At 34.9% G+C, this 95,247-nt stretch carries 101 protein-coding genes and 2 pseudogenes; 69 read left to right on the forward strand and 34 right to left on the reverse strand.

Features of this window, described 5'->3' with window-relative positions; all coding sequences use genetic code 11:
* From ABE34_RS03815 to ABE34_RS03845, 7 genes are all read left to right on the forward strand, one after another.
* A partial coding sequence (locus tag ABE34_RS03815) for a zinc ribbon domain-containing protein (RefSeq protein ID WP_197140583.1) occupies positions 1–243 on the forward strand: 243 nt, incomplete at its 5' end.
* Between the two features lie 268 nt (positions 244–511).
* Positions 512–850 carry a DUF4870 domain-containing protein gene (locus tag ABE34_RS03820; RefSeq protein WP_197140584.1) on the forward strand — a complete coding sequence of 113 codons (339 nt, stop codon included), beginning with the start codon at positions 512–514 and terminating at the stop codon, positions 848–850.
* Positions 851–864: 14 nt separating this feature from the next.
* Positions 865–1,659, forward strand: coding sequence for a MerR family transcriptional regulator (locus ABE34_RS03825; RefSeq protein WP_197140585.1), 795 nt, complete (start codon positions 865–867; stop codon positions 1,657–1,659).
* A 384-nt stretch (positions 1,660–2,043) separates the two neighbouring features.
* Positions 2,044–2,592, forward strand: a complete 549-nt coding sequence (locus tag ABE34_RS03830; RefSeq protein ID WP_197140717.1) for a hypothetical protein — start codon at positions 2,044–2,046, stop codon at positions 2,590–2,592.
* Between the two features lie 412 nt (positions 2,593–3,004).
* Positions 3,005–4,066 (forward strand): suppressor of fused domain protein, encoded by a 1,062-nt coding sequence (locus ABE34_RS03835; RefSeq protein ID WP_197140586.1) that lies wholly within the window; start codon positions 3,005–3,007, stop codon positions 4,064–4,066.
* 167 nt (positions 4,067–4,233) lie between these two features.
* A complete protein-coding gene (locus ABE34_RS03840) occupies positions 4,234–4,704 on the forward strand; it encodes a DUF4259 domain-containing protein (protein ID WP_197140588.1) in 471 nt (156 codons plus the stop codon).
* A gap of 174 nt (positions 4,705–4,878) precedes the next feature.
* Positions 4,879–5,352, forward strand: a complete 474-nt coding sequence (locus tag ABE34_RS03845) for a hypothetical protein (RefSeq protein WP_197140590.1) — start codon at positions 4,879–4,881, stop codon at positions 5,350–5,352.
* 50 nt (positions 5,353–5,402) lie between these two features.
* On the opposite strand, the gene ABE34_RS03850 is transcribed toward ABE34_RS03845, so the two are convergent.
* Both ABE34_RS03850 and ABE34_RS24950 read right to left on the reverse strand, forming a co-directional pair.
* Positions 5,403–6,314 (reverse strand): immunity 26/phosphotriesterase HocA family protein, encoded by a 912-nt coding sequence (locus ABE34_RS03850; RefSeq protein WP_241747186.1) that lies wholly within the window; start codon positions 6,312–6,314, stop codon positions 5,403–5,405.
* A 10-nt stretch (positions 6,315–6,324) separates the two neighbouring features.
* A complete protein-coding gene (locus ABE34_RS24950) occupies positions 6,325–6,501 on the reverse strand; it encodes a hypothetical protein (protein ID WP_241747185.1) in 177 nt (58 codons plus the stop codon).
* A 292-nt stretch (positions 6,502–6,793) separates the two neighbouring features.
* On the opposite strand from ABE34_RS24950, the gene ABE34_RS03855 reads away from it, so the two are divergent.
* From ABE34_RS03855 to ABE34_RS03870, 4 genes are all read left to right on the forward strand, one after another.
* The gene (locus ABE34_RS03855) at positions 6,794–7,228 is read left to right on the forward strand and encodes a GNAT family N-acetyltransferase (RefSeq protein ID WP_197140592.1); all 435 of its coding nucleotides are present in this window, start codon (positions 6,794–6,796) and stop codon (positions 7,226–7,228) included.
* 10 nt (positions 7,229–7,238) lie between these two features.
* Entirely contained in the window at positions 7,239–7,718 is a 480-nt protein-coding gene (locus ABE34_RS03860) for a nucleoside 2-deoxyribosyltransferase (RefSeq protein WP_197140594.1), read from the forward strand.
* A gap of 12 nt (positions 7,719–7,730) precedes the next feature.
* Positions 7,731–8,048 carry a YbjQ family protein gene (locus ABE34_RS03865; protein WP_197140596.1) on the forward strand — a complete coding sequence of 106 codons (318 nt, stop codon included), beginning with the start codon at positions 7,731–7,733 and terminating at the stop codon, positions 8,046–8,048.
* 766 nt (positions 8,049–8,814) lie between these two features.
* Entirely contained in the window at positions 8,815–9,789 is a 975-nt protein-coding gene (locus tag ABE34_RS03870; protein WP_346655521.1) for a helix-turn-helix transcriptional regulator, read from the forward strand.
* An 86-nt stretch (positions 9,790–9,875) separates the two neighbouring features.
* Here the strand turns inward: ABE34_RS03870 and ABE34_RS03875 are convergent, their stop codons facing one another.
* The gene (locus ABE34_RS03875; protein WP_197140598.1) at positions 9,876–10,304 is read right to left on the reverse strand and encodes a hypothetical protein; all 429 of its coding nucleotides are present in this window, start codon (positions 10,302–10,304) and stop codon (positions 9,876–9,878) included.
* Positions 10,305–10,397: 93 nt separating this feature from the next.
* Here ABE34_RS03875 and ABE34_RS03880 point away from each other — a divergent pair, with 93 nt between their 5' ends.
* The 7 genes from ABE34_RS03880 to ABE34_RS03910 all read left to right on the forward strand — a co-directional run bounded on the left by ABE34_RS03880 (position 10,398) and on the right by ABE34_RS03910 (position 19,535).
* Positions 10,398–12,086: an AAA family ATPase gene (locus ABE34_RS03880; RefSeq protein WP_197140600.1), complete on the forward strand. Its 1,689-nt coding sequence runs from the start codon at positions 10,398–10,400 to the stop codon at positions 12,084–12,086.
* A 370-nt stretch (positions 12,087–12,456) separates the two neighbouring features.
* The gene (locus ABE34_RS03885) at positions 12,457–12,990 is read left to right on the forward strand and encodes a TetR/AcrR family transcriptional regulator (protein ID WP_197140601.1); all 534 of its coding nucleotides are present in this window, start codon (positions 12,457–12,459) and stop codon (positions 12,988–12,990) included.
* A 177-nt stretch (positions 12,991–13,167) separates the two neighbouring features.
* The gene (locus ABE34_RS03890) at positions 13,168–13,584 is read left to right on the forward strand and encodes a DUF3995 domain-containing protein (RefSeq protein WP_197140602.1); all 417 of its coding nucleotides are present in this window, start codon (positions 13,168–13,170) and stop codon (positions 13,582–13,584) included.
* Between the two features lie 270 nt (positions 13,585–13,854).
* Positions 13,855–16,113, forward strand: a complete 2,259-nt coding sequence (locus ABE34_RS03895; RefSeq protein ID WP_197140603.1) for a chlorophyllase/cutinase-like alpha/beta fold protein — start codon at positions 13,855–13,857, stop codon at positions 16,111–16,113.
* A gap of 47 nt (positions 16,114–16,160) precedes the next feature.
* A complete protein-coding gene (locus ABE34_RS03900; RefSeq protein ID WP_197140604.1) occupies positions 16,161–16,781 on the forward strand; it encodes a histidine phosphatase family protein in 621 nt (206 codons plus the stop codon).
* 187 nt (positions 16,782–16,968) lie between these two features.
* A complete protein-coding gene (locus ABE34_RS03905) occupies positions 16,969–17,805 on the forward strand; it encodes a D-alanyl-D-alanine carboxypeptidase family protein (protein WP_197140605.1) in 837 nt (278 codons plus the stop codon).
* Between the two features lie 464 nt (positions 17,806–18,269).
* On the forward strand, positions 18,270–19,535 hold the full coding sequence (locus ABE34_RS03910; RefSeq protein ID WP_197140606.1) for a polysaccharide deacetylase family protein: 1,266 nt from the start codon (positions 18,270–18,272) through the stop codon (positions 19,533–19,535).
* 48 nt (positions 19,536–19,583) lie between these two features.
* Here ABE34_RS03910 and gltS read toward each other — a convergent pair whose 3' ends face one another.
* A complete protein-coding gene (gene gltS, locus ABE34_RS03915; protein ID WP_197140608.1) occupies positions 19,584–20,768 on the reverse strand; it encodes a sodium/glutamate symporter in 1,185 nt (394 codons plus the stop codon).
* The gene (gene hutG / locus ABE34_RS03920) at positions 20,768–21,730 is read right to left on the reverse strand and encodes a formimidoylglutamase (protein WP_197140610.1); all 963 of its coding nucleotides are present in this window, start codon (positions 21,728–21,730) and stop codon (positions 20,768–20,770) included. Before hutG ends, gltS begins: the two co-directional genes overlap by 1 nt.
* Before the next feature lie 140 nt (positions 21,731–21,870).
* Between hutG and ABE34_RS03925 the strand changes: the two genes are divergently transcribed.
* The 10 genes and pseudogenes from ABE34_RS03925 to ABE34_RS03965 all read left to right on the forward strand — a co-directional run bounded on the left by ABE34_RS03925 (position 21,871) and on the right by ABE34_RS03965 (position 30,506).
* On the forward strand, positions 21,871–22,758 hold the full coding sequence (locus ABE34_RS03925; RefSeq protein ID WP_197140611.1) for a LysR substrate-binding domain-containing protein: 888 nt from the start codon (positions 21,871–21,873) through the stop codon (positions 22,756–22,758).
* A gap of 817 nt (positions 22,759–23,575) precedes the next feature.
* Entirely contained in the window at positions 23,576–24,811 is a 1,236-nt protein-coding gene (locus ABE34_RS03930; protein ID WP_197140613.1) for an acyl-CoA dehydrogenase family protein, read from the forward strand.
* Positions 24,808–25,584: an SDR family oxidoreductase gene (locus tag ABE34_RS03935; protein WP_197140615.1), complete on the forward strand. Its 777-nt coding sequence runs from the start codon at positions 24,808–24,810 to the stop codon at positions 25,582–25,584. Before ABE34_RS03930 ends, ABE34_RS03935 begins: the two co-directional genes overlap by 4 nt.
* 299 nt (positions 25,585–25,883) lie before the next feature.
* The gene (locus ABE34_RS03940) at positions 25,884–26,927 is read left to right on the forward strand and encodes a phosphotransferase family protein (protein ID WP_197140617.1); all 1,044 of its coding nucleotides are present in this window, start codon (positions 25,884–25,886) and stop codon (positions 26,925–26,927) included.
* A gap of 594 nt (positions 26,928–27,521) precedes the next feature.
* On the forward strand, positions 27,522–27,857 hold the full coding sequence (locus ABE34_RS03945) for an ArsR/SmtB family transcription factor (protein ID WP_197140619.1): 336 nt from the start codon (positions 27,522–27,524) through the stop codon (positions 27,855–27,857).
* 41 nt (positions 27,858–27,898) lie between these two features.
* Positions 27,899–28,897, forward strand: a complete 999-nt coding sequence (locus tag ABE34_RS03950; RefSeq protein WP_197140621.1) for an NADP-dependent oxidoreductase — start codon at positions 27,899–27,901, stop codon at positions 28,895–28,897.
* 98 nt (positions 28,898–28,995) lie between these two features.
* Positions 28,996–29,142 (forward strand): annotated as a pseudogene (locus tag ABE34_RS24955) (alpha/beta hydrolase); the annotation flags it as partial.
* Between the two features lie 586 nt (positions 29,143–29,728).
* Positions 29,729–30,043: a DUF2975 domain-containing protein gene (locus ABE34_RS03955; RefSeq protein WP_241747184.1), complete on the forward strand. Its 315-nt coding sequence runs from the start codon at positions 29,729–29,731 to the stop codon at positions 30,041–30,043.
* A 12-nt stretch (positions 30,044–30,055) separates the two neighbouring features.
* Positions 30,056–30,256, forward strand: coding sequence for a helix-turn-helix domain-containing protein (locus tag ABE34_RS03960; RefSeq protein ID WP_197140623.1), 201 nt, complete (start codon positions 30,056–30,058; stop codon positions 30,254–30,256).
* Between the two features lie 28 nt (positions 30,257–30,284).
* Positions 30,285–30,506, forward strand: a complete 222-nt coding sequence (locus ABE34_RS03965) for a DUF3955 domain-containing protein (RefSeq protein ID WP_197140719.1) — start codon at positions 30,285–30,287, stop codon at positions 30,504–30,506.
* A gap of 54 nt (positions 30,507–30,560) precedes the next feature.
* Here the strand turns inward: ABE34_RS03965 and ABE34_RS03970 are convergent, their stop codons facing one another.
* Positions 30,561–31,046, reverse strand: a complete 486-nt coding sequence (locus ABE34_RS03970) for a tetratricopeptide repeat protein (RefSeq protein ID WP_197140625.1) — start codon at positions 31,044–31,046, stop codon at positions 30,561–30,563.
* A gap of 298 nt (positions 31,047–31,344) precedes the next feature.
* Here ABE34_RS03970 and ABE34_RS03975 point away from each other — a divergent pair, with 298 nt between their 5' ends.
* Positions 31,345–32,190 (forward strand): alpha/beta fold hydrolase, encoded by an 846-nt coding sequence (locus ABE34_RS03975; protein ID WP_197140626.1) that lies wholly within the window; start codon positions 31,345–31,347, stop codon positions 32,188–32,190.
* 106 nt (positions 32,191–32,296) lie between these two features.
* On the opposite strand, the gene ABE34_RS03980 is transcribed toward ABE34_RS03975, so the two are convergent.
* The gene (locus ABE34_RS03980; RefSeq protein WP_197140720.1) at positions 32,297–32,695 is read right to left on the reverse strand and encodes a DUF2809 domain-containing protein; all 399 of its coding nucleotides are present in this window, start codon (positions 32,693–32,695) and stop codon (positions 32,297–32,299) included.
* A 268-nt stretch (positions 32,696–32,963) separates the two neighbouring features.
* On the opposite strand from ABE34_RS03980, the gene ABE34_RS03985 reads away from it, so the two are divergent.
* Positions 32,964–33,434, forward strand: a complete 471-nt coding sequence (locus tag ABE34_RS03985) for a DinB family protein (RefSeq protein WP_197140627.1) — start codon at positions 32,964–32,966, stop codon at positions 33,432–33,434.
* Positions 33,435–33,796: 362 nt separating this feature from the next.
* Here the strand turns inward: ABE34_RS03985 and ABE34_RS03990 are convergent, their stop codons facing one another.
* Positions 33,797–34,372 (reverse strand): GNAT family N-acetyltransferase, encoded by a 576-nt coding sequence (locus ABE34_RS03990; protein ID WP_197140628.1) that lies wholly within the window; start codon positions 34,370–34,372, stop codon positions 33,797–33,799.
* 249 nt (positions 34,373–34,621) lie between these two features.
* On the opposite strand from ABE34_RS03990, the gene ABE34_RS03995 reads away from it, so the two are divergent.
* Entirely contained in the window at positions 34,622–35,380 is a 759-nt protein-coding gene (locus ABE34_RS03995; protein WP_197140629.1) for a class I SAM-dependent methyltransferase, read from the forward strand.
* A gap of 123 nt (positions 35,381–35,503) precedes the next feature.
* On the opposite strand, the gene ABE34_RS04000 is transcribed toward ABE34_RS03995, so the two are convergent.
* A complete protein-coding gene (locus ABE34_RS04000; RefSeq protein WP_197140630.1) occupies positions 35,504–36,259 on the reverse strand; it encodes a DUF1266 domain-containing protein in 756 nt (251 codons plus the stop codon).
* Between the two features lie 404 nt (positions 36,260–36,663).
* Between ABE34_RS04000 and ABE34_RS04005 the strand changes: the two genes are divergently transcribed.
* The 4 genes from ABE34_RS04005 to ABE34_RS04020 all read left to right on the forward strand — a co-directional run bounded on the left by ABE34_RS04005 (position 36,664) and on the right by ABE34_RS04020 (position 39,946).
* Positions 36,664–37,509: an MBL fold metallo-hydrolase gene (locus ABE34_RS04005; RefSeq protein ID WP_197140631.1), complete on the forward strand. Its 846-nt coding sequence runs from the start codon at positions 36,664–36,666 to the stop codon at positions 37,507–37,509.
* A 406-nt stretch (positions 37,510–37,915) separates the two neighbouring features.
* Positions 37,916–38,464 (forward strand): PadR family transcriptional regulator, encoded by a 549-nt coding sequence (locus ABE34_RS04010; RefSeq protein WP_197140632.1) that lies wholly within the window; start codon positions 37,916–37,918, stop codon positions 38,462–38,464.
* 64 nt (positions 38,465–38,528) lie between these two features.
* Positions 38,529–39,224: an ABC transporter ATP-binding protein gene (locus tag ABE34_RS04015; protein WP_197140633.1), complete on the forward strand. Its 696-nt coding sequence runs from the start codon at positions 38,529–38,531 to the stop codon at positions 39,222–39,224.
* Positions 39,225–39,235: 11 nt separating this feature from the next.
* Positions 39,236–39,946 carry an ABC transporter permease gene (locus ABE34_RS04020; RefSeq protein WP_197140635.1) on the forward strand — a complete coding sequence of 237 codons (711 nt, stop codon included), beginning with the start codon at positions 39,236–39,238 and terminating at the stop codon, positions 39,944–39,946.
* A 200-nt stretch (positions 39,947–40,146) separates the two neighbouring features.
* On the opposite strand, the gene ABE34_RS04025 is transcribed toward ABE34_RS04020, so the two are convergent.
* Positions 40,147–41,346, reverse strand: a complete 1,200-nt coding sequence (locus tag ABE34_RS04025; protein WP_197140636.1) for an alpha/beta hydrolase — start codon at positions 41,344–41,346, stop codon at positions 40,147–40,149.
* A gap of 380 nt (positions 41,347–41,726) precedes the next feature.
* On the opposite strand from ABE34_RS04025, the pseudogene ABE34_RS25785 reads away from it, so the two are divergent.
* A pseudogene (locus ABE34_RS25785) lies at positions 41,727–42,238 on the forward strand (VOC family protein).
* Positions 42,231–42,608, forward strand: a complete 378-nt coding sequence (locus tag ABE34_RS04040) for a VOC family protein (protein WP_197140637.1) — start codon at positions 42,231–42,233, stop codon at positions 42,606–42,608. The pseudogene ABE34_RS25785 and the gene ABE34_RS04040 overlap by 8 nt, the downstream one beginning before the upstream one ends.
* A gap of 164 nt (positions 42,609–42,772) precedes the next feature.
* Here the strand turns inward: ABE34_RS04040 and ABE34_RS04045 are convergent, their stop codons facing one another.
* The 3 genes from ABE34_RS04045 to ABE34_RS04055 all read right to left on the reverse strand — a co-directional run bounded on the left by ABE34_RS04045 (position 42,773) and on the right by ABE34_RS04055 (position 44,915).
* Complete coding sequence (locus ABE34_RS04045; RefSeq protein WP_197140638.1) at positions 42,773–43,144, reverse strand: cupin; 372 nt, start codon at positions 43,142–43,144, stop codon at positions 42,773–42,775.
* Positions 43,145–43,165: 21 nt separating this feature from the next.
* Positions 43,166–44,080: a class I SAM-dependent methyltransferase gene (locus tag ABE34_RS04050; protein WP_197140639.1), complete on the reverse strand. Its 915-nt coding sequence runs from the start codon at positions 44,078–44,080 to the stop codon at positions 43,166–43,168.
* A 148-nt stretch (positions 44,081–44,228) separates the two neighbouring features.
* On the reverse strand, positions 44,229–44,915 hold the full coding sequence (locus ABE34_RS04055; RefSeq protein ID WP_197140640.1) for a DUF421 domain-containing protein: 687 nt from the start codon (positions 44,913–44,915) through the stop codon (positions 44,229–44,231).
* 256 nt (positions 44,916–45,171) lie between these two features.
* On the opposite strand from ABE34_RS04055, the gene ABE34_RS04060 reads away from it, so the two are divergent.
* The 4 genes from ABE34_RS04060 to ABE34_RS04075 all read left to right on the forward strand — a co-directional run bounded on the left by ABE34_RS04060 (position 45,172) and on the right by ABE34_RS04075 (position 48,706).
* Entirely contained in the window at positions 45,172–45,984 is an 813-nt protein-coding gene (locus ABE34_RS04060; protein ID WP_197140641.1) for an aminoglycoside adenylyltransferase domain-containing protein, read from the forward strand.
* A 306-nt stretch (positions 45,985–46,290) separates the two neighbouring features.
* Positions 46,291–46,848: a cysteine hydrolase family protein gene (locus tag ABE34_RS04065; protein ID WP_197140643.1), complete on the forward strand. Its 558-nt coding sequence runs from the start codon at positions 46,291–46,293 to the stop codon at positions 46,846–46,848.
* Positions 46,849–46,860: 12 nt separating this feature from the next.
* On the forward strand, positions 46,861–47,550 hold the full coding sequence (locus ABE34_RS04070) for a DUF1697 domain-containing protein (protein WP_346655522.1): 690 nt from the start codon (positions 46,861–46,863) through the stop codon (positions 47,548–47,550).
* Positions 47,551–47,962: 412 nt separating this feature from the next.
* The gene (locus tag ABE34_RS04075) at positions 47,963–48,706 is read left to right on the forward strand and encodes an amidohydrolase family protein (protein ID WP_197140645.1); all 744 of its coding nucleotides are present in this window, start codon (positions 47,963–47,965) and stop codon (positions 48,704–48,706) included.
* A 300-nt stretch (positions 48,707–49,006) separates the two neighbouring features.
* Here ABE34_RS04075 and ABE34_RS04080 read toward each other — a convergent pair whose 3' ends face one another.
* Positions 49,007–49,918 carry a DMT family transporter gene (locus ABE34_RS04080; protein ID WP_197140647.1) on the reverse strand — a complete coding sequence of 304 codons (912 nt, stop codon included), beginning with the start codon at positions 49,916–49,918 and terminating at the stop codon, positions 49,007–49,009.
* A 129-nt stretch (positions 49,919–50,047) separates the two neighbouring features.
* Between ABE34_RS04080 and ABE34_RS04085 the strand changes: the two genes are divergently transcribed.
* From ABE34_RS04085 to ABE34_RS04095, 3 genes are all read left to right on the forward strand, one after another.
* Complete coding sequence (locus tag ABE34_RS04085; protein WP_197140649.1) at positions 50,048–51,457, forward strand: PLP-dependent aminotransferase family protein; 1,410 nt, start codon at positions 50,048–50,050, stop codon at positions 51,455–51,457.
* A gap of 19 nt (positions 51,458–51,476) precedes the next feature.
* Positions 51,477–52,094, forward strand: coding sequence for a DUF3267 domain-containing protein (locus ABE34_RS04090; RefSeq protein WP_197140651.1), 618 nt, complete (start codon positions 51,477–51,479; stop codon positions 52,092–52,094).
* Between the two features lie 80 nt (positions 52,095–52,174).
* Positions 52,175–52,537: a helix-turn-helix transcriptional regulator gene (locus tag ABE34_RS04095; RefSeq protein WP_346655524.1), complete on the forward strand. Its 363-nt coding sequence runs from the start codon at positions 52,175–52,177 to the stop codon at positions 52,535–52,537.
* 363 nt (positions 52,538–52,900) lie between these two features.
* Here the strand turns inward: ABE34_RS04095 and ABE34_RS04100 are convergent, their stop codons facing one another.
* Both ABE34_RS04100 and ABE34_RS04105 read right to left on the reverse strand, forming a co-directional pair.
* A complete protein-coding gene (locus ABE34_RS04100) occupies positions 52,901–53,359 on the reverse strand; it encodes a putative iron-sulfur cluster-binding metallochaperone (protein ID WP_197140655.1) in 459 nt (152 codons plus the stop codon).
* A 339-nt stretch (positions 53,360–53,698) separates the two neighbouring features.
* A complete protein-coding gene (locus tag ABE34_RS04105) occupies positions 53,699–54,451 on the reverse strand; it encodes a hypothetical protein (protein ID WP_197140657.1) in 753 nt (250 codons plus the stop codon).
* A gap of 542 nt (positions 54,452–54,993) precedes the next feature.
* Between ABE34_RS04105 and ABE34_RS04110 the strand changes: the two genes are divergently transcribed.
* Complete coding sequence (locus ABE34_RS04110) at positions 54,994–55,164, forward strand: hypothetical protein (RefSeq protein ID WP_197140659.1); 171 nt, start codon at positions 54,994–54,996, stop codon at positions 55,162–55,164.
* Between the two features lie 30 nt (positions 55,165–55,194).
* Here the strand turns inward: ABE34_RS04110 and ABE34_RS04115 are convergent, their stop codons facing one another.
* Positions 55,195–56,100, reverse strand: a complete 906-nt coding sequence (locus ABE34_RS04115; protein ID WP_197140661.1) for a DMT family transporter — start codon at positions 56,098–56,100, stop codon at positions 55,195–55,197.
* Between the two features lie 210 nt (positions 56,101–56,310).
* Here ABE34_RS04115 and ABE34_RS04120 point away from each other — a divergent pair, with 210 nt between their 5' ends.
* From ABE34_RS04120 to ABE34_RS04140, 5 genes are all read left to right on the forward strand, one after another.
* Positions 56,311–56,796 (forward strand): Lrp/AsnC family transcriptional regulator, encoded by a 486-nt coding sequence (locus ABE34_RS04120; RefSeq protein WP_197140663.1) that lies wholly within the window; start codon positions 56,311–56,313, stop codon positions 56,794–56,796.
* A gap of 78 nt (positions 56,797–56,874) precedes the next feature.
* Positions 56,875–57,444 carry a histidine phosphatase family protein gene (locus tag ABE34_RS04125; protein WP_197140665.1) on the forward strand — a complete coding sequence of 190 codons (570 nt, stop codon included), beginning with the start codon at positions 56,875–56,877 and terminating at the stop codon, positions 57,442–57,444.
* Between the two features lie 145 nt (positions 57,445–57,589).
* The gene (locus ABE34_RS04130) at positions 57,590–58,810 is read left to right on the forward strand and encodes a phosphoenolpyruvate hydrolase family protein (RefSeq protein WP_197140667.1); all 1,221 of its coding nucleotides are present in this window, start codon (positions 57,590–57,592) and stop codon (positions 58,808–58,810) included.
* Between the two features lie 403 nt (positions 58,811–59,213).
* A complete protein-coding gene (locus ABE34_RS04135; protein ID WP_197140669.1) occupies positions 59,214–60,473 on the forward strand; it encodes a Tm-1-like ATP-binding domain-containing protein in 1,260 nt (419 codons plus the stop codon).
* Positions 60,439–61,257, forward strand: a complete 819-nt coding sequence (locus tag ABE34_RS04140) for a phosphoenolpyruvate hydrolase family protein (protein WP_197140671.1) — start codon at positions 60,439–60,441, stop codon at positions 61,255–61,257. Before ABE34_RS04135 ends, ABE34_RS04140 begins: the two co-directional genes overlap by 35 nt.
* A 720-nt stretch (positions 61,258–61,977) precedes the next feature.
* On the opposite strand, the gene ABE34_RS04145 is transcribed toward ABE34_RS04140, so the two are convergent.
* Positions 61,978–62,139, reverse strand: a complete 162-nt coding sequence (locus tag ABE34_RS04145; RefSeq protein WP_197140673.1) for a hypothetical protein — start codon at positions 62,137–62,139, stop codon at positions 61,978–61,980.
* Between the two features lie 246 nt (positions 62,140–62,385).
* Here ABE34_RS04145 and ABE34_RS04150 point away from each other — a divergent pair, with 246 nt between their 5' ends.
* Positions 62,386–62,637: a hypothetical protein gene (locus ABE34_RS04150; RefSeq protein ID WP_197140675.1), complete on the forward strand. Its 252-nt coding sequence runs from the start codon at positions 62,386–62,388 to the stop codon at positions 62,635–62,637.
* 1 nt (position 62,638) lies between these two features.
* On the opposite strand, the gene ABE34_RS04155 is transcribed toward ABE34_RS04150, so the two are convergent.
* Together ABE34_RS04155 and ABE34_RS04160 are read right to left on the reverse strand one after the other, a co-directional pair.
* A complete protein-coding gene (locus ABE34_RS04155; protein WP_197140677.1) occupies positions 62,639–62,815 on the reverse strand; it encodes a hypothetical protein in 177 nt (58 codons plus the stop codon).
* Positions 62,816–62,890: 75 nt separating this feature from the next.
* Entirely contained in the window at positions 62,891–63,283 is a 393-nt protein-coding gene (locus tag ABE34_RS04160; RefSeq protein WP_197140679.1) for a YkvA family protein, read from the reverse strand.
* A 134-nt stretch (positions 63,284–63,417) separates the two neighbouring features.
* On the opposite strand from ABE34_RS04160, the gene ABE34_RS04165 reads away from it, so the two are divergent.
* The gene (locus tag ABE34_RS04165; RefSeq protein WP_197140681.1) at positions 63,418–63,927 is read left to right on the forward strand and encodes a MepB family protein; all 510 of its coding nucleotides are present in this window, start codon (positions 63,418–63,420) and stop codon (positions 63,925–63,927) included.
* Between the two features lie 558 nt (positions 63,928–64,485).
* Here ABE34_RS04165 and ABE34_RS04170 read toward each other — a convergent pair.
* Together ABE34_RS04170 and ABE34_RS04175 are read right to left on the reverse strand one after the other, a co-directional pair.
* Entirely contained in the window at positions 64,486–65,007 is a 522-nt protein-coding gene (locus ABE34_RS04170) for a GNAT family N-acetyltransferase (protein ID WP_197140682.1), read from the reverse strand.
* A 466-nt stretch (positions 65,008–65,473) separates the two neighbouring features.
* The gene (locus ABE34_RS04175) at positions 65,474–65,872 is read right to left on the reverse strand and encodes a hypothetical protein (RefSeq protein WP_197140683.1); all 399 of its coding nucleotides are present in this window, start codon (positions 65,870–65,872) and stop codon (positions 65,474–65,476) included.
* A gap of 385 nt (positions 65,873–66,257) precedes the next feature.
* Between ABE34_RS04175 and ABE34_RS04180 the strand changes: the two genes are divergently transcribed.
* From ABE34_RS04180 to ABE34_RS04205, 6 genes are all read left to right on the forward strand, one after another.
* Complete coding sequence (locus ABE34_RS04180) at positions 66,258–66,683, forward strand: acyl-CoA thioesterase (protein ID WP_197140684.1); 426 nt, start codon at positions 66,258–66,260, stop codon at positions 66,681–66,683.
* A gap of 11 nt (positions 66,684–66,694) precedes the next feature.
* Positions 66,695–67,069: a DUF423 domain-containing protein gene (locus ABE34_RS04185; RefSeq protein ID WP_197140685.1), complete on the forward strand. Its 375-nt coding sequence runs from the start codon at positions 66,695–66,697 to the stop codon at positions 67,067–67,069.
* Positions 67,070–67,354: 285 nt separating this feature from the next.
* On the forward strand, positions 67,355–68,668 hold the full coding sequence (locus ABE34_RS04190; RefSeq protein WP_197140686.1) for an SPFH domain-containing protein: 1,314 nt from the start codon (positions 67,355–67,357) through the stop codon (positions 68,666–68,668).
* A gap of 14 nt (positions 68,669–68,682) precedes the next feature.
* Entirely contained in the window at positions 68,683–69,786 is a 1,104-nt protein-coding gene (locus ABE34_RS04195) for a hypothetical protein (RefSeq protein WP_197140723.1), read from the forward strand.
* A gap of 673 nt (positions 69,787–70,459) precedes the next feature.
* Positions 70,460–71,665: an EAL domain-containing protein gene (locus tag ABE34_RS04200; RefSeq protein WP_197140687.1), complete on the forward strand. Its 1,206-nt coding sequence runs from the start codon at positions 70,460–70,462 to the stop codon at positions 71,663–71,665.
* A 342-nt stretch (positions 71,666–72,007) separates the two neighbouring features.
* Complete coding sequence (locus tag ABE34_RS04205) at positions 72,008–72,616, forward strand: hypothetical protein (protein WP_197140689.1); 609 nt, start codon at positions 72,008–72,010, stop codon at positions 72,614–72,616.
* A gap of 305 nt (positions 72,617–72,921) precedes the next feature.
* Here ABE34_RS04205 and ABE34_RS04210 read toward each other — a convergent pair whose 3' ends face one another.
* The 5 genes from ABE34_RS04210 to ABE34_RS04230 all read right to left on the reverse strand — a co-directional run bounded on the left by ABE34_RS04210 (position 72,922) and on the right by ABE34_RS04230 (position 76,322).
* On the reverse strand, positions 72,922–73,221 hold the full coding sequence (locus ABE34_RS04210; RefSeq protein WP_197140690.1) for a hypothetical protein: 300 nt from the start codon (positions 73,219–73,221) through the stop codon (positions 72,922–72,924).
* 447 nt (positions 73,222–73,668) lie between these two features.
* Positions 73,669–74,001 carry a hypothetical protein gene (locus ABE34_RS04215; RefSeq protein WP_197140692.1) on the reverse strand — a complete coding sequence of 111 codons (333 nt, stop codon included), beginning with the start codon at positions 73,999–74,001 and terminating at the stop codon, positions 73,669–73,671.
* A gap of 125 nt (positions 74,002–74,126) precedes the next feature.
* Positions 74,127–74,516 carry a hypothetical protein gene (locus tag ABE34_RS04220; protein ID WP_197140693.1) on the reverse strand — a complete coding sequence of 130 codons (390 nt, stop codon included), beginning with the start codon at positions 74,514–74,516 and terminating at the stop codon, positions 74,127–74,129.
* Between the two features lie 5 nt (positions 74,517–74,521).
* Positions 74,522–75,610, reverse strand: coding sequence for a hypothetical protein (locus ABE34_RS04225; RefSeq protein WP_197140695.1), 1,089 nt, complete (start codon positions 75,608–75,610; stop codon positions 74,522–74,524).
* Positions 75,611–75,980: 370 nt separating this feature from the next.
* Positions 75,981–76,322: an ATPase gene (locus ABE34_RS04230; RefSeq protein ID WP_197140697.1), complete on the reverse strand. Its 342-nt coding sequence runs from the start codon at positions 76,320–76,322 to the stop codon at positions 75,981–75,983.
* 309 nt (positions 76,323–76,631) lie between these two features.
* Here ABE34_RS04230 and ABE34_RS04235 point away from each other — a divergent pair, with 309 nt between their 5' ends.
* The 4 genes from ABE34_RS04235 to ABE34_RS04250 all read left to right on the forward strand — a co-directional run bounded on the left by ABE34_RS04235 (position 76,632) and on the right by ABE34_RS04250 (position 80,760).
* On the forward strand, positions 76,632–77,324 hold the full coding sequence (locus ABE34_RS04235; protein ID WP_197140698.1) for an SDR family oxidoreductase: 693 nt from the start codon (positions 76,632–76,634) through the stop codon (positions 77,322–77,324).
* A 510-nt stretch (positions 77,325–77,834) separates the two neighbouring features.
* The gene (locus tag ABE34_RS04240) at positions 77,835–78,446 is read left to right on the forward strand and encodes a flavin reductase family protein (protein ID WP_197140700.1); all 612 of its coding nucleotides are present in this window, start codon (positions 77,835–77,837) and stop codon (positions 78,444–78,446) included.
* Between the two features lie 295 nt (positions 78,447–78,741).
* Positions 78,742–80,172, forward strand: coding sequence for a serine hydrolase domain-containing protein (locus ABE34_RS04245; RefSeq protein ID WP_197140724.1), 1,431 nt, complete (start codon positions 78,742–78,744; stop codon positions 80,170–80,172).
* Positions 80,173–80,367: 195 nt separating this feature from the next.
* On the forward strand, positions 80,368–80,760 hold the full coding sequence (locus tag ABE34_RS04250; RefSeq protein WP_197140701.1) for a RidA family protein: 393 nt from the start codon (positions 80,368–80,370) through the stop codon (positions 80,758–80,760).
* A gap of 244 nt (positions 80,761–81,004) precedes the next feature.
* Here the strand turns inward: ABE34_RS04250 and ABE34_RS04255 are convergent, their stop codons facing one another.
* Complete coding sequence (locus ABE34_RS04255) at positions 81,005–82,057, reverse strand: DUF418 domain-containing protein (protein ID WP_197140703.1); 1,053 nt, start codon at positions 82,055–82,057, stop codon at positions 81,005–81,007.
* A 93-nt stretch (positions 82,058–82,150) separates the two neighbouring features.
* Entirely contained in the window at positions 82,151–83,095 is a 945-nt protein-coding gene (locus tag ABE34_RS04260; protein ID WP_197140725.1) for a helix-turn-helix transcriptional regulator, read from the reverse strand.
* A gap of 102 nt (positions 83,096–83,197) precedes the next feature.
* On the opposite strand from ABE34_RS04260, the gene ABE34_RS04265 reads away from it, so the two are divergent.
* Positions 83,198–83,731 carry a dihydrofolate reductase family protein gene (locus tag ABE34_RS04265; protein WP_197140704.1) on the forward strand — a complete coding sequence of 178 codons (534 nt, stop codon included), beginning with the start codon at positions 83,198–83,200 and terminating at the stop codon, positions 83,729–83,731.
* Positions 83,732–83,953: 222 nt separating this feature from the next.
* Here the strand turns inward: ABE34_RS04265 and ABE34_RS04270 are convergent, their stop codons facing one another.
* The gene (locus tag ABE34_RS04270; RefSeq protein WP_197140726.1) at positions 83,954–84,982 is read right to left on the reverse strand and encodes a serine hydrolase domain-containing protein; all 1,029 of its coding nucleotides are present in this window, start codon (positions 84,980–84,982) and stop codon (positions 83,954–83,956) included.
* A gap of 66 nt (positions 84,983–85,048) precedes the next feature.
* Positions 85,049–85,804: a class I SAM-dependent methyltransferase gene (locus ABE34_RS04275; RefSeq protein ID WP_197140706.1), complete on the reverse strand. Its 756-nt coding sequence runs from the start codon at positions 85,802–85,804 to the stop codon at positions 85,049–85,051.
* Positions 85,805–86,565: 761 nt separating this feature from the next.
* Between ABE34_RS04275 and ABE34_RS04280 the strand changes: the two genes are divergently transcribed.
* Positions 86,566–86,778, forward strand: a complete 213-nt coding sequence (locus ABE34_RS04280) for a hypothetical protein (protein ID WP_197140707.1) — start codon at positions 86,566–86,568, stop codon at positions 86,776–86,778.
* A 31-nt stretch (positions 86,779–86,809) separates the two neighbouring features.
* On the forward strand, positions 86,810–87,334 hold the full coding sequence (locus tag ABE34_RS04285; protein WP_197140709.1) for an AAA family ATPase: 525 nt from the start codon (positions 86,810–86,812) through the stop codon (positions 87,332–87,334).
* A 26-nt stretch (positions 87,335–87,360) separates the two neighbouring features.
* Here the strand turns inward: ABE34_RS04285 and ABE34_RS04290 are convergent, their stop codons facing one another.
* Positions 87,361–88,179: a Ku protein gene (locus ABE34_RS04290; protein ID WP_197140710.1), complete on the reverse strand. Its 819-nt coding sequence runs from the start codon at positions 88,177–88,179 to the stop codon at positions 87,361–87,363.
* A gap of 104 nt (positions 88,180–88,283) precedes the next feature.
* On the opposite strand from ABE34_RS04290, the gene ABE34_RS04295 reads away from it, so the two are divergent.
* Entirely contained in the window at positions 88,284–90,107 is a 1,824-nt protein-coding gene (locus tag ABE34_RS04295; RefSeq protein WP_197140712.1) for a DNA ligase D, read from the forward strand.
* Positions 90,108–90,525: 418 nt separating this feature from the next.
* On the opposite strand, the gene ABE34_RS04300 is transcribed toward ABE34_RS04295, so the two are convergent.
* Positions 90,526–91,149, reverse strand: coding sequence for a hypothetical protein (locus ABE34_RS04300; RefSeq protein ID WP_197140713.1), 624 nt, complete (start codon positions 91,147–91,149; stop codon positions 90,526–90,528).
* A 719-nt stretch (positions 91,150–91,868) separates the two neighbouring features.
* The gene (locus ABE34_RS04305) at positions 91,869–92,819 is read right to left on the reverse strand and encodes an MBL fold metallo-hydrolase (protein ID WP_197140714.1); all 951 of its coding nucleotides are present in this window, start codon (positions 92,817–92,819) and stop codon (positions 91,869–91,871) included.
* A 139-nt stretch (positions 92,820–92,958) separates the two neighbouring features.
* Here ABE34_RS04305 and ABE34_RS04310 point away from each other — a divergent pair, with 139 nt between their 5' ends.
* The 3 genes from ABE34_RS04310 to ABE34_RS04320 all read left to right on the forward strand — a co-directional run.
* Positions 92,959–93,174 carry a hypothetical protein gene (locus tag ABE34_RS04310; RefSeq protein WP_197140728.1) on the forward strand — a complete coding sequence of 72 codons (216 nt, stop codon included), beginning with the start codon at positions 92,959–92,961 and terminating at the stop codon, positions 93,172–93,174.
* 136 nt (positions 93,175–93,310) lie between these two features.
* Positions 93,311–93,772 carry a VOC family protein gene (locus ABE34_RS04315; protein WP_197140715.1) on the forward strand — a complete coding sequence of 154 codons (462 nt, stop codon included), beginning with the start codon at positions 93,311–93,313 and terminating at the stop codon, positions 93,770–93,772.
* 153 nt (positions 93,773–93,925) lie between these two features.
* Positions 93,926–95,247 (forward strand): IS3 family transposase gene (locus tag ABE34_RS04320; protein ID WP_197144234.1). Its coding sequence is split into 2 segments (ribosomal slippage), with 1,323 coding nucleotides annotated over them: positions 93,926–94,307 and positions 94,307–95,247; the frame shifts between segments, so codons are not numbered across the junction. This gene is flagged as partial in the annotation.

Genomic DNA, 95,247 nt, shown 5'->3' on the forward strand with positions numbered 1-95,247 from the left:
TCTTGGTCTGCTTTTGTATCTAAATTAGAATACAAAGCAACTTGGTATGGCAAAACAATCGTCAAAGTAAGCAGATGGTTTCCATCTAGTCAAATATGTTCTGATTGTGGACATCATGATGGCAAGAAATCTCTTAAAATAAGAGACTGGACTTGTCCTATTTGTCATGCAAACCACGATAGAGATATTAATGCTAGTAAAAATATTTTAGCTGAAGGCTTACGAACATTAGCCTCGGTTTGAATAATCATAGAACCGTAGGAATCTACGGAGATAGCTTGGTAAATAAGAGAAACCGCTGTTGGTAAAGAAATACACCAACAAGTATGCTCTGTTCCCAAGAATCTCCCACTTCAATCAGACCGAAAGGCCGATAAGTGGGGGTAGTTCAATACATATGAATTATTTATTGAATTTGTCCTTGAATCTCTAGTAGCGTCACCTTTTATGATGAATTTAGTTACTCAATTCAAAAGGTAACAATCAAATAAGCTATTGGAGGAACGGTACAATGAAAAAAGAGCGTTTATTAAATAGAGGATTGGCAAGTTTAATGCACCTGTTTTCCCTATTATTAACCTTTATTTTACCAATATTGGTATACTTAGTATCGAGAAATAAGAATAAATATTTTGCTGACCATGCAAAAGAAGGGATGAACCTTCACTTTACTTTCTTCCCGGTTTTTTTGTTATTAACTTTTATTTCTAAAAAATGGAGCGCGGTTTCAATGATTTCTTTTGCACTTATTATTCTTGAAACAATACTAATTTTAGTTGCTGCAATTTATACTTTAAATGGAAAAAAGTTTTCTTATCCCGTTATACGTTACTTTAAAGTCAATCATTAAGGAGAGAATAATTTGTGGGGAAAGGTATATTTACGATAGGTGAGCTTGTGCAAAAGTCTGGTGTTAGTATTAGAACACTACGCTATTATGACAGTATAGACCTACTGAAACCAAGTGATTATACAGAGGGTGGACATAGACTATATTCGACAGAGGACCTATCTACTTTACAAAACATTAAGTCATTACAGTTCCTAGGCTTGTCGCTAAAGGAAATTAAAGATATGCTGCAAAAAAACAAAATTAAAGGTGAAATTATCTTAAAATCTTTAAACGATCAAAAACAGTTGTTTGAAGCTAAAAAGCTTGAAATCATAAATATATTATCCGATTTAAACCATCTTATTGAAACAGTGAAAGACGAAGAAATTATCAATATCGAGATATTTTGTGCTATGCTACAAAAATTAATATTTGCTGAAAACACCGAAACATGGTTTAAAGAACACTTTCCAAAAGATATAACTGATGAATTATTTAGTATTAATAAATCTGAGGAAATCGATTTAGATAGAAAATGGACTAAAGTTTTATCAGAAATTAAACATTTAACGTTTACAGACGCTATACCTTCTTCAAAAGAAGCTCAAGAAACTGTTAGAACACTTCTACAGCTTATGAATGAAACCTTGAAAGGGAATTTAGATTTAGTTGAAAAAAAGCTGCCATTTACAGAAACATTCAAATTTCCAAATCCTTTTACAGAACAGGAGCAACTATTTTTAAAAGAAGCAATAAATATATATCAAAATAATTGTCAGGAAACGGTGAAGAATTCAAGTATAATCAAGCATGAAAACGCAAATTGAAAAAATGGATAGCATGGAAATTGCACCCCACTTTTGACTAACAAATGGGGTGTTATCTGCTTTACTCTTTCTTCGGTTATCTAATAAACAATTAACTCTCAAACTTTCATCACACCCTTCTACAATTTAACATCATATCCTCTCGTACATACATATACCCAAGTACACAGTGATACACATAAGAATACGATTCAAAACATATAAATAAAGGTGGTTTAAAAAACTCTAAAAGCATTTACGAAAAATTAAGAAAATATTCAGTTTTTACTAAGAAAAAATATAGTATCATATTATTATATACTTATAAAAAAAGGAAATTAATGAAACCGATTGAATATCTAAAACGTATTGGTAGTAGGAAAGAATATTGAAGTAGGTGAGGAAATGGCACACACCATTTACATAGTATTAACAAAAACAGGTACATTATTGTCAAAAGCTATAGGTATGTATACTGGAAAAGAGATGAATCATGCGTCCATTGCTTTTGATGAGGAGCTCTTTGAAATGTATAGCTTTGGACGTCGACAATTAAACAATCCTTTAAGTGGGGGGTTTTTACGAGAAGATGCAGTCAGAGGGCTATTTGAAACAGCTGATTGTGTCATTTATCGTTGTAGAATATCCCATTATCAATACTTAGAGATGATGAAGATCGTACATTATATGTATTGGAATCGCGATCGTTATAAATATAATTTTATTGGGCTCTTTGGCGTTATGATGCAAAGGGAGGTTCGAAGAGAGCGCGCCTATTTTTGTTCGCAATTTGTGGCGATGCTTTTAAAGGTTGGAGGGCTGAATGTTTATCAAAACCCAGCATTAATGACACCCCATTGTATTTCACAATTACCTTATTTAGAAAAAGTATACGCAGGGAAGCTTTCAGACTATTTACAAAGTGTTCGTTCACCAGCAATGTTATACGGTTAAGGACAAACCTCGAATCATTCTAATTATTTTTTACCTTCGCTATTGATAACGTCTCGGCATATTTAGATAACGTCGAGGCTTCACTTAATGGTCGCTCTAGGCCAAGGTCGATACAGAATGTCATTGGATATAATTCTTAAGTCCCGATAATTTACTCGACATCCTTCGTCGATTATGAACATAAAACTATTCTGTTATAAAATTAAAGATCTTCAAGTTGGGTATTATTCTCTTTGGAGTATATTATATACTTTAAAGTAGAAGCCGAAGTGAATATATTAGTAATGAAAGTGAAACGTCAGTTGTCTTCCATCTCTATAGTTGGGAGATGAATAGAGTTTAAGCTACTTTTCAGTGGGTGTCGAAACATCCACTAAAAGGAAGTTGAAAAATACATAAGGGGGCTTTATGGATGAGTGAAGAATTAAATACATCTGGTTGGGATGCGATTGATGAGGAATTATTAAAAATTTATGGGGAGCAAGAGCCGAAGCATTACGGAACCGTTATTCCCTATTTATTAGGGGGCGAAGATCCGCTTGAAGGAATCAGTGCGTATAAGAGCGAGACACCAGTCCCACACTGGCATTTTGTCACTTATGGATTTTCAGAGTTATATGAGAAAGAATCAGAAAATGCTGAATACAGCGGATATGGGTTTGAGTTAACATTTCGTCTTGCTCGAAAGGAAGAGGAGGAGGAGCCACCTGCGTGGGCGTTAAATTTGCTACAAAACATGGGAAGGTATGTGTTTGACAGTGGCAATGTTTTCAGATCAGGTGATTATTTGGATGCTAATGGTCCAATTTGCCAAGGTTCGGACACGCTTTTAACGGCACTTGCCTTTACGATAGATCCCGAGTTACCTGCTATTGAGCCACCAAATGGACAAGTGGAGTTTATTCAAATGGTTGGTATTACAGGTGATGAGCTTGAGGCGATGCAAACGTGGAATACAATGGGCGTGCTAAATGCAGGTCTTAAGTATATCCCGAGCTATGTTACTGATTTGTCTCGTGCAACTCTTTTACAGATTCCATCCATTGCCGAAGCGGTATCAAAAGGAATGGAGGAAGGAGGCTCTAGTACCGGCTTTTTATTCGTAGACCAACTAGCTTGGGAGCAGGGTAAAAAGGGATTGTTCAGCAAACAATCTAATAAGTTAACACTGGGGGCAAAGCAATCGGGAATAATCGGCAAGCTATTACGCGGACGGATTTTAAAAGAGAAAAGTCTGACTTTAGTTAGTCAAGAATTCCGTGTTGTATTTGAGCCGGGGGAAAAATGTGGGTATAACGTGGAGGAAACGGATGTTACCATTACTTTAAATGACAAGGCAGTTATGGAACTCCATCAAAGCTTGATGCCGCAAGAACAAGAGTTTGAAGTATCCTCTATACCGGGGCTTTCCATCCAAATTGCAAAAACATATATTAAAGATCAGCAAGGAAACGTTGTGGAAACAATCGGATGATAAACAAAAGTCTCCCACTAAAACGAACAGTATATCCAAATGATGTGCTTAGGTTCGTAGTGGGAGATTTTTGTCTATGTTTCTAGCTTCTCTCCTAGTTATTAACGACGCAAAGGATAAGAAATTTGTAGGGATTGTTATATTTAAAATATGAAAGGTGTCTTAATATGGGAGCATGGGGATATAAGCCATTAGAAAGCGATGAAGGATTGGATGTAGTAGATTTTTTAGAGGACTATATCCATAGTAATTCAAAATCAAATCATTTAGAGCTATCTGAAGTGATCAATGCGATGAAACGAGAGGGTCTTTTTGGAGAGAGCTTCGATGAAATTGATTTCCTTTTCGATATAAGTGCGATGGCGCTTGCAGAGATTTATGTAATGTATCTTGATACAGGGAAATTATATGATGCAGAAGACGAATTTGAAAAAATACACTCAATAAATGCGGATGAGGAATCATTAAAGTATATATTAAGATATTTAACTGATATTAGAGCTGAAGTTCCAGATGATGATGGTATTAGAGAAATCGTTGAATTATGGCGTGAATCAGAATGCTGGATAGAATGGAAATCTAACTTAGAGTTTCTATTCAATCGAGTTAAAAAAGAAATGATCCATTCTTTAAAGTGATATTAGAATGGGCATTTCATCTTTATGTAAAGAGCTTATTTCTCTTTTGAAATCTGGTAGTTATCAATAGAGAACAAGCTCTTTACTGTTACTACAAGGGAACAGAGCTACGCAATAGCTTATTTAACTCGCCCATTTCTTTTTGATGTATTAATTGTAAAAGGAGAGTTCAATTTGAAATATGAATTTTGGATAATGGCATCTATTTCAGAATTAGTATATTATCCTGATGAATGGAAAGATGAATACATACCTCACCCGAACTTTAAAGCGATTATGGATGCTATTGGTATTCGTGCACCAATAGAGGAAATTTACGAACGTTATTTTAACCAGCCTGTACATACTGGTCATGTACTAGTGTTTTCCAATAAACATGAGCCAGGTACGTGTATTGTTTTTGACACTTATCGAGACGCAATGGACCAGAGCGATATGATTAGATTCGGATGGAGAATTAGCGGAAAAGAAGCTATTGAATCAGTAAAAAAATTATCACGGCACCTTTATGATGAATGTGAAGATGCTACTGTATTTTACAAGGAAGGTCAGTCGGTTCTTTACGAGGTACTGAAAGAAGAACGTTATCCTCGTAAAATTTATTATAAAAAGGTATTTAAGCAGCAAATCAAAAGATACCAAGTTTGAGATAACTGTCTTGTAATCTCAAACCACACTACATCTGTATACCTATTTCTTTATTTACGGGAAGATAAGTAATCTAAATACTCTAACCTAGTAAGCCCACCTGTTTGGCGGTTGAATTCATCATATGTAATATCCTCTGGTAAGCCAAATTCCGCAAATGCCTGCTTGCGATCTTTAGCATATAACGGATGCTCCAGTGAATGTAACATTGCTTGTTCACTGGTAGTATCAAACCATTCGACGTTGATGCCTGCATATACGCCATAATTAGAAAAACGACTTGCTGCTTTAAAAGAAGTTTCTTTTTCTGACTTACTAATTGTTCCTGTTCCCCAGGAAAGGCGGTAGCGTATTTCTTTTCCATAATTAATGGTTATACCGTAACCAAGTGGAAACAGAATATCTGTTTCGGTTAGCGTTTTGTGTCCAACTTTTTCGTAGCCACCTCGCATAAAATGATCGTCCATGACAATCAATGTTTGTTCAGCTAATGGAGCAGATGTAATATGCTCTATACTTGGTGAGCGGTTTATTGTTTTGAATAGATAAGGACGAATAAAAAGCGGCATCGTCATTACATTATTCCATAGGCTATCTTCCGAAAACAAACCATCTTTTTGCATTTTGCGTAAATCCCCGACGACAAGCACATAGCCATCTGTGAATAAATCAATTTCAACTCGGAAAATATCTCCTGGAACAGCTTTATAGCGCAAGCTTTTTTTTCTTGAGAGTTTTTCCAATTTCTCATTATAATCTGTTGGTAAATTGGATGGATAATGTTGTAGCCACTCAATCAATTCCTCTTTAGTTGTTAAATTTCCCATGTTTGTTAGTGGCAATTCGAAAAGGGTTTTTGCATTGCGAGCGACGATGTAACTTGATGGCTCATTCTCTGTCCCCACGCCAGCAGAGAAAACAACTCCATTTGCTTTAACACTGGAAATATGGGTGTAATTCATTTTCTTCTCTTTACCGCGTGCAGTTTAAAGCCTGCTCACTAACCGAGATACGTTTTCGAATGATATCACCATCCATGCAGATGAAATAGCCACTTCGTATTTCAATCGTATCCCAATGCTCTTCTATTAGATGTAGTCCAAAATAAGGACGGAGCGTATTTGTTAGCCAACTGTTGATGTGTGCCATGAGATTACCTCCTATTCATGTGATAAAATTAATTAATGGATTATGTCAAGTATACTGAATGCTTCTAGCTACGAAAATATTTTATATAAAACTATCCATGAAATAGTTAATATTGATTATTTAAATTGATCGCACAGGGGAAGAAGGTAATAACTACCCTTGTATAAAGGTCGCCAAGAGTTTTCTTCAACTTTGTAACTTTTCCTGAAAACTAACGATAATGCAATGTTCAACATTATCGCAAAACCTTTTTCTGCTATAATTAATGACAGTTGAGATAGGGGTGATAAAGATGCAGATTGCTACAATTGAAGGCGTTCCATATGATTGGTTGAAGCGATTACAGGAAATTCATGCACATGTATTTGATGGAGACAATTTACCATTAGAAAAACTTGAAAGTAAAGAGGGGCTCATTTGTTTATTAGCAGTAAAAAATGAGAATATCATAGGTTTTAAACTAGGCTACACACATCCAGATGGTGTTTTTTATAGCTGGCTAGGTGGTGTGCATGAGAAGAAACGTGGTCAAGGGATTGCCAGTCAATTAATGAAGCAGCAACATGAACATCTGCAGGCACGGGGCTTTAAAAAAGTTCGTACATATGGTAGGAATGAGCGAAAGGCGATGCTCATCACAAATCTTAAACACGGATTTGATATTGTCTCAACTTTTGTGGATAAAAAAGATCAACATAAAATAGTGTTTGAAAAAACATTGGAATAGGAGTTTTAACATGAAGGCATACTTAGCAAATGGATTATTTTCTTTAGGAGATCGTTTAGTTAACGAACAGCTCGCTGCGGCAATTAGAGAGGCAGTACCTGGTATCGAATTATATGTACCACAGGAGAATGATGCGATAAACGATAAAACGGCCTATGCGGATAGTTTGGCGATTGCACAAGCAGATTTAGAAATGTTGCAAAATAGCGATGTATTAGTAGCTGTTTTAGATGGTGTTGAGATTGATTCAGGTGTAGCAGCAGAAATAGGTGCATTTGCGATGCTGGATCGTCCAATCGTAGGTGTCTTTACAGATGTTCGTCAACAAGGTCGGGACAATATGATGAAAATAGAGGCACTTGTGCGGGACGGAATTGAAAATCAGTTTGTTTATCGTAATTTATTTGTTATTGGTTTGATTAAGCGCACGGGAGTAATTACAACTTCCATCACAGATGCTGTTCAAGCCGTTCAAAAATATAAAAAATAGAAGGAGACCTATATGCTATTATCAACAACAGATACTGTGGCTGGGAAAGAAATTGTAGAAACGATAGGTTTAGTAAAAGGTAATTCAGTACAATCAAGAAATGTTGGTCGTGATATGATAGCTGGACTTCGCAATATTGTCGGAGGAGAAATGAAGGAGTATGCAGAAATGCTCGTTCGATCCCGAGAAATTGCCACGCAAGCTATGGAGGAAGAAGCAAGACGACTAGGGGCAAATGCCATTGTTGGCGTCCGATTTTCCACATCATCTGTGATGGATGGCACATCAGAGGTATTAGCATATGGAACAGCGGTAAAAGTAAAGGAATAACGGGTGAGGGCTTCAATCAACGAAGGTGGAGACCTTACTAATGTTGAAACAAAGTGTTTAGAGTGATATTTGGGAATATGGCACTTAATGAATGAATTCTCGTTCTAGGCTATTTACTTTTTGCAAAGATATATTGTTGATGCTGCTAAGTTGCACTGCGCTTTCGCACATGAAAAACAGTGCTGAAATTTAGTTTCGTTTTAATTTTAAATTAGAATGAATGACATGTCAGAAGATATATGATAAAAGAAATGGTTGATTGGAGTGGAGGCCTGGCGCCTCCTTGGGGATCAGCGATAAAGAGGAACGAAGGCTAAAGCATCACGTCCTGTGATAACGCCTTCGTGACCAACATCCTGCTGGCCCGAGACCATGCAGCGAGCAACGTGAGTGAAGCGGCTCATCAGACGCCCCCAGGAAGTTTTGCTCTGTGCGAAAGCGTAGCGACAGCAACAACAACAAGGCGCCCAGCCGGAACGGAAATCAACCCCTCGCTCCATACTTTAATTTCATAAACATAATAGTGAAGGGCTTCAATCCACAAGGTTGAAGCTCTTTTTTATTTGCCACTTCGGAATTCATTGGTAAAAATAAAGTTAAATATAACAAAAGTATAGTATGTTTAGTCTGCTTAATGGTTTTTGTTGTTAATTAGTATATATCAATTATACCAACATTGTAGAAAATTTATAGTTAAAAGGACTAATAGTGTCCAACTAATTCTGTATAATAGAGTTGTAACTATGAAGAAAGAGTGGGATATACGGTGGATTCACAACAAAACAAAGGCTATCGTGTCATTTCGATGTTTGACAGACTAATAGATGGTCAAGGAATTAACAAAAAACAAGAAGCTTTTACACATAATGTTGGCGAAAAAACTATACAACGGGATTTGAATGAAATTCGAGCGTATTTGGAAAAAGCTAAATTGGATAGCCATTTAGAATATGTTCGGACCGAAAATGTGTACAGGCTGACAAATACAGGGGAAAGTAATTTATCGAAGGAGCAAGTTTTAGCGATTGTAAAAATTCTGATCGAATCAAGAGCGCTGCTAAAATCAGAAATGAGCGATATTATAGATAAGCTTATTTCAATTGTTGCAGCTGATAAGCAGGAATTTATTCGCAATATTATTTTAAATGAAAAGCATTTGTATGTAGATTTACATCATAAAAAGTCTCTATTGCGTTTAATTTGGGCTCTGTCAGAGGCGATTCAAAAAAAGAAAATCATTAAAATTGATTATTTACGTGAAGGTGAAGCAATTCCGACAGAAAAGATATTAAAACCACTCGCCGTTATTTTCTCAGAATACTACTTTTATTTAATTGCTTATGATAAAAAGGTCGAAAAGGATTTGCCCATTGTCTATAGAGTCGACCGTATACAACATTTACAAGAACTTGAACAAAAATTTCAAATACCCTATACCGAACGTTTTCAAGAAGGAGAGTTCCGTAAGCGTATTCAGTTTATGCATGCCGGCGAGCTGTTACGTATGAAATTTATCTTTAAAGGAACATCGCCGCAAGCGGTTTTAGATCGCTTACCAACAGCAAACATAATAGCTAAAAAAGATGAGCAATATTTATTTGAAGCAGAAGTTTTTGGTCATGGTATTAAAATGTGGCTGCTGAGTCAAGGGGCAAACATTGAAGTGCTAGAGCCAATTGAGCTTAGAGAAGAGATCATTGAAACGATTCAATCGATGCAGGAAAACTATCGCTATATATAATAAACAAAAGCAATCCACAAATAAACGATAAAAATCCGCGTAGAATCTAATCGAAGCGGATTTTTACCGTTTAAGAATGAATATATTTAAAAAAGATCCTCAAAAAAGGTCATATTAAAATGATCTAAAAGCTTGTAATCTTTCATATAGTTTTCCTCATACAAATAAACGAATAAATGCTTTGAGTTATCTAATCGTATGCCTATTTCTAGGTTATCACTATTACGTAATGTTAGCCAATAAGCCTCGTCATAATCTGAAGTGGAAAAATAGACTTTTCGAAGCGACTGATTTTCAAATTGCTGCATTATTTGATTGATTGTAGCTACATCTGTAATAGTGATTGTTTTGTTATCAGAAGAACGGATCAATTCAATCTCATTAATTTGTTCAATATCAAATCGTTCAATTACCTCCTTATCAAATGTTGAATCGCGCGTTAAAAATATGGTTGAAGCATATAAGATGAGAAGGGGTAATAGGATGCCGATTACTAGTTTGTATCGTTTTTTCATGTTAAACTCCTTAAATTCTGAAAATTTGTACATATGTATTCTTTCCCACGCTATAATTGAGCATATACTGAATGGATAAAGGATGGCAACCAAATGACGCATAATCATGAAGAAAAAGAGATATTGTATCCAGATGGTACATTAATGTATCGTGGCGGTGTTAAGAAAAATGACTTTGGTCATGACATTTATGATGGAAAAGGTACGCTATTTGACCAAGAAGGAGAGCTTTTATTCGAGGGAGAATTCGTCAATCATATGAAGCAAGGTAACGGCATCATGTATTTAAAAGGCCAAATAATATACCAAGGCGAATTTATTCAAAATAAAAAACAAGGTAATGGTATTTTATATAAGAGCGGTCACGTATATTACGAGGGGCATTTTCGTAATGATTTAATGGAAGGTTATGGGGTTTTATATTATGAGGAAGATGGTATTGCTCCATTTAAAGAGCTTCGTGAACAGTATCCACATTTAAATAAACCACAATATGAGGGGGATTTTGTTCATGGCATGAAGAAAGGCAAGGGGAAGAAATACTATCCAAGTGGTTTTTTACAATATGAAGGTGATTTCATATGGAATCATATGCAAGGGGCAGGAAAGTTGTATTATGCACCTGAATCGCCAAATGCTGAGGAGCTTGCAAATGGGGTAACATCCCTTCAGTACGACGGCTATTTTTTTGAGGATATGAAGCATGGAAAAGGTAAGAACTATTCCAAACGAGGTGTACTTGTATCGGAGGGGCAATTTAAAGAGGATGCAATGACAGGACAGGGTACTCTTTATTATGCTAATGGACAGGCCTCTTATATTGGGGAACTTGTAAATGGAGAAAAGCACGGCCGAGGAGATTATTTTAATGAAGAAGGCAAGATTATTTATAGTGGTGAATTTATTAACGGTGAACGTTTACGAATTACACCAGAAATAGAACGGGAGATTGAAAAGTTACAGAAGCAGCTTGATGGACTTGTAGGACTTCCAAATGCCAAGAAGGAGTTACATAATCTAATCAATTTCATTAAAATTCAAAGTTTACGTGTCGACCATGGCTTAACAAGCTTCCCAATCACCTATCATCTTGTGTTTTCCGGAAATCCAGGTACAGGAAAAACAACAGTGGCGCGTATTATAGGCCAAATATATAAGCATCTTGGTGTACTCTCTAGCGGGCATTTTGTGGAAACAGATCGTGCCGGCTTAGTAGCAGGCTATGTTGGTCAGACGGCTTTGAAGGTTCAGGAAGTTGTGAATAAAGCAAAGGGCGGCGTGCTTTTTATAGATGAGGCCTATTCACTAATCAATGATAAACAGGACGCATTTGGTAAAGAGGCGATTGATAGCTTATTAAAAATGATGGAGGATTTACGCGATGATTTAGTTGTGATCGTTGCTGGTTATACAGAGCTTATGGAAGAATTTTTACTTGCCAATCCAGGGTTTAAATCCCGCTTCAATCATTTTGTGCAATTTGATAATTTTAGTACAGATGAGCTTTATGATATTTTTGCCATGCTATGTAAAAATAATGATTACTTGTATGGGGACATATTTGCATATCATATGAAGGAGCAATTGCATCAAATTCCAGTCGAATCCATTCCAAACTTTTCGAACGGTCGTTACATACGAAACTTATTTGAAAAGCTCGTGACTATTCAATCAAACCGTCTAATTCAACAGAAAGACATTACAAGAGCAGAATTAATGGAATTTACAGAGCAAGATATTTTGCTTGGTATAGCAGAAAATCTATTTGATAATACATTTTAACTTATTTCAGCGGGTGTTTGGACACCCGCTGAAATAGAAGAACTCATGCCAAGAACGCCACGTCTTGTTGCAATTTATCTGTGCGAAAGCGACAACAACAACACACGACTGAGTGACCCACGTCGTGTGGCCAAAGCCTCCGGAGGATGTCACGGAGAATCGGAATAAAATGAAAAAAGGAGAGAAAGATGAAAAAACTTTTAGCTTTTATATTAATATGCGTTTGTATTTTACCAAGGGTAATGAACATAAATATTACGATCAATAATAACATTAAAGTACATAAGCAGAATGAATAATTGTCAAAAATGAAAGTAATAGTAATCTAACTAAAAAAACATACGAAACCGTATCTTATTGGAGAGATAACATGCAATTAACGAGGGAAGATTGGATAAAAGCAGGGTTACAACAATTAGCCGATGAAGGCATACATAAAGTTCGCATCGAAGCACTTGCTCGATTGCTAAAAATAAGTAAAGGGAGCTTTTATCACTATTTTCGTGACCATCAAGAGCTGTTAGATTCTATGCTCGACTATTGGGAAGTACATGCAACAAAGCTCATTGTTCAAAGTATGGAGCAACCGGATGCCTCATTAGAACAGCTATTGCAAATTAGTTTTAATCGAGATAAAAAGATGGAGATTGGCATTTACACTTGGGCAAAATATGAACCTGTTGTTGCAGAACGCTTAGTGAATATTGAAGAACAAAGAATTTCGTGTGTTGCGAAATTGTATCAAAAAATAGGCTTAGAAGAAACTGAATCAATGAATCGAGCGAGACTTGCCTATTTGACGTATGTGGGATGGATGACAAGATTTGAAGCAAATCCTAATTTTGAAATTGAAAAAATGGTTGAGCTATTAACTTCTTTCAGCGGGTATCCAAACAACCGATGAAATAGAGGAATTCAGTCTAAGAACGCCACGTCCTGTGGCAAAAAACATCATGCTGAGGCAAAATTGATTATTCAATAATAAATGTCCCTAATAGGGTTATAAAACCTGAAGGGACAAAATTTTCACTATAAACATACGCTTGTGTATGTTTTGAATTGAAACATTGGAGGCGAAAAAATGAAATTACTTTTAATAGTAGCTGTAGATCTTCTGTGGTTTATTAGTTTGTTGCATATTAATTGGGCTTTTGGAGGTCGTTGGGGTTCTGCCGCTGCTATCCCTGTAAAAGAGGGTGAGCAAAAACCTGCTTTTACTCCTAAAAAATGGGGAACATTATTCGTAGCTATTCTAATTCTACTGGCTGGTGTCATTATTGTTGTTCAGGGAGGTTATTTGCAGGGGTTCCAAGCAAATGGTTTATCTAAACTCGGAAGTATTGTTTGTACTTTCGTTTTCATTATTAGGGCAATTGGTGATTTTAAGTATGTTGGATTTTTTAAAAAAATAAAACACTCTCAGTTTGCTAGATACGATACTTGGCTTTACAGTCCATTATGTTTATTCTTTGGAATAGTCTATATTATTCAAATATAAAAGCTCAAAAAGTGTCGGTAAAATGAGGTTTTGTTTCGATAAAAGCTCAAATAGTTTCGATAAAGAGCGATTTTGTTTCGATAAATTTTCAAAGTATTAAACGAATGGCGAGACGAATTTTATACTTTTATTGCCAAAGACTTCCACTAAAATGTACTTGAGTTTAATTGTGAAATTATTGAAATAAAGATTAAAGCTGGATGAAAGAGTCATCCTTTAGCCTACAATAGAATATTTATGAAATAAATTGTAGGTAGGGGGATTAAAAAATTGGAAGTAATAAAAAAGAAACTCAAATATTTTGTTAGAAAGCTATATACAAATCAAAAGCATATTGAGCCATTGTCATTAGGTTGGAAAGGTGCAGCTATCGCTTTAAGTACGGTGGCATTTCTAATAATTTTGATTCAAGGAAAGTTTTTATTAGATCAGCGTAGTTTATTAGATTACACTATTGGAATGTTCGTATTTATTTTTTCTGTAGTGTTAATAAGTGGTTTTATCACTCTTCTATTGCATGGAGTGAAAAAAATCCCTAGCCGATATATATGGATACTCTTTAGTTCACTAATATTTCTGTTGTTCTGCTTTTTCGCTTCTTCTTTGAAAGTAACTATCCTATTTAATTTATTAGTAGCAGTTGCTGTTTCTTTGTGGGGTGCATTATTATACAAATGGTTAAAGGGTAGTTATAAAAATGCAAAAAAATATCAAAAAGTTAGCGTCCTCACATGTTTATTTATAGTAACAATTGGGATTGGAGCATGGAGTTATTGGCTGATTCATCCCGGAGAAGCGAACACCCCAGTAGTTGTATTAAAGCAGCTGAAAACATCGAAACGGTATGACAATACTTTGCTTAGTAATCCAGCGAAACTGGGCAGTTATCCAATTAGAAAGCTCACATACGGCAATCCGAATACTTATCGGGAAGTCTTTAACCAAAAAAATTCTTTGGCAACTAAAACAGTAGACGCTTCCGAATTTATAGAAAAGTGGTCTTCTGTTCGCACGAAAACACTTGGTTTTGGACCTGATGCAATGCCGTTAAATGGTCATGTGTGGTATCCAGAAGAGAAAGGAGACTTTCCGTTAGTAATGATTGTTCATGGAAACCATATAATGACTGATTATTCTGATACAGGTTACGAATATTTAGGTAACCTTCTTGCGAGTAAGGGCTATATAGTTGTATCCCTAGATGAAAACTTTCTTAATGTGTCTCCCTACGATGATATGTTTTTGGTCAGTCCGCTAAAGAATGAGAATCCAGCGAGAGGATTAATATTGCTGGAGCATTTAAAGGTGTGGGAAGAATGGAACAATACTAAAAGCAATCCATTTTATCAAAAAGTGGATATGGAAAACATTGCACTGATTGGGCATTCCAGAGGTGGAGAGGCTATCGCGATTGCAGCTGCTTTTAACGAAATGCAACACCCACCTAGTAACGGAAATATTCAATTTGATTATAATTTTTCAATCCGCACGCTTATTTCTATCGCTGGAATAGACGGTCAATATATGCCTGCAGGGAAACCACTTCCGTTAAAAAACGTAAACTACTTGGCACTACAAGGGGCGCATGATATGGACGTAAATAGCTTTGATAGCTCTAATCAACATTATCGGATTTCCTATACAAGTAAAGATGATTATATGAATGCGTCGGTCTATATTTATGGAGCCAATCATGGGCAATTTAATGAAAGGTGGGGACGAGGCGATGTAGCTGGTACGGCTAACCAACTCTTTAACCTAAAACAAATTATGCCACGCGATCAGCAAGAAACCATCACGAAAGTATTGATATCTGCTTTTTTAGATAGTACGTTGAAAGAGAAGAAACGATACAAGGAAATTTTTAAAGATTTAGGTTATGCTAAAGAATGGCTTCCTGACACGCTGTATATTAATAATTACTACGATTCGCAAACTTCTTTTATTGCTACGTTTAATGAAGATATTGATCTAAACACGACCACTGTCCCAGGCGGGAAACTGTTCGGCAAGAATTTGAAGGAATGGAAAGAGGAAAAAGTCAAAATGAAAAATGACGAGGCAGATTATAGTGCCGTTCTTTTAGATTGGGATTCAAAAGACAAATTTTCTCCAGCTTATTATACAGTAACCCTTCCCGAGAATGGATTAGAGATAGGGCAAAACAGTTCTATCGTATTTTCACTTGCAGATAATAGAAAGGAAGAAAAGGAGAATAATCAGGATGAACTAATTGATTTTACAGTCACTATAGAAGACAGCAATGGCAACCGAGCTAGCCTGCCTCTAAGCTATATAGCCAAATTGACACCTGCCATAAAAGGAAAGTTACTGAAAAAACCTTTTTCCAATGTAGGTAATACGACGGAACCAGTGTTTCAACATTATGGATTTTCATTGAACGATTTTAAAGAAGTAAATCCACAGTTTGATCCATTGAAGCTATATAAGATCCATTTCCAATTTAATTTAACTAAACAAGGGACGATACTAATGAATAATATTGGGATTAGAAATGAAAATATATAAAAATATTAGTAATAACAACTAGGGAGAAATTATAGGGGGAATAAATTTTGATACAAACGATTTACTTACTCCGTCATGGGGAAACGGAATTTAATACACAAGGACGATACCAAGGAGAGCTCGATTCTCCATTAACGGAAGTGGGTGTACAACAAGTACAACAAAACGCACAAATGCTAAAAAGTTTAATTGGAAATCCTGATGAATGGAAAATTGTATCAAGTCCATTAGGAAGAGCGATGCAAAGCACTGAAATCATTTGTGAAACAATAGGATATGATGTGAAAAAGGTTGAAAAAGATGAACGATTGACTGAGGTTGCTGTGGGACAATGGGCAGGGCTAACAACGAAAGAAATTGAAAGTTCTTGGCCAAATCTTTTTCAAAATACAGATGTGTATAACTGGTATTTTAATGCGCCTGATGGAGAAGCTTATGACTCGGTAGTGAGCAGACTGAGTGCTTGGTTAAAAGACATTCAACATGTACCAAATGTGATTGCTATTTCACATGGTTTAACAGGTCGTGTTTTGCGAGGAATTTATGCAGATTTAAAAAAGGAAGATGCACTGAAGCTAGAAGTATCTCAGGATGTATTTTTTAAATTAACGGATAACACCATAACAAGAATATGTTCAGATTTTGATGATGTGTATTTTCATTCATAAAGTACGAAAGCGTTGCGACAGGTACAGAAGACTCCTACCCTTGAAGGTGGAGAAGAATAACGATAAAGGCTCCTGACGCAAATTACGCAAGGCGAAATTAATTAAAAAACCTTAAGAATTTCTTCATAATTTTCCTACAGGAATATTCATAAATGCCTCCTATTATAATGAGTGGGGGGCGTTTTTTATGAAGAAATTTGTCGTATTTTGTTTTATATGTACGGTTGTATTCTTTTTTTATTATACAAATAACTCAACGGAACAAACCGAAATAGAGTTACCTTCATTGCATAGTAAAAATGCGTTGTTGCTGAATGCAAAAGGAGATATATTGTTCGAAAAAAATGCAGATGCCATTGTTTATCCTGCATCATTAACGAAAATTATGACAGCGATTGTTGCCATTGAAATGACTTCTGATCTACAGAAGCAAACAATCGTTGAACCACAAACGATTTCTAAATTTACTGCTCAAAATGCTTCTATGGCTGGCTTTAAGGCAGGAGATTTTGTAACGATAGAGGATTTATTATATGGTACATTGCTTGCCTCTGGGGCGGATGCTACAGGAACACTCGCGGACGCGATTGCAGGTAGTGAAGAATCTTTTGTAACATTAATGAATAATAAAGCGCATGAATTAGGGTTGAATGATACTCATTTTGTGAATGCCAGCGGATTACATGATCCTGCTCATGTCTCCAGTGTACGAGATATGAGCAAACTGTTTCGTTATGCTATTGAAAATCCTATTTTTTATCAAATTTTGACTTCAAAAAGCTATAGTACTCATGTGCCTTATGAATTAACGATAACAAGCTCACTTTTGACGAAAATACCAGGCGAAGAAGGTGCGATATTGGGAGGGAAAACGGGCTATACACCTGAAGCGGGTCTTTGTTTAGCATCAATAATCGAAAAAGATGATAAACGATATATATTCGTGACGACGAATGCAGATGGGCAGGCCTGGACACCACCATTCCATATTGAAGATGCTCTGACAGCGTACGATTCGCTGTAGGGAAAAATATGAAAAAATAACAACTTTTTAATCGTTTCAACCGTCTTCTTAATAGGGAGCAAGCATAAACACTTGAAAAAAGGCGGCTTGGGAGCCTTTTTTCGAAACATATGTTGATAGCTATCACGGTATTAAGCTTTGGAATACAATCAATCAGTTTGATTTAAGAGGGTAGGTGTTATGTGATCATTGAAAGTTTATTAGAAATGAATAAGCAAACAATTCAACATATGCCTTATTTATTACTTGATTTCCGTTTCGGCTGAGCGACTCTAGGAAAGAGCCCAGCCGAAATGGAAATCAACCCTACGTTATGGCATGTTCCATTTTTATTCACAAAAAGTAGTTGATTCCTACTATTTCCTGGCACAATCTATTAATCTATAATTAGAGTCGAATTCTATACTTTAATAGAAAAAACACATGAGAAAAGACATCTGTGATGAAAAGGGCGGTGTAGAACAATGAAAAAACTTTTACCTTTTGCAATTATTTTGACATTTTTAATTAGTTTTGTGTTTGTAGATAATGTAGCTGCAAATGCTGGGGGTACATCAGTTATTCAATCAGTAGCTAAAGACACAGCAATTTATGAAGAACCTTCCGTAGAAAGTACCGAAATTGGTCAAATAACGAAAGGTAGTTATGTAACAGCTACACCTGTAAGTAAGAAATGGACTCGAATTAAAGTGCAACAGCTAGAGGGTTATGTTGAGACGGCAGCATTAATAAGCACTACACCTGAAATTTATTTAGTGACGCAAAAAGGCGGAACAACTTTATTTACATATCCTAGTCCCAATGCACAAAAAACGGGACTGCTTAATGAAAACAGTATTATCTTAGTATATGGATCAGCACCTGGAGGTTGGTCATTTGTTCAATATGGTCATCAAACAGGCTATGTTGCAACAAATTCTTTAAAGAAACCTGTTGCGACAACAAAACGAGTAAATGCTGCTAATGGCGCTGTGCTTCGTTTAACTGCTAGCCCAAATGGCGAGATTCTTGGAACGATTGCTAATAAAACAGTCGTTCAACAGTACACAACGCTAGTTGGCTGGGCCTATGTAGAAGCAGGTGAACAAAAGGGCTATGTGAAAGCTTCAGAGCTGGCAAATATCCAAATACCTGGCAATAAAATATATAATAAAGGTGTACCAGTAGCGAAAGGGGAAAAGAAGCGTGTGGCTTTAACATTCGATGATGGGCCAGATGCAAAAGTTACCCCACAAATTTTAGCGACTTTAAATAAATATAATGCAAAAGCAACATTTTTTATGGTTGGGCCAAACGCCTCTAAAAACTCAGCAATCGTAAAGAAAGTTTATGAGGCTGGTCATGAAATAGGTAATCATACATGGAACCATCCCAAATTAACAGGATTATCGCCAGCAAATGTTAAACAAGAGGTTGATCGAACTAGCAATGCTATTTATGCATCCATCGGTCAATATCCAACGGTTTTCCGTCCACCATATGGTGCAGTGAATGATAAAGTTCGTTCTGTCATTACAATGCCTTCTATTCTATGGTCAATCGATACATTAGATTGGAAGCATCGCAATGCTGATAAAATATTAACGTATGTGAAAGCATCAGTGAAAGATGGCAGCATTATTTTAATGCATGATATTCATCAAACGACAGCAAATGGTTTGGAAAACGTAATTCTTTACTTGCAAAAGCAGGGCTATGAATTTGTAACTGTTAGTGAAATATTACAATAAAATAAGGCCGTGCAATTGTCTTTTTAGACAGTTGCACGGCCTTATTGATTATTTAAATAAATTAATAGTCGTAATAATAATTGGAATACCGAACACGTCGATTAAAAACGCTCCTACAATTGGTACGACAAGAAATGCTTTTCTCGATGGACCGAAGCGATGGACAACTGCTGACATATTAGCCATCGCATTTGGCGTAGCTCCTAAACCGTGTCCTGCAAAACCGGCAACCATAACCGCAGCATCGTAGTTTTTACCAAGTAATTTAAATAATACAAAGATACTAAATACGACTATGAAGAACACTTGCGCGAAAACAATAATGAATAAAGGAAGTGCTAAATCAGCAATTTCCCATAGTTTCACACTCATTAGCGCCATAGAAAGGAAGATCCCTAATGTTACATCGCCGATTAAAGAAATACTTTTCATGTTAATCGCTTCAGGGTTTATTTTATCCATAATATTGCGCACTAGTACAGCTACAAACATTGCACCAACATAGCCAGGTAGTACGAAGCCAGTAGCTTCTGAGAATAATGTTCCAACATATGTACCAACTGCCATACAGAACGTGATGAATAATACTTGAGTAAAGAATGAATCAGATGTAATTTGTTCATTTTTATTTTCAAAATCAACTTCTTCAGTTTCTTGTTCATCTGGCGTTAAATTGTATTTACCAACTAAGTACTTTACAATAGGACCACCGATTAAGCCACCAGCAACTAAACCACATGTAGCCGCCGCCGCCCCGATTGTCATGGCTGAAGAAATACCTAAGTCTTCTAATGTTTGTCCAAATGCTGCAGCGGCACCGTGACCGCCTTCCATAGAAACAGCGCCAGCCATCATACCGATTAATGGATGAATCCCCATTAGTGATGCAAGTGACACACCAATAACATTTTGCATTAAAGCTAGGAAACCACAAGCTAACCAATAAATAACTAATAATTTTCCACCAAGCTTCACAAGTTTAAAGCTTGCCCCTAAACCAATTGTTGTGAAGAAAGTAATCATAAATAAGCTTTGTAACGACGTATCAAGCGAAATTTCTATGACGTCTGTCGTCTTTAGAATAGTTGCTAATGCGGCGAATAGTAAGCCACCAACTACAGGCGCTGGTATACAAAACCTTTTTAAAAAACCTATTTTATTAATAAGCCAGCTGCCCAATGCGAATAGGGCAACCGCTAGAAATACTGTTGTAATTTGATTGAATTCGATCATTAACCTTGCCCCCTAAGTAAATTATTAAGTGCTTCATAAACAAAATAAGCACCTAATTTAACTGTGTGTCCGTTCTCATCCAGTGAAGGATTTACCTCACAAATATCAAAAGAATGTGTATTTGGGTGCGAAGTTACTGTTTGAAGTATTGTGCGAACAGTTTTTGGATCTAGTCCAAATGGTGATGGAGCACTAACCCCTGGTGCAAATGCAGCGTTTAGCACATCCATACATAACGTTAAAAGGATATAATCATGATTATCCATAAATTGCTGAAGATCATGTAAAGTTTGCGCCATATTTTCTGGCGTCAGATTATCCTCTAACACATAATTTACATTCAACTCATTGGCTTTATCAAAAAGCTCTTTTGTATTACCGTAACGTTGTATGCCTAGAACAAAGTAATCGGCATGTGGGTCCTGCTCTAAAATCTGACGGAACATTGTGCCGGACGATGGTTGTTCATCATATGGTCGTAAATCGAAATGAGCGTCGATATTGACGATCCCAATTTCTGCATCTTTAGGTAACGCTGAGCGAACGCCTAAGTAATGTCCGTATAGTGTTTCGTGTCCTCCGCCAAGCACGACACATTGTATTTTTTTATTTAGCAATGTTTTGACAATTTCACCGAGCTCACGCTGTGCTTCTTCTAATGCATGATTTAGACAAATAACGTTACCGACATCTATAATTTGCTGTTCATCATCAAATGTCCAAGGTAGGCTAGATAATGACTCTCGCAGAGCATTAGGTGCACTTGCTGCGCCTATACGTCCTTGATTACGACGTACACCTTCATCACAAATAAAGCCAACAATTCCGGCATGGTGATGATCTGAGGCACTGACATCATTAATAGGAATTCTTTTTACTTTTTGATGTAAACGAAAACTACTCGTATTAGTAGTTGAATCTATACGACCTTTCCATTGTTTTTGATCTGTCATTGTATACATAGCAGTATCAACTCCGTTTCCAATATTATTGTAGTGAAAATATTGTTATGAATAAATTATATATTCGCATAATTATAATATCTAATATATAATTATTATTAATCTATAGCTTTAAACTATAAATGGGAAGGGATGTTGTTGTGGATATTAAACAATTGCAATATTTTATAGCAGTTGCGGGGCAAATGAATTTCTCGAAGGCTGCTGAAAAACTGCATATTTCTCAGCCTTCTCTAAGTAATGCTATAAAAAAATTAGAGCAAGAAATTGGTTCACCGTTGCTTGAAAGGAATACGAGAAATCTTCAATTAACAGAAGCAGGTGAGCTTCTATATGAACGAGCAAAAGTTATATTGAAAAACATGGAAGTTTTAAAAATTGAAATGGATGAGGTCGTTGTACGTGGCACGAGTGAAATAACAATTGGCATTATGGAATCGATTAAGCATTGGCTCCCAAAAGTTATTACAGAGTATAAAAAAGAGTATCCCCAAATGATGATTCATCTTGTAGATATTTTAGGAAGTAAGCGTGTCGAAAAATCGCTTAAAAGCTATAAAACACATTTAATTATTACAAATCAAATCATGGAAGATGAGGATCTCGAAGTTAAATGCTTATATGAAGAGCAACTTGTAGCCGTTTTACCATTAAATCACCCTTTAGCGGTGAAGGAGAAATTGAGTATCGCGGATTTAAGTGGGGAGCCATTTATTATAAGTACAGAGGGCTTTCAAACGAGACAAGACATTTTAGATGCATTCGCAAGGGCTAACAAAAACATTAATATCCAATTTGAAATTGAACGTTTTGAAACGGCTGTATCTCTCGTTCGTGAAAATTTAGGGATTACCATTCTACCTGAAAATTATTTAAAAGGTCCTACAGCTAAAACGATTGTACAAAAAGAAATTGATTGTCCTAATTTACGACGAAATGTGTATGTAGTGTATTTAAAAAACCGCCATCTACCTTTAGCCATTCGTCAATTGCTTTCTGATATTATGGCAGAAGGCAAAATGCTTTAAAATGTGAATGTTTAATTTAATTAAGAAGAGTAACTTCTTTGAATGAGAAGTTACTCTTTTTATCTTACTTTTCGCTTACCAATTTTAAAAAGAAGAGGCTCACTAGACGACCTAGGAAAATCAACTCCACGGTATGGTAATGAGCCATACAAGGGAATTTCTTATAAGTTTTAGTCCTTCATCAGAAGTTTGAGATGTCATTTTGAAATGCATGTCGTGTGAATATGTTGATTGCAGTGGAGGCTGGCGACTCCTTGGGGATCAGCGATAGAGGAACGAAGGCTAAAAGCATCGCGTCCTGTGATAACGCCTTCGTGACCAACCTCGTGTTGGCTCGAGACCCTGCAGCGCAGCGGATGTTTTCTGTGCGAAAGCGTAGTGCTAACGTAGCACCAGCACCAAAAGCGGCTCATCGGATGCTCCCAGGAAGCTTTGCTCTGTGCGAAAGCGTAGTGCTAACGAAGCGGCAGCAACAAAGCGTCCAGCCGGAACGGAAATCACCCCCATGCTATGATGATGAGCTAAAGTAAAAAAAGCGACTATGAAAATACCAAGTCATAAAGTTTTTAATCAAAAGAAGCTATTACAATTTGAATATACATATTATGGCAAAATAGTTTTTAGCTTGTGTTTTATTATCGTAATGTGATGACTTATTCACTTGAAATGTTGTCTTAAGTATGAATTTTCTCTATAATTCAAATTTTTGATTAATAGACATTGATTTACAAGAAATATAGCGGTAACATTTAATGTAAGAATAAAAATGAATATTCATTCATTTGTCATTTTGAGTTCAAACAAAGGGGGCTTTTTTATGAACTTTTCTTATAGCGAAAAAGTAGTAGAACTGCAAGAGAAGCTGACAAATTTTATGGAGCAATACATTTATCCGAACGAGGCAGTGTTTGCTACACAGGTAGAGGCAATGGAGGATCGTTGGGGGGCGATCCCGCCAATTATGGAGGAATTAAAGCAAAAGGCAAAAGAAGCGGGCTTATGGAATTTATTTTTACCAGATAGCGAATATGGAGCAGGTTTGACGAATTTAGAATATGCCCCATTATGTGAAATAATGGGACGCTCTTTACTTGCGCCAGAAGTGTTTAATTGTAATGCACCAGATACGGGAAATATGGAAGTACTTGTCCGATACGGCTCAGAACAGCAGAAAAAGCAATGGCTAGAGCCGTTATTACGTGGAGAAATACGTTCCTGCTTTGCAATGACTGAACCAGCAGTTGCCTCTAGTGATGCAACAAATATCGAGGCAAGCATTGAACGTGATGGTGATTATTATATTTTAAATGGTCATAAGTGGTGGACAACAGGCGCTGGAGATCCACGTTGTAAAATCGCCATTTTTATGGGGAAACATAAAGATACTACAGCACCTATCCATGAGCAACAGTCGATGATACTAGTGCCGATGGATACTCCTGGAGTAAAAATTGAGCGTATGCTGACTGCATTTGGCTACGATCACGCACCCGAAGGACACGGTGAGGTGACGTTTACGAACGTTCGAGTACCTGTTGAAAATATATTGTGGGGAGAAGGGAAAGGTTTTGCGATTGCACAAGGTCGTTTAGGGCCAGGTCGTATCCATCACTGTATGCGTCTTATTGGAGCCGCTGAACGTGCATTAGAGGAAATGTGTGTGCGTGTAAGTGAGCGACACGCTTTCCATCGAGCACTCGCAGACCAAGGTGTGATGCGCGAGCGTATTGCGGAGTCCCGTATTGATATTGAGCAGGCAAGGCTCTTAACGTTAAAGGCGGCGTATATGATGGACACAGTAGGAAATAAAGAGGCGAAAGCAGAAATTGCTATGATTAAAGTAGTGGCGCCAAATATGGCATTACGAGTGATTGACCGAGCGATTCAAGCATTCGGTGCTGCTGGGGTAGGACCTGATACGACGCTTGCGGCACAATGGGCAAATTCCCGTACATTACGATTAGCAGATGGACCGGATGAAGTGCATCGTAACACAGTTGCTAAGCTGGAGCTAAAGAAGCATACCAAAAAACAAGAGGAGCTGGTTAAATGACGGTACTAGATTTATTTAGCTTAAAAGGGAAAACGGCCATCGTAACAGGCGGAGGACGTGGTCTTGGAGCTCAAATCGCACAAGGCTTTGCTGAAGCAGGGGCCAACGTTGTACTTTGCTCAAGAAAGGTTGAGGCATGCGAAGAGGTAGCGGCAGAATTAGCTGATTTAGGTGTACAAACATTAGCGCTTGCCTGTGATGTAACAAAGCCAGAAGATATAGCGAATGTAGTATCAAAAACGCTTGAAACATTCGGTCAAATAGATATTTTAGTCAATAACAGTGGGGCGTCTTGGGGTACTCCTGCCGTTGAAATGCCATATGAAGCTTGGCAAAAAGTCTTCGATGTTAACGTCAATGGTACATTTTTAATGAGCCAAGCTGTTGGCAAAATAATGCTAGAACAAAAGAGTGGAAAAATCATTAATATCGCTTCAGTTGCAGGGCTTGGTGGTACATTACCTGAATTCATGGATACAATTGGTTATAACGCGAGTAAAGGCGCGGTCATTACGCTAACAAAAGATTTAGCCGTTAAATGGGGACCATATGGCGTTAATGTGAATGCGATTGCCCCAGGATTTTTCCCAACAAAAATGTCAAAGGTTTTAATTGAGCGCGGACAAGATTATTTAATGGGCGTGACGCCGTTAAAACGATTAGGAACTGAAAATGACCTAAAAGGCGTTGCTTTATTTTTAGCAGCGGCTGCCTCAGATTATATTACGGGGGATGTTTTAGTTGTGGATGGCGGTATGAGCTCAATCATTTAACTTCTTTCAGCAATTATTTTCTGTAGCGAAAATGAAGAGACAGGCATAGAATTCTTCCACCTCTATAATGTGAATGAATGCAAATTTTAGTTACTTGTCAACGGGTGTCCAAACATTCGCTGAAATAGAGGAACTCAGTCTAAGATCACCACGTCCTGTGGCAACGACTGAGTGACCAACATCGTGTTGGCCTAAAGCCTCCGGCGGATGTCACAGAATCGGTAAGGGAGTTCTTTGTGCAAGCACAAAGCCGATTCCGGACGCAATTATGCCGGGGCATAATTGATAGGAGGGGTATAATGGATACGATACAAGTAAGGGCAAGTGAACGTATAGATGAAGTGAAATTACACTCATTTTTAAAGAGTCAATTTCCGGAATTACCAGAGGGGAAACTAGAAATTTCACAGTTTAGTGCTGGACATTCAAATTTGACTTATTGCCTAAAAGTAGGTGAATTTGAAGTGGTTCTGCGTAGACCTCCACATGGGCCAGTCGCCAAAAAAGCGCATGATATGAAACGTGAGTTTACGATTATATCGGCATTACATCCATTTTTATCTGCAGTACCTAAACCGTATGTGTACGTTGACGATCGAGATATTATCGGCAGTGATTTCTTTCTAATGGAACGCAAAAAGGGTATCGTACTAGATACTCATTTCCCATCTGGCACTGAAAATACGGAGGAATTAGGACGTCTCGTTTCGGAAAAGATGGTTAATTCACTTGTAGCTCTTCATGCAATACCATATAAAGAAACGCAATTAAAGGATATAGTGAAGCCAGAAGGATTTATGGAACGACAAGTCCATGGGTGGATTGAACGCTATGACAAAGCGAAAACGGCAGAATATGCTGAAGTAGCGGCGTTGACTAAGTGGTTAGAGGACCATGTACCTTCAAATGGTGAAGCGACTATTATTCATTATGATTACAAGCTTAATAACGCTATGTTTTCCAGCGATTACTCTGAAATGATTGGTCTTTTTGATTTGGAGATGACAACTGTAGGGGACCCATTAGCAGATTTAGGGGTAGCTATGAGCTATTGGATGCATGCAGATGATCCAAAAATGCTGCTATACGCATTTGGAGAACCACCAATAACGACTTTACCAGGGTTTTACACACGTCAGGAATTCATAAACCGTTATGCAGAGAAAAGCGGACGAGATGTTTCGACCATCGATTATTATATTACATTTGCCTATTTTAAATTAGCTGTAATTTGTCAGCAAATCTATTATCGATACGTCAATGGTCAAACAAAAGACGATCGTTTTGCACAAATGGATAAAATGGTAGCTGCATTAATTCATCAGGCTTCCAAGGCATTATAAACTATGTATCAATGACGGTTGCTTTTAAAGCAGCCGTTATTTCATGTTGTAAAACTTTTCTGTCAATGAAAGTATATATAAGGTAGTGCTCTTCCATAAAACTACTAAAATATAAATGATCCGATTTTTAGGAGGCAGAAGTATTGATAGTTCCCAAATGGTTTTCAAATGATTTTTAAGATGATTAAAAATAAGATGACATTTGGCAAGTGTCATTTATGCCAATTCAATAAAAGCTTCATTTTGGTTAAAAAAAGTTCGATGTTCTCCCGTTAAAGGACCATAAAAGAAATACTCCCTGAATCGTAGTGAATTGACTATAAGTTCAGGGTTTTTTCTTTTTAGAAGACCTCTAGATTACTTATCTAGTGTTAATTTAAATTAACGGACCAAAGTGGAATGTTGCTTTATATCTTAGAGCAATCATCAAACATAGCCTCCTTTAAAAGTAAATGATGCATCCCCTATAAGATGTATTCGTCTCGATTTGCTTTCTCAATATTGCACTTAACATAACAATAGTATATTGTTGTATTCGGCAGTATGGTTCATCAACTTAAACGATTAAACCGATTATTGGAGGTATTTTACTGAATGAATAAACAGGACCAACTAAATATGATTAAAGAAGATTTTATTAATTGTCAAAAAGTACTATTGGCAATTGGTGATGAAACACGTCAATCGATCTTGTTAGTTCTAATGGGGGCGGATTGTCAAACAGGATTACGTGTGGGTGAAATCACTGAACAAACACATCTTTCTCGACCTGCAGTGTCCCATCATCTTAAGATTTTACGGGATGCCGGTGTTATTTTAATGCGTAAAGAAGGGACAAAAAACTTTTATTATATTAATGTACGTACAGAATTAGGTTTATTAAGAACGCTTATGTTGGATATTGACAAGTTCATGCAGAACTTTTATTGAAATGCTGGAAGTTAAACACACATTATTTGGAGGTATATGCCATGAGAGCAATGGTTATTGATAGATATGGGAAAGTTCCAATGCGATTAGCAGAAATGCCTACACCTGAAATTGGTGAATATGAGGTACTCGCAGAAATTCATGCAGCTAGTATTAATCCTATTGATTTTAAGATACGCGATGGGAAAGTGAAATTGTTAGTAAAATATAAAATGCCTCTTATCTTAGGGAATGACTTTTCTGGTGTCGTTGCAAAGGTTGGTGCAAAAGTGACTCGTTTTAAAGTTGGGGATGAAATATATGCACGTCCACGGAAGAGTAAAATCGGTACTTTTGCTGAATATATCGCTATTCATGAAGATGACATCGCCTTAAAACCTAAAAATTTGAGTTTTGAAGAAGCAGCATCGATCCCACTGGTCGGGTTAACCTCCTACCAAGCCCTAACAGACATTTTACAATTACAAAGGGGACAAAAGATTTTAATTCAAGCTGGGGCTGGCGGTGTCGGTACCTTTGCTATTCAATTGGCCAAAATAATGGGTGCCACTGTTGCAACGACTGCCAGTGAAGCTGGTGCGAATCTAGTTAAATCTCTTGGTGCAGATGAAATTATAAATTACAAGACAGAAAAATTTGAAGAGATACTAAAAAATTATGATGCTGTATTTGATACACTTGGGGGCGAGATACTCGAAAAATCATTCGAAGTGATAAAAAGCGGAGGGAAAATTGTTTCCGTTTCAGGATTACCGAATGCTCGTTTTGCTAAAGAATATGGTTCTGGATTTTTTAAAACGATGTTGTTTTCAGCAGCAAGTAATAAACTTACTAAGCTTGAAAAAAAGCATAATGTTCAATATACGTTTTTGTTTATGAAGCCAAGTGGAGAACAATTACGTATAATCGCAAACTATATTGAGACTGGAAAAATCAAACCTATAATTGATAGAGTTTTTCAATTTGAAGATGCTCAAAAAGCGATGGAATATGCGGAGTCAGGAAGGGCGAAAGGGAAAATAATATTAAAAATCAGATAGTTGTCAAACGAGGCGGCAAAATCGTGGATAGAATGGTCAAAGTGATGGATAGGATCGGCAAAATCGTGCAACATCTGTTTCGAAGCAAGCTTTTTTAGTCTGTTAATGCTGCAAAAAATTATTATGATAGCCTAGAAGCACCTGTAAAAGAGTTTATTATATTTGAAGAGTCAGCTCATTATCCACAGTTCGAGGAGAGTGAGAAGTTTACTGTATGGTTACATAAAACCTTCAATGAGCTTTAGAATGGAGCATTTAGTGCATCGAAAAATGTCAAAAAGAATTTAAAGCTAAAGCAAGAGCATGTTTTGATCAATCTTTTTTCAAAACATGCTCTTTATATATGTTCTCATATTAAGGTTACTAATTAACTAAACATTAGTTTGAAAGAAAGTCGAACTGCTAAAAATTACAGATTATCCGACGTTAAATATTATATTTTAAAATATATTCTCGCACCCAATTTATTTTAATGAAAAAATATTCCCGTGAAAAAATTAAGAGAGAGCGAATGCACGTTCTTATTTTATCATATTGATCCAATTTAACAAGTATTTCGGATGAAAAAGAGGGTAGTGTCTTTTTAATCAATAATTATTTATTGATTTTCGATAAATAATTATTGACTTGGAATGAATAGCAAGCTATTCTGTCATTAGTAAGTTATGAAAGAGGTGCTTTATGAAGCAAAAAGAATTATCAAGATGGTTAAAATTGATAATTGTATTTTGTGCTTTATTTGGTGTACTGTTCTGTATTTATGTAGGACCACAAACAGGAAAGAAGTTTTTCTAGATTCAGAAGAATTACTATCGTTGTATAAACCATTTATTGCATTGGATCCTATTTTTTACAGCATTATATTTAGGATGGAAAATAGGTAAGGATATTGGCTCCAATCAAGATTTTACGGTCGCGAACGCAGATAGATTAAAAATAATAAGCGTGTTAGCTATGATCGAAGGTGTTTTATATATATCTGCGTTACTTTATATTTTTTCAGTTGGTAGCTATCACACGAATGTCCTAGTAATTATGTTGCTTATTTTATTCTTTACAATCATAATCTCTGTCTTTACTTCAATGCTTTCTTATTTAGTAAGAAAAGCGAGTGAGATAAAGCATGATATTGATCTAACGATTTGAGGTGTGTAAACGATGGTTATCATTGTAAATCTTGATGTCATGCTAGCTAAAAGAAAAATGAGTGTTACAAAATTATCGGAAAAACTAGAGATTACATTGGCGAATGTTGCTATTTTGAAAAACGGAAAGGCAAAAGCCGTTAAATTTTCTACATTAGAAAAAATATGTGAAGTTTTAGACTGCCAACCAGGTGACATTTTGGAATACGGATAAAATGAAGATAATGAATAAAGAGGGAAGAATGATGAAAAAATATATCCTTGCAACTTTACCGATTTTAATAGGAGTTTTATGTTTATTTACGAAGGGAATTATCGGGGATGAAATACTGCCAGATGGAACACTCATAGAAAGAAACTTCTTTTTAATTCCTTTAAGCTATTTATTTTTCTTTAGCGGTATAATTTCATTATTATTTGTTGCATTTATTTCTACCGATAAAAAGACAAATATTGTGAAGTAATACAAAAAGATCAGGTTACCAAATAGGAGCCTGATCTTTTCTGCGTTTTTTGTGCTATTCCCACGTTTGATCAAGTTTATCACTGTAAAACTTAATGGCTTTACGGTAATCTTTTATACCTTCATCATTAGTAGTGTCGGCTATTGTATTTAATAAAATTTCCATAGCCTTTGAATGTTCCTTGAGATTATAGAGAGTCATAGCATAGAATACCTTTACATGTTCGGCTGCGGGAAACTCACTTAAAGCTTGTTCAAAAATACGTTGTGCCTGTTCATATTGCCCTAACGTACGATAAGTGCTTCCTAACCCTACATAAGCATCTAGTAAAATTTCTGGTTCGAGCCCTAGTTGAATCGCTTTTTCATAGTGGGGGACAGCCTCATTTTCTTTCCCTAATGAATCATATGTCCATGCACATTGAAATTGGTAGTATCCATTTTCAGGATCTTCTTTAACTAGTGCTACCATTAATTGATTTGCTTCTTCCAATCGACCATTCTCTCTCAAGGCTATGATGAGTTGTAATCGCTTATTCATGTTTTTGTATCCTCTAACTTTCTATATTTTACTAATATTTAATAATTTTAAACTACTGAATTCTTATTGTATACTTGGTTCACAATATAATAATTTTACTTTTCTATATTATCAGGCATATTGATAGGGGAAATATTATTGTTCGATATAAATAACATATAAAATAATAATGAGAGGTGAGGTAGAATGCTGGAGCGTTCTATGGAGAAAACACGGGAACGTAAAATAGAAAGGGAGTGATAAAAGAAGAGCATTACATGATAGCTCTTCGATATAAAAAGAAAAGAGGACGATTATAATGAATAATTATCAAAGCATTTTAAATGAAGGTTTTGACTTGAAATATTGTGTGAAGGGACAAGGTAAGCCAATATTGGTAGTGGGTAGCAGTGTGTATTATCCACGTTTGTTCTCGGAACATCTATATAAACATTTTCGATTTATCTTTTTGGATCATAGAGGGTTTGTGAAGCCACCACGTGCTTTAAAGAAAGAAGATTATACTTTGGATAAAATTGTCGAGGATATCGAAGTAGCAAGACAATTATTAAAGCTTAAGGATTTTATCATTTTAGGACATTCTGGACACGCATTTATGGCTTTGGCATATGCCGAAAAATATCCTCAATATGTTCAGAAGGTCATATTATTAAATTCAGCACCGACAAACAGTCAGGAGAGACAGCAGCAAAGTTTTTCATTTTTTAATGAGACTGCTAGTGCTGAGCGTACAAAGCAATTCGAGCATGATATTGCTTTTTTACAGAATGATATTCACAATGATCCAAAAAGACGATTTGTGCATATGTGTATTCGTATGGGAGCGCATAGCTTTTATGACTACACGTTCGATGTTACTTATATGTGGGATGGCGTCTATACAAATATGGAAGTTATTGATTATCTTTGGGGTGTAGCTTTTGTTGAACGAAATCTAATCCAATCTATGGCTCATTTAGATAAACCTATTTTGCTAGGATTAGGAAAGTATGATTATTTAGTCGCTCCTGTTTCACTCTGGGATGTAATTGATGATTCATTTGAAAATGTGAAGAAGCTCATTTTTGAAAAAAGCGGCCATAACCCAATGTTTGAAGAACCGGATGTTTTTGATAAAGAATTAATCAATTGGGTTAATGAATAGATGATGACCAATCTTCATATTGGTTTGTAATAAAGATTGATCATTTAAAATATGGTTCATTAAAATAACCCTAAATATAACATCGCTAGAGACTTACTTTAATTCTCTAGCGATTTTCCATGTAACATCGAAGCGTGCATTTAATTGCCGCAATATCCAAAACAGTAGCGATTATGATTCCTGCTGAATATCGAACCAAATCCTCTATAAGAAAGCCCTTGCCAAGTATCAAAGCCCCGAGCGTAGTCCCACGAATCTGATTAATCCAATCTTCCTGATAAATCTGACTAAATTCAATGCCGAAGCTAAACAAAAAACTAAACAAAATAGCTGAGAGGGCCCTTTTACGCACTAGCAGCAATCGAAATCCGAAATAGACCATCATAGCCCATAGTATGTCCCCTACGTTCTGCGCTAAAAATGATGGGAGTAGGGTACTCCATTTTCTAGAAGCTAAGCCGAGCGAAATGGTGATAGCAATAGCTATCAAATAAGTTATTCGCATTTTACTGTATTGTAAGTTGATAGGTTTATGCCCATTAGTCAATAAAATCACTCTTTTTCGCGTATTGGTGTAGATTAATTTTCATTATATCTCAGAAATGGTGTCAGCAAGAATTATGTGTTATAAACCTTTGACGAAATGATTGATTTGTACTATAAGGTGAAACTAGGTTAAGGCTTTATTGCACTTAGAAGGGAGAGATTAACTCGATATTACATATTTATCCAAATTGTGTTATTGTTAATTTAATTAACTTAAGGAGGATACGATGAATATATATTGTAAAAGCGCATTACATCAAATTAAATTCGCTATAACGACAATAGTTGAGATGATAGAAAAGTTAACAGAACATGACTTGCAAAAAAAACCTACACCTAGCAAGTATTCCGTAGGAGAGTTGTTGGAACATATTGCTATTATTTGTGTAGCTGATTCACTTATTTCAGATGGGGCATCTCAAGATAAGTTGGAAAAATTTTATTTAAGTGTTTCATATAAGGGTCTAAATGAGATGAAAGATGCATTGATAAAAAATTATCAATTTTTAGAAGATAAATTTATGAATTATACAGAAGTCGAGCTACATGAGGAAATTACTTCTTATTGGGGTGTAACATACTCACGATATGAATGGTTATTAGAGATCCTAGCTCACGTTTATCATCATAGAGGGCAATTAAACTCTATGCTTGTTCATTGTTATGGGATAGAACCAAACGTTCCATTGTTTGAATAGACATGAACTACTTAACAAACGGGGGGCTTTTTCGATATGTGCAAATGTAGCGGATTCCTCTTGTAGCTACAACTTTAGATTGATTTAATATATCTTCTTGATAAATACAAACATGTAGAAAATCCAAAAACAATGTTGCAACGTCAGTACTTAGTACAGAATGCATCATTGTTTTTTGTTGTTAATAGTTCCTTTGATGTCATTCGGTACTCCAAATATCTTTTTAAGATGTTTATTTCTTAGTGAACTAGCTGAACAGGTTAGTGAAAGAAAGAGTATGAAAATCTCATAAAGTAGAAATCTCATTACTGAACAATATGAGTAAGAGATTTAAACACACAAGCTTTATGAACCTCACCCAATTATTTATCTACGATGTATTCTTCTTTAAGCAAGCCGTATATTTCTAAATCTACAACACCTTTACCAGACCACACTTTAGCTTGTCTCAAAAGTCCTTCTTTTAAAAAACCATTTTTCTGGAGAACCTTTTTAGATGCTTCATTTAACGGCATTACTTCGGCCTGTATTCGATTTATATGAACTTCTTCAAATAAATATTTGACAACTATGTTAACCGCATCAGATGCAAGGCCTTTACCCCAAAAGTCCTCTGCTAAATAGTAACCAATCGTCACCATATTCACTTTTTGATTAAATTCCATTGCTTCTATAATACCTACTAATTGATCGCTATGAGATTTTTGAAAAATGCCCCATTTAACTATGCTTTCCTTCCTGTAATCTCTATCAAAATGACCAATCATTTTACTCACTGTTTGGATATTATGTTTAGGGATTATCCCGCAGTATTCAAATACTTTTTCATTATCATAAATCGCAAATAGTTCCTGTAAATGTGCATCTTCAATTTTTTTTAGTACTAGCTTTTCGGAGTTTAATAAAGGGAACTTTGCAAACACTTTTTCTTTATTCATAGCATTCTCTCCTTATTTTTTAGTGAGCACAAGACCAGCAGTAAGTTCTTCTAACCATTCTTTAGCTCATTTCGGAATTTAAAAAATATTTGTAAAATTTAGAGTAATTATGTATAATTTTACTATATTCTTTACGAAAGTGAGTGATTAATTATGAAAGTCAGCTCTATTTTTTTATCAAACATTAATAAGGTGTGGAAGAACTAAGTATAATAGAGATTCTTCTGCAAAAAAATCGGAGGAATTACTTTGTATAGTTATTACGGTCCATTATGTACAGAACTTTATGATTTGACAAAACCAGTAGGATATTCTATTGGTGGGGATATTGAATATTATATTGAACGACTAAAGGGAACTAAGGGAAAAGTGCTTGAAGCGGGGGTTGGTTCTGGACGCTTCTTAATTCCTTTACTTGAAAAGGGATATAATGTTGAGGGAATTGACTACTCACCTAAAATGTTAGATTTATGCAGAAAACGTTGTGAAGAAAGAGGATTCATGCCAAATCTATATGAAGGTAACTTGAGCAATTTTTCAATAGACTCAAAATTTGAAGCGATTGTTATGCCTACAGGTTCTTTATGCTTAATAGAGAATTCAAAAGATGCAATGGATGCATTAACATGTATGTATAATCATTTGATACCTGGAGGACGCTTAATTGTAGACTTGCTTTTACCTACAGACTGGCAAACAGGGGAAACTTCTTCGTCTTACTATGAAATTTCGAAAGAGGAAGGAATTGCATTAGAAAGAAAAGCGGTTGAAATGAACTGGATCGATCAATATACGCTAACCGTTTTGAAATATGAAAAATGGAGAAATGGTAAATTAATAGATTCAGAACTGCAAAGATTTCCGTTGAGATGGTACGGAATAGAAGAATTCCAGCACATATTAACAAGCTTAGGATTTTCTGATATTACTTGTTCAGCTGAATATATTTATAACAAAAAGCCTTCAAAAGAGCATTCATTAATTACATTTGAAGCTGTTCGTAAATAAGTAAACCTGCTAGATTTTAGCTAAGAAAGTAGCTAAATATCTAGCAGGTCTTTGTTTTAATTATCATTCATTTCTTTGTACTCTAAATAGAATACTCTCTTAGACCTTGTCCAATGTTAAGTTTTAGACTTTTTGTACTGCTGATCGATTAATACTAAATTCATTCCAAATCGAACTATCTTCTTTTAGCAATTCTTTGCCACTCCAAATGATGTCGTAAATGTCACCCTCGTAAGCAATGGCACGACCAAATGCAAAGGAAATAAAGTAGTCATTCCATGATTGGAAGAAATGGCTGCCTGCATCAGCTGCTCTCGCAATATAGCTCCATGCCTGTTCTTCGGATAAATAACCAACTATGTAGCTCCATCTTGCAATATTTACAGCTCGGTCAAAATCCCATGCGGCAATAGTGTCCACACGGTCATAGTCTGATTTTGTAAAGGAAAGCTGCTTCATCATTACTTCTTGTGCAGATTCATAGCATTTCTGAGATTTGCCCACTTCTTCCTCTGTAAAAGTCTGCCCAGCTTTCAACGCCATAAAGAACTCGTCATATGTTGCACGATGTCCTTCCATAAGAAGCCATTCTAGGGTTTCTACAGCTTCCTCTGGATTACTAACGTCCCAGTATGAGGAAAGGCCTTCTTTCAAAGTCTCGTGAGCTACTTTCACCGGCAGTATTCGAGGCGACTCAGACCGGTAAAGAGCTATATTGGCACCGTAGGCAAGCAAATGCTGTTTCTCCTTCGGTAATGAGTTAGCCGCTTCCATTTCTAACTGTGATTTTTTTGCGTTTTTCACAATTCGTTTGCTCGCAATAATTAAACCAACAATAAGTAAAACCACAATAGCTATAATAATTCCTACAATCTTCAAACTACCACATTCCTTTCGTGTTTTTATTTGGCGAAGTTTAAACAAGAATCATTTACTTCGAACAAAATACGGTTAAATTATACATTTATAGGTAGTAATATACAATGAAACTATTTTATTACTTATTGGTGAAAGAGAGGATGATATTTGTAGGTGTAAAGACTATGGCACGAGTGATTGAAAGGCACTAAAGATAGGGACATAAAGCGGAAGTTAGTTTTTGACGTTTTTTTACCAGCTGATATAGATGCGGATTTAAGCTGCTTTTCAGCGAGTATTCAAACACTCGCTGAAAGAAATTAATGCTTTAGGAAAATATAAAACCCATTTTTTTCTTGCTATATCTTTACTGTATAAAGGAAAAATATAATTGTCTACAATTCAATGAGGAAGAAGGGATTCCTATGCGTGAAAATATGAACTATGGTAGCGACTTTAAATATATTCCTGCAACATCAATTTGGAGTGGTGATGGTGTAGAAGTGTTGCCTGATTTATATCAACATACGATTCAAATTGTTAATATTGTACTCTACGGTGAACCTCATAAGAGAGAGTTCGTATTAATTGATGCAGGCATGCCAAAAAGTGCAAAGGAAATTATTTCGATAGCCGAGGAGAGATTTGGATCAAATAGTCGACCTAAAGCGCTAATTTTGACGCACGGTCACTTTGATCATGTTGGAGCGATAATTGATTTAATTGAACACTGGGGTATGCCGGTTTATGCACATTCTTTAGAATTACCTTATTTAACGGATATAAAAAATTACCCTAAACCTGATCCTAGTGTAAATGGTGGCTTACTAGCAAAAGTTTCATCCATTTATCCGAATGAAGCGATCAACTTAGGAAACAACGTTGAGGCACTTCCATCCGATGGTAGTATTCCATTTATGGAAGGTTTTCGCTGGATTCATACGCCGGGTCATACGCCAGGGCATATATCTTTATTTCGCGAAGAGGATCGAGCATTAATTGTTGGAGATGCATTTGTTACGGTTAAACAGGAGTCGCTCTACAAAGTGTTGCTACAAAAAAAGGAAATTAGCGGGCCGCCGCGATACTTTACGACGGATTGGCAAGCAGCTTGGGATTCTGTAAAAAAATTAGAGGCGCTAAAACCTTCAGTTGCTATTACAGGACATGGATTGCCAATGAAGGGGGAAGAGCTTACTAGAAATTTGCATAAGTTAGCTACTGAATTCGAGCAGATTGCTTTACCTAATCACAGCAAATTTCTGAATTAACATAGTAAAAGGGTCAAATAATGTAAGTATACCTTTATGATGTCTGGATTATGTAGAAATGCTTTTTGTTGTATCCTCATAAAAAATTACACCTCTAATTATTAGATGGTCTAATTTTTGGGATGCAACATACAGAGTGTTTGTCTTATGAAGTTAATGCTTCTGAACGCACTTATGTCGAGTCTTATATGATAATAAAAAAACTGTAGCAAATAAATTTGCTACAGTTTGAATTGGTACATGCCCCTTTGATGGCGCAATATGATACATTTTATCATAAAATACTTTATTATAGCGAATTTAGATTTTTCCAACATTTAAAAAAGAATAATAAAGCTAATTGACAAAAAAATCGAAAAACGGTATATTTAACTTATTCAACGTTGAATATAAAAAGGTGATTATTATGACAAGGCTATTAGTTCTTGCTATGTTGGGGCTAAAACCTATGACAGGCTATGATATTAAAGTAATGCTTGAATTAAGTGACGCTGAACGATGGGGTGGTGTGCTAATCGGCTCTATCTATAATGCTTTAAAAAAGCTTGAAAAAGATGGCTATATAGAGGTGGCTAGTATTGAATCCACAGGTCATAGGCAAAAAGCAATTTACCAAATTACTGAAAAGGGCAGGGAGCATGAGCAAGAATTAATCATCGAGGCTCTTGAAAAATCCTCTGTAGTGTATCCTACAACTTTGTATTCTGGTGTATCCTTTGCATTTAAACTGCCAAAAGCTAAAGCTGTAGAAGCATTAGAAAAGCAGAAAAAAATTTTAGCGCAAGAAGAGCAGGCTATCAATGCTGGCTATGAGGCGAAATTGATTGCTTTGCAAGGAGAATTGCCAGCAGTAACACAACTAGCATTTGATAATATGCTAGAAATTGTGAAAGTGCAGTCAAAATTTGTACATCAAGCTATTGATATTATGAAAAAAAATAACTCCCTCGAATGAGGGAGTTAAAAAATAGTTATATGTTCAACGTTGAATATACAACGAAAAGTAAAGGGGAGAAAATATGAAAAAGTTAATTAGTGCTTGTCAATTAATGAAAAGTTACAAAACTAGATGTGTCGTTGATCATATAGATGTTGATATTAATGAGGGGGAGATAGTAGCTTTAGTGGGCACAAATGGTGCTGGTAAAACAACAACTATCGGTATGCTACTTGGCATTATTCCTCAGGACAGTGGAACAATTAAATACTGGACATCTGATTACAAAAAGGAAATAGGTACGCAGCTTCAAACAACACCTTTTTTCGAAGGCTATTCTGTCGAGGATAATCTGAAATTATTTGCTGCATTTTATGGGGTTTCGCTAACAAAAATGCTGATAGATGAAAAACTTGCAGCCTTTGATCTTTTGCAGGTGAAAAAAATGCCTGCTATTAAACTGTCATTAGGACAGCAAAAGCGCCTGGCAATTATCGTGACAACTTTGCATAATCCTAAACTTGTGATTTTGGATGAACCTTCTGCAGGATTAGATCCAAGAGGACAACGAGAAATTCAACAAATCATTAAACGTTTAAAAGATAGCGGGGTTGCCGTTTTATTTTCTTCTCATGATATGTTGGAGGTAATGAATGTAGCTGACAGAGTGCTGATGATGCATCATGGAAAAATAATTGCAAATGGTTCACCTGATAGTTTAATGGAGCACTACCAAACTCAAAATTTAGAAGAATTATTTTTTGAATTAACAATGTGAGGAGTGAGAAAATGAAGGCTGTTTTTGTATTAAATTTGAAATCGAGTATAAAAGATATGTATTTACTATTTTGGTCAATAGTAATGCCATTCGCTGCGATTATTGCGCTAAGGTTATTTGTACCGAACTATGCAGAAAATTATGTAGAAGGAATCATTGCCGTGAGTGTATTTTTTTATTCGTTTATGACCACTGCTTTTATAGCGTTATCGCAAAGAAAAAGAGGTGTCTATAATTTACTTCACGCTACACCTATGCCTTTATGGAAATATATCATTAGTATTTCGAGTTCGTGGGCAATAGTTGCCATTATTTTATCTTATATAGTGCTTTTATTTTCTATCGTTATCAATCATCTAGATGTATCTTTTAATATATTCTTATATATGACACCGATTATTTTAATAGCCTCATTAAGTTTTGTGTTTTTAAGCTTTTTTTTATCAAGTCTCGTGAAGAACGAGGGACATTTAAGTATGACTGCCAATGTACTGATGATACCAATGTTACTCTGTAGCAATGCATTTTTTACAATGGAAAAGGCACCAAACTTTATCCAATATATTAGTCTGGTAAATCCATTTGAATGGTTTTTAAATGGGATTAAAGCTGCATTTATAAATAACTATAGTACATGGGGAGAATCTTTACTCCTTCTAATAGGATACTTAACATTGACACTTATTATTTCATTAAAAACATTCAAGTATAGTGATCAATAATTGTTCAAAGCAAAGGATAGTTAAATGTAAAAGAAGGGATGACCAGAACTCGAGATGGAGTCTGGTCATTTTGTCGTTTGCTCCAATATGCACAACAACACGGTGGTGGAGTCCACTACAGGCAGGTTACTTCATTACGTTTTTTGCTTAACAAGGGTGCTCTTTTAAAAGTCAACTTTATCTACAATTTTTTCTGTATGTTATTTGTTATATTTCTGAAGGAATGTTTTGAGCTTCTCATACGTTATTTGGGTATTCAAACTACCTAGTACTCCATCATAAACATGTTCAGCTTTCGGAAGATAATAGATCTCATGAGGAACATGATTCATGGAAAGTTCCTTGCCTAATATTTTAGCTTGTTCTGTTGGGACAAGACTGTCACTCGTTCCTAAAAACATAATGGTAGGGGGTGTGTGCTCTCCAATATAATTGATAGGAGAAAGCTTTTCATAACGATCAGGAAATTGTGAAGGTGTGCCCCTTATATACTCTTTCATAACATTTTGCACATAGCCTGGACTCGGGTTATTCTCATAAAATTTTGTCATATCTGACGGTCCATAAAAGTTTATCACAGTATTAATAGGTACTGATGGTACATTGGTGGACGGTGGTAAAGTTGTGTTTCCCATACTATAAGCAGCGAGCATAGCTAGATTTCCACCTGCTGAATCACCCATTAAGTTTATTTTTTCAAGATCAATTTTGTAAGTATCCGCATGTTCTACTACCCATCCTATTGCCGATTTCACATCAGCTACCTCATCTTTCCATCCTGCTTGGGGTGGCATGCGATAGTCTATATCAAAAACAGTAAATCCTAATTCACTTAACCATTGATTCAAATAAGGGGCACTCGCTTTACTGCCCTCAACCCATCCGCCTCCATGTACCTTTATTACAGCTGGAGTACTTGTGCTTTTCGATTTTTTATTGGCGAGCCACATATCAAGCTTTAACTCAACGCCATCTGTAGTTTTTCCGAATACGATATCTTTTGTAAACTTTGATGATATTTCTGTTTTGTAAAAAAAGTGAGAGTAAAGTGAAACTTGAACATTTTCTTTTTTAGCGTAGTTCTTCATTTCTATAATTGGCTCCACATTTAGAAATACATGTATTATAAATAGCGGAATCAACATGAATTGAGCGATTTTAGCTTTTTTCCATAAAGCAAGTATTAATAGCGCAATGATAAAAAATGTTAAAATTAATAAAAACCATGGCGTGTACAATGCAAGCGATCCAAGGAAACCAATTACACTAAGAATATTAGTTGTATGAAAAATGGCATACGTTATCATGACGGTAAGAAGTGTTAGTACTACTGAAATGCCTGTTAATAGCCACTGCAAAAAACCTTTAGGGCGCCATAAGGTTATTTTTTTATGTTCCATATTTCAAAATTCCTCCATAAAGAATATATTTTATCTCCGACAGCACACTTCATTCTATGAATCAAATACACTTAAAGTGCCTGATTACAATTCTCTTTCTATATAATATATAGAATCAATTTTTAAATTGTAAAGTTAATCTACAGAAGAGGGAATACTCATTCGAGTCCATGTATGGGGAGAATCTTTACTGTTTTTATTGGATTTCCTAACTTTGACACCTATCTTTCATCATGACCAGAACTCGAAATTGAGTCTGGCCGTTGTAGACTGTAAACCAAACTTAGCATTTTGTGAGGACAAAATTGTAACATGGCTTAAAAGGGATATAAAGAAAGGGCGTAGAATAATTTACTTGTGGCATTGGAGAGGGTGAGTAGATGTGTGAAAAGTTAATTAGAATAGGAACTACATATATTCCAGTCAGCAATGTAGAACGGTCATGTGAATGGTATGTATGCAAATTGGGTGCAGAACGCTGTTACCAGGATAGTGATAAGGCGATTGTTAATTTTGCCAATCAAAGTTTTTTTCTTGTGAAATCCATGAACAATCAAAGCTCAAATTTCATTGATGGCTATGGGGAAGAACATTTCTCGATAACCTAAAAGGTTTAACTTCTTTCAGCAGGTGTCCGAACACCCGCTGAAAGAAGTTAAAGCCTCCGGCGGATGTCACGGAATTGGAAAGGAGTTTTTTGAGCAAGCCCAAAGCCAATTCCGGACGCAATTATGCCGAGGCATAATTGATTGATAAAGGAATTAAAGTTGAAAATAGGGGCCATGCGGGAAAAAATTTTGTTTTTTATGATGTAGACGGAAATAAGTTTGATGTGTGGAGTGAGCTGAGCCCTATTTTTAAAGAAAACTACAAGGAGGGAAAATATGAGTAAACCTATATTAAAGGGAGTAGAAGCAATATTTATTCCAATTAAGAACCCCGAACTATCTGCAAAATGGTATGAGGAGAAACTAGGATTTTCACTTTTATACTTAGAGAAAGGCGCTGCAGTAATGAAAATTGATGCAGAATCTCAAACTGTTGTTTGTTTAGTGAAAGCAAAAAATCATATACCACTAAATTTTCCAGATAATTATTTTGGGGTCGGGAAGTTCTTTAATTTTATTACGCATGACATTGAAGAAACGTATCGATCCTTAGTTGAAAAGAATGTTAAAGTTAATGAGATAGATGGAGAGGGTGAGACGAAATTTTTTACCTTTTATGACCCAGACGGAAACCCGCTGGGAGTTTGTCAATAAACTATAGAAAAACACTATTAACTGAATAGTAAATTTATAGAGGGTCACCTATAATAATAAGTGACCCTTAGTAACAAAGCTTGGGAGGTGTAAGACTAAACCATCTTACATTACTAAAATATGATAAGATGTTATTCTTGCATAGTTAATTGCCTGAGAAATATTCAGAAAATATCGACAACTTTCTTTGTAGGCATAAACGCAGCGGGATTTAAGTGTTCAGATTCTATCACGATGCCAGTTAATCCTTTATCCGATTTTGTTTCATGCCATTCGTCCTTCTCCCAAAAAATTGCGTCACCAGAGTAGACTTGAAAATATTGCTCTTGTTCATTTCTTACAAATCCTTCTCCATCTATAATTAAAAGAAGCTGGGGAACTACTGCTTGATGATAGCCAATAACACCGTTTTCTTCTAAATACATACATCCGATACTAGCTGATGATTCAGTGTTAATAATTCGAGACATAATAAAATTTGACTTAAATTCTGTTATATTTTTGCCGTTTTCTTTAGATAATTGAAAAATTTTCATTTGACTCCTCCAAACTTCAATTTACTTTTTCACAGCATGAATGTAGTGAATTGTTTCAAAGGCTGTTAAATAATCTTCTCGATTGTCAAAATAAAGGTCATTGATTGTATTTGGAGATAAATGCTCATAAATTAGTAAGCCTGAGTTTTCTAACATTTTTTCCATTTCTTTATAAGTAAAACATGATTTCATTGGTTCACCACTAGCTGCAGCCATTTTCACCATATTATCTACTCGATTTGAAATTCCTTTTTCAGAAAATAATTTTTCATCTGCATAATCGAATACGATGGAACTTCCAGACGGTACATTGGCAAACAAATGATTAAGTAAGCTTGCCGTTTCCTCTTTCGTTAAATAATAGGAAACACCTAGTAGACTAAAGAACGTTTTTTTATAATCAAAGCCGTTATCCATTAGAAGTTGATAGGAAAACTTTTTTGTGAAATCCATCGAAATGTAATGTACATTACTTGAAAGCGTTATTTCAACTTCAGTTAATCTTTTCTTTTTAAACTCCTGGGTTGCAGGGTGATCAATTTCAAAGATTTTTAAAGTGTTTTCAAATTCAGGGTGTCTTAAGCTAAATGTGTCTAATCCTGCTCCGAGTATGACATATTGCTGTAAACCTAACATGACTTCATTGTGCACAACTTTTTCGCAATATGCTGCACGTGCCAAGGGTGTAGGGGAGAGTTGAGTTTGCACAATCCATTTTAATAGTTCTTCAGTTTGTCCATATAGTTTTTCTGCGATTTCTTTGTTAAAAAACTGGATGCCTTGAATCATGTTTGTTTGAATGTCATGGAGCTCTTTTTGTGTGATTAACTCTTTTGCTAGATAGTCATCAAAAATTTTAGGGGTATCGAATTGACTATGATAAGCTCTACTAAAAGCTGAGATTAATGAAGTTAAACTGGATTCACCTTTGTTCATGCAAATACACTCCTTCAAAAAAAATAGGATTCCCCCTGGCCAGGAGAATCCTATTGTACAAATAAATATAATAAAAGTAAATTATTGCATAAAAAAATTTTTTTGTCAAGTGTTAGGTGCTTGGAAGCAACTGAATAGGAGAAACTTCTTAATCAATTTTTTGGATAAATAAGTTGCCGTCTGGTTGAATTTCTGCATATAAAACTTCTTGGATTGTTTTAACATTTGCCTTTTTTAATTCGTTATCTAGCCATTCTCTACTTTTTCCAACTTCCAGTAAATTTCGTGGCAATAGCTTCCCATCTGTGATGATTTCAATAGGGATAAAAGCTGGAGCTGAAGGATAGATATTTAAATCAGTCTTTTGGGTGCTTTGAAATTCAGGCTTTTTCAAAATACTAAGCATGCCATTTGGTTCTAAAATAGCGTAGTCAATTTCTGTAATCGAGAAAACTTGATACTGTCTAATCATCATCGTAAGGTCATCAAGATTAATTTTAGTGTTGGCTAGAGCTTCTTTATCTATTTTCCCTTTTTTAATGAAAATTGTCGGTTGTCCGTCAAGTATTGTTCTTGCTTTTCCGGATTTTAGAGCGATGTAACTAATTAAAGTAGTAAGCGCACACCAAACAATTAAGCTTATTAAAAATTTTATGAATACAATGGTTTTTAAAATTACCATATTGGCAGCAATAGAACCGATTGTAATACCAGTTACGTAGTTAAAGAAGGTTAGGTGACTTAGTTGTTTTTTACCTAAAAATCTCGTAAGTGTCAGAAGAGCAAAAAAGGTAATAACCGTTTGAACAACTACTTGTAAATAGCCAGTGTACAAATTCCCCCACTCCTTATCTAATCCCTAGAATACCCAATGCATTTTTAAAAGATACTCCATATTATCTCTTATTCATAACGTAGGGTTGATCCGCTGCAAACAGCATGCTTTTTTATTGACGTCCAATCGGTGCGAAGATCAAACGAGCATAAGTTTGAATAAATTTCATCTCTGATAATCACTATATTATCAATAATTGTAAATAAGGTATTCGTTTTGGTAATATAAGTATTATTTGTTGAAAAGGAGAGTTTTTATGGATTCTAGAATTTCTATTCCGGTTCAAACAGTTATAAATGACTATTTAACCTTATTTCAAAATAAAATACCGAATATAATTGAAGGGTTTTATTTACACGGTTCAATTGCGCTTAACGCTTACATAAACGGGTCTAGTGATATCGATTTTATTACAGTTGTAAACAAAACCTTAACAGAAGAAGATGCGAAAGTAATATCCGACCTTCACAAAGAATTAAATCGAAAATATAAGGAAATAGGGATGGATGGAAGTTATCTACTATTTGGGGATGTAGGAAAGAAACAGAGTGAGGTAAAAGGCTGTCTAAAGGTAAATGAAGGCAAAACAAATTGGGGTAAGGATGATATTAACCCAATCACTTGGTGGGTTTTAAAAAATAAAGGGATTACCGTTTTAGGGCCGGATATAGCAACCTATAACTTCAGTGTAGAAGAAAGAGTGCTGGCTAATTATGTTTTGCAAAACATGAACAGTTATTGGTCGAATAGATTGAAAACGATGGAAAAATATAAATCTATGGTATTTGTGATACCAAATAAGTTAGTTGATGAAGAAGTAGAATGGTCTATTACTGGGATGTTACGACAGCTTTACACATTAACAGAAAATGATATTGTTTCAAAAGTAGATGCTTGTAAATTCGCAATACATCATTTACCTGAAGAGTTTCATAAAATTATTAACGAAGCCATCAGTATTCGAGAAGGTTCAAATATACGTTATTATAATTCGAAAAAACAACGCATTGATGATACGGTTCAATGTATGACATACATACTTAATCATTGTAATAATATCAAGGTATAGTGAGATGTGGCATCATGATTAAAGTTGGAGGATGACATTTGTTAAAACTAATTAGAGTGGAGAACGACGCCCTCAGGAAAGCGCACAGTAAGAACAAACAGACGTTTTGGTGATGAGCATGAAAAGTTCCATTTTATCAGCTATTACCTTTTTGGAATAAATGGTAAAATGAATTAGTCTTAAATGACAAATTCATTTAGGGGGTAGATAGTATGGATAAAAATTATGTTAGCGTGATAAGTAAAAAGGGGAAACCGTCTAACTAATAATTATTAGCGTTTTCTCAGATTGAAAGGGGAAAATTATTTGAATCAGGCTTTACTTATTATTGATGCTCAGCAAGAATTATTGGATGGTAATGAGGAAGAAAAGGCTGTTTTTAATAAAGAACAACTTATTAGGAATATTAATTTAGTCATTGATAAAGCAAGGAAGACAAATGTACCAGTTGCATTTGTAAGAGATCTTGATGTAGCGGAAGGTAAAGGAAAAGGATTCGAAATTCATAATGGCATTACTGTTCCTCAAGAAGCAAAGATTTTCGATAAAAAAGCAACGAATTGTTTCCATGGAACTGAACTTCTAAATCATTTGCAATCACAAGAAATTACACATGTTGTTGTGATGGGCTGTTCGACGCAACACTGTATAGATAGTGCAGTAAGAACGGCGACTATTAGTGGTTTTGATGTCACGTTAGTTGGTGATGGGCATTCAACAGCCGACAGTGATGTTTTAAGTGCGGAACATATTATAAAGCATCATAATCATACACTGCATGGTCATTACAATGTAGAACACTTTTCTGTTGTTAGAAATTCAGAAGAAGACTTGTTTCAACCTACACATGATTCTTATCGATAAGAAAAAATCTATATGGACACTCATATTATGGGTGTCTATTATTTTTTCTTGAAAGTATTAGTGATTCTAGGAGGTAAACATTTAAAGCAAGAAAAGGCTAAATCAAATGTAACTAGAAAGGCGGATAGCATGACCATATATATTGCATTACTTAGAGGAATTAATGTAGGCGGGCATAATAAAATAATCATGGTAGAATTAAGAAATTCTCTTGAGCAATTAGGATTACATAATGTGAAGACGTATATCCAAAGTGGAAACATCCTTTTTGAATCAGACGAAACGGAGGAGCTTTTGCAAACGAAGATTCATGATAAAATTAAAGAGGATTTTGGGGTATCTAGCGTTGTTGTCATTAGAACAGCAGAGGAAATACAGCAAATTATTAGTCAAACTCCTTTTTCAGATGAGGAAATTTCAGAAGCGGACAAATTATGTAAAGGGGAGTGTTTGCATGTTGCTTTGCTGCCGACAGCTCCTTCGAAAGTCAATAGTGATAAGTTTTTATCCTATGCAAACGAAAGAGAACGCAGTGTCATAAATGGAAGGGATGTGTATCTATTATTTTATGACAGCGTTCGAAATTCCAAACTAGGCAATAATCTAAAAAAGCTTGAGATTCCAGCAACTGTCCGTAATTGGAAAACGCTCATGAAGCTATCAAGTATGGTCGAAGAAGTCAAACATATGAAGAGTGAATAAGAATTAAAGCTCTATATATAAGCTAATAAGATGATTTTCCTAGCAACAAATAATTTCGATTTGGGTGCTTAGCGTTGACTATATAGCATAAATCGAAAAATATCACAGTTTGTTTAGACATAAATAGAATAATATGGTAAACTAGTAATGTCATGGTTAACAAATGAACACGCATAAAGAAAGCTAGGTATTCACAATTTTTTTGTGGGCCTAGCTTTTTTGTTTAGATGAATACATCTGGCAGCAATGCGCTAAGGTATTTTTTGTAAGGACTATTATTTTTGCTTAAGACAATGTTGGAGGGATTCTTGCAAGAATTTTTATGATAAGAAAAAATTATGGGTATGTATGAAAAAACATAAATTTATTTTATGTTCTTTGTTTGATAATATATAAGAAAGGGGGCGGTAAGATGGAAATTTTTGATGCACACTTTCATATTATTGATTTTGATTTTCCGATTACTGAAAATCAAGGGTATGTACCACCTAGTTATGTTGTAGAAGATTACCAAAAAGAAACAGCGACTTATCCCATTGTAGGTGGGGCGATTGTATCTGGTTCTTTTCAAGGTTTTGATCAAGCCTATTTAGTGAATGCTTTAGAGAAAATGGGATCTGCATTTTGTGGTGTTACACAGCTTCCATTTTCGGTGACAGATGATGAAATTATTGATTTACATAATAAAGGAGTACGCGCACTCCGATTCAATGTGAAGCGCGGCGGCTCCGAAGATTTATCGAAGCTCGATTACTTTGCGCGACGTGTTTATGATTTAGCTGGCTGGCATAGTGAATTATATATTGACGCAAAAAATTTGCCTGAAATTGTACCAACGATTGAAAAATTACCGGCGATTTCAATTGATCATTTAGGACTCTCTGAGGAAGGCTTACCTCATTTATTGCGACTCGTAGAAAAAGGTGTACGAGTAAAGGCGACAGGTTTTGGTCGTGTAGAGCTCAATGTAGAACATGCGTTGAAATCTATTTTTGCTGTCAATCCCGAAGCGTTAATGTTCGGTACAGACTTACCGTCCACACGAGCAAAAAGACCTTTTGCTTATGCAGATATTGAACTGATTCAAGAGTTGTTTGATTCCATGTCAGCAGAAAAAATTCTTTATCAAAACGCGATGGATTTTTATTTCAAGTGAGTATTCTTAGAAAGCGAAAGAAATCGCTAATTGCCTTTCACAATTGTGGAGGGTTTTTATTATGTGCACTGAGATCAATTGAGATGGACAACTAAATGTCTAATGATTCTCGAAGTTTCTGATAGTTAAATAAAGTAAAAAGGTGTATTAATGCAATATGTTCGAACGAAAAAGTATTATCTACAAAAGTAGAAATTGTTACGTAAAAAGATTAAAAAAGGACAACAGGTAAAGAACTATACTAATTCCTGTTGTCAACAGTCTGTAAAGAGTAATGAAGCAATTATTCAATCGAGACAGTTAATTTAAACTCTGAGCATTGTTATTTTCTTTTAAAATATCTTCTTTCTTTATGTTTGCAATAAATACACCTACTAAAGTAATCAAGCCGCCTGTTATGGCCGAAAAATGTGGAACCTCACCAAGCCAAATCCAAGCGATAAGAAATGCGAAAACAGAAGTTAAATAAAGTGTACCCGTTGCTTCAGCTGCTCCTGTTCGTGATGTAACATAGGCTAGCATAAAATAAGGAATGATTGTTGGAAAAATGCCAAGATACAAAGTGACGAATGTTGCATTTAATGGTGCATCCAAAATGGCTTCACCTAGGCCAGGCGAGAATAGTAACATAAAAATAGTACCTGACCAAATTGCGTACATCGTGAAGGGAAGAGCCCCGTATTTTTCAAGATAACGACGTTGAAAAACAAAGTATATACTTTCCGAAAGGGATGCTACTAAAACTAGGATCATCCCAGTATTAAAAGCAAAGTCTTCAGTTGAACCTCCCACAGAAATAAATGCTACACCGCAAAAACCAACAAGTGAACCAAGCCATCCCCATGAACCAAGCTTCTCACGATAAAAGAATACAGCTAACAAAGCGGTGATTATAGGGGTTGTTGAAACAAGTAAACTTGCAACGCCAGCACTAATCGTTTGTTCCCCATAATTAAGTGCTACTTGATATACAGTGAATCCTAAAAATCCAAGCAATAAAATAATTGGGATATCTTTTCGCGCAGGTAAAGGCGTTTTAGTAATAACGGCTATGATGATTAATATGAATGAGCCGACTAATAAGCGTAAGAGTGATATATGTTCAGGTGAATATGCCGTCAATGCCACTCGTATTCCTGGAAAAGCCGATGCCCATAAAAGGATTGTAATGAATTGAGCAGAAATTATTTTTAAATCTAATGTTTTTAACATGAATACACCTCGTTTTACTTTTTCATCCAACCAATTAAATTCATGTTTTCAATATTAATAGGATTTTGGTAAAATTTCTCCAACAGGTTAAAATGAAAAAAACCAACCAGTTCAAAAGAGGGCGTGCATATGAAAAAGCCAAAATACCAATTGATTATTGAATTTATAAAAGAGAAAATTGCTAAGGGAGAGTGGGCGATCGGCAGTCCTATACCAAGTCAACGTAATCTAGCAAACTTGTTTGAGGTTAACCGTAGTACAGTCATAACAGCATTAGAGGAACTAATGGCAGAAGGGCTCATTGAAGGTAAAGCAGGGAAGGAAACTGTCGTCACCAATAATACTTGGACTTTGATGGGGGCAAAATCCTCTACGAACTGGAATGAGAATGTCACTTTAGGCATTCATAAACCTAGTGTTTCTATGGTGCAGGAAATTAACGAAGCGGAATCGAATGCGAATCTTATTCAGTTGAGTAAAGGGGAATTATCACCAGAGATGTTCCCTTTAGAAGAGATGAAAGCCGTTGTTCAAAAGGTTTCGAATGAATTGACCACTTTTGGCTATGAAGAGCCGAAAGGAAATATAAAATTACGCCAAGCCATTAGTGATTATTTAAAAGTAAGAGGAATCGAAGCATCTCCGTCGTCCATTCTTGTCGTTTCTGGTGCGCTCCAAGCTTTACATCTAATTTCAATTGGACTTCTGAAAAGAGGTTCATCGGTATTGTTAGAAATGCCATCTTACCTTTACTCATTAACTGTTTTTGAGTCTGCTGGAATGGCGTTGCAAGGATTAACGATGGACAGTGAGGGGATTATTATAGATTCCATTTATCCGACTAATGAAAAAGGCAAGAATATTTTATATACGATTCCAACCTTCCACAATCCTACAGGCGCATTAATGCAAGAAGAGAGACGACAAAAATTAATGGCATACTGTGAAAGAGAGCAACTGCCAGTTATAGAAGATGATGTGTACCGTGATTTATGGATTGATAATCCACCACCTAAGCCATTAAAAGCAATGGACCATTATGGAAACGTGTTGTATGTTGGGAGTTTATCGAAAACGTTAAGTCCAGGATTGCGAATTGGTTGGATAGTTGGCTCGGAGTCAGTCATTAATCGATTAGCAGATTTAAAAATGCAATCTGATTACGGATCAAGTACTCTTTCCCAGCTCGTGGCAGCAGAGTGGCTTTCAAGTAATCTATATGATGATCACCTTGATAAGGTAAGAGAACAACTTAAAATTCGTAGAAAAGTGGCTTTAGATGCACTGGACAAATACTTGAGTCCATACGCTACGTGGGACATCCCAAAAGGTGGATTGTTCATATGGGTTAACATAAAGCCTGAATTTAAAGTGAAAAGGCTATTTGAGAAAGCATTATCCTGCAATATCCTTCTTAATCCGGGTAGTATTTATGCTGAAAAGTCAGGGTTGTTTATACGAATCTCCTATGGGTATGCTTCACTAGATGAACTTAAAGTGGGCATATACCAATTAAGTGAAATTGTTAAACATCAATAGATTGTAATGGAGGGGTTAGATGAAAATACTAAATAAATTGCCGAAAAGTAACCCAAATTTACATGTAAAATTAATTAAAAACGGCTGGATATCAATGAAAGAGCCTGAAAATTTACTAAGTGCTATTTGGTTATCGATCCCTTTAATGATAATCACTTCAATGATCTCTATCGGAGTGATAAAAACCTTTTCTAGTATTTCATTAAGCGATTTCGGATTTACACCTGATGGATTATCTATAACAATTAACTTAAATGTTATTTTATGGATAGCTTTACTATTGATTATTCACGAATTACTGCATTTGATATTCATTCCTAATTTTATAAAGTCAGAAAAAACTTCTGTAGGGTTTACTCTGTTCGGGGCTTTTGTCATTACGGAAGAAGAGATTTCAAAATCAAGATATATCTTCATTACGGTTGCGCCTTTTATCATACTTTCAATATTGTTGCCACTAATTTTAAGTGTATTTGGTCTATTAACAACGACATTAAAGTATTTGGTCATACTAAACGCAATGGGATCGTCAGTTGATTTACTAAATCTTCTTCTCATAATGAAACAGGTACCGAAAAACGCAACATTAACATGTAATGGGCCAAATACTTATTGGAAAAAAGATCAGACTGGGTAAATAATAGAATAATACTGTAATAGAAAACATAAGAAAGAGGGGCAATGAAATCAACCCGAATGTTTAGTATTTAAAATTTAATAGTTCATCACGAGAAAATCACGGCACAACAATTGGCAGAAAAACTTGAAGTGTCGAAACGAACTATTTACCGGGATATTGAATCGCTAAATTTAGCGGGAATACCTATAGTAAGTTATCCCGGACAAGGTAGAGGCTTGGGGATATTAGCTAACTACAAAATTGATAAAAAGTTTTTCTCAATTGATGAATTACAAACTATTCTAATTGGCCATGACGCACTAAATAGTATAAATACAGAAAACAATATTAATCATCTTATGACAAAAATTGTGGAAAAAGATGAGCAAACGATTCTTGAAAACGCCGATATTGTCCTCGACTTATCATCATGGTTTTCAGACAACAGTTTTCAAGATTAAAGAATACACTTTAGAAAAGCAGTTAAAGCACAACTATTAATGGCAATTGACTATCAATCAAAGTCTGGCTATTTAAAGAAGGTTCCTTAATTCAGGAGGAAGCGGACAAACAATTGAAAGACCTTGGACTATCACGGCCAATCCATAATGAAAAAGGGATGAAACTAAAAAAGAGGCAACAAAATAAATTGAAAAAGCAAAAAAACAAATGGAGGAATTGGGAGTAGATTTCCCTATAGAAAAGTTTAGTCAATTGGTAGATTAAACTGTTGCGTAGGGAGGATAAATTAGCGCTAACTAATTTTACGATGAATAAAGAGGTCCTAAAAACCCTGTTTTACCAGGATTTTAGGATTACTTTTTTTAGGCAAGACCTTTCATATATTTCGTAACATTCCCTAAGCAACAACTACCTTGAGGATTGTTTACTTCGCAGCCACAACGGTTTTTTTTTATATTTGTTCGAATGTGCTCTAATGGATTAGGCGTCAGTTCATTTTCAACATATTGTTTTATTTTGTCTTTAGTCCAATCAAAACAATAACAAACCGGTGTACTTAATGTGTCATCCTTTTGATGTACAGTTACCTTTATATCAGAAATAGTGTACTCCTTATTACTCGTATCAAAATAAACGACATCACAATCTTTAGTAGAACAAAAATAGTGATTTTCCATAGCATTTATTGATTCTAATGCAGATGGTTTCATCATTGATTTAATTGTTATTAGTTTTATATTTTTAGCATTAATTTTACAAGAGGGACAAACAATAGTGTTTTCATTAATATTGTTTTTAGGGCTACTACAACACTTTCCCATCTTCGTTTCACCTCATACATTTTATTTTCAATTGCTTAAGTTTCAATAGCAGGATATTGGTTAAAACGCTTAATATTTAAAGTATAAACCATTTGCGAAGGTAAAGAGGTAAAGGAACTGCTTCATTATCAACAAGACAATGAACACGAAAAAAGACCAAGGGCATTTTCTGCAAAATCAAAAAAGACTATCCGTAACTGTGTTCATAGGCCTTAGCAAAAAAACATTTGGACGTACCGCACACAAAACAACCTCAAAATGCTGTACTATCAACATTTTGAGGTTGTGTGTGCTCAAATTAGCATTTAGGAAACGTTTAGTAGATTATAAATAATCTTCTCAATTATTATTAGCATTCGCTTCCTTTACAATTTGCTTTAAGTATCCTTTTGGAATAGATTTAGTCATTAATATATTCTTCGTAACTGATTGTCCATCAATCATTGTAATTTCAAGTAAAAGTTTATCCTTGGAACTAAGTTTATATGGTTCGTGGATAAGAATATCTACGGAACTTCCTTTTGTAAGGGTTAGTGGAAAAACAACTTCCTCATTATTCTGATCGAATGATATCGTTGCTACACTATTATAATGACCGATTGAATCAATCGTTTCATCTTTAGAGGATGTATACTTATAGCGAAGCATATCATCAATCTTTATTACGTCTACTGTCTCACCTGCCATTAGTAGAGCAAGTGTTGTTTCAATTGGAGAATAGTTTGCAAATGAAAGTTCAACTGGTAATGTACGCCCTTCAAATGAAAGAAAGTTGGAGAGTTGTTCGTTTGTTAGTTCAACTACATCTTCTCGTAGCTCATAGCCATTTTGTACTGCTAATACTTTTGTGAAATTAGTTTTCCCATCCCAATTACCACTGTTTCGCGAAGGATAAAATCCTTTTGTATTATGTGCAATTTCCATTAAATATGTATCGTTATTTTGTTCAACTATGTATGAAACGGCTAATGTTTTACTTACTCCGTCAAGTTGAACGGACATCACAATAGGCTCTTCAACGTGTGCTTTCGGGCAAAACCGATATACACCAATTGCGGCTATCAATACTAAAATAATTATGGATTTCTTCATAGTTATAATACCCCCATCAATATAACAATTCAATAGTATACTATTTTACCATAATTACGGTGGGAATGATTTACAGGTTGTTGTATAGGAAGAATTTTTACTCTAACGTTGTAAATCCACATTTTTATGACGCTACCCCTTATAAAATAAAAGTATATAGGGTTGAACAATTACGTTCCAAGAAATGGAGATAACGCTAGCTATACTATTGAAGAAAACTGTTATATAGGACTTATTTTTTGTTTACATAGCATAGCTGTAAAATCCCAACGATTAAAGTAGATTATATGGTTATAGTTAGATAGGTTCAGGAAAGGGATTTCTCCCTATAATATGTTATAATTAAGAGGTAACTAGATAGAGGTTTCAAGGCGGTTGGTAATCAATTTTTCACCTATTTTCTTCGAGTGATTGAAGGGAAAGGAGTTGATGCCAATGACGATTTGTGAAGCAATGACCCTGACTATTAATTTTACAATCTTTCTAGTGTCAGTAATTGCTTTACAATCTTCTTATAAAAAAAAACTAAAAGGTGATAAATTTTGTTAGGATTTGAATGGTTCCCTAAAAGATGGGGGAAAAGAAAAGTTTCGGAACGTTTTCTTCAAGCAAAATTTACTGAAAAAGGTAAGGGGATTACGATTACTACATATGCAGTAGATTTATATGTACTATCTATTCCTTTAGAAGTGAAAAAATATAATTCACTGTAATTTATGAGTGTCAACAAATTTTGTTGGCATTTATTTATTTGAAAGGCACTTATTCAAATAGGTTGTGTTTGATTTAAAATGTGAAAATAAATAACTTCCTAAAATAACAATTAATCCTCCAATCCCTTGAGTCCAAGAGATGCTTTCTCCTAAAAATAAAAACGCTAAAAGTGCCGTGAAAATCGGATTGAAATTAAGGAAAACACCGGATGTTGTAGCCCCTAATTTTTGAATACCGATGCTCCAAAGTACCATACAAACAACAGTGGAGATAAGTCCTGTATATAAAAGCGAAAGAATAAATGAATGATTAACATTGATAATGGTAAAATCCTTGACGTTAAACGGCAATAATACAAGAAGTCCGAATATTCCTGAATACAAAGTAGACATTAGAGGCGAAGTCGTTTTTAAGGCCCATTTATTACAAACGGAATAAATTCCCCATACACATACTGCTGCAATCATCCATAAATCACCCAAATTAAAATGAAAAGACAATAAAAAATCGATATTCCCCTTTGAAAGTACGAGAAAAACACCAAACAACGAAAATAGCATTGAAAGTGCTTGAAGTTTATTCATTTTTTCTTTTAGAAAAACAAATGAAAAAAACGCAATAGAAATTGTATTTAATGTTGAAATGAGACCTACATTCGTCGAAGTAGTTCTTTCTAATGCTAAAAATTGAAAGATATTGAACAATACCACACCTGTAATGCCCATTAAAAATAAAGGGAGAAGGGCAGCTCGAGAGGGAAGCAGTTTTTTCTCTTTCCACCATACCATTGGAAGAAGGGCCACTATGGCAATGATCCACCTTAAGCTCGTCAGTGTTAACGGAGAGGCATGGTCAACAAGAGATTTGGCCACTACAAAATTGCCACCCCAAAGTAAACTAGTTAAAAGCATTAATAAAACATAGACATTCTTCAAATCATTATCTCTCCTTTGATTGTCTTATGTACAATCAAGTTACTTTTAATAAAAGAATCATAACACTTTTGCGATTTTGACAGTATAATATTTTGTGAGGTTTATGAAAATTAAAATAAAGGAAAGTAAAATGAAGTTTTGCAGAATAAAATTAATATTAGCTGTCGGATATGGCTATAATTCCGAATAAATAAAAGGAGAGAAAATTGCATGAGAGATCTTGAAAGAAAATTACTAGATCGTATTGATACTCAAATACTAGATATTTTGCAGAGAGAGGTTCAGATAAGTAATGCAGAGATAGCAAGACGGGTGAATTTGTCTCCGCCGGCAACCCACACAAGAATAAAACGTTTAGAAAGTGAAGGATTTATTGACAAACAAGTTGCCATTTTAAATCCTGAGAAACTTGGATTCGATTTACTGTGCTATGTTTTCATGAGTACCAATATTCACCAAGCTAAGGAATTAGAAGATTTGGAAAATACCTTAAAAACAATGACCGAAATATTAGAATGTCATTGTTTAACAGGAGAATATGATTATCTTTTAAAGGTCATTGTTAGAGATCGAAAAGAATTAGATAGCTTTATTAGAAAACTAAATAGGATGGGCATATCCCGTATTCAAACTAACTTATCATTAAGAGAAATTAAATATTCTACAGTATTACCGATATCAGAAGATAAACAGTAGAAGTTTTTTAGAGCAATATGGGATTTTTAGCTTCGCTCCAAAAATGGTTTAGGTCAAAACGCAATTTTAGGAGGCATTATGAAAACATTTATATATATGGTGCGACATGGAGATTCACCAAAAGACGGAAATGAGAGAACGAGAGAATTGACTGAAAAGGGTAGGTTAGACGCTCAGCGAATAACTGATATTTTACAAAAAGAAGGCATTGATACTGTTATTTCAAGCCCGTATAGTCGTTCAATCCAAACTGTTCAGGAAGTAGCTAATCAAATAGAAAAAGAGGTAATTATATTTGAAGATCTAAAAGAGCAACTATTTATTGCAGGAGATAAGCGAATCGCTGACGAGGAATTATTCCCTTTTTTACAAAAGTCATTTTCTGACCCAACCTATGCTTTAGAGGGAGGCGAGTCAAATGCTGACTGCCAGAAACGTGCTATAGAAGTGTTAGAAGAAATAGTAAACACATATCAAGGTCAGAAAGTAGTAATTGGCACACATGGGGCTGTAATGACTTTAATGATGGGGTTTTATGATAGTAGATATGATTTGAATTTTTTATTACAAACAACGAAGCCTGACATATATAGAATGGAATTCAATGGGCAAGAATTGGTCGATGTCAAAAGGTTATGGGGAATTTAGGGAGAGGTTTTTGAAGTATTTCACCTTATAAAGTTAGGAAATCAGTAGGTGTAGCTTTGGTATTAGAGATAATGTACATTACACTAAAAGAGAAGAATGAATAAATAACTGAAGACGAAATAACGTTTGTAGGGGTGAAAATTAAATGGAGGACAAACTAAATCATAAGTATGAAATAAAAAATTATTTGAACAAACAAATTAATAAAAATCAATATATTTTAGGTGTTGCAGCAGGTTCTGGAATGACAGCTAAATATGCAGAACAAGGTGGGGCTGATTTTATTCTTGCGCTAAATTCAGGACGGTTTAGAATAATGGGGGTAAGCTCATTAGCAGGCTTTTTACCGTATGCCAATAGTAATGATGTTGTAATGGATTTTGCATGCAAAGAGATCATTCCTACGATTAAAAAAATTCCAGTTTGCTTTGGTTTATGTGCAACAGATCCAACAATTGAGTTAGATAGCTATATCGATTTGATTCAGAAGAAAGGATTTGCAGGTATTAATAATTATCCAAGTATTGGTCTGATAGACGGGCTTTTTAGAAAAGCTTTAGAAGAACAAGGGATTACATATGAAAAAGAGATAGAAGCTATTCGTATCGCTAGTGAAAAAGGTTTGTTTACCGTAGCGTTTGTATTTAACGAGGAGCAAGCTATAAATATGGTAGAAGCGGGTGCAGATATTATTTGTGTTCACTTAGGTTTAACGAATGGGGGATCACTAGGCGCTAAAAAGATTTTATCTTTACATGCTGCCAAAAGGATGGCTGTCACTATTTTTAATAGATGTAATGAACTGAATCCAAACATAATCAACATGATTTATGGGGGTCCGGTTAATAAACCAATCGATGTTCAGTATATGTACGATGATACTAAAATTATGGGGTACATCGGGGGTTCCGTTTTTGAAAGAATTCCAAATGAACAAGCTCTAATACATATTACGAAATCATTTAAGCAGACGAACGATTTTCAATTGGATGAATTAATTAGTAAAATTACTGATGGTTTAGGAAACCGAGATGATTATATTCATTTTACAAAGAAGTATATCAGCTTACATTATATGGACGAAATTTCGTTGAATGAAGTCGCCGAAATATTAAGTTTGTCTCGCTCTTATTTAAGCACTTTATTTAAAAGAGAGATGAGTATTTCATTTACTGAATATCTTATTAATTTTCGGCTAAATCGCGCTATCGAAATACTGAAATTTGAAAAAATATCGCTAAATAATATTGCTGAAATGGTAGGTTATCCGGATTACACTCAATTTAGTAAAATATTCAAAAAATATAAAGGTGTGTCACCTAAAAACTATTTAACTTCTATCAGCAAGTGTTTGGACACCCGCTGAAATAGAGAAACTCAGTCTAAGAACGTCACGCCCTGTGGCAAAGACTGAGTGACCAACATCACGTTGGCCCAAAGCCTCAGGCGGATGTCATGGAATATGAAAGAAGTTCTAAGTGAATCAGTTGTTTCTGCCGCTTCGCTTTCGCACAGACAAGACCGGTTGCTACCGAACGTTGGCACGACGCTTTCGCACAAAAAACATCTGCAGGTCTAAGTACAAAGCCGATTCCAGATGCAATAATGCCTAGGCATTATTGATAATATAACAAAGAGACAATTTTATAGAACAAAAACACATTAACTCTCCCAAAAGAAAACGTTATTATGGAATGGAGTAATAAATGTAATCGCTTTCTTATATGATTATTTGGACGATTTAAAGATCTAGAAGGGAGAGAGATGATATGAAAACAATTGCTTTGGCTGGAACATTTGATTCAAAAGGAAAAGAATATTTGTATGTAAAAGAGTTGATTAGATCGTTAGGTTTCAATACTTTTACGATTCATACAGGTGTTTTTAAGCCAGCGTTTGAGCCTGACGTATCAAATGCTGAAGTAGCAGCTACGGCTGATGAAGATATACAGGATATTGCAACAAAGAGAGATCGAGCAAATGCAACTGCAATTCTTGCAAAAGGGATGGAAGTGCTTTTGCCGAAACTGTATGAAGAAGGAAAATTTGACGGTGTACTTTCCTTTGGAGGTACTGGAGGGTCATCTATCGTAACAACTGGTATGAGAGCACTACCAATAGGTGTTCCAAAAGTGATGGTTTCTACTGTTGCTTCTGGTAATACGGAGCCATATGTAGGAACTAGCGACATCATTATGATTCCATCGGTAGTAGACGTTGCTGGTTTAAATGTGATTTCGACTAAAATATTTTCGAATGCAGTATTTGCAATTGCAGGTATGCTGAACTTTGAAAATAAAACGATCGTTAAAAAGAAACCACTTATTGCTGCAACTATGTTCGGACTAACAACACCTTGTATTAATCAGGCTAAAGATTTTTTAGAAGCTAAAGGATTTGAAGTATTAATATTTCATGCAACAGGTGTTGGTGGTCGTACAATGGAGAATTTAATAGCTAATGGATTTATAGATGGAGTCCTTGACATAACGACCACTGAATGGGCTGATGAGTTAATTGGCGGTGTATTAAAAGCTGGTCCGAATCGTTTAGAAGCAGCTTCTAGAAAACAAATTCCTCAAGTTGTATCGGTGGGTGCGATTGATATGGTTAACTTTGGTCCATTTGACTCTGTCCCTGATAGATTTAAAGGTCGAAAATTTTATAAGCATAATCCAACAGTTACTTTGATGCGTACATCTGTTGAGGAGAATAAACAAATAGGTGAAGTAATTGCAGAAAAATTAGCTTTAGCGAAAGGATACACAGCATTATTTTTACCGCTGGAAGGGCTCTCTGGTCTAGATGTTGAAGGACAACCTTTTTATGGTTTAGAAGAAGATAGAATGTTATTAGATACATTAAGAAAAAATGTTGACCAAAACAAAGTGGAAATGATTGAAATCAATGCGGATATTAATAGTGAAGAGTTTGCACTAGCTGCAGCGAGGAAATTGATTGAATTAATAGAAAATAAAGAGAGGGATAGCAATCATGTCAAAGAGACAAGAAATATTGAATCGTTTTAAAGAAGAAATTAAAAAAGGGCATATTCTGTTAGGTGTTGGAGCTGGTACAGGAATTACAGCTAAAAGTAGTGAAGCCGGTGGAGCTGACATGTTAATTGTCTATAATTCTGGCCGTTATAGAATGGCTGGTCGTGGTTCCCTAGCTGGATTATTATCTTATGGTGATGCCAATCAAATTGTTGTGGAGATGGGTAATGAAGTATTACCAGTTGTAAAGGATACTCCAGTACTAGCTGGTGTTAATGGAACAGATCCTTTTAAAGTAATGGAAGTTTTCTTAAAGCAGCTGAAAGAACAAGGGTTTAGTGGGGTTCAAAACTTTCCTACAGTCGGGTTAATTGACGGTGTATTTCGTCAAAACCTAGAGGAAACAGGAATGGGTTATGATTTAGAAGTAGATATGATTAGAAAGGCAAATGAATTAGACTTACTAACTACACCTTATGTCTTCGATGAAGAGCAAGCAAAGAAAATGGCTGAAGCAGGTGCAGATATTTTAGTGGCCCATATGGGATTAACAACTAAAGGAACGATTGGTGCACAAACTGCATTAACTCTAGATGACTGTGTCGATCGAATTCAAAAAATTATTAATGCTGGTAAGTCTATAAATCCTGAAATATTAGCAATTTGCCATGGAGGTCCAATTGCAGAACCGGAAGATGCTGCTTATATTATTGAAAGAGTAGATGGGATTGTTGGTTTCTTTGGTGCTTCTAGTATTGAGAGATTTGCTGCAGAAAAAGGAATCAAGGAGCAAACTGAAGCTTTCAAAGGTTTATAATTGAAAGTGTATTATTATCAGAAAAAAATACCAAGTACCGATTGTATCATTGAATTAAAGTTTGATTTAAATAATCTAAATAAATAAGACGAATCCATTTTAAAAAAAGATTGTTCAAATTGGATCCGTTTTTTGATCTCTTTTTAATTGAAATTTATTATTTTTTGGTATCTTTGTTACGCTTTTTCTTAACTTGGTTTGCTTCAATTCGGATAGTTTTTCACTGTTTTGTCTCGATTAAAAATTATTGTTAGTGTATTTAAAAGAATCGTGGTAATTAGTAAGATGGATACAGCTAATACTGAACTACTAGTTGTATCCATAAGAGCAGACCAATCCTCAATCTTAACAAGATGGTTATTATAAAATAATTGGAAACTTATCGATATAGCACAAGCACTGAAACTTAAAGTGCAAAAGATTAATCTTTCATTTTGGACTTTCTTATTAGTACTCAAAAGACTATAAATTGGTAACAGTATTGCTATTACACCAAGTGCTAGGCTTCCCAGATTAAGAAAACCTATCATAGAACATCTCCCCCTTATTATTAAAGGACGAAAGTATTTGGAAATTGTTTCTTGTTGATAATTAATGAATCATAAAGTTTGTTAGATTGTTTTTTTATTGGGCAATATGAAGAATGATCTTTTAGAAAAAAGGCCTCCAAAAGTCAGCATTCTTGATGTGACTCTTGGAGCAATGATTAATGTTCGCATATTAATGCAATCCGTCTTTTAACACAAAGTCTATAACAGATTTTTGTTGAGAAAGTTTGTAATAAGCATCAAAAATTTCGATAAGTGCATTGGCTAAATTCTCATTTTTTACATCATGTTTCTCTAGTATTTGATTAATTAGAAATTCCATTGGTTCTAACATTTATACCACCTACCTTTCTAATAGTAGGCTAACATTTAGGTATAAACATTTTCTGAACAAAATAGAAAAGGCCGCAGCGTCGTCACACGCTACAGCTCAGAAATTAAGCCAAGGGATAATCGATCAGTTTGCAATTAATACATTATTTCATACACCATATACATATTGAGAAGAAAAAATCGAGTGAACCAACAGATTTTTTGAATATACTATTTGAAACTAAAATAATGAGGGAGAGATGGTATAGTGAGCGAAATAGATAAACGAAACAGATTAAGCGAAGAACCATTTGCTTATCAAATAATGAAAAAAGGAACGGTAGTAATAGATTACGAAGGTAAACAGGTTAAAATTGTAAAGGATAGGGAAGCAGAGCGTCTTATCGCAAAAATCAAAGAAGTTGAAGACAACAAAATAGCAGTACAGTTATTGTTAGCTAAAATTACAGGTAATTTTAAACGAGGTAACGAGAAAATTGGAAAAAATAAAAGAAAGTAGCCTAAGACTTCGTAGTTTCATATTTCCTCTTACCAGTTTCAACACCCACTTCATAAATAAAGAGGTTCATAATAAAGAATAGAACAATTTTTTGAGTAGAGCTAGCTGACCAAAAGCCCAAATAATACATAAGCACAAGAAAAATAGCTAAAAGAGTTTTAATAATCTTTAGCGTCATCTTGATACCTCCTATTAGTCGGATTGATAGATTTCAAAATGATCATATAGTCAGGCAGTCTTGCTGAACAATCCTTTAAATATGATGAATAATTATTTTACTAATCCAAACTGCAAAGATAACCCAAATAATAATAAAAAGAATACCAACAAACCAATTTTTTGGTTTTCTAGATTGTTTTAACTTTTCTGCAGCTTCTTTATGATCATCAATCACATGTGGTGGAATTAATTTTAAAGCAAGGATAATTCCAAAAGGGACAATTATCAAATCATCAAGATAACCTAAAATAGGAATAAAATCTGGAATTAAATCAATTGGACTAAAAGCATAAGCAACTATAAGCATAGCCACAAGCTTTGCATACCATGGGGTTCTTGGATCTTTATAAGACAAGTATAGTACAAATAAATTTTGTTTTAATTTTTTAGCAAAGGCTTTGAACTTTGATAATAAATTTTTACGCATTGAAAAATCTTCCCCCATTCCTAGAAAGTATATATCATTAAAATACATCGGGGAAGAGAAATGCTTACTGAACAATTTCGGTGATAAGACCATGGATAATATACTTGTCGTAGTATGAGATAAGGAGGATAACTATGAATAAATTTAATAAGACGTTAACATATGTAAATCAATTACTTTATGAACCCAATCATTTAACTATAAAAAACATTCGTGAAGAAACTCAAAATGCAGATTATGGGGCTGGGATATTTCAGTTAAATACTAAATCGATTAGATTTAGAGTCGCCAAAATAACGCCTACTAAAATTGGCCAATTTGTTTCCTTTTGGGAAAAGGATGAAGCTAATAAAAATCAGGCATTTTCATATGAAAATGCGACTGATTTATTGGTAATAAACACCTTTCATCATAATGGTGACTTTGGCCAATTCGTTTTTCCAAAAGAGGTTCTATTAAAACAAAACATCCTTAAAACTGCTAATACAAAGGGGAAAATGGCAATTAGAGTTTATCCTAGTTGGGATACTCCCACTAGCAAACAAGCAATAGCAACACAAAAGTGGCAATTACCGTATTTTATTAATGTAAACGATAGGAATAGATTATCAATACTGGGTTTATTAAAATTATACTCCCACTAATAGTAGATGGAGTAACACTGTGCAACGATAGCTTCTACTTGTTCAAGATATTTTTTTCGAGCGGAATCTTTCAGACGACCGCTTTAAAACGTCTACGATTCCTATATTAAATGGAACTTTACTTCTAGGTAAGTATTGGATAATTGCTAGGAAAGTATCTTTTGAATGTCCAACTAGTATTTTCTTTTTAAACAAACTCTGCACCTCTTGTGAAACATATTAAATTACAATTAATTATACTAGGTTACTCGAATGTTCCAATCATCCAAAATTTAACACATGCTTTTAAAAGGATGAGAAAGTGATGGCTATTGTAGATGATAGGAAGATTACATAGAAGTTGTTTAAGATGTGGACATTGAAAAAATTTGGACATGACCAATTCAAAATGGGGGCATAGAAAGAGAAGGAGGGAGGTAACCCTAATTACTTTGTGATAAATACGGATCACCCTCTGTATAATCATATATTGTTCAAGTATGGATCCCTAAACTTCGAAAAGGATTCAATGGATGTTTGGGAATAAAAGGGAATTATACATCCGATAATAATATAGAGTTAGATTTTAGTATTTACAAATTCCATTAACAAAGCATAATCATTTTTAATTGTTTTAACTTTTGTAAACCCGCATTTTTCGTAACATCTAATAGCTCTTTCGTTAGAAACTTCAGGGTCTACTATTATAATTTCAGCGTCTGTTATATTAATAATGAGTTCAATAAATTTACAAACCATAATTGTTCCATAGCCTTTATTAAATAGATTAGGATTACCGATAAATTGATCTATTCCAAAAACCACTTCATTATTTAAATAGCTTAATTCTTTTAATTCTTCCGCTTGAAGTTTATAGTATTGCATAAATCCCATTGGGGAACCGTCTAACTCAACAATGAAGGGGAGAACTAGAATTTCACCACGAACGCGTGGTTCATATTTTTTCCTTACTTGTTCTATTGAAAATGGTGAATTAATATCCCCGTAAAATTCTAAAACTTCTCTCGTACTCAACCATTTAGCCATAAAACCATAATCATTATCAGTCATTTTTCTGATGTGTATTTTGTTGATATCCAAAAAAGTACCCCTTTCAAAACTACTAGTATTGAAATAATTTTATTCCCTACATATTTTAACATCTTTCAGCGGGTGTCCAAACAACCGCTGAAAGGAGTTTAAGCATCCTGCCGATTCTGGACGCAATTATGCCGAGGCATAATTGATATTTAGAACAATCACTTTATCTGTGGTTGGGACCGGCGACCGACCTTCCCGACCAAGATTTCATTGTAGTACTAGTATTCGCATGAATTATTTACCTATGGTTAATAATGGATAAAATAAATGGGTAAAATATGTATAATAAGGATTCTGAAAGATTGGAATGAATGCAGCATGGGTAAAATGAAAAGGTTTATGTATAATGTGTAAATTAAAACATAAAAAAAGCCGCAGCGTTTGCAGACGCTACAGCTCATTAAGAGATGTTAAACCTTCGTGCAAATTAATAATCATTTCTAATTATTGTTTATATTGATCTTCTTCAAATACCTGTTTTATATTTAGAAATATTCTTTTCTTTTTCAAAAATAGAAGTATTCTGTTCGTATTTTTGGGGATTAAATAGCTTTTCAAACTGTTGTAACAACATATCGTGAGAAATACCATTTAAATCTCCGGACTCTTTCATATTTTCTTGGGTTTGTTTAACCTCCCTAATAAGCAATCTAACTAATTTTTTTCCAATTGTTTTCACAATATATGTCCGTATATAACCATCTTCATATCTGATTTCAAGTTTAGGTTTATTATTTTTTTCGTTTTCGTCTTCGTCTTTATGTATATCTTCAATTCCAAATAAATCTAAGAGACTTTCTTTTTTTATATTTTTATTTACCTCGGTTTTTAAATAATTTAATGTAATACCGGTTTGAATTTTCATTCATAATTCTCCTTAGAATTTAGTGTTTTTTATTCCTTATTATAACCTTAAAAGTTAATAAACGGGGGGGTATTATGGAAATTCGTTCAGTGCTTTTAATATCAGTTAGCTGACGCACAAGCATTAAGTAGCACTAAAGACCACACTCTTTTAAATCGTAAAAAATACTGGAGTTTTAATAAATTTGAAATTACTTAGAATAAAAGAAAAAGCCGCAGCGACGAAAGCGACGAGTTTATAAGGCATTTAGTTAAATTTAAAATAAATTCTTTTTTACGAATCATCTCATTAAATTAAGTCATTTTTTCACCTAACAAAAATCTAAAATGCAAAAACCCCGCCAAATCAATATTTTTACGCTATAATGTAGGACGAGGTGAAGAAAATGTTTGTAAGTGAAAAACAAATTGAAATTCGATATGCTGAGACCGACCAAATGGGCGTAGTGTATCATGCGAACTACATTATTTGGATGGAAATAGGTCGTTCACAGTTAGTTAATGATGCAGGCTTTGAGTATGCAGAGTTAGAAAAAGATGGTTATGTATCACCAGTGATGGATTTATCCATTTCTTATAAGGCTGCTATGCATTATGGCCAGGTGGCAACTGTACGTACATGGGTGGAAAAACATGATCGATTACGTACAACATATGGCTATGAAATTTTACATGAAGACGGCACGATTGCAGCGACTGCTCAGTCCGTACATATTCTAGCGCAAAAAGATACGTTACGTCCGGTATCATTAAGTAAAATTGATCCGGCATGGGATGCAAAATACAAAGAAATCGCACGTGAGTCGAAATAGGAGAAAACAACATGGAACTTTTATTGGCAATCGGTGCAATTATGGCTTGTCTTGGTGTCGTGTTAGGCGCTTTTGGCGCCCATGCACTAAAAGATAAATTTGCGTCACCACATTATGCAGCCATTTGGGAGACCGCGGTGCAATATCATATGTACCATTCATTAGGTTTACTCGGGCTTGGTATTTTATCGAGTGATGCCCTTTTAGGAACTTCTAGTATGCTTTCTTGGGCAGGTTATTTAATGTTTGCAGGTATTGTGTTTTTCTCAGGTAGTTTATATGTATTAGCGGTTACAGGTGTGAAAAAGCTTGGAGCGATTACCCCGATCGGTGGTCTGTTATTTATCATTGCCTGGGTGCTAGTTGCTATTTCCGCATTTTTTTAAGAATATCCACTATAAATCGAGTGAGGTAGTTCCTATGGAGCTATCTCCTTATTTATAAAGAAGTAAAAAAATGAAACAAATTGTTCTATTTGTGCGTACTACATAATGAGTAGATTATTTTATCGTTTTAGCTTATTTCAATCGTTGCTCAAACATTCACTAAATTAGAGGATCTCAGGTTAAGAACTTCACATCTGTGAAAAAGCCTGTAGACGCAATTATGTCGAGGTATAATTGATATGGTAAAATAAGTCTTAAGTATATAAGTTGAAGGTGGGAATAAATATGGGTTTATTAAAAGCAGGAGTTGGCGCATTAGCAGGTGTTTTAGAAGATCAATGGCGTGAATATTTCTATTGTGAATCACTGTCCGCTGATGTTCTTGTGGCAAAAGGTTTTAAACGTACGTCTAAACGAGGGTCTAATAAAGGTAATGACAATATTATTAGTAATGGCTCTATTATTGCTATAAATGAAGGGCAATGTATGATGATTGTCGAGCAAGGGAAAGTAGTGGAGTTTTCTGCTGAGTCTGGGGAGTATGTTTATGATACATCAACAGAGCCTTCGATTATGTATGGCAATGATTTATCTGAAGGTATTATGGAAACATTCAAGCAGATTGGTAAACGCTTCACTTTTGGAGGAGAACCTGCAAAGGATCAACGTGTGTACTATTTCAATAAAAAAGAAATCGTAGGAAATAAATATGGGACACCAGCACCGATTCCTTTCCGCGTGATCGACCGTAATATCGGTCTAGATATTGATATTGCTATTCGTTGTCATGGCGAATATTCATATAAAATTGTGGATCCATTATTATTCTATACGAATGTTTGTGGAAACGTAGAACGTGAATTTACAAGAGATGCCATCGATAGTCAATTAAAAACGGAGCTGATGACTGCGTTACAGCCAGCTTTCGCACATATTTCAGCAAGCGGGGTTCGCTATAGCGAAATTCCGGCTCATACTGTAGCTCTAGCAGATGCCCTAAATAAAGTGTTATCAGAGAAATGGCTAGCAACACGTGGTTTAGCAGTTGTATCATTTGGCGTAAGTTCTTTAAAAGCATCTGAAGAAGATGAAGCAATGATTAAACAACTTCAACGAAATGCAGTGATGCGTGATCCAGGTATGGCTGCGGCTCATTTAACAGGTGCTCAGGCAGAAGCAATGATTGCAGCATCCAAAAATGATGGTGGAGCAATGGCAGGATTTATGGGCATGAATATGGCAGCTCAAGCAGGTGGTGTAAATGCAGGACAGCTTTACCAAATGAATGAGCAAAATAAACAGGTAGCCCAGCAACAAGCAGCGACGAATTCAGGTACATGGAAATGTGCATGTGGCAACGAAAACACTGGTAAATTCTGCTCAAATTGTGGGACACCAAAACCTGCAGAAGAAGGATGGACTTGTACATGTGGTACTGTCAACAAAGGCAAATTCTGTGGCGATTGTGGTGCTAAAAAACCTTCAGGAGCATTACAATACGTTTGTGATAAATGTGGATGGCAGCCAGAAGAACCTGCGAACCGACCAAAATTCTGTCCTGAGTGTGGCGATGTGTTTGATGAGAATGATGTTAAGTAAGGAGATGACTAATGATGCCAACGCGAGATGCTGAAAATTTTAAACAAGCAAAGCTTGATTTTGACGCTGAGTGTCCATCATGTAGTGCATCTATTGAATTTAACCCCGCATCTGGCAAACTTACGTGTCCATATTGTGGCTATGAGACTGAAATTGCAGCCCCAGAAAAGCAAGAGGAAAAAGTTGCCCAGGAAATGGAATTTGCAATGGCTGAAGAACGTGGGAATTTTAACTGGGGTGTTGAGAAAAAAACAGTTATTTGTAAATCCTGTGCGGCAGAAACAATTTATGATGCATTACAGGTAGCCGATAGTTGCCCGTATTGTGGTTCTAATCAAGTTATGGAGGCAAGTGCTAAAAACACACTAGCGCCGAACGGGGTATGTGCATTTGAAATAACAGATAAGCAAGCAGGAGAGAACTTTCAAAGTTGGATTAAGGGAAAATGGTTCACGCCAAAAGCTGCAAAAGAAAGTGCAAAGCCGGATTCATTTAAAGGAGTTTATCTTCCATATTGGACTTTTGATACTAAAACAAGCTCAAGGTATTCTGCAAGATACGGTAGACATAGAACAGTTACAGATAAAGAGGGAAATACCCGAACTGAAACCGATTGGTATTCCACAAGTGGTTTTTATCAGGAATTTATTGATGATCATTTAATTAGTGCAACAGCCCGTTATGATCGAAATATGATGAGAAAAATAGAACCTTTTAATTTACTCAACAATAAAGCCTATAAACCAGAATATGTATCAGGCTTTTTATCAGAACGCTACAGTATTGGTTTACAGGACGGATGGAGTCAAGCGAAGAGGGAAATTTCAGATCATCTGGAGGCACAAATTACTTCAAAAATACGTTGGGAACATAATGCGGACGTAGTATCTAGTTTACATTTCTCAACAACGCATGATGATATTACATATAAATATCTAATGTTACCAATTTGGCTTTCTTCATTCCGCTACAAAGAAAAGGTTTATCGATTTATGGTGAATGGACAGACAGGTCGGGTAGGTGGAGATGCCCCGATTTCACCACTTCGTGTAACAATTGCAGTTATCTTATCATTAATTACGATTGCGATTATTTGGTATTTCTTTATGTCAGAATAGTTAGGAGCAGTATTCCTGTAGGGTTAATCCATACGTTGGAATGCTGCTTTTTATCTACTTTCAGGCAATTATGCTAAGGTATAATTGATTTAGTAGTGAATGCGCGAGCACAAAAAATAAATGGGTGAATGGCTGAATCATTGTAGGAAATAGGATGAAAACTTCTAGTTATCACGACTGTCACTTCCGGTAGTTGCATAAATTATAATAGGAAGAAATTCTAAAGGGTTTTACACATTACTACATGAAAAAGGCGAATCCATGTGTTTATGTGGCGCTAAATAAAAATATATGTACTTAAGCAACCTATTTTATGGGAAAGTCGTTATGAAAGATGAAATGTCAGAAAAACGCACAATTTAGAGTACGTCTGTAGTATGAAAAAGAAATGTTATTTCGTCAAAGTAATGGTACTTTTTATGACCTTTATTGTTAAGAAGTGATGAACAGAAAGCGTGTAAAAAAATTATTAGGCACTAATTCGTTTTATTAATACATCATCTTGCTAGGATCTTGTTAAACTCTTCTGGACAATTTATTCCATAAAATAACGTCATGTGAAGTTGCTAATTTACTTTAAACAAATTATTATACATTCAGAGAGCTTTTTTTCATGAAATGAGCTGTGAATGTAATGTTATTCTTGGATAACATCATGTATGGAGGTTTCGCAATGGATGCAATTGAAGTGTTAACAAATTTAGATCAAATACATGGGTATTTTCAACCTATATTTAGCGCGGATGCGCATACGGTGATTGCCTACGAAATTTCCGGACAGTTACAAATTGAAGGTCAACAAATTAATTTAAAAGACTTTGTGAATAACGAAGATATTCCAGAAGAATATCGTATCGATATGGAACATAAAATTTTACACGCTGCATTAGCAAAAGTAGATGAAATCGGACAGGATATTGATATTTATATTCCAAGTAACCCGAACTTACTGATGCAGGATTTCGGTGAAAGTCATTTTAATATTATTCAACAATACATCAGTGAAGAGGATTTACATCGTATTGTATTAGTTGTTTCTGAGCATCGTTTTTTAGGTGACATTAATAAGTTGCACCATGCAGTACGATATTTTACGACTTTTGGTATCAAAATTGCTATTCAGGAAGTAGGAGCGGAGAGTCATCTAGAGCACATAGCTTTATTATCACCACAAATCTTAAAGGTCAATATTCGTGACTTAAATTATGATTCTTGGTCCGCACAGTCAGATATGATATCAGCAATAGGTAGCCTAGCTTATAAAATTGGCGCAAATCTTTTATTTGAAGGAATCGAAACAGTTTATCAATTACAATTTGCCTGGAAAAATGGAGGCCGATTTTATCAGGGCCGATACTTAGCAAATTCTGCATTGACATTTGTAGAGAAGGATATTTTAAAAGAGCGTTTTAAGGAAGAATGCCAACAATTTATTACCTCTGAAAAGAAAATTTTGGAGGCACAATATTTTGAGTTAAAAAAGTTGAGGGAAGAGCTAGAAGCAATCGTCCATCGCGTTAAGCCTTCTAGTGACAACATCACACATTTAGAGCATCTAGCACAGTTGTTGGATAGTTATTCGTTCCGAGTATATATTTGCAATGAAGATGGTTTCCAACTATCCCCAAACGTCATGCGTATAGATGGTCAGTGGGAATTGCAGCCTAGGGCGATCAATAAAAACTGGAGTTGGCGACCATACTTCCTACAAACAATCATTAAAATGCGCAACGATCAAAGCGGAGAAATTTCAGAGCTTTATCGAGATATCGAGACAGGAGAAATTACAAGAACATTTTCGATTGCAATAAACGAGCATGAGTACTTGTTCGTCGATCTTTCGTATGATTATCTTTATGAGCATAACATCTTTAGATAGTGCTACAAATGCTTATATATCAATGTTTCTGGGGTACAAGAATAACTTGTATCCCTAATTTGTGTAAAGATGGTCACTTGAATTTTATTGGATAAAAGAATTGTTTTTTTGCAACGGCGTAACAGTAGCTTCAGCAAATCAATTTATGGGCAGGAAATCTTTTGATTGAATGCTTATTTTTTATGGTAAAAAACGATGTAACTCTACCAATGTATTAAAAGCATTGCTGTTTAGAGACTTAGAAAAAAGCTAAATGTAGGGGAAAGCAAAGGAAATAGATGAAAATAGTTATGGTAAATCTCCATCTGTTTATGTATATTTATGAAGGAGGTAGTTTGAATTATGAAAAAATTATTTTTAGTACCACTCACATTGTTACTAATTATTTTGTTAGTAGCGTGTAACAAAGAAAGCGACAGTGGTAAGAAAACCGATAATGCTGATCAAACAGCAGAGGAAACACCATTAAAAGTCGATAAGGGACTTTTAAACGTTGAAGTTACAATACCAGCTTCGTTTTTGGAAGGTCAGGACATCGAAACTGCGATTACTGCAGCGAAAGAAGAAGGGGTTAATGAAGTCATTAAAAATAGTGATGGCTCTTTAACATACAAAATGCCTAAATCAGTTCATAAAAAAATGTTGAAAGAGCTGGAAGAAAGTGTTTTAGAAACGGTAGAAGAAATTAAAACTAGTGATGATTTTACTTCTATTAAAGATGTAACTTATAATAAGTCCTTTACGGAGTTTACACTAACTGTAAATAAGGAACAGTTTGACAACGGATTTGATGGTATGTCATCTATGGGACTTGCTATAGTGGGTATGTATTATCAACTTTTCAATGGAATGGATCCGGAGAAGTTTAAAGTTACTGTTAACTTTAAAGATGAGGCAAATGGAGATGTATTTAACTCAGTTGTTTATCCTGATGATTTGAATGATAAATAAACTGGAGAACACTTAGTATGGAATGATCCTCTTTAAATTGGGCATATAGAAATGACTATATAATTCTAGTCAATTACATGTCCTTTTGAAGGGGATATTTTTATAAGGTACGCAAATTTTGAGTGAAAAAAATTTTAGTAGCTAAATAAAAGGCTAAAAGGTCAATCTGTGTTAGAAAGCCACCGAAAAAGTCGATTAATACCAAAATTTTCGGTATTAATCGACTTTTAATACTTAATATAATTGAAAAACTTAATCAGTTCTAATATCCAATTATTTGAATTGGATTGAGAAGGTTTGTGTTATTATTGTTCTTTTCCCTGAATTTCTTCATTGAAAAAGTGAATACCTGTATGTCCTCCACCTTCAGCAACCATTTCGTTTGATGCTATTTTTGTTGGGGATGTTCCAGCTCGTGTCGCAGCTTGAGCAGCTATCCGCTCTGATATGTTTTTGTCCATTTCCGCAGTAGTTAAATAGGATCCTAATTTAGCTTTTGCATTATTGAGCATATTTAATGCTTTATCACGGTTTTCTTTTTTACTTAAATACGATGCTATTAAAGCTAACCCTGTAATTACAATACCTGTTCTTCGTTTCACCATTATTAACCCCTCCCCAAAATATTGTATCTGGTTCTATATTTTTCTTTACCCTATTTTAAGAGGATTAAACATAATAGAGTACAACAGCAAAATTCGCCGTGAATTTGAAATGAATCATGACACTTTTAGAAGAAAAAGATAGTAAAGGAGAATAGAAGAAGACCAATTCATGTTCAATATCATGAGCAAGAATTGGTCTTTTTTTGCATTAAAAACGGGATGTTTTTCAGTCCCTCGTAATATACAGACAGCATCTTTAAAAGACAATATTAAAAAGTTTTACGTCCTGCGGCAATTTTACTGTGCGAAAGCGAAGCGACAGCAGCAACAACAACACACGACTGAGTGACCAACATCACGTTGGCCCAAAGCCTCCGCGGATGTCACAGTAATCGGAAAGGAGTAGGTAAATGATATTAGCCTAAATCATCGCATAATTGATATAAATTATTTTAAAGGAATTCCAAGTCCTAATGTAGAAGCGATCGAGACAATAGAGCTAATTACACCTAGTATACTAGTTAATTTCTCTAATGGTTTTTTAGCTTTCTCATTATCTCCATTTTCAATATGAGTTTTAAGGAGTTCAAAATGAGCTTCTGCAATTTCTCGTTGTTCATCTGCTAGGTGCTGAATTTCTTCTTGAAGCTGTTGTAAAGCATTGATAATGTCACTTGATGGGCTAGCTATCCCTTGACTGAGTGTACCATTGTTTTCAATAGTTATATTACCTTTGTTTTCTCCAAAAGTTAGACCACCATATTTACTAGATTCACCCATATAACCATCTCCTAGTATAATAGTAACTTTCCCAAGTTTTGATACTTTATCTAATACTTGATCAGAATTTTCTTTTGTTAAAATATCGATAATTTCTCTTAAACTCTCGGGTTTATTGTGTTTAGTTAACCCGACATTTTCCTTTTTATTAGTAATTTTTTTTTTGAAAAACTTTGTCTGAAATCCTCACTTAATTCAATGATTGGAATAGCGTTTAATGGATCAAAACAATTCTCTGTACCACAATATTTGCATGAAATGGAATCGATACTTTCAAGTTCGGATTTACTAGCAGTTACAATACTTCTACTACATTCCTCACATTGAAATTCTAATTTTATTACGAGTGCTTCTTGTTTTTCTAATTCAGATAGTTGATCAATAACTAATCCAAGAGGCAAGTTAGTTATTTTTGCAATATAACTATGGTAAAATTTGTCAATTTTACTGATAGCAATTACCTCAAGTGCATTATCTATTTTTTGAGAAATTTCCCATGGCTTTAAATTGCTCAATACTTTTACCTCGCAGAATAAATTTGGTAAATCAATTTTCCTCTAATATAATCTAATACAGGTTCAGACGCAAATACATTGAACTTAAATGTATTTGTATTTACACCGATTCGAACAGAATACTCTTGTTTAACCCCATCAACACTATGTTCAAATAGTATAGATCCTTTTTGTTTGGAAAGATAAGGCTCTAAATAATTGTATAAGGGTAAACCTCTTAGTTCTCTAATGCTACCTAATCCGATCGTTTCAAGACCACTTAACAGTAACAAAGTAAAAGGTGTTGTTTCTAAAATACCGGTGATATGTTCGCAATTTAAATTTTGCTCTAGAACTGATAATTCACCATTAGTATAGTATTCATCAATTGCAGAAAGTATACTCACAATGGATTGACCCTGCGTTTCTTCAAATGTATTGACTAATCCTGCTGGTCTTCCTGTAGCATCAATCAGCCTTCCTTGAAGGGAATCCGCTAAAGTCGCAAGATTACCACCGTAATTATCCAATAAATCATACTGTTTGAATTCGTATTGTTCATCAACTACTTTAGTTAACCAGGCAATTATTTTTTTTGCAACGGCAGAACTTGCTCGTACTTCAATTATTCCCTTAACTTCATCAATGTAAACTGTTGTAATTTCATGTTTAATGTATTCTCTACGGTTTGCTAAAAAATAATCAACATTAACACCTGTTCTATGAATGAATCGTAAATAATATATTTTTGAGCCTTCGATATCAGCACCAGCAATAATGGTAGGATCAATAGGGACATTTTCACTATTTGGTGTAACTACTGTTTCGAAAGGATTAAATGGCATTTTATTAATAATACTTTGTTTAAAACCTGTTAAATCAGTTTTATTTGTCGCCTGGTACCAAGCTAAAGAAACTGTTCCCGAGAAAATATTATCGCTGATTATTTTAAGAACATCGCCATCAATATGCTCAAAAACATCCCAAACTCTGCTAGCTAATTCATTTACATTGCCATTGGTATCTAAAGTCATTTTATTACAAATCTCTTTGAGTAGAGTTTTGCTTAATCTATGCAAGTCTTGGGGGAAAATTAAAGATTTAATAGTGTTCATTTAACACCCTCCAGAATTATATTCTGTGTTCGATGAAAGTATGCATTTTACTTAATAAATATAATAGTATATGTATGAAAAACCCAAAAAATGACAAAATAATGTTGGTTGACAAGAAAAGATGGACATATATAGACCAAGATAGATGAAATTAGGAACAAAAATGTTAAAAAGTGGATGTTTATATAAAATGTCAATTCAGTACTACACCCAAAATTAAAAAGTCACTCCTTAAAAATGAGTGATTTTTCTTAATATTCGGCAAAATGAAATTAGGGTACATAGGAGAAGCTGGTTCTCAAATGTACCCCACTTGATTTTCCTTTAAATACTTTAAACGATGAATGTTAGTAAAGTTTTGTTCCTACTATTAATGAATCTCTGTTAATTCTGAATTCAGAACCCTTTGAGCCGTAATAATAACACCCGAAGCTGTTCTACCATAAACGCTGTATAATCCGCCATTTTGATCAGGAACGATTTCAACTTCATATTGAGCCGAACCTAGTACACTTCGAGTTATAAAAGTAGAAGCATTGGCATTTACAGCAAATGCAGTAGTTGATAGTAATCGTCTTGTACCGTTAAGTCTAAAAACTCTTACTACTCCAGTTAGTGTACCTCCAGTTAGATTGAGAATTTTTATACGAACGCTAGCTGCATTAGCTGGTTGATTTCCTGTATTTTCAATTGGTCCAGTAGTTAAAGGCAATTTAAATTCACCTCCTTCAAAAAAAAAGATTGATAATCTGCAGATTACATAATCATTGTATTCAGTTTCTATAGAAATGCTCTAAACGAAATCATCAATTTTCTATAAAAATGTAGAAATTGATATTTATATTTTTCTTCTTTAGCTATCGAATGAGCTATGTCTTTCTACCATTTTGGGTGTATTATATGAATAACTTAAATGAGTAACCGTACATATTAAGGCTTTTCAATAAGGCGGGGTGAGGATATATTTTTTTGATAGGAGTTCCTATTCTGGTATAATTAACTGCGAGAGAGGATGATCAGTATGAGTAAAAATATCGTTGTTATAACAGGGGCAGGCAGTGGTTTAGGTGCAGCACTTGCTAAAAAGTATTCGACTTTAGGCTATCACATTTGTTTACTTGGTAGAACAAAATCAAAGCTTGAGGATACGGCTAACACGTTAACTAATGGCTATTCTATTTATGAGGTGGATGTTTCTTCAAAACAAATGGTTACTCAAATAATTCATTCTATACAGGATGAGTTTGGGTCTATTCCGTTGCTAATTAATAATGCGGGTGTTGGCTATTTTGATAATGCTGAAAACTTGAATGAGGATTCAGTTCATCAAATGATTGATATTAACTTAAAAGGAACAATTTTTTGTTCACAAGCAGTATTAAAAGATATGAAAGAACGTAATGAAGGAACAATCATCAATATTGTTTCGACAGCTGGTCTAGAAGGAAAAGTAACTGAATCTGTTTATTGTGCTAGTAAATTTGGTGTACGCGGATTTACCGAGAGTCTAGCATTAGAATTAAGCGAAACAGCGATTAATGTATGTGCTGTATACATGGGTGGAATGAGAACAGAGTTTTGGGACGGGATATTTACTGAGGAAAAAACTAAAACATTAATGGATCCTAATGACATCGCTGATATTATTATGGACAATATAAAACCAAGAAAAGCGTTAGCTGTAACTGAGGTTGTCATTAAAAATCGACGATAACATAATGATCTGAAAAGAAAATGACCAGGCGCTGCAATTAATGTTGAGCCTGGTCATTTTCTATTCCATTTAATATTTCATCAAAATATACACTAGGTGTCCTTTATTTTTCACTATATGTAAAGAAGAATCTGTATAAAGTTTGTTTGGCATACTAGCCGACTTTATGTCAAACATTATCTTTTTAGCCATGCCAATAAGGGGCGAGTAGCATTGCTTAAAGAATCTTTTTCTGTCATTGCAACTGCATCATAGTATACTGGTAGCCCATTATTTTGAAAAACTTCAACGGCTGCTTTTATAACTTCATGAAATGCCTTTGATTTGCTATTATTTGATGGGAAAAATACTTCTTTTTAATAACGCTATTTAACCCTAAAAAAACCAACTTAACTTGATAATCCATTAATCAATCATGTCAAAAACCGAAAATGTAATTCATATTTCGATGAAAATTGAAATATTTCTCTTGTACTATAAAAATTGAAAGTACGGATAGGAGGAGAAAAAATGACTCAAATTGCTAATACAGAAATGATTCACCCAAAAATTTTATACTACGGGACACCTGTGATTTTATTAACTACATTGAATGAAGATGATACCGTAAATATTAGCCCTCTTTCGTCATCATGGGCATTAGGGGATTGTATAATATTAGGGATTGGGCTTGGAGGAAAAGCTATTGAAAATTTAGAACGACATCCAGAATGTGTAATTAATGTCCCAGGACCTTCATTATGGGAGAACGTAGAAAAATTAGCTCCATTTACAGGGAAAAATCCCGTTCCTGAATTTAAGAGAGTGAATGGATTTTCATTTGAAAAAGAAAAATATGAAATTAGCAACTTAACACCAACCGAGTCTAAATCAGTAAAGCCTTCAAGAATTTCAGAGTGTCCAATTCAACTTGAGGCAAGGGTAAAACATATTCGAATCCCTGAATATGCCTCTTTTTTTGCCATTGTTGAGACACAAGTTTTACATGTCCATGCCCATAAGGAAATTATTGTTGAAGAAAATTATATTGATCCTAATAAATGGAGCCCACTAATTTATAATTTCCGACATTATTTTGGACTTGGTCATCAGTTAGGTAAAGCGTTCAGAGCAGAAATTTAACTATTATTAGATATCGTAGAAAAGATCAGCACTCATTTTTTATGAGCGACTGGTCTTTTAGTGACTTTTTTAGATGATAAAAGGACAGTAAGTTACAAAACTGTTATATTGTGATTTCTTTAGTCATGTAAAACGATTGTTGTGGTCCGAAATGCTTGGTATAGTTAACGATGCTGTTATGATAAGTTATAACCTTATACCTAGCAATGATTGCTTAAAGGAGAAATGAAAAGTGAAAGCACTATTAAAAATCTATTTGTCTATAATCGTTACGATTGTGGCCTTTTATAGTTTAATGCCTACAATTGTAAACGCAAATGCAAATGAAAAAATTCAAAAGATTGATCAATTTATTCAAGAGCAAAAGGCGATTAGTAAAATTCCAGGGATATCGTTAGTAATTGTTGAGAGGGGGAAAACGGTTTATGAAAAAGGTTTTGGATATGCCGATGTTCAGTCAAAAACACCAGTTACCTCCAAGACATTATTTGAACTAGGGTCTACATCGAAAGCCTTCACTGGACTTGCCATTTTAAAATTGGAGAAGGAAGGGTTACTAAAACGCTCTGATGATGTCCGAAAGTATATCCCGTGGTTGGAGTTGGAATTTAATGGGGAACCACAGGCGATTACTATTAATCAGTTACTGTATCATACAAGTGGTATAGCTACGAACACAATATCAACTATTCCTAAAAGTAACGAAGAGAACGCACTTGAATTGACTGTAAAAAAATTGCTTGATCAGCCATTAAATAGACAGCCAGGTAGTTCATTTGAATACGCAACAGTCAATTATGATGTTTTAGGACTCGTTATTGAAAAGGTTTCAAAACAACCGTTTGATATGTATATCAAACAGCATATATTAGAGCCAATCAATATGAAAGATTCATTTGTTGGAATTCATCAAGTGGAATCTAATGAGATCGCGTCAGGATATAAAATAGGACTGATGAGAGAACAGGAATACACACCACCTATTTACCGTGGAAATATACCTGCTGGTTATATTATTAGTAACACAAACGATATAGCAAACTGGTTAAAGCTCCAGTTAGGAAATAGCCAAATTAATTCGATTGAGAATAAAATTATTCAAGAATCGCATATCCCAGATCAATCCGTGGAGCCATTTGATAAGGATACATACTACGCAAGTGGATGGGGAGTTATAGGGAAAGAAGATAAACAATATATATTCCATGCTGGTGAAAACCCTACATTTTCATCTTATTTCATCATGCAGCCCGATGAACAAATAGGAGTAGCTGTATTATCCAATATGAACTCGAGCTATACAACTGCGATAGGACAAGGTGTTATGGATTTATGGGAAGGGAAATCGGTAAATACTATTCATGCTGACAACTTTCAGAATTTGGATAAAACGCTGTCACTTATATGCGTAATTGTTATAGGCTTTGGGATGTTTTTAATCGTTCTATTGCTACAATCCTTGAAAAAGGTTATTAAAAAACAACGCATTATAGTAGCTCTAAATATGAAAAGGGCTTTATTATTAGTTTTTCATTCTTTAAGTGTTGCAATAATTATTGCATTGATCATAATGTTCCCGAAAGTATTATCTGGGGGATCAAATTGGGAATTTATTAAAGTATGGGGTCCAACGTCAATTACTGTGTTATTTTATAGTGTAATTGCGTCTAGTGTGATTTACTATTTAGTAGGTTTGGTAAAAAAAGGAAAAGAATTAGAAATGTAGAGATTTGATTGTTAAAGAAAATTATGGTAATGTGAAAATAACTTTAGGTGAGGGGGGAGAATCCAAATGAAAAAAAGATCAATACGGTTTTTATCTATGGGTATCGGATTCTCGACTGCTGTGTTTTTCTAAAATGGAGTTTTTAGGGACGAGTCTGCCCTTTTTTAGAAAAATAAAAACCTAAAGGAGATTAACATGAATACTAAAATAACACGCAAAAATCCAATCCAAGTACCTAGCCCTGTTGGCAATTATAGCCATCTCACAATAATTCCTAAGGATGCAACAACGTATGCATTTTCTGGACAGATTGGAGTAGGAGCTAGTGGTGAATTGCCATCGACACTAACAGAGCAGGTTAAAAATACATTAAAAAATATTCAATTAATATTAGAGTCAGAGGGACTTAACGCAGACAATGTGGTGAAGGCCAATATTTGGGCAACTGAAGAAATAGATTGGGATGAATTCGATCTACAATGGGAGAAGATGTTTGGAAATTCTTATCCATCTATGACGATAGCTTATATTACTGCTTTAGGACTTCCTGACATTAAATTAGAAATTGATATTTGGGCTGCTAAATAAGCAGAGTTCCGACAAAATCTTGAATGATTTTGTCGGTTTTTATATTAAAAGTGAATTTTTGGGGTAAATGACCCTAAAAAAAGGCCACTTTTCCTAAGCGGAAAGTGACCAAAGAAAGATTTAATAATGATGGGGGTGTGTTTCTTGCCCAATGTATGAGCAAGTTGGAAGCAAATTAGGTACACTACCATTTTATGAAAAAGAAAAGATGGCTGTTAGGTCTTTGTCTAAATCAATTACTTTTTTAAGGAATGTTTTTTGGATTAGTAGAAGTTTTAAGCAAGGAAGGTACTGTCCAATACGCACCCATGCGCCATAACCACTCAAATGGACCAAATTTAAAGAATGTTAACCAAATCTTACTGAAAATTAATTGGAAAATGTAAATGCCTATACAAATCCAAAGAGATTGGATGAAACGAATATTGCCAATAAAGTGAAAAGCATTACCAATTATTAAAATCAGCGCGGTTTGTCCTAAATAATTTGTTAATGCCATTCGGCCATAGTCTTTTAAAGGCGAAAGTAAAACTTGACATAAAGGAAGTTGCAGTAAAAGCATTAATAATCCTACATAAAATGCTGATACAAATGGGCTAAATTGAAGCCCGATTAGTGTAAACTTTTCAATGTTTGTCACATGTACCTTAAGCTCATCTTCTGTCATTTGATCAAAGTTCACCATTGCCTCTGGGACATAATGCCATTGATACAGCAATCCCCCTACACTAATAAAGAACATAATAACTGTCAAGATAACTATTCTTTTACGATTATCATGGATCTTTTCAAAAATTCGATATTGCCCTGCGGCTAATCCTAGTAAAATTAGAGGGAACGGCATAGCAATTTTGAAACCAAAATAAGCTGTTACCGCTAATAAAATAATCCCTATAGACAGGTTTATTTCTTTACGAACTTTGTAAAAAGGTAATGCAATTAGTCCAAATATTGCATAGATGGTTAATGCTTCTCCAGGTTGGAAATAAAAGTGTACAAGTCCGATTAACAATAAAATAATAATTCTTCTAATAAATAATAGGTAAGCATTTTCATTTTTAGCCATTGCACGGGAAATGAAAATATAAAAGCCTACACCAAATAAAAATGAAAAGATGGTGAAAAACTTACCTTCCACAAAAAGTGTTAAAAACCTATTGTATGCAACATCTACAGATGTGTCTGGTAGATTAATCCACATTAATCCTGGAATATTGACTAAAATAATTCCTAATAAAGCAAATCCTCTTAAATAATCTAGTGTATCAATTCGTTTGTTTAATTCAATTGGTTGCATGTTTCTCACTCCTCATAACAAAGTATACGGAAGTTATCCAAAAAGTAGTAACGATGAATGTTACGCCAATCTTCCAAAAACGTCATATAACTTTTAATCATTTTCTGGATACAAAGATAAAATGTCTTTTGCCTGCTGTCGTAAAATATCCACTAATTCATTCGGCTCTACAATTTGTGCATGCCTGCCAAGTCGATAGAAAAGGGGACTAATAAAATTCAGCTCACCTTTGTCTATAATGGAATTAATATAACCGGTACCATCTTCTTTGATCACGACCAACTCTTCAAAGTTTGGTTCGCTTTTGCATTGTCGCACACCTTCTCTTGATAATAGTGCATGTAAACGGATAGGTTGTTTATTTTCGTAATTGCTACTAAACCACTCCTTCAAATTTACAAATACCTCTTTGTTTTCTTCACTTTCTATAATGGAAAGTATGCGGTCTACACGAAACAGTAATATTTTTTGTTTTGTAAAATCAAAGGCAGGCATATACCACAATCCATCATGAGCATACACACCAATTGGATGAATATGTTTCGTAGTTGTACCTGATTTTGATTCATAGTGAATATGTAGATTTTTGTTTTCAATAGCTGCCTCTAAAACTTCTTTCAATAAAGGGGTTTCAATCGCCCGTTTAGGATTCCAAAACGCGATGTAAGATTGAAGTTGATCTACTTTCCGCTTTGCCTCTTCCTGAAGCGAGCTATAAAGCTTTTGAGAAGCGGATTGTATTTCTGTATTAAAGGGTAAATCACGGTAATAATGAAGAGATTGGAACGCAAAGAAAATCGATACTGCCTCATCTTCTGTAAATAAAATGGGCGGAAGAAGCCTGCTCGACAGGACTGTATAGCCACCGTTTCGTCCTTGTTCTGCGTAAATAGATAAGCCCATATCACTTAAATCTAAAATATATCGATGAACCGTGCGAATCGATATATTGAATTCATCTGAAATTTCCTGTGCAGTAAATTTCTTTTTTGCACTTACAAACAGAAGGATATCTAATAGTCGCTTTGCTTTTGACATTTTCTCACCTTTTTTCATTTAATCATGCCAGTAGTTGTCATGTTTTTTGTTTAGTATAGATCTTGTTCAGCAGTTTTTCAAAAATTTAAAGGAGATGATGGTATGTCACGAGAAATCATTTTATATATTGCAACTAGTTTGGATGGATATATTGCGAAAGAGAATGATGATTTACAATGGCTAGAAGAAGCAGAGGGGGAAGGGGATGCTGGATATTCAGATATGTACCAATCCATTGATACCATTATTATGGGTAAAAGAACGTATGATTGGGTTGTAGACCATATTGAGCCTTTTCCATATCTCGATAAGAAATGTTATGTATTTACAACGTCACTCAGTGGACAAAACGAACATGTTGAGTTTGTAAATGAAGATATTGTAGCGTTTACTAAAAAGTTAAGGGAACAGGAAGGCTCTAAAATTTGGATGGTTGGTGGAGCGGGAATTCTCGATCATTTTATAAAGGAACAGTTGATAGATGAAATAATTATTACGGTTACACCGCACCTATTAGGTACTGGCATTCCATTGTTTAAGGATAATAATCCATTTCAAGATCTCGAGTTAGTAAATACACAACGCTACGGGCAAATGGTGCAAATGCATTATAAGGTGAAGAAAAAGGTTAGATAATCTGCCACAAAGGTTGATTTTCACTCCGAGTTGGCGCTTTCCGCGGGCTTGGCTTCAATCTCCTCGTCACTACGTTCCTGCGGGGCTTTCCGCGCAAGCTCATCCCGCAGGAGTCGCCACTCTCCGCGAAAATCAACAGTTTCTCATCAGTTAAGCTGAAACCAAAATAGTAGGGCTGATGATACTATACCTGAAAAAAGAGGCTATTTGATAAGCCTCTTTTTAATAGTAGGAAAGCGAACGGTAGATTTCCCCCATGATTCCCTTTAATTGATGCATACCTGTATCAGTATTCGTCATCATAACAAGCCCTTGTTCAAGGTAAGGGTAGGCGACTAGCATACATTGAAACCCAACACCCCAGCCAAGAGAGGAAAACTCAAGGTTGTCGTCCGTGCCATCTAGAAATACGCCGAGACTTGTCCATTCTTTACATCCTTGCTGGTGGAATAGTTCTTGTACTTGTTTTGAAGTAATGCCAATTTTACTTTGGCCTTTGACAGCATTCATAATATCTAGTAATAATTTTGCTAAATCGCTCGGGGTAGTCCAAATACCACAAGCTGCAATATAAGGATAAATAGAATGTTTCCCTGGAATTACCGCTCCATTTTGATCATGGCCACATGCAAAATTATCTAAATTTGATGTTGAAAGAGAGGTAGAAAATGTACTGTTCGTCATGCTTAGTGGCTTAAATATAAAAGTGTCCATTAGATAAGAAAAAGGTTTTTTCGTTATATCTTCTAGTAATAATTGAATAAGACAAAAGCCTGCATCAGAATAGTGAAATTCACTTTCAGGTTCATATGTCACTTCAATGCTAGTAGGGCAATAAGAAGTTGTACCATTCAATATTTCTACCATGGACGGTATTTCGTTGAAAGATTCTAGTTCTATAAAACTGCCCTCAGGGTCCACAATACCAGATTGATGACAAAGTAAGTTGCGTAATGTAACTTTTTTATGCTTTGTCAAAGGATTGTCAGGAACCTTCCATGAAACTAGTTTTTTATTAACATCTTCATCTAAATCTACAATTCCTTGTTCTACGAATTTTATTACTAAAATGCTTGTTAAAAACTTACTAATTGAGCAAGCGTTGAAAATGGAATGCTCATTTACTAATTTATCGGTACCTGCTTCTAGAACACCAAAATGCTCCTTCTTACTTATTTTACCCTTTTCGATAGCTACAATGCTTAAACCTGTAATACGGTAATACTCCATACGTTCACGAATGTTTAGCATCTGTTGAGCTCCTAGTTTTTTCTTCATTATACCAGATTTAGGGAACTGGTGTTCTTCGGTGAGTTTTTATTTTTTTAATTGTGCATGTACAATCATACCTATACTATCTTTTGTAAACTCACTTTTGTTCCATGATCCATATAGGTGTAACAAATCAAATCCATTTTGGTCTAATAGCCTCTTCAATTCCATTGGATATGTATAGCGAAGGTGAATTGAATCTTCGAAAGTAGAATGTTCTAGCTTATTAATAGAACGACAAGTTAAGATCTGTGTGATAGGGTCATATTCTTCATGATGTTGAATGGTTAGTTTTTCTCCTTTGCTAGTAACTAAGCTTTCCTCGTATTCATCTACAATAGATAGCTCGCTTAGAATAGCATTTCGCGTATCGAATACAAATTCTCCTCCTGGATGTAAGTGCTTTTTAACGGATTGGAGTAAAGCATTTTGACTTTCGTTACTTAAAAAGTGTTGAAACGAATTACCTGTCATATAAATAAAATTTGATGTGATTGGTAAATGAAGCTGCGTGCAGTCTTGTAAAGTGAAATGTACATCAACATTGTCCTTTTTCGCTTTTTCAATAGCTTGCTGAATCATTCCTTCATGAATATCAACTGCATAAACCTCATGTCCTTGCTTGGCAAGTGGAATAGCTAATCGACCTGTTCCGCAAGCTAATTCAATTATCGTATCGCTTTTCTTACTAAGTAGATTCTCAATAAAATGTAAATCCACGTTGTAATTTTCATGAAGTTTATCATATTCAATAGGGTCTTTATATTTCTCTAAATTTCCACTAAACTCATTTTGATACATACAAGTTAGCTCCTTTAACTTTATCTTTATTTTAGGTATATTGTATAATAAACCCAATATTAACACAAATTGAGTTCTTACTAAAAGATGGAGATGATGTTTATTAATGGTTCTTAAAGATTGTTGCTTTCTTGATCGAAGAAAGATCTAATGGCTATATTTAACGGAACTGAAAACTAATATAGCTATGCCCACAGCCATTATAAAAAGGAGAATTTTCTGCAGTAATGAAAAGTCTCGAAATTTTTTATTTTGAAAAGCAAAATCAGAAATTATGGAAAATAGAAAAGCTACTAAAATAATCTGCAACACTCTATTAAGAGATGAAGGATTGTATATAGCAATTACTATAATTGTTATTATTGAAAAGATAAACTGCCTAAAATATTTGTTTTTTAACAGCATTTCAACACCTCTACTGTTTGGTTATTTATATATCCTTTTCAAATTGTAGTTTTAACATATGATTTACTACTCAATTTTATTTCTCTTTAGCTTTTCTAACACTCTAGTTGATGGGAAATTATCAACCAAGCATCCAGCAATTACTTTATTAACTTCTTAAATGGAAACGCCCATTCTATAATTTCTTTTACTGGATTTTATTCAACTATAATTAAGGGAACAACAAACTATACGAAAACAGTCTTATTAAAACATATGCTATGTATATAAGTTGATTAGAGTGGAGGTGGGCGACTCCTCGGGGATTAGCGATATAGAGGAACGAAGGCTAAAAACATCACGTCCTGTGATACTTCGTGACCAACATCATGCTGTTGTTGCTGCCGCTTCGCTTTCGCACAGTCCAAAACCTTTTGCTGTCGCTGCGCTTTCGCACAAAAAAACCTCTGCTGCCGCTACGTTGCACTCACGCTTTCGCGCAAAAGACACCTGTTGCCCTGACGCCTCTAGAAAAGCTAAAAGCCGGAACGGAAATCAACCCCACACTTATGGTGATGAACTACAAATAAATCAAATTAAAAAATGAATAGGAGGGTTCATTTGAGTAATAAATTTCCTCAAAAAATACATATTATTGGCTCTGTTGGGAGTGGGAAAACAACTTTAGCGAAAGAGTTATCCGAGAAATTTAATATACCTTATTATGAATTAGATAATGTTGTTTGGATAAGACAGAAATCTGGTGATAGTAGAAGGACCGATCAACAAAAAGTGGATTATTTGACTGATATTATTCTGACGAAAGCTTGGATCATTGAGGGCGTTCATAATGAGGACTGGGTAGCTCAAAGCTTTTCGAATGCCGACTTAATAATTTTTTTAGATACAAATTATTACATAAGAATCTATCGAATCATAAAGAGATTTACGTTACAAAAACTAGGGTTGGAAAAGTTTAATTACAAACCGACCTTTTCAATATTTATAAAAATGTTTCAATGGAATCGTTATTTTGAGGAGATTGGCAAACCTAATTTTTATCACAAATATGGAATGTATAGTGACAAGCTATTGGTCGTAAAAAATAAAAGGGAGATTCTTAAAAAAAGCATATCCAATAAATAAAGGATACGCTTCTTGTGTGTTCATTTTTAAGCATTTTTCTTCGTTTTCGTTGCTCGTTTTCTCGTTGCTGGTTTTTTCGTTTTCTCTAAAGAGGCCTGAAGTGCTGTCATTAAGTCCGTTACATTATCGGGTAATGGACGTTTATCGCTGGTAGAAATTGTATTCATCGCTTTTTTCTCCTCTATAAGCTCCATTAATGCATTGCGGTAATCATCTGTATATTTTTCAGGATTAAATTCGGTTGTTAATTGATCAACGAGCATCAGTGCGGTTTCTAGCTCTTTTGGAACTATATTTTGTTCGCTTGGTACATTTGGAACATCACCAACACTTCTTACTTCATCAGGGTAATGAATCGTTTCCATCACTAAAGCGTTTTGATAAACGCGGACGATTGCTAATTGCTCTTTTGAACGAATAATAATTTTAGCAACGCCTATTTTTCCTGATTGTTCTAAAGTTTGACGTAGAAGGGAATAAGCCTTCCCGCCAGTCGAATCAGGAGATAAAAAATAAGTACGTTCAAAATAGATTGGATCGATTTCAGTTAATTTCACAAAATCAATGATTTCAACGGCCTTATCTTCATTTTCCTTCCGCAAGCTCTCTAATTCTTCTTGATCTAATACGACAAACTTATTTTTGGCATATTCATAAGCCTTGACAATATCCTCATCTTTTACTTCTTGGTTACAGCCTTCACAAACCTTTTTATAGCTAATAGGGGTATGACATTCTTTATGGAGCTGTCGTAATTTAATGTCTTTATTTTCAGTAGCAGCATGAAGTTTTACCGGTATATTGACTAGACCAAATGAAATACTGCCTTTCCATACTGTATGCATTTATATCACCTCGTTTTTCTTACTATGATATATTTTGCTTATTTTTATGTATCTTAAAGTGAAATCGTCAAAAACTGAAGGTAAAAAGAGAAGTAGGTATTCATATGAAACCAATGCTTTTAACGGAAGTGCTTGAAACGCCTATTGGCGAGGAATGGATGTACGAAACAAAATATGATGGATTTAGATGTATGTTAGTATGGGACGAACAGCCAATGTTAATAAGTAGAAATGGCAATAACTTAAATCATTTGTTTCCGGAAATTCTTGATTTTTGTAAAAGTATATTTAATAAAGTTAAAAAGTATTTACCACTTACTTTTGATGGTGAATTAGTTTGTTTAACGAATAACTTTAATAGTGATTTTTCGCTCGTCCAACAAAGAGGGAGGATGCAAAACAAAGATGTTATTGCTACACATGCAAAAACTTTTCCTTGTCATTATATAGCTTTTGATTTACTGAGCTTAAAAGGGGAGTCGCTAACAAGTAAGTATTTAAAAACACGCAAACACCAACTTTCTAAGCTTTTTACGACTTTAAAGCTCCCGGCGACTGTTAATTATGAGGATCAGCGCCCTTTGCAAGTGATTAATAGTGTGGAGCCAAGTGAATCTCTTTGGCAGGCTATTAAGGTTTACAACGGAGAAGGCATGGTTGCAAAGAAGAAAACAAGTAAATGGCTTGGGGATACACGCTCGACAAATTGGTTAAAAATAAAAAATTGGAGATATGTTACGGTCATCGTTACGAAATATGATCATGGCAATGGCTATTTTCATGGCAGTATTTATCAACAGGAGAAGCTAGTTGAAGTTGTTAGTTTTAAACATGGAATGTCAGAGGAAGAACGTAAAACACTTATTACTTTTTTTCAAGCAAATGGACAGAAGAATAATGAAACGTGGGAGCTGGAGCCATCTATTTGTCTTGATATTGCCTGTATTGATTTCGATGGAAGTAAATGTCGAGAACCGCGTTTCCATGCATTCCGACTGGAGATGTTGCCAGAGGATTGTCATTGGCAGCATATGCAGCGTCAGCTTTTTCCTATTCCAGATACTGTTCAGATAACGCATCCTGATAAGCCTGTTTGGCCTGAAGTCGGTATTACGAAGGATGGTTATTTGCATTATTTACAAATGATTTCTCCATATTTGCTACCTTTTTTGCGAGATCGGCCGCTTACGTTAATTCGTTTTCCTCATGGGGTGCCGGGGGAAAGCTTTTATCAAAAAAGTAGACCCGAGAAAATACCTGCATTTGCTTCAACAGGATGGATGGACGATATTCATTATCTTGTATGCAACAATCTTGAAACATTACTATGGCTCGGCAATCAGCTTGCACTTGAGCTACATATCCCTTTTCAAACGTTACAAACAGAGCATCCGACTGAAATTGTCTTCGATTTAGATCCACCTTCAGTCGATCAATTTTCGCTTGCTGTTTCTGGGGCACTTGATTTAAAGGAAATGCTCGATTATTTTAAGCTCCAATCTTTTGTGAAAACATCAGGGGGTAAAGGATTGCAGCTATATATACCATTACCTGAAAACGCCTTTACTTACGATGAAGTGCGAGTATTTACTGAATTTATCTGTCGTTTTTTATGTGAGCAAAAACCAGAATTGTATACGATCGAGCGTTTAAAGAAGAATAGACATCAAAAATTATATTTAGATTATGTGCAGCATGCAGAAGGCAAGACGATTGTTGCGCCATATTCAACTCGTGGCAATGAGAAGGGCTTAGTGGCAACGCCATTATACTGGGACGAGGTTAATGAACATTTAACACCTGATCAATTTACGATTCCCGCTGTACTGGAGCGTATGAAAAAAGGGAGCAACCCATTTAAAAATTTTCGCGAAATAGGGAAAAGTCAGGATTTTCAATCGGCTTTAGAACGTTTGAAGGAGCAATGATGTGCTTCCTAAGTATGAAATGGCAGATAGGAGCAAAACCTCGATAAAAGCAAAAAGCATTGGCTTTAGTGGCGATGCTTTTTAACAAGATTATAATATTATTATGTAATCTAAGTCTTTTGAATAGATTTTAATTTCGTATGCTAAATCAAAAATCAATGTAAATACTTACTAAGGAGGACTTGCTTAAATGTTTGGTTGCCCCGGATATGGTCGCCATGACAATGACTGTTAACAGACCATGTAACAACTTGGTTTGATATTTCTTCAGCTATGAGCTTTAAGACTGCAGATCTTGTAGCTTAAAGTGTTTATTATAAAACACATCATTCATTTAGCGAAAGCGAAGCGTCAGCTATAAGTGCTTCGCTTTCACACAATAAACATACACTCCTGGTTCAAGTTATGGGGAGATAAATCAATTCTCTTGTATCTGATTAAATTTCTTGAGTCCGATAATATTTCCTAGAATCGTGAAAATTGCAGTTCCTACGAGAACGATCATTAATTCATTATCGTTGAAATAAAAATACGACATTAATGAATTATTAACGTGTCTCATAAAAAGAACAATTGCGTAGGTTGTAAAGAAACTGATAATGGCGCCAAGTGTAAAACCACTGATATGTAACCAGTTGTTATATTTCTTTAATAAGAAATGAGATAAAAACACAAGAAGGCTTGGCAATAACAGGATATAGTATTCAGCTGTGTTGCTAATAAAGATGTTTGGTATGTAATCTTCGTCTGATCTGTAATGATATGAGTTATACGAATAGATAACCTTTCGTATAACTTCGATCAACCATAAACCGATTAATGTACCAAAAATTATCGGTTTGATCGTTATTTTTTTTATTAAAAAATAACAGATAATAAACGAAACAATCACAGTGATAGGTGACATTAAGAAGATACCAATTTGGTAATATCTATATTCATCATCACTATTAAAATGATAAATTTCTGCTAAAGAAAAAGATGCGAGAACTGCGGCAATAGCAGTAACTAAATAAGATGTTACATTTAAAGATAATTTCAAATGGGTTGCTCCTTTTGATGGTTGTCAAAGACTTTTTTGTAAGATTGTTGCTGTAAAGATAAAGACATAATTCATCTAAAATCGGTTTAAGTAGTTCTAATCTGAATGATAAAAGAATAGGTATGTAACTCCCATCCAAACTCCTAAAAAAAGGCTCGCTTTTTCTCACCTCTTTTAATAATAACTTTCGAATAAGTAAAGAGTAATTCTATTACTATTTTGCCCAATTAGTAAAAGAAGGTCTCCACTTGTTGGAGAAAAATCACCTTTCCAATTTCATTCCATAGAATACTTTACCTATCAAATCTTAACAATTGTTTGCGCTCTTTTATATATGTAATTTTTTCCACTTTCAACTGAAGAGGGTAGCAATGAGATTATTTTGGAGTATTAAAGAGAGAAACTGCCTCCTTTTTATCAGTCTCAATTAATGATTATCATCTTTGATTAAAACCACAAAAAGACCACCTCGTATGAGATGGTTAACTTTTTTTGTTATTTAGTAATAGCAGTAAGTTAGAATAGCGTCATAAATAAAAGAAGAAAGAGCGGTATTAGATGGCAATATAAGGATAGATCAGCACCATCCCTATATTAAAAAAACTAATGACAGCCCTCAAAACTGGAAGGGCAAACGATTACTCTCAATCAAGTATTAAGAAAGTCGCCGATGGGTTTTCTACTGAATTTTTAAACAAATCATGTTCAAGGACAACATTCTATGCGTCTTTCTTTTCTAGATAATCAAGAATCCCCATTGCAGAAACAATGGTATCGAACGGGATTGTTTGATAAACGGAATGATTTTCTGATATACCGTTTTTTTGTAAATAGTTGTGTAATAGTGCCTTCAAGCGACTATCTAAAAAAAGTACTTGTTCTTTAAAATCACTAGATACCGTTAACGCTTTTTTGCCTTCAGCTAGAAATAGCGGCGTCCAATAGCGCACTTGTCTGTAAGCTTCAGCCGGATTTCTATAAGCACCGAAATGACCGAAATACAATTCTGAAGCATTTAACTTTTCATAAAGCTGGATAGATTGCTCCATCGTATGTGGGTCATACTGATTAGGTGAAGTGGAGGGAATAATTAAATCAATTGCTTCGCTCTCCATTTCTGGATAACGTACACCAGTAGTATCTCCAACAAACAATCCATTCGTAGCAGAATAATGCATTGATACATGGTGCTTTGCATGACCTTCTGTATGATAAAACGTTAGCTGATGCTGACCTAAAGAAAGTACCTCCTCATGGCCAATTTCGATAATGCGTTCAGCATCAATAGGGACAATTGGATCAAATAGACGATCGAATTCTGCTCCGTAAACACTCTTAGCACTTGCAATTAGACGAATTGGATCTACCATATGAGATACACCTCGTGGATGGACAACGAATGTAGCATTAGGGCAGCTTTGTAAAAATAACCCTGCCCCTCCAGCATGGTCTAAATGGATATGCGTAACAATTACATATTGAATATCCTCTAGAGAAATATGTAATTCATCTAAACCTTCTAGAATATATGGCATAGACGGACTGGCAGAAGTCTCGATTAATGCAATTTTTTCGTCAATCAGCAAATAAGAGCTTGTACGTTGTTCTCGATTTAAATCATGTGTATCAATACAATAAAAATTTGGTGCAAGTTGTTGTACTCTCCCCATTAAATGATCCCCCTTTGTTTCTATTTGGTGCGAAATATTCTCTAATATGCAATTTTTATCTATAAAAAGTAGTGGTTATACTTTATAATAATTGAAAATTACACTGAATGTCTATTCATTTTTTTAGGAGGATTTATTAATGGAGAAAAATATACGCTACGATACTCAAAAGGTCCATCGAGTTAATTTAGCCATCATTGCAATTTTGGCTGCACTAATTTGTGGACCGCTCATATTTTTAAAGGGCATTATTTTCTTATTTGTTGGACTTGCTGTTATTGCTTTAGCTATATGTTTTGATTATTTAGAAAGGAGGGAGTGTAATCTAAATTCTTTATGGGGTTTTTATATATGAGTATTTTGTTAACGGATTAGAGTTCTTTTAAGATTAGAAGAAAGGCTTTTTTAATTTCAGACTAAAGATGGATGTAAATGGAATGTGTTTTTTGTATATTATTTCATAAATAAAGGTGAAATAGGAGAATATTGAAATGATAAAAGGTTTATATGAAGCACATTTACCAGTTAGTAATTTAGAAAACTCAATTGTCTTTTATCAAAAGTTAGGGTTGGAGCTCGCGTATAATAAAGGAAACGTAGCTTTTTTCTGGATCGTTAAAGGAGAAAGCTGGTTAGGTTTATGGGAAAGTGATAGCGTTGAATTAAAATATCATCCATCTATCCGACATTTGGCATTTAAAATTGACGAAGAAGATTTCGCGCATGTAAAAGAGTGGTTGTCTTCAATTGGCATTGAAGTTCGTACTGAATTTGGCCTTACTTCCGAACATCAACCTTTAGTATTATCAAATTACCCTCATGCCCATGCAGCAATTTACTTTTCAGACCCGGATGGTAATTCATTAGAATTAATTACACCATTGAGACTAGATGATGTTGAGAGCTTTGAGGAGATGTCTCTTGAAGAGTGGAGAAATCGTTATTCCTCGTAGCGGAAATTCCGTAATTTTTGAAGTAATTCTATTATAGTAAAAGAGCCTTACATCACGGATAAACTGTACCCTAAAAGATAGACACTTTGAAAAAAGTCTATCTTTTAGGGTACTTTTGTTTATAATGAGAAAAAAGATGTCGGAGCGGAATAAATGACGAAAAGATTATTTACTAAAAAAGAGCAAGAACAACTAAAATGTAATCCTAATGTCCAGGCTATTAGTGATAAAGCGATTACATATACTGAGGAATTTAAACGCCATTTTATTGCAGAAAATGAAAAAGGAAAACTCCCAAGAACGATTTTTGAAGAGGCCGGTTTAGATGTTGAACTGATTGGTTTGAAGCGCATTAGTTCAGCGGGAAAGCGTTGGCGTGCAGCTTATCGTACAACTGGAGTAGAGGGTCTACAAGATACACGGAAATCGAATTCAGGTCGTCCAATAGAACGGGAATTAAGTTTAGAAGAAAAAATTGCACGATTAGAAGCGAAAAATCAATTATTACAAGCGGAGAATGAACTTTTAAAAAAGCTCGATCTACTCGAAAGGCAGATGTTAAAGAAGAAATAACAATCGCAACAGAACTAAAATTTGAATTAATCAGTAAAACGATTCAAAAATATAAACTAAAACGTTTAGTAAGTTATCTATGTGAAATCATGGGCGTATCTCGTTCAGGTTACTATAATTATTTCACAGAAAAATCAGCACAAAAGCGTGCAGCCCATGAGTTAGCAGATGCAGCAATCAAAGAAATCATTTTAAAAGCGTATCATTTCCGAGGACGTAAGAAAGGTGCACGTCAAATTAAAATGACGCTAGAAAATCAATATGGGATTACGTATAACTTAAAACGTATTCGCCGCATTATGAAGAAATTCGAGATTGTATGCCTAATTCGAAAAGCGAATCCAGCACGTAGAATGGCCAAAGCGACAAAAGAACATCGTACATGTCCAAATGAATTACAGCGTAACTTTAAACAAGGTGTAGCAGGAAAAGTATTATTAACAGATATTACGTATTTGACGTACGGAAACGGTAAACGTGCTTATTTATCAACGATTAAGGACGCTGAGACAAACGAAATTTTAGCGTATGAAGTATCTGCTTCATTAAGTATGGATATCGCACTCAATACTCTTCGTAAATTAAAACGAAATCACCACCATTTAACGAAAGATGCATTTATTCATTCCGATCAAGGAGTCCATTATACGAATCCAAAATTCCAGAAACTTGTCAAGAAAATGGGACTAGGGCAATCAATGTCACGTCGAGGAAACTGTTGGGATAACGCCCCTCAAGAATCCTTCTTCGGTCATTTTAAAGATGAAACCAATCTGAAAGCGTGCGAAACATTAGAAGAAGTAAAACGAGAAGTGAAAAGTTATATGATATATTACAACCATTATCGAGGGCAATGGAACTTGAAAAAGCTGCCGCCTGCAAAATACAGACAGCAGCTTCAA

Origin of the sequence: Lysinibacillus sphaericus (genome assembly GCF_015844675.1) — a bacterium.
GTDB classification, from domain to species: domain Bacteria; phylum Bacillota; class Bacilli; order Bacillales_A; family Planococcaceae; genus Lysinibacillus; species Lysinibacillus sphaericus_E.

What these genes read in the sequence shown, in the direction of transcription:
- ABE34_RS04140 (WP_197140671.1), top strand. Translation starts at nt 60,439, where the DNA reads ATGTCAAAGAGACAAGAAATATTGAATCGTTTTAAAGAAGAAATTAAA.
- ABE34_RS04295 (WP_197140712.1), top strand. Translation starts at nt 88,284, where the DNA reads ATGAAACCAATGCTTTTAACGGAAGTGCTTGAAACGCCTATTGGCGAG.
- ABE34_RS04040 (WP_197140637.1), top strand. Translation starts at nt 42,231, where the DNA reads ATGAGTAAACCTATATTAAAGGGAGTAGAAGCAATATTTATTCCAATT.
- ABE34_RS04165 (WP_197140681.1), top strand. Translation starts at nt 63,418, where the DNA reads ATGAATAAATTTAATAAGACGTTAACATATGTAAATCAATTACTTTAT.
- ABE34_RS03830 (WP_197140717.1), top strand. Translation starts at nt 2,044, where the DNA reads ATGGCACACACCATTTACATAGTATTAACAAAAACAGGTACATTATTG.
- ABE34_RS04215 (WP_197140692.1), bottom strand. Translation starts at nt 74,001, where the DNA reads ATGGGTGAATCTAGTAAATATGGTGGTCTAACTTTTGGAGAAAACAAA.
- ABE34_RS03930 (WP_197140613.1), top strand. Translation starts at nt 23,576, where the DNA reads ATGAACTTTTCTTATAGCGAAAAAGTAGTAGAACTGCAAGAGAAGCTG.
- ABE34_RS04270 (WP_197140726.1), bottom strand. Translation starts at nt 84,982, where the DNA reads ATGCTAAACATTCGTGAACGTATGGAGTATTACCGTATTACAGGTTTA.
- ABE34_RS04195 (WP_197140723.1), top strand. Translation starts at nt 68,683, where the DNA reads ATGCCAACGCGAGATGCTGAAAATTTTAAACAAGCAAAGCTTGATTTT.
- ABE34_RS04075 (WP_197140645.1), top strand. Translation starts at nt 47,963, where the DNA reads ATGGAAATTTTTGATGCACACTTTCATATTATTGATTTTGATTTTCCG.
- ABE34_RS03970 (WP_197140625.1), bottom strand. Translation starts at nt 31,046, where the DNA reads ATGAATAAGCGATTACAACTCATCATAGCCTTGAGAGAGAATGGTCGA.
- ABE34_RS04025 (WP_197140636.1), bottom strand. Translation starts at nt 41,346, where the DNA reads ATGGAACATAAAAAAATAACCTTATGGCGCCCTAAAGGTTTTTTGCAG.
- ABE34_RS03820 (WP_197140584.1), top strand. Translation starts at nt 512, where the DNA reads ATGAAAAAAGAGCGTTTATTAAATAGAGGATTGGCAAGTTTAATGCAC.
- ABE34_RS04185 (WP_197140685.1), top strand. Translation starts at nt 66,695, where the DNA reads ATGGAACTTTTATTGGCAATCGGTGCAATTATGGCTTGTCTTGGTGTC.
- ABE34_RS03875 (WP_197140598.1), bottom strand. Translation starts at nt 10,304, where the DNA reads ATGAAAAAACGATACAAACTAGTAATCGGCATCCTATTACCCCTTCTC.
- ABE34_RS03980 (WP_197140720.1), bottom strand. Translation starts at nt 32,695, where the DNA reads ATGCGAATAACTTATTTGATAGCTATTGCTATCACCATTTCGCTCGGC.
- ABE34_RS04135 (WP_197140669.1), top strand. Translation starts at nt 59,214, where the DNA reads ATGAAAACAATTGCTTTGGCTGGAACATTTGATTCAAAAGGAAAAGAA.
- ABE34_RS04085 (WP_197140649.1), top strand. Translation starts at nt 50,048, where the DNA reads ATGAAAAAGCCAAAATACCAATTGATTATTGAATTTATAAAAGAGAAA.
- ABE34_RS04020 (WP_197140635.1), top strand. Translation starts at nt 39,236, where the DNA reads ATGAAGGCTGTTTTTGTATTAAATTTGAAATCGAGTATAAAAGATATG.
- ABE34_RS04175 (WP_197140683.1), bottom strand. Translation starts at nt 65,872, where the DNA reads ATGAAAATTCAAACCGGTATTACATTAAATTATTTAAAAACCGAGGTA.
- ABE34_RS04290 (WP_197140710.1), bottom strand. Translation starts at nt 88,179, where the DNA reads ATGCATACAGTATGGAAAGGCAGTATTTCATTTGGTCTAGTCAATATA.
- ABE34_RS04060 (WP_197140641.1), top strand. Translation starts at nt 45,172, where the DNA reads ATGGATTCTAGAATTTCTATTCCGGTTCAAACAGTTATAAATGACTAT.
- ABE34_RS04005 (WP_197140631.1), top strand. Translation starts at nt 36,664, where the DNA reads ATGCGTGAAAATATGAACTATGGTAGCGACTTTAAATATATTCCTGCA.
- ABE34_RS04245 (WP_197140724.1), top strand. Translation starts at nt 78,742, where the DNA reads ATGCCTACAATTGTAAACGCAAATGCAAATGAAAAAATTCAAAAGATT.
- ABE34_RS04045 (WP_197140638.1), bottom strand. Translation starts at nt 43,144, where the DNA reads ATGAAAATTTTTCAATTATCTAAAGAAAACGGCAAAAATATAACAGAA.
- ABE34_RS03860 (WP_197140594.1), top strand. Translation starts at nt 7,239, where the DNA reads ATGAAGGCATACTTAGCAAATGGATTATTTTCTTTAGGAGATCGTTTA.
- ABE34_RS03960 (WP_197140623.1), top strand. Translation starts at nt 30,056, where the DNA reads ATGGTTATCATTGTAAATCTTGATGTCATGCTAGCTAAAAGAAAAATG.
- gltS (WP_197140608.1), bottom strand. Translation starts at nt 20,768, where the DNA reads ATGATCGAATTCAATCAAATTACAACAGTATTTCTAGCGGTTGCCCTA.
- ABE34_RS04200 (WP_197140687.1), top strand. Translation starts at nt 70,460, where the DNA reads ATGGATGCAATTGAAGTGTTAACAAATTTAGATCAAATACATGGGTAT.
- ABE34_RS04120 (WP_197140663.1), top strand. Translation starts at nt 56,311, where the DNA reads ATGAGAGATCTTGAAAGAAAATTACTAGATCGTATTGATACTCAAATA.
- ABE34_RS24950 (WP_241747185.1), bottom strand. Translation starts at nt 6,501, where the DNA reads ATGGCACACATCAACAGTTGGCTAACAAATACGCTCCGTCCTTATTTT.
- ABE34_RS03910 (WP_197140606.1), top strand. Translation starts at nt 18,270, where the DNA reads ATGAAAAAACTTTTACCTTTTGCAATTATTTTGACATTTTTAATTAGT.
- ABE34_RS03890 (WP_197140602.1), top strand. Translation starts at nt 13,168, where the DNA reads ATGAAATTACTTTTAATAGTAGCTGTAGATCTTCTGTGGTTTATTAGT.
- ABE34_RS04235 (WP_197140698.1), top strand. Translation starts at nt 76,632, where the DNA reads ATGAGTAAAAATATCGTTGTTATAACAGGGGCAGGCAGTGGTTTAGGT.
- ABE34_RS03945 (WP_197140619.1), top strand. Translation starts at nt 27,522, where the DNA reads ATGAATAAACAGGACCAACTAAATATGATTAAAGAAGATTTTATTAAT.
- ABE34_RS03855 (WP_197140592.1), top strand. Translation starts at nt 6,794, where the DNA reads ATGCAGATTGCTACAATTGAAGGCGTTCCATATGATTGGTTGAAGCGA.
- ABE34_RS04190 (WP_197140686.1), top strand. Translation starts at nt 67,355, where the DNA reads ATGGGTTTATTAAAAGCAGGAGTTGGCGCATTAGCAGGTGTTTTAGAA.
- ABE34_RS04015 (WP_197140633.1), top strand. Translation starts at nt 38,529, where the DNA reads ATGAAAAAGTTAATTAGTGCTTGTCAATTAATGAAAAGTTACAAAACT.
- ABE34_RS04260 (WP_197140725.1), bottom strand. Translation starts at nt 83,095, where the DNA reads ATGTCAAAAGCAAAGCGACTATTAGATATCCTTCTGTTTGTAAGTGCA.
- ABE34_RS04130 (WP_197140667.1), top strand. Translation starts at nt 57,590, where the DNA reads ATGGAGGACAAACTAAATCATAAGTATGAAATAAAAAATTATTTGAAC.
- hutG (WP_197140610.1), bottom strand. Translation starts at nt 21,730, where the DNA reads ATGTATACAATGACAGATCAAAAACAATGGAAAGGTCGTATAGATTCA.
- ABE34_RS04070 (WP_346655522.1), top strand. Translation starts at nt 46,861, where the DNA reads ATGGACACTCATATTATGGGTGTCTATTATTTTTTCTTGAAAGTATTA.
- ABE34_RS03840 (WP_197140588.1), top strand. Translation starts at nt 4,234, where the DNA reads ATGGGAGCATGGGGATATAAGCCATTAGAAAGCGATGAAGGATTGGAT.
- ABE34_RS03965 (WP_197140719.1), top strand. Translation starts at nt 30,285, where the DNA reads ATGATGAAAAAATATATCCTTGCAACTTTACCGATTTTAATAGGAGTT.
- ABE34_RS03850 (WP_241747186.1), bottom strand. Translation starts at nt 6,314, where the DNA reads ATGAATTACACCCATATTTCCAGTGTTAAAGCAAATGGAGTTGTTTTC.
- ABE34_RS04105 (WP_197140657.1), bottom strand. Translation starts at nt 54,451, where the DNA reads ATGAAGAAATCCATAATTATTTTAGTATTGATAGCCGCAATTGGTGTA.
- ABE34_RS04155 (WP_197140677.1), bottom strand. Translation starts at nt 62,815, where the DNA reads ATGACGCTAAAGATTATTAAAACTCTTTTAGCTATTTTTCTTGTGCTT.
- ABE34_RS03985 (WP_197140627.1), top strand. Translation starts at nt 32,964, where the DNA reads ATGAATATATATTGTAAAAGCGCATTACATCAAATTAAATTCGCTATA.
- ABE34_RS04265 (WP_197140704.1), top strand. Translation starts at nt 83,198, where the DNA reads ATGTCACGAGAAATCATTTTATATATTGCAACTAGTTTGGATGGATAT.
- ABE34_RS03935 (WP_197140615.1), top strand. Translation starts at nt 24,808, where the DNA reads ATGACGGTACTAGATTTATTTAGCTTAAAAGGGAAAACGGCCATCGTA.
- ABE34_RS03865 (WP_197140596.1), top strand. Translation starts at nt 7,731, where the DNA reads ATGCTATTATCAACAACAGATACTGTGGCTGGGAAAGAAATTGTAGAA.
- ABE34_RS03940 (WP_197140617.1), top strand. Translation starts at nt 25,884, where the DNA reads ATGGATACGATACAAGTAAGGGCAAGTGAACGTATAGATGAAGTGAAA.
- ABE34_RS04225 (WP_197140695.1), bottom strand. Translation starts at nt 75,610, where the DNA reads ATGAACACTATTAAATCTTTAATTTTCCCCCAAGACTTGCATAGATTA.
- ABE34_RS04010 (WP_197140632.1), top strand. Translation starts at nt 37,916, where the DNA reads ATGACAAGGCTATTAGTTCTTGCTATGTTGGGGCTAAAACCTATGACA.
- ABE34_RS03880 (WP_197140600.1), top strand. Translation starts at nt 10,398, where the DNA reads ATGACGCATAATCATGAAGAAAAAGAGATATTGTATCCAGATGGTACA.
- ABE34_RS04050 (WP_197140639.1), bottom strand. Translation starts at nt 44,080, where the DNA reads ATGAACAAAGGTGAATCCAGTTTAACTTCATTAATCTCAGCTTTTAGT.
- ABE34_RS04315 (WP_197140715.1), top strand. Translation starts at nt 93,311, where the DNA reads ATGATAAAAGGTTTATATGAAGCACATTTACCAGTTAGTAATTTAGAA.
- ABE34_RS04080 (WP_197140647.1), bottom strand. Translation starts at nt 49,918, where the DNA reads ATGTTAAAAACATTAGATTTAAAAATAATTTCTGCTCAATTCATTACA.
- ABE34_RS03835 (WP_197140586.1), top strand. Translation starts at nt 3,005, where the DNA reads ATGAGTGAAGAATTAAATACATCTGGTTGGGATGCGATTGATGAGGAA.
- ABE34_RS03905 (WP_197140605.1), top strand. Translation starts at nt 16,969, where the DNA reads ATGAAGAAATTTGTCGTATTTTGTTTTATATGTACGGTTGTATTCTTT.
- ABE34_RS04160 (WP_197140679.1), bottom strand. Translation starts at nt 63,283, where the DNA reads ATGCGTAAAAATTTATTATCAAAGTTCAAAGCCTTTGCTAAAAAATTA.
- ABE34_RS04275 (WP_197140706.1), bottom strand. Translation starts at nt 85,804, where the DNA reads ATGTATCAAAATGAGTTTAGTGGAAATTTAGAGAAATATAAAGACCCT.
- ABE34_RS03975 (WP_197140626.1), top strand. Translation starts at nt 31,345, where the DNA reads ATGAATAATTATCAAAGCATTTTAAATGAAGGTTTTGACTTGAAATAT.
- ABE34_RS04145 (WP_197140673.1), bottom strand. Translation starts at nt 62,139, where the DNA reads ATGTTAGAACCAATGGAATTTCTAATTAATCAAATACTAGAGAAACAT.
- ABE34_RS04090 (WP_197140651.1), top strand. Translation starts at nt 51,477, where the DNA reads ATGAAAATACTAAATAAATTGCCGAAAAGTAACCCAAATTTACATGTA.
- ABE34_RS03950 (WP_197140621.1), top strand. Translation starts at nt 27,899, where the DNA reads ATGAGAGCAATGGTTATTGATAGATATGGGAAAGTTCCAATGCGATTA.
- ABE34_RS03885 (WP_197140601.1), top strand. Translation starts at nt 12,457, where the DNA reads ATGCAATTAACGAGGGAAGATTGGATAAAAGCAGGGTTACAACAATTA.
- ABE34_RS04240 (WP_197140700.1), top strand. Translation starts at nt 77,835, where the DNA reads ATGACTCAAATTGCTAATACAGAAATGATTCACCCAAAAATTTTATAC.
- ABE34_RS04250 (WP_197140701.1), top strand. Translation starts at nt 80,368, where the DNA reads ATGAATACTAAAATAACACGCAAAAATCCAATCCAAGTACCTAGCCCT.
- ABE34_RS04125 (WP_197140665.1), top strand. Translation starts at nt 56,875, where the DNA reads ATGAAAACATTTATATATATGGTGCGACATGGAGATTCACCAAAAGAC.
- ABE34_RS03990 (WP_197140628.1), bottom strand. Translation starts at nt 34,372, where the DNA reads ATGAATAAAGAAAAAGTGTTTGCAAAGTTCCCTTTATTAAACTCCGAA.
- ABE34_RS04255 (WP_197140703.1), bottom strand. Translation starts at nt 82,057, where the DNA reads ATGCAACCAATTGAATTAAACAAACGAATTGATACACTAGATTATTTA.
- ABE34_RS04180 (WP_197140684.1), top strand. Translation starts at nt 66,258, where the DNA reads ATGTTTGTAAGTGAAAAACAAATTGAAATTCGATATGCTGAGACCGAC.
- ABE34_RS04305 (WP_197140714.1), bottom strand. Translation starts at nt 92,819, where the DNA reads ATGGGGAGAGTACAACAACTTGCACCAAATTTTTATTGTATTGATACA.
- ABE34_RS04205 (WP_197140689.1), top strand. Translation starts at nt 72,008, where the DNA reads ATGAAAAAATTATTTTTAGTACCACTCACATTGTTACTAATTATTTTG.
- ABE34_RS04310 (WP_197140728.1), top strand. Translation starts at nt 92,959, where the DNA reads ATGGAGAAAAATATACGCTACGATACTCAAAAGGTCCATCGAGTTAAT.
- ABE34_RS04210 (WP_197140690.1), bottom strand. Translation starts at nt 73,221, where the DNA reads ATGGTGAAACGAAGAACAGGTATTGTAATTACAGGGTTAGCTTTAATA.
- ABE34_RS04100 (WP_197140655.1), bottom strand. Translation starts at nt 53,359, where the DNA reads ATGGGAAAGTGTTGTAGTAGCCCTAAAAACAATATTAATGAAAACACT.